At 42.1% G+C, this 115,343-nt stretch carries 109 protein-coding genes, 1 pseudogene and 1 riboswitch (2 of these 111 cut by a window edge); of the genes and pseudogenes, 20 read left to right on the top strand and 90 right to left on the bottom strand.

The genetic code is table 11. The annotated features are described in order from the left end of the window. The 6 genes from D8792_RS04365 to proB all read right to left on the bottom strand — a co-directional run. On the bottom strand, window positions 1–278 hold the 5' end (the start) of the coding sequence (locus D8792_RS04365) for an ABC transporter ATP-binding protein (protein WP_125373038.1). The gene continues 1,468 nt to the left of window position 1, outside the view; 278 of the gene's 1,746 nt are visible here — the first part of the coding sequence; it begins with the start codon at window positions 276–278; its stop codon lies beyond the left edge, outside the window. Beyond that, window positions 271–2,037, bottom strand: coding sequence for an ABC transporter ATP-binding protein (locus D8792_RS04360; protein WP_125373037.1), 1,767 nt, complete (start codon window positions 2,035–2,037; stop codon window positions 271–273). Before D8792_RS04360 ends, D8792_RS04365 begins: the two co-directional genes overlap by 8 nt. Window positions 2,038–2,055: 18 nt before the next feature. After that, entirely contained in the window at window positions 2,056–2,667 is a 612-nt protein-coding gene (locus D8792_RS04355; protein ID WP_125373036.1) for a TetR/AcrR family transcriptional regulator, read from the bottom strand. Window positions 2,668–2,993: 326 nt separating this feature from the next. Continuing rightward, window positions 2,994–3,794: a pyrroline-5-carboxylate reductase gene (proC, locus tag D8792_RS04350; RefSeq protein WP_125373035.1), complete on the bottom strand. Its 801-nt coding sequence runs from the start codon at window positions 3,792–3,794 to the stop codon at window positions 2,994–2,996. Between the two features lie 2 nt (window positions 3,795–3,796). Then, complete coding sequence (locus D8792_RS04345) at window positions 3,797–5,059, bottom strand: glutamate-5-semialdehyde dehydrogenase (RefSeq protein ID WP_125373034.1); 1,263 nt, start codon at window positions 5,057–5,059, stop codon at window positions 3,797–3,799. A gap of 96 nt (window positions 5,060–5,155) precedes the next feature. Then, on the bottom strand, window positions 5,156–6,265 hold the full coding sequence (proB, locus tag D8792_RS04340) for a glutamate 5-kinase (protein WP_125373033.1): 1,110 nt from the start codon (window positions 6,263–6,265) through the stop codon (window positions 5,156–5,158). A 136-nt stretch (window positions 6,266–6,401) separates the two neighbouring features. Between proB and D8792_RS04335 the strand changes: the two genes are divergently transcribed. Continuing rightward, the gene (locus tag D8792_RS04335) at window positions 6,402–7,217 is read left to right on the top strand and encodes a Cof-type HAD-IIB family hydrolase (protein WP_125373032.1); all 816 of its coding nucleotides are present in this window, start codon (window positions 6,402–6,404) and stop codon (window positions 7,215–7,217) included. Window positions 7,218–7,329: 112 nt separating this feature from the next. On the opposite strand, the gene D8792_RS04330 is transcribed toward D8792_RS04335, so the two are convergent. The 8 genes from D8792_RS04330 to D8792_RS04290 form a co-directional block, all read right to left on the bottom strand. After that, window positions 7,330–8,481 carry an iron-containing alcohol dehydrogenase gene (locus tag D8792_RS04330; RefSeq protein WP_125373031.1) on the bottom strand — a complete coding sequence of 384 codons (1,152 nt, stop codon included), beginning with the start codon at window positions 8,479–8,481 and terminating at the stop codon, window positions 7,330–7,332. Window positions 8,482–8,772: 291 nt separating this feature from the next. Beyond that, complete coding sequence (locus D8792_RS04320; protein ID WP_125373030.1) at window positions 8,773–9,843, bottom strand: ABC transporter substrate-binding protein; 1,071 nt, start codon at window positions 9,841–9,843, stop codon at window positions 8,773–8,775. After that, a complete protein-coding gene (locus D8792_RS04315; protein WP_125373029.1) occupies window positions 9,840–10,613 on the bottom strand; it encodes an ABC transporter permease in 774 nt (257 codons plus the stop codon). The genes D8792_RS04320 and D8792_RS04315 overlap by 4 nt, the downstream gene beginning before the upstream one ends. Beyond that, complete coding sequence (locus tag D8792_RS04310; protein ID WP_125373028.1) at window positions 10,610–11,416, bottom strand: ABC transporter permease; 807 nt, start codon at window positions 11,414–11,416, stop codon at window positions 10,610–10,612. The genes D8792_RS04315 and D8792_RS04310 overlap by 4 nt, the downstream gene beginning before the upstream one ends. Beyond that, the gene (locus tag D8792_RS04305; RefSeq protein WP_125373027.1) at window positions 11,397–12,554 is read right to left on the bottom strand and encodes an ABC transporter ATP-binding protein; all 1,158 of its coding nucleotides are present in this window, start codon (window positions 12,552–12,554) and stop codon (window positions 11,397–11,399) included. Before D8792_RS04305 ends, D8792_RS04310 begins: the two co-directional genes overlap by 20 nt. 180 nt (window positions 12,555–12,734) lie before the next feature. Continuing rightward, on the bottom strand, window positions 12,735–13,637 hold the full coding sequence (gene murB / locus D8792_RS04300; RefSeq protein ID WP_125373026.1) for a UDP-N-acetylmuramate dehydrogenase: 903 nt from the start codon (window positions 13,635–13,637) through the stop codon (window positions 12,735–12,737). A 166-nt stretch (window positions 13,638–13,803) separates the two neighbouring features. Further along, complete coding sequence (gene thrB / locus D8792_RS04295) at window positions 13,804–14,670, bottom strand: homoserine kinase (RefSeq protein WP_125373025.1); 867 nt, start codon at window positions 14,668–14,670, stop codon at window positions 13,804–13,806. Between the two features lies 1 nt (window position 14,671). Then, a complete protein-coding gene (locus tag D8792_RS04290) occupies window positions 14,672–15,958 on the bottom strand; it encodes a homoserine dehydrogenase (RefSeq protein ID WP_005590149.1) in 1,287 nt (428 codons plus the stop codon). A 132-nt stretch (window positions 15,959–16,090) separates the two neighbouring features. Between D8792_RS04290 and D8792_RS04285 the strand changes: the two genes are divergently transcribed. After that, window positions 16,091–17,023 carry a polysaccharide deacetylase family protein gene (locus tag D8792_RS04285; RefSeq protein WP_125373024.1) on the top strand — a complete coding sequence of 311 codons (933 nt, stop codon included), beginning with the start codon at window positions 16,091–16,093 and terminating at the stop codon, window positions 17,021–17,023. Window positions 17,024–17,123: 100 nt separating this feature from the next. Here the strand turns inward: D8792_RS04285 and D8792_RS04280 are convergent, their stop codons facing one another. From D8792_RS04280 to D8792_RS04245, 8 genes are all read right to left on the bottom strand, one after another. Next, the gene (locus D8792_RS04280; protein ID WP_125373023.1) at window positions 17,124–18,080 is read right to left on the bottom strand and encodes an ABC transporter permease; all 957 of its coding nucleotides are present in this window, start codon (window positions 18,078–18,080) and stop codon (window positions 17,124–17,126) included. 1 nt (window position 18,081) lies between these two features. Continuing rightward, entirely contained in the window at window positions 18,082–19,176 is a 1,095-nt protein-coding gene (locus D8792_RS04275) for an ABC transporter permease (protein WP_125373022.1), read from the bottom strand. A 13-nt stretch (window positions 19,177–19,189) separates the two neighbouring features. Further along, window positions 19,190–20,704 carry an ABC transporter ATP-binding protein gene (locus D8792_RS04270; RefSeq protein WP_125373021.1) on the bottom strand — a complete coding sequence of 505 codons (1,515 nt, stop codon included), beginning with the start codon at window positions 20,702–20,704 and terminating at the stop codon, window positions 19,190–19,192. A 136-nt stretch (window positions 20,705–20,840) separates the two neighbouring features. Further along, window positions 20,841–21,896 (bottom strand): BMP family lipoprotein, encoded by a 1,056-nt coding sequence (locus D8792_RS04265; RefSeq protein ID WP_125373020.1) that lies wholly within the window; start codon window positions 21,894–21,896, stop codon window positions 20,841–20,843. Window positions 21,897–21,967: 71 nt separating this feature from the next. Then, window positions 21,968–22,357, bottom strand: coding sequence for a cytidine deaminase (locus tag D8792_RS04260; protein ID WP_045497048.1), 390 nt, complete (start codon window positions 22,355–22,357; stop codon window positions 21,968–21,970). Beyond that, window positions 22,344–23,006 carry a deoxyribose-phosphate aldolase gene (gene deoC / locus D8792_RS04255; RefSeq protein WP_125373019.1) on the bottom strand — a complete coding sequence of 221 codons (663 nt, stop codon included), beginning with the start codon at window positions 23,004–23,006 and terminating at the stop codon, window positions 22,344–22,346. Before deoC ends, D8792_RS04260 begins: the two co-directional genes overlap by 14 nt. 17 nt (window positions 23,007–23,023) lie before the next feature. Further along, window positions 23,024–24,301, bottom strand: a complete 1,278-nt coding sequence (locus D8792_RS04250) for a pyrimidine-nucleoside phosphorylase (protein ID WP_125373018.1) — start codon at window positions 24,299–24,301, stop codon at window positions 23,024–23,026. Between the two features lie 2 nt (window positions 24,302–24,303). Next, a complete protein-coding gene (locus D8792_RS04245; protein ID WP_061911246.1) occupies window positions 24,304–24,891 on the bottom strand; it encodes a class I SAM-dependent methyltransferase in 588 nt (195 codons plus the stop codon). A gap of 93 nt (window positions 24,892–24,984) precedes the next feature. Here D8792_RS04245 and coaA point away from each other — a divergent pair, with 93 nt between their 5' ends. From coaA to D8792_RS04225, 4 genes are all read left to right on the top strand, one after another. After that, the gene (coaA, locus tag D8792_RS04240) at window positions 24,985–25,905 is read left to right on the top strand and encodes a type I pantothenate kinase (protein ID WP_125373017.1); all 921 of its coding nucleotides are present in this window, start codon (window positions 24,985–24,987) and stop codon (window positions 25,903–25,905) included. 70 nt (window positions 25,906–25,975) lie between these two features. Then, on the top strand, window positions 25,976–26,212 hold the full coding sequence (gene rpsT / locus D8792_RS04235; RefSeq protein ID WP_001274000.1) for a 30S ribosomal protein S20: 237 nt from the start codon (window positions 25,976–25,978) through the stop codon (window positions 26,210–26,212). A gap of 66 nt (window positions 26,213–26,278) precedes the next feature. Beyond that, window positions 26,279–26,797 (top strand): DNA topology modulation protein, encoded by a 519-nt coding sequence (locus D8792_RS04230; RefSeq protein WP_125373016.1) that lies wholly within the window; start codon window positions 26,279–26,281, stop codon window positions 26,795–26,797. A 303-nt stretch (window positions 26,798–27,100) separates the two neighbouring features. Continuing rightward, the gene (locus D8792_RS04225) at window positions 27,101–27,829 is read left to right on the top strand and encodes a TraX family protein (protein WP_002900153.1); all 729 of its coding nucleotides are present in this window, start codon (window positions 27,101–27,103) and stop codon (window positions 27,827–27,829) included. 280 nt (window positions 27,830–28,109) lie between these two features. On the opposite strand, the gene yaaA is transcribed toward D8792_RS04225, so the two are convergent. After that, complete coding sequence (gene yaaA, locus D8792_RS04220) at window positions 28,110–28,838, bottom strand: peroxide stress protein YaaA (RefSeq protein ID WP_125373015.1); 729 nt, start codon at window positions 28,836–28,838, stop codon at window positions 28,110–28,112. Between the two features lie 155 nt (window positions 28,839–28,993). Here yaaA and D8792_RS04215 point away from each other — a divergent pair, with 155 nt between their 5' ends. The 3 genes from D8792_RS04215 (at window position 28,994) to D8792_RS04200 (ending at window position 31,189) form a co-directional block, all read left to right on the top strand. Then, the gene (locus D8792_RS04215) at window positions 28,994–29,455 is read left to right on the top strand and encodes a DUF1836 domain-containing protein (protein WP_185758395.1); all 462 of its coding nucleotides are present in this window, start codon (window positions 28,994–28,996) and stop codon (window positions 29,453–29,455) included. After that, window positions 29,439–30,086: a PAQR family membrane homeostasis protein TrhA gene (gene trhA / locus D8792_RS04210; protein WP_125373014.1), complete on the top strand. Its 648-nt coding sequence runs from the start codon at window positions 29,439–29,441 to the stop codon at window positions 30,084–30,086. The genes D8792_RS04215 and trhA overlap by 17 nt, the downstream gene beginning before the upstream one ends. 344 nt (window positions 30,087–30,430) lie before the next feature. Then, window positions 30,431–31,189, top strand: a complete 759-nt coding sequence (locus D8792_RS04200; RefSeq protein WP_221763069.1) for a CPBP family intramembrane glutamic endopeptidase — start codon at window positions 30,431–30,433, stop codon at window positions 31,187–31,189. A gap of 106 nt (window positions 31,190–31,295) precedes the next feature. On the opposite strand, the gene D8792_RS04195 is transcribed toward D8792_RS04200, so the two are convergent. The 4 genes from D8792_RS04195 to D8792_RS04180 all read right to left on the bottom strand — a co-directional run bounded on the left by D8792_RS04195 (window position 31,296) and on the right by D8792_RS04180 (window position 38,562). Further along, window positions 31,296–32,936 carry a hypothetical protein gene (locus D8792_RS04195; RefSeq protein WP_125373012.1) on the bottom strand — a complete coding sequence of 547 codons (1,641 nt, stop codon included), beginning with the start codon at window positions 32,934–32,936 and terminating at the stop codon, window positions 31,296–31,298. Beyond that, window positions 32,926–33,669 carry an ABC transporter ATP-binding protein gene (locus tag D8792_RS04190; protein WP_045497015.1) on the bottom strand — a complete coding sequence of 248 codons (744 nt, stop codon included), beginning with the start codon at window positions 33,667–33,669 and terminating at the stop codon, window positions 32,926–32,928. The genes D8792_RS04195 and D8792_RS04190 overlap by 11 nt, the downstream gene beginning before the upstream one ends. 110 nt (window positions 33,670–33,779) lie before the next feature. Further along, complete coding sequence (locus D8792_RS04185) at window positions 33,780–35,393, bottom strand: M20/M25/M40 family metallo-hydrolase (RefSeq protein WP_125373011.1); 1,614 nt, start codon at window positions 35,391–35,393, stop codon at window positions 33,780–33,782. Window positions 35,394–35,517: 124 nt separating this feature from the next. Beyond that, on the bottom strand, window positions 35,518–38,562 hold the full coding sequence (locus D8792_RS04180; protein WP_125373010.1) for a CocE/NonD family hydrolase: 3,045 nt from the start codon (window positions 38,560–38,562) through the stop codon (window positions 35,518–35,520). A gap of 179 nt (window positions 38,563–38,741) precedes the next feature. On the opposite strand from D8792_RS04180, the gene D8792_RS04175 reads away from it, so the two are divergent. Further along, complete coding sequence (locus D8792_RS04175; protein WP_125373009.1) at window positions 38,742–40,190, top strand: alpha-amylase; 1,449 nt, start codon at window positions 38,742–38,744, stop codon at window positions 40,188–40,190. Between the two features lie 71 nt (window positions 40,191–40,261). Here the strand turns inward: D8792_RS04175 and D8792_RS04170 are convergent, their stop codons facing one another. From D8792_RS04170 to D8792_RS11655, 17 genes are all read right to left on the bottom strand, one after another. Next, a complete protein-coding gene (locus tag D8792_RS04170) occupies window positions 40,262–41,101 on the bottom strand; it encodes an alpha/beta fold hydrolase (RefSeq protein WP_260470216.1) in 840 nt (279 codons plus the stop codon). A gap of 230 nt (window positions 41,102–41,331) precedes the next feature. Continuing rightward, on the bottom strand, window positions 41,332–42,369 hold the full coding sequence (locus D8792_RS04165) for a M42 family metallopeptidase (RefSeq protein ID WP_125373007.1): 1,038 nt from the start codon (window positions 42,367–42,369) through the stop codon (window positions 41,332–41,334). 191 nt (window positions 42,370–42,560) lie between these two features. After that, the gene (locus D8792_RS04160) at window positions 42,561–43,265 is read right to left on the bottom strand and encodes an MIP/aquaporin family protein (protein WP_125373006.1); all 705 of its coding nucleotides are present in this window, start codon (window positions 43,263–43,265) and stop codon (window positions 42,561–42,563) included. 70 nt (window positions 43,266–43,335) lie between these two features. Next, on the bottom strand, window positions 43,336–45,162 hold the full coding sequence (glpO, locus tag D8792_RS04155) for a type 1 glycerol-3-phosphate oxidase (protein WP_125373005.1): 1,827 nt from the start codon (window positions 45,160–45,162) through the stop codon (window positions 43,336–43,338). A 68-nt stretch (window positions 45,163–45,230) separates the two neighbouring features. Beyond that, window positions 45,231–46,739: a glycerol kinase GlpK gene (gene glpK, locus D8792_RS04150; RefSeq protein ID WP_125373004.1), complete on the bottom strand. Its 1,509-nt coding sequence runs from the start codon at window positions 46,737–46,739 to the stop codon at window positions 45,231–45,233. A gap of 159 nt (window positions 46,740–46,898) precedes the next feature. Then, a complete protein-coding gene (locus tag D8792_RS04145; protein ID WP_125373003.1) occupies window positions 46,899–48,326 on the bottom strand; it encodes an AcpB/EbpR/MafR family transcriptional regulator in 1,428 nt (475 codons plus the stop codon). Between the two features lie 188 nt (window positions 48,327–48,514). Further along, complete coding sequence (locus tag D8792_RS04140; protein ID WP_125373002.1) at window positions 48,515–49,027, bottom strand: DUF6630 family protein; 513 nt, start codon at window positions 49,025–49,027, stop codon at window positions 48,515–48,517. Between the two features lie 135 nt (window positions 49,028–49,162). Beyond that, the gene (locus D8792_RS04135; RefSeq protein ID WP_125373001.1) at window positions 49,163–49,618 is read right to left on the bottom strand and encodes a hypothetical protein; all 456 of its coding nucleotides are present in this window, start codon (window positions 49,616–49,618) and stop codon (window positions 49,163–49,165) included. Then, a complete protein-coding gene (locus D8792_RS04130; protein WP_125373000.1) occupies window positions 49,611–49,802 on the bottom strand; it encodes a hypothetical protein in 192 nt (63 codons plus the stop codon). Before D8792_RS04130 ends, D8792_RS04135 begins: the two co-directional genes overlap by 8 nt. Window positions 49,803–49,856: 54 nt before the next feature. After that, window positions 49,857–50,744, bottom strand: coding sequence for a DUF4300 family protein (locus D8792_RS04125; protein WP_125372999.1), 888 nt, complete (start codon window positions 50,742–50,744; stop codon window positions 49,857–49,859). A 228-nt stretch (window positions 50,745–50,972) separates the two neighbouring features. Then, the gene (locus D8792_RS04120) at window positions 50,973–51,284 is read right to left on the bottom strand and encodes a hypothetical protein (RefSeq protein ID WP_125372998.1); all 312 of its coding nucleotides are present in this window, start codon (window positions 51,282–51,284) and stop codon (window positions 50,973–50,975) included. 112 nt (window positions 51,285–51,396) lie between these two features. Next, window positions 51,397–53,163, bottom strand: coding sequence for a glycoside hydrolase family 13 protein (locus tag D8792_RS04115; RefSeq protein WP_125372997.1), 1,767 nt, complete (start codon window positions 53,161–53,163; stop codon window positions 51,397–51,399). Between the two features lie 230 nt (window positions 53,164–53,393). Further along, a complete protein-coding gene (locus D8792_RS04110; RefSeq protein WP_125372996.1) occupies window positions 53,394–53,894 on the bottom strand; it encodes a hypothetical protein in 501 nt (166 codons plus the stop codon). Beyond that, window positions 53,887–54,945, bottom strand: a complete 1,059-nt coding sequence (locus tag D8792_RS04105; protein ID WP_125372995.1) for a hypothetical protein — start codon at window positions 54,943–54,945, stop codon at window positions 53,887–53,889. Before D8792_RS04105 ends, D8792_RS04110 begins: the two co-directional genes overlap by 8 nt. 591 nt (window positions 54,946–55,536) lie before the next feature. Then, on the bottom strand, window positions 55,537–56,832 hold the full coding sequence (locus tag D8792_RS04100) for a hypothetical protein (protein ID WP_125372994.1): 1,296 nt from the start codon (window positions 56,830–56,832) through the stop codon (window positions 55,537–55,539). Window positions 56,833–56,942: 110 nt separating this feature from the next. Continuing rightward, on the bottom strand, window positions 56,943–57,245 hold the full coding sequence (locus D8792_RS11660) for a hypothetical protein (protein ID WP_260470215.1): 303 nt from the start codon (window positions 57,243–57,245) through the stop codon (window positions 56,943–56,945). Window positions 57,246–57,393: 148 nt separating this feature from the next. Further along, window positions 57,394–57,741, bottom strand: coding sequence for a hypothetical protein (locus tag D8792_RS11655; protein ID WP_260470214.1), 348 nt, complete (start codon window positions 57,739–57,741; stop codon window positions 57,394–57,396). 605 nt (window positions 57,742–58,346) lie between these two features. Here D8792_RS11655 and D8792_RS04085 point away from each other — a divergent pair. The 4 genes from D8792_RS04085 to D8792_RS04070 all read left to right on the top strand — a co-directional run bounded on the left by D8792_RS04085 (window position 58,347) and on the right by D8792_RS04070 (window position 59,590). Then, a complete protein-coding gene (locus D8792_RS04085) occupies window positions 58,347–58,592 on the top strand; it encodes a hypothetical protein (RefSeq protein WP_001813542.1) in 246 nt (81 codons plus the stop codon). A gap of 61 nt (window positions 58,593–58,653) precedes the next feature. Continuing rightward, window positions 58,654–58,923: a DinB/UmuC family translesion DNA polymerase gene (locus D8792_RS04080; RefSeq protein ID WP_001816406.1), complete on the top strand. Its 270-nt coding sequence runs from the start codon at window positions 58,654–58,656 to the stop codon at window positions 58,921–58,923. 12 nt (window positions 58,924–58,935) lie between these two features. After that, entirely contained in the window at window positions 58,936–59,304 is a 369-nt protein-coding gene (locus tag D8792_RS04075) for a hypothetical protein (protein ID WP_000567222.1), read from the top strand. Beyond that, on the top strand, window positions 59,291–59,590 hold the full coding sequence (locus D8792_RS04070) for a DUF5960 family protein (RefSeq protein ID WP_001072467.1): 300 nt from the start codon (window positions 59,291–59,293) through the stop codon (window positions 59,588–59,590). The genes D8792_RS04075 and D8792_RS04070 overlap by 14 nt, the downstream gene beginning before the upstream one ends. A gap of 117 nt (window positions 59,591–59,707) precedes the next feature. On the opposite strand, the gene msr(D) is transcribed toward D8792_RS04070, so the two are convergent. From msr(D) to D8792_RS03975, 19 genes are all read right to left on the bottom strand, one after another. Beyond that, window positions 59,708–61,171, bottom strand: a complete 1,464-nt coding sequence (gene msr(D) / locus D8792_RS04065) for an ABC-F type ribosomal protection protein Msr(D) (protein WP_000420313.1) — start codon at window positions 61,169–61,171, stop codon at window positions 59,708–59,710. Window positions 61,172–61,290: 119 nt separating this feature from the next. After that, complete coding sequence (mef(A), locus tag D8792_RS04060) at window positions 61,291–62,508, bottom strand: macrolide efflux MFS transporter Mef(A) (RefSeq protein ID WP_000417519.1); 1,218 nt, start codon at window positions 62,506–62,508, stop codon at window positions 61,291–61,293. A gap of 385 nt (window positions 62,509–62,893) precedes the next feature. After that, window positions 62,894–63,064: a hypothetical protein gene (locus D8792_RS04055; protein WP_000873143.1), complete on the bottom strand. Its 171-nt coding sequence runs from the start codon at window positions 63,062–63,064 to the stop codon at window positions 62,894–62,896. 514 nt (window positions 63,065–63,578) lie between these two features. Next, complete coding sequence (rlmD, locus tag D8792_RS04050; protein ID WP_125372993.1) at window positions 63,579–64,934, bottom strand: 23S rRNA (uracil(1939)-C(5))-methyltransferase RlmD; 1,356 nt, start codon at window positions 64,932–64,934, stop codon at window positions 63,579–63,581. 182 nt (window positions 64,935–65,116) lie between these two features. Continuing rightward, on the bottom strand, window positions 65,117–66,454 hold the full coding sequence (locus D8792_RS04045) for an LCP family protein (protein ID WP_125372992.1): 1,338 nt from the start codon (window positions 66,452–66,454) through the stop codon (window positions 65,117–65,119). Further along, window positions 66,451–67,299 carry a prephenate dehydratase gene (pheA, locus tag D8792_RS04040; RefSeq protein WP_125372991.1) on the bottom strand — a complete coding sequence of 283 codons (849 nt, stop codon included), beginning with the start codon at window positions 67,297–67,299 and terminating at the stop codon, window positions 66,451–66,453. The genes D8792_RS04045 and pheA overlap by 4 nt, the downstream gene beginning before the upstream one ends. Then, window positions 67,296–67,772: a shikimate kinase gene (locus D8792_RS04035; protein WP_125372990.1), complete on the bottom strand. Its 477-nt coding sequence runs from the start codon at window positions 67,770–67,772 to the stop codon at window positions 67,296–67,298. Before D8792_RS04035 ends, pheA begins: the two co-directional genes overlap by 4 nt. Next, the gene (gene aroA / locus D8792_RS04030; protein ID WP_125372989.1) at window positions 67,765–69,048 is read right to left on the bottom strand and encodes a 3-phosphoshikimate 1-carboxyvinyltransferase; all 1,284 of its coding nucleotides are present in this window, start codon (window positions 69,046–69,048) and stop codon (window positions 67,765–67,767) included. Before aroA ends, D8792_RS04035 begins: the two co-directional genes overlap by 8 nt. Before the next feature lie 211 nt (window positions 69,049–69,259). Continuing rightward, window positions 69,260–69,451, bottom strand: coding sequence for a DUF3272 family protein (locus tag D8792_RS04025; protein WP_125372988.1), 192 nt, complete (start codon window positions 69,449–69,451; stop codon window positions 69,260–69,262). A 38-nt stretch (window positions 69,452–69,489) separates the two neighbouring features. Next, window positions 69,490–71,154, bottom strand: coding sequence for a DNA polymerase III subunit gamma/tau (gene dnaX / locus D8792_RS04020; protein ID WP_125372987.1), 1,665 nt, complete (start codon window positions 71,152–71,154; stop codon window positions 69,490–69,492). Continuing rightward, on the bottom strand, window positions 71,154–71,651 hold the full coding sequence (gene msrC / locus D8792_RS04015; RefSeq protein ID WP_125372986.1) for a free L-methionine (R)-S-oxide reductase MsrC: 498 nt from the start codon (window positions 71,649–71,651) through the stop codon (window positions 71,154–71,156). Before msrC ends, dnaX begins: the two co-directional genes overlap by 1 nt. A 29-nt stretch (window positions 71,652–71,680) precedes the next feature. After that, complete coding sequence (locus D8792_RS04010) at window positions 71,681–72,514, bottom strand: alpha/beta fold hydrolase (RefSeq protein ID WP_125372985.1); 834 nt, start codon at window positions 72,512–72,514, stop codon at window positions 71,681–71,683. An 86-nt stretch (window positions 72,515–72,600) separates the two neighbouring features. Next, on the bottom strand, window positions 72,601–73,203 hold the full coding sequence (locus D8792_RS04005; protein ID WP_125372984.1) for a lysozyme family protein: 603 nt from the start codon (window positions 73,201–73,203) through the stop codon (window positions 72,601–72,603). Then, the gene (locus tag D8792_RS04000; RefSeq protein WP_125372983.1) at window positions 73,203–74,177 is read right to left on the bottom strand and encodes a nucleoid-associated protein; all 975 of its coding nucleotides are present in this window, start codon (window positions 74,175–74,177) and stop codon (window positions 73,203–73,205) included. The genes D8792_RS04005 and D8792_RS04000 overlap by 1 nt, the downstream gene beginning before the upstream one ends. 1 nt (window position 74,178) lies before the next feature. Then, window positions 74,179–75,441, bottom strand: a complete 1,263-nt coding sequence (gene glyA / locus D8792_RS03995; RefSeq protein WP_125372982.1) for a serine hydroxymethyltransferase — start codon at window positions 75,439–75,441, stop codon at window positions 74,179–74,181. Between the two features lie 47 nt (window positions 75,442–75,488). Beyond that, window positions 75,489–76,079 carry an L-threonylcarbamoyladenylate synthase gene (locus D8792_RS03990; RefSeq protein WP_125372981.1) on the bottom strand — a complete coding sequence of 197 codons (591 nt, stop codon included), beginning with the start codon at window positions 76,077–76,079 and terminating at the stop codon, window positions 75,489–75,491. Next, complete coding sequence (gene prmC / locus D8792_RS03985) at window positions 76,072–76,902, bottom strand: peptide chain release factor N(5)-glutamine methyltransferase (RefSeq protein ID WP_125372980.1); 831 nt, start codon at window positions 76,900–76,902, stop codon at window positions 76,072–76,074. The genes D8792_RS03990 and prmC overlap by 8 nt, the downstream gene beginning before the upstream one ends. Next, window positions 76,902–77,981, bottom strand: a complete 1,080-nt coding sequence (gene prfA, locus D8792_RS03980) for a peptide chain release factor 1 (protein ID WP_125372979.1) — start codon at window positions 77,979–77,981, stop codon at window positions 76,902–76,904. Before prfA ends, prmC begins: the two co-directional genes overlap by 1 nt. 35 nt (window positions 77,982–78,016) lie before the next feature. Continuing rightward, window positions 78,017–78,589 (bottom strand): thymidine kinase, encoded by a 573-nt coding sequence (locus tag D8792_RS03975; RefSeq protein ID WP_125372978.1) that lies wholly within the window; start codon window positions 78,587–78,589, stop codon window positions 78,017–78,019. A gap of 161 nt (window positions 78,590–78,750) precedes the next feature. Here D8792_RS03975 and D8792_RS03970 point away from each other — a divergent pair. Then, window positions 78,751–78,939 (top strand): annotated as a pseudogene (locus D8792_RS03970) (4-oxalocrotonate tautomerase); the annotation flags it as partial. A 53-nt stretch (window positions 78,940–78,992) separates the two neighbouring features. Here D8792_RS03970 and D8792_RS03965 read toward each other — a convergent pair. The 12 genes from D8792_RS03965 to nox form a co-directional block, all read right to left on the bottom strand. Continuing rightward, window positions 78,993–80,333 (bottom strand): MATE family efflux transporter, encoded by a 1,341-nt coding sequence (locus tag D8792_RS03965; protein WP_125372977.1) that lies wholly within the window; start codon window positions 80,331–80,333, stop codon window positions 78,993–78,995. A 238-nt stretch (window positions 80,334–80,571) separates the two neighbouring features. Then, entirely contained in the window at window positions 80,572–81,837 is a 1,266-nt protein-coding gene (locus D8792_RS03955; RefSeq protein ID WP_125372976.1) for a nucleobase:cation symporter-2 family protein, read from the bottom strand. A gap of 1 nt (window position 81,838) precedes the next feature. Further along, window positions 81,839–82,420: a xanthine phosphoribosyltransferase gene (locus tag D8792_RS03950; protein ID WP_125372975.1), complete on the bottom strand. Its 582-nt coding sequence runs from the start codon at window positions 82,418–82,420 to the stop codon at window positions 81,839–81,841. A 101-nt stretch (window positions 82,421–82,521) separates the two neighbouring features. Next, window positions 82,522–82,619: riboswitch (purine riboswitch) on the bottom strand. Continuing rightward, window positions 82,614–83,597, bottom strand: a complete 984-nt coding sequence (gene guaC, locus D8792_RS03945; RefSeq protein WP_125372974.1) for a GMP reductase — start codon at window positions 83,595–83,597, stop codon at window positions 82,614–82,616. Its footprint overlaps the riboswitch before it by 6 nt. A gap of 170 nt (window positions 83,598–83,767) precedes the next feature. After that, window positions 83,768–83,953, bottom strand: a complete 186-nt coding sequence (locus D8792_RS03940; RefSeq protein WP_061423004.1) for a twin-arginine translocase TatA/TatE family subunit — start codon at window positions 83,951–83,953, stop codon at window positions 83,768–83,770. Then, window positions 83,953–84,660: a twin-arginine translocase subunit TatC gene (gene tatC / locus D8792_RS03935; protein ID WP_125372973.1), complete on the bottom strand. Its 708-nt coding sequence runs from the start codon at window positions 84,658–84,660 to the stop codon at window positions 83,953–83,955. Before tatC ends, D8792_RS03940 begins: the two co-directional genes overlap by 1 nt. Continuing rightward, on the bottom strand, window positions 84,653–86,350 hold the full coding sequence (locus D8792_RS03930) for an FTR1 family iron permease (RefSeq protein WP_125372972.1): 1,698 nt from the start codon (window positions 86,348–86,350) through the stop codon (window positions 84,653–84,655). Before D8792_RS03930 ends, tatC begins: the two co-directional genes overlap by 8 nt. Next, window positions 86,328–87,536: an iron uptake transporter deferrochelatase/peroxidase subunit gene (efeB, locus tag D8792_RS03925; protein WP_125372971.1), complete on the bottom strand. Its 1,209-nt coding sequence runs from the start codon at window positions 87,534–87,536 to the stop codon at window positions 86,328–86,330. The genes D8792_RS03930 and efeB overlap by 23 nt, the downstream gene beginning before the upstream one ends. 4 nt (window positions 87,537–87,540) lie before the next feature. Continuing rightward, window positions 87,541–88,413 carry an iron uptake system protein EfeO gene (efeO, locus tag D8792_RS03920; RefSeq protein WP_125372970.1) on the bottom strand — a complete coding sequence of 291 codons (873 nt, stop codon included), beginning with the start codon at window positions 88,411–88,413 and terminating at the stop codon, window positions 87,541–87,543. 126 nt (window positions 88,414–88,539) lie between these two features. Continuing rightward, entirely contained in the window at window positions 88,540–90,093 is a 1,554-nt protein-coding gene (locus D8792_RS03915) for a H(+)/Cl(-) exchange transporter ClcA (protein WP_125372969.1), read from the bottom strand. Between the two features lie 182 nt (window positions 90,094–90,275). After that, window positions 90,276–91,094: a PrsW family intramembrane metalloprotease gene (locus D8792_RS03910; RefSeq protein ID WP_125372968.1), complete on the bottom strand. Its 819-nt coding sequence runs from the start codon at window positions 91,092–91,094 to the stop codon at window positions 90,276–90,278. A gap of 203 nt (window positions 91,095–91,297) precedes the next feature. Then, window positions 91,298–92,677, bottom strand: coding sequence for a H2O-forming NADH oxidase (gene nox / locus D8792_RS03905; RefSeq protein ID WP_125372967.1), 1,380 nt, complete (start codon window positions 92,675–92,677; stop codon window positions 91,298–91,300). A gap of 229 nt (window positions 92,678–92,906) precedes the next feature. Between nox and D8792_RS03900 the strand changes: the two genes are divergently transcribed. The 3 genes from D8792_RS03900 to D8792_RS03890 are packed head-to-tail and all read left to right on the top strand — an operon-like array spanning window position 92,907 to window position 95,719. After that, window positions 92,907–93,836, top strand: a complete 930-nt coding sequence (locus D8792_RS03900) for an FAD:protein FMN transferase (RefSeq protein ID WP_185758396.1) — start codon at window positions 92,907–92,909, stop codon at window positions 93,834–93,836. 19 nt (window positions 93,837–93,855) lie between these two features. After that, entirely contained in the window at window positions 93,856–94,464 is a 609-nt protein-coding gene (locus tag D8792_RS03895; protein ID WP_125372965.1) for an NADPH-dependent FMN reductase, read from the top strand. Between the two features lie 22 nt (window positions 94,465–94,486). Further along, complete coding sequence (locus tag D8792_RS03890) at window positions 94,487–95,719, top strand: NAD(P)H-dependent oxidoreductase (protein ID WP_125372964.1); 1,233 nt, start codon at window positions 94,487–94,489, stop codon at window positions 95,717–95,719. Window positions 95,720–95,923: 204 nt separating this feature from the next. Here the strand turns inward: D8792_RS03890 and sdbB are convergent, their stop codons facing one another. The 12 genes from sdbB to brnQ all read right to left on the bottom strand — a co-directional run bounded on the left by sdbB (window position 95,924) and on the right by brnQ (window position 108,372). Next, window positions 95,924–96,475 (bottom strand): thiol-disulfide oxidoreductase-associated lipoprotein SdbB, encoded by a 552-nt coding sequence (gene sdbB / locus D8792_RS03885; RefSeq protein ID WP_125372963.1) that lies wholly within the window; start codon window positions 96,473–96,475, stop codon window positions 95,924–95,926. Window positions 96,476–96,487: 12 nt separating this feature from the next. Continuing rightward, window positions 96,488–97,195, bottom strand: a complete 708-nt coding sequence (ccdA2, locus tag D8792_RS03880; RefSeq protein ID WP_125372962.1) for a thiol-disulfide oxidoreductase-associated membrane protein CcdA2 — start codon at window positions 97,193–97,195, stop codon at window positions 96,488–96,490. Window positions 97,196–97,380: 185 nt separating this feature from the next. Further along, a complete protein-coding gene (locus tag D8792_RS03875; protein ID WP_125372961.1) occupies window positions 97,381–99,084 on the bottom strand; it encodes a cache domain-containing sensor histidine kinase in 1,704 nt (567 codons plus the stop codon). Then, window positions 99,081–99,815, bottom strand: coding sequence for a response regulator transcription factor (locus D8792_RS03870; RefSeq protein WP_125372960.1), 735 nt, complete (start codon window positions 99,813–99,815; stop codon window positions 99,081–99,083). Before D8792_RS03870 ends, D8792_RS03875 begins: the two co-directional genes overlap by 4 nt. 59 nt (window positions 99,816–99,874) lie before the next feature. Beyond that, on the bottom strand, window positions 99,875–100,993 hold the full coding sequence (msrB, locus tag D8792_RS03865; RefSeq protein WP_125372959.1) for a peptide-methionine (R)-S-oxide reductase MsrB: 1,119 nt from the start codon (window positions 100,991–100,993) through the stop codon (window positions 99,875–99,877). A 15-nt stretch (window positions 100,994–101,008) separates the two neighbouring features. Further along, window positions 101,009–101,572 carry a redoxin family protein gene (locus D8792_RS03860; RefSeq protein WP_125372958.1) on the bottom strand — a complete coding sequence of 188 codons (564 nt, stop codon included), beginning with the start codon at window positions 101,570–101,572 and terminating at the stop codon, window positions 101,009–101,011. Between the two features lie 68 nt (window positions 101,573–101,640). Then, window positions 101,641–101,961, bottom strand: a complete 321-nt coding sequence (locus D8792_RS03855; protein ID WP_125372957.1) for a hypothetical protein — start codon at window positions 101,959–101,961, stop codon at window positions 101,641–101,643. Window positions 101,962–101,988: 27 nt separating this feature from the next. Beyond that, complete coding sequence (ccdA2, locus tag D8792_RS03850) at window positions 101,989–102,699, bottom strand: thiol-disulfide oxidoreductase-associated membrane protein CcdA2 (protein WP_125372956.1); 711 nt, start codon at window positions 102,697–102,699, stop codon at window positions 101,989–101,991. A gap of 143 nt (window positions 102,700–102,842) precedes the next feature. Next, window positions 102,843–103,877, bottom strand: coding sequence for a HAMP domain-containing sensor histidine kinase (locus D8792_RS03845; protein WP_125372955.1), 1,035 nt, complete (start codon window positions 103,875–103,877; stop codon window positions 102,843–102,845). Further along, window positions 103,874–104,572 carry a response regulator transcription factor gene (locus D8792_RS03840; protein WP_125372954.1) on the bottom strand — a complete coding sequence of 233 codons (699 nt, stop codon included), beginning with the start codon at window positions 104,570–104,572 and terminating at the stop codon, window positions 103,874–103,876. Before D8792_RS03840 ends, D8792_RS03845 begins: the two co-directional genes overlap by 4 nt. A gap of 80 nt (window positions 104,573–104,652) precedes the next feature. After that, window positions 104,653–106,818, bottom strand: coding sequence for an SSURE domain-containing protein (locus D8792_RS03835; protein ID WP_125372953.1), 2,166 nt, complete (start codon window positions 106,816–106,818; stop codon window positions 104,653–104,655). A gap of 222 nt (window positions 106,819–107,040) precedes the next feature. Continuing rightward, window positions 107,041–108,372 (bottom strand): branched-chain amino acid transport system II carrier protein, encoded by a 1,332-nt coding sequence (brnQ, locus tag D8792_RS03830; protein ID WP_125372952.1) that lies wholly within the window; start codon window positions 108,370–108,372, stop codon window positions 107,041–107,043. Window positions 108,373–108,602: 230 nt separating this feature from the next. Between brnQ and D8792_RS03825 the strand changes: the two genes are divergently transcribed. Beyond that, the gene (locus D8792_RS03825; RefSeq protein ID WP_125372951.1) at window positions 108,603–109,616 is read left to right on the top strand and encodes a YdcF family protein; all 1,014 of its coding nucleotides are present in this window, start codon (window positions 108,603–108,605) and stop codon (window positions 109,614–109,616) included. A 55-nt stretch (window positions 109,617–109,671) separates the two neighbouring features. Continuing rightward, on the top strand, window positions 109,672–110,355 hold the full coding sequence (locus D8792_RS03820) for a B3/B4 domain-containing protein (RefSeq protein WP_125372950.1): 684 nt from the start codon (window positions 109,672–109,674) through the stop codon (window positions 110,353–110,355). 91 nt (window positions 110,356–110,446) lie between these two features. On the opposite strand, the gene D8792_RS03815 is transcribed toward D8792_RS03820, so the two are convergent. From D8792_RS03815 to D8792_RS03805, 3 genes are all read right to left on the bottom strand, one after another. Beyond that, window positions 110,447–112,219 carry an ABC transporter ATP-binding protein gene (locus tag D8792_RS03815; protein ID WP_125372949.1) on the bottom strand — a complete coding sequence of 591 codons (1,773 nt, stop codon included), beginning with the start codon at window positions 112,217–112,219 and terminating at the stop codon, window positions 110,447–110,449. Window positions 112,220–112,228: 9 nt separating this feature from the next. Next, the gene (locus tag D8792_RS03810) at window positions 112,229–113,965 is read right to left on the bottom strand and encodes an ABC transporter ATP-binding protein (RefSeq protein ID WP_125372948.1); all 1,737 of its coding nucleotides are present in this window, start codon (window positions 113,963–113,965) and stop codon (window positions 112,229–112,231) included. A 314-nt stretch (window positions 113,966–114,279) separates the two neighbouring features. Next, a protein-coding gene (locus D8792_RS03805; protein WP_125372947.1) for a tyrosine-type recombinase/integrase crosses the window boundary here: on the bottom strand, window positions 114,280–115,343 show its 3' portion. 115 nt of this gene lie beyond the right edge of the window; 1,064 of the gene's 1,179 nt are visible here — the last part of the coding sequence; the start codon falls outside the window, past its right edge; its stop codon occupies window positions 114,280–114,282.

Below are 115,343 nucleotides of genomic sequence, written 5' to 3'. Positions count from 1 at the left end.
TGAGCACAGGTATGATAGCCCGCTTCCGTCTGCAGCATGGTGATTTTCAGGGTAATCCAGACATTTAGCACAGTGGATAACAACATGATACCCAGAGCTAGCCAGAAAGTCTGCATAGAGAGATTCTTCTCAATCAGCCCCATAACAACTAGGCCGATCGCTGGGATACGCAGAGCGATGATAAAGGACTTGATGATGCCCAAATAGATGGATTGATAAAATTTCCTACGGTCCTCTGCCGTACAGAAATCAAAGAATTTCTTCAGTATATTAAGTATGAGTCAGCCCTCCTTCCATCTCACCACTATCCCTGGTAGCAATATGAGCCTGCCACATAGAACCATAAAGCGGACTAGCTGCTAGCAACTCTTCATGCCTGCCTCTAGCTTCAATCCGACCATCATTGACCAGAACTATCTGGTCTGCACTCATAATCGTAGACAGCCTGTGGGCAATGACAATCAAGGTCCGTCCCTCAATCAGCCGAGCTAGACTGGACTGGATCCGTGCTTCGTTTTCCGGATCTGTATAAGCAGTCGCTTCATCCAAGATAAGAATCGGCGCATCCTTAAGCATGGCACGGGCGATGGCAATCCGCTGACGCTCCCCGCCAGATAGATGACCGCCGCCAGAGCCTACTTGAGTCTCAAAGCCGTTTTCTAAGTTCATGATAAAATCATAACAGCCGCAGCGACGGGCAATTTCGATGACCTCTTCGTCAGATGCTGCTGGATTTCCCATCCGGATATTTTCCACAATAGTCTCGTCAAAGAGATAGTTGTCCTGGGTCACGTAAGCAATCTGCCGACTGTAATAGTCTAGCGGAAGCTGGCGAATGTCCAAGCCACCATAGGTAATCTGACCAGAACTGACATCCCAGAAAGAAGCTAGAAGCTTGGCAATTGTAGACTTCCCTGAGCCTGATGGGCCGACTAAAGCATTGATGCTGCCAGCCTGAATATCTAGCGAAATTCCATGTAGCACCTCCTCTTCATCTGTATAGCCAAAGCTGACATCCGTCATGACTAGATTCCTTCCTTTTGGAAGTTCTCTCAGCTCCTGAGGCCTTTTCAAATCCGGCTTTTCCAAAATATCAATCACTTGGCCAAAAATAGTCCCGATTTTCCGTAAATCGTCCATGTAACTAGCCACTAAAATCAGAGGAGTCAGAAGACTAAGCGACAGAATAATCATCAGAATGAAATTACCGGCAGTCAAGCTACCTTGCAGATAAAAATAACAGCCAGCCGGCAGCAGAAAAAGCAAGCCTGATGGCAGAAAAGCAGTCACAATGCCCATCTCTAGATTGAACTTGCGCATCCACTCAATAAAGCAGTCTGCTCCTTCTCTAGCAGCCGTCACAAACTTATCGTAAGAGAACTTTTCCTTGCCAAAAACCTTGATAACCTCAATCCCATTGATGTATTCCACCGCTGTATCATTTAGCTTTTTGGTCTTGACCAGAGTATTTTGATAGTCCGCTTCGCTATTGACAGCCATCCGCATATAGGCCAGCGCCACGATGGGAATAGTCAGGAGAGACAGCAAGGTCAGCCGCCAATCGATGACTAGCATGGCAATGAGAACAATAATCGGACCAAAAATCCCAGCGGTAAACTCTGGAATCAGGTGGGCCAAGGTCGTTTCGGTCGCATCCACCCGCTCAACGATAATGTTTTTATAGCTGCCTGATGACTGACTAAGCACTGTACCTAGAGGCAGTCTAGCCAACTTGTCTGTCAGGCGGTGCCGCATTTCCGCTAGAATCTTAAAAGTAGCCGTATGCGACAGCATGGTGGAAATACCATGGAATCCCCAGTAACCAATCCAGGCCAGACCTGCCCAAGCTGACTGCTGCAAGTAGAAATTCCAGTTTTTATTGACATCCAAGAGCTGATTAATCATTCCACCAATAAAGAAGTAAGGCAGAAATCCTGAAAGCACAGAGACAAAAGCAAAGACCAGACTGAGCACAAAATACATCTTATGAAGGGAAACAAAGTCCCAGATCCAAGCAAGAACAGATTTTTTCTTCATAGAATGTCCTTCTTTCTATCAAAAACCGAGCAAACCTCCCCAGTCAAACAAGTCCATGATGGAATGGCAAAATTCCAGCGCCTGCTCTTGGGGCCAGTCTTGAGCCAAGGGCTCAAATACAGCTGTGTAATAAGCTGTCATGCACGATCGCAGAAACTCGTGTTTGACCAAATGATTGATCTTACCCTCTTTGTAAGCCAACTCCAAATAGCGATAAGTCTCGTCTGCAGCCAAATGAGGCAGACGCATCCTGAAGTCCGCTTGCGAAGAACCCTGAGATTTAAAGAGCAAGAGTTGCATAATATCTTTATGCTCATAGAGAATCCGCATCAGGGACTGGAGATCCTCTAAGCGATGTGCCCACATGTCAGACAGGTGTCCCTCTTCTAGGAAAGCATAGTCACGTCGCTTCTGATCTTGTCCATACTGATCTAAGGCTGTCAGAGTAGGCTCAAGCAGGGCAGTAAAGAGACTGTCTTTACTCTCATAGCGCTTATAAAGTGCCCCAGTCGTCAAGCCAGCAGCGCGACAAATTCTCCGCAGTGAAGCATCCTGATAGCCATAAGCCAAGAACTCACTCCTCGCGCTTTCCAAGATTTTTTCATTTAACTCATCTGTTTCTTTTTTCATGATTTAAATTCGATAACACCGTTATCGCCTTTCTTCTTTTATTATAAATTCTGACAATTTAACTGTCAAGGAAAAACAAAAGAAAAATGAACTGATCTGCTGATTTTAAAGTCCACTTCTTCTTAGAGCAAAGTCTCCATCTATGTCATCCACAGGTTTACTTTCACTTGACTTAGTAAGGATAAGTTTTTTGAAAAATAAAAAGACACTCGTACTGGCTTTAAATAAGCCATCTACGAGTGTCTCTCTGCACTACTTAAATGATGATGTATCATATCAATTGACGATTCTATTTTTTCTTCAAAAGAATCAAAATGACAATTACCCTACTTACCAAGTTCCTGCGTCCTCTTGTAGGCAGCTTGAACGGCGGCCATGACTGTTCCTCGAAAGGCATTTTCTTCCAAACTAGCTACCCCAGCAATGGTCGAACCAGCTGGACTGCAGACCTGATCTTTGAGCTGAGCCGGATGTTGGCCACTGACCTGACTTAGCTTGGCAGCTCCTAAAAGGGTCTGATTAGCTAGCTGCAGCGATACGTCGCGACTGAGTCCTGCTCGGACACCTGCATCCGCTAAAGCCTCTATAAAGAGATAAACGAAGGCTGGTCCACAGCCAGCAAGAGCTGTCGCCGCATCCAACTGCTTTTCCTCTAGTTTGACTAGAAGGCCAGCAGATGACAGAAGCTCACGCAACAAATCTTCGTCCGCTTGATGTGCTTGCTGGGATAAGGCATAGCTAATAACCCCCTCGCCTACGGCTACTGGTGTATTAGGCATCATCCGAATCCAACGATGGTGACTAGGTGTCAATTTTTCTAATAGCTCCAAGCTCAGACCAGCAGCCATCGAAACCAGCAGAAGAGAATCCCGTTTGTCTAGAATTTCCTGATACTCAGCCAGCAAGTCAGTAAATTGAGCAGGTTTGATGCCCAGAAAAATCACCTCTGCCTGAGCAAAAACTTCTGCATTACTGGCCGGCTGACCACCAAGTTCTGCAGCAATCTTTTCAGCCTTGTCACGACTGCGATTGGCCAGTAGCAATTCGCTTCTGTATATTTCATCTTGGGCAACTAGACGAGCGAGATTACCACCCATATTTCCCAGACCGATAAATCCAATTTTCATCTTTATTTCCTCACTTGACCCGTCCCTTGGATGACGTATTTATAGCTGGTCAACTCTTTTAGTCCCATAGGACCTCTGGCATGCAGTTTTTGAGTGGAAATCCCCATTTCGCAACCAAAGCCAAATTGACCGCCATCTGTAAAGCGGGTTGAGGCATTGACATAAACTGCTGCGCTATCCACCTGCTCTGTGAAGTAAGCCGCCGCTGCATGGTTCTCTGTCACAATGGCATCCGAGTGATGGGTGCTGTGAGCCTCAATATGTTCCACCGCTTCTTCCAGCGAGGAAACCAGCTTGACAGCTAAGACATAATCCAAAAATTCGGTATCAAAATCTTCCGATTTAGCATGTGTTCCTGAGATATACTGAGCTGCTTTCTCATCCAAACGCAATTCAACAGGGTTTTCTTGCGCAGCATCACGATCTGTTACCAGCATCTTCTGCAAACGTGGCAAAAATTCTGCTGCAACCTCTTCATGAACTAGCAGGACCTCCATGGCATTGCAGACAGAGGGGCGACTGGTCTTGGCATTCTCAATAATCGCCAAAGCCTGATCTTGGTCAGCATCCTTATCTACATAGATATGGACAATTCCGGTACCCGTCTCAATAACCGGCACAGTGGCATTCTCCACGACCGCCTGAATCAAGCCCGCGCCACCACGAGGAATGAGCAAATCCAGATAGCCATTGGCCTTCATCATAGCCTGGGCGGAAACACGGCTAGTATCAGAAACCAACTGGATACAATCTGGCGAAATCTCCGTCTGAGCCAAGCCGTTTTTCAGAGCCGTGACAATGGCTAGCGCTGTCTGATAGGCATCCTTGCCGCTTCTGAGAACGACTGCACTGCCACTCTTTAGCGCCAGAGCCGCAGCGTCTGAAGTTACATTAGGCCGGCTTTCATAGATAATTCCAATCACACCCATTGCTACTCGCTTTTTACTGATGACGAGGCCGTTCTCAAGCTCAGTCCTTTCCAAGACTTGACCGACAGGATCCTCCAAGTCAATCAACTGGCGAATGCCTTCTGCCATAGCAGCAATCCGCTCCTCATCCAGATAGAGGCGATCCAGCATGACATCTGAGATCTTACCTTTAGCCGCTGCCATATCCAGTGCATTGGCTGCTAAAATATCAGCACGAGAAAGCCAGAGCTGCTTTGCCATTTCTTCCAAAGCATGGTTTTTCTCAACAGTCGTAGCCGTGTTGATTGATTTTTTTGACTTTTTTACAATTTCAAATAATTCTTGTGTCGAGGTCATAGCGCCTCCTTTCGTAAGATACAATAATTCCTTTTTTCTATTGGCGAAGATGTTGGAGAGTTCGGGTAAAGGAAATAAGTAAGTTCCTATTTCCACTTAAAATTCAGAAAAGAGCAGTTGGAGCTCTGGAGTAATAGAAATCCAATCGTCACGATGAATGACGACTCCCTTGGGTTTGCTAGAACGCAGCATGTCCTTGAGAGCCGATTTACCAAAGCGCACGCGCCCCTTTCCTAAAATCGCACCAGTCTCTTCCTCGTACACTGTCACCGTATCTTGATAGGAAAAATGCCCCTCTAACCTGACAATTCCTGATACCAGAAGGCTTTTACCATCATAGCGGAGTGCCTGCGCCGCTCCCTGATCTACATAGATGGCGCCTTGACTCTTAGCATAAAAGGCCAGCCACTGCTTTTGCGTCTTCAATCCCTTATCCTGTGCCGAGAAAAAGCTTCCATCTCGAGTCTGGCTCGCTGCCTCCAATAAAGCATTGCTTTTAAGTGATGAGCAGATATAGACTGGTACACCAGACATGGTTGCCAAAGTCGCTGCTTTGATCTTGGTCAACATGCCACCAGTCCCATTGCTGGAGCCCGCCCCGCCTGCCATGTCAATCAAATCACTAGAGATCGCCTCAATTCTTTCAAGCCGTTGAGCAGTCGGATCTGAAGCTGGATTGGCCGTGTAAAGCCCATCAACATCTGTCAAAAGTACCAAAAGGTCCGCCTGAACCATGGCTGCCACCTGAGCACTAAGCGTGTCATTATCACCCACCTTTAGTTCCTCGATAGAAACAGTATCATTTTCATTGATAATGGGAATAGCACCGCGATTAAGGAGGACCGACAGAGCTTGGTGGGCATTTTTGTAACGACGTTTATCCGCAAAATCATCCTGCGTCAGCAAAATCTGGGCAGATACTATCTTCTTCAAGAGCAGATTAGTGGTGTACTCCTCTAGGAGAAGACCTTGACCAACAGCGGCCGAAGCCTGTTTGTCGGCTACTTTGGTTGGGCGTTTTTTAAAGCCCAGAGAAGAAAAACCAGCCGCAATAGCTCCAGACGATACCAAAATCAACTCATGTCCTGCTTCATGCAAGACCGATAATTGATGGGTAATTTCCCGCACCTTTGCCCGCGACAGACTGCCGTCAGGATTTGTCAATGAGCTCGTTCCAACTTTAAATACAATACGCTTTGCTTTCATAGATTCTCTTTTCCTTACTAGATTTTCTTATTATACCATAAGGAGAGGAAAATTTAAAAACAAGCTTTTCTCATTTCTGCTCTCCTAGCGATAGGAAATATGCTATAATATTCACGAATACTATTGGAGAAAAACTATGATTAAACTAATTGCCCTCGATATGGACGGAACCTTGCTAACTGAGGAAAAAAAGATTCCTCAAACTAATATTGATGCCATTCACCAAGCTATCCAAGCTGGAGTCAAGCTGGTCCTCTGTACAGGCAGACCGCTCGTGGGTGTCAAGCCTTACTATCAGGAATTGGGCTTGGAGAATGAAAATGAATATGTCATCGTAGACAATGGCTGCGCTATCCATCAGACTAGCGATTGGCAGGTTGTTGATTGGCAAGAATTAAAGCCCGATGATATTCGCTACCTCTACAGTTTGGCCGAGCAGAGCCAAGTACAGTTGACCTTGTTTGATGAAGAGCATTACTTCGTCGTAGGAGAAAAGGCCAGCAAAATTGTGACAGATGATGCGGCCCTCGTCTTTACGACTCCTACTGAAATCAGCCTTGAGGAAGCTTGCGGCGGCCAGCATCGAATGTTTCAAGCTATGTTTCTAGGAAATCCTGAGCAAGTAGATGATTTTGAGAACAAGTTCGCTCAAGAACTCTGCCAGCGATTCAGTGGCGTCCGTTCCCAGCCTGTCATCTACGAGGCGATGCCAAAAGGTGTTACTAAAGCCTTTGCCTTAGAGCGTCTGGCGCAAGCTCTAGAAATCAAACCCGAGGAAATCATGGCACTGGGCGATGCTAATAACGATATTGAAATGCTTCAATTTGCTGGCTTGGGTGTTGCCATGGGGAATGCTAGCCAACATGTCAAAGACTTAGCTGACTATATAACAGATAGCAATGAAGAAAATGGCGTTGCTACAGCTATTGCTAGGTTTATCTTAGGTCACTAATCCTGTAGATCATCCCATTTCCACAAATTAAAAAGACAGTTGTAGGAGAGAGCAACTGTCTTTTTTTGATATAAATCAACTAAGTTTAGAGGGAGAGCCTTTCTCCTTTGCCTTAAAACAATTCTTTGTATAAAGCGATGGTTTCTTCCAAAGTCGGCATGAAAGGATTACCAGGTGCGCAAGCATCAATCAAGGCATTCTTAGATAGGTATTCAAAGTCAAAGTCCTTTTCTTCAATACCAAGCTCCGTCAATTTCTTAGGAATACCGACCATTTCGGACAAGGTTTCGATTTCAGAAATGGCATATGCCGCACAATCTTCATCAGTCTTGCCTTCAGTATGCAAGCCCAAAGCTTTAGCTACATTTCTAAAGGCTGCTGGCACACGTTTGGCATTTTCACGCTCAACTACTGGTAGGAGCATAGCGCAGCAAACCCCGTGAGGAAGATGATAGACCGCACCAAGCTGGTGAGCCATCGAATGCACGTAGCCTAGACCTGCGTTGTTAAAGGCCATGCCACCGAGGAAAATAGCATTGACCATAGCTTCACGCGCTTCTATATCATGACCATTAGCAACTGCTCGCGGCAAAAATTCCTTAATCAACTCAATAGCACCGATAGACAGTTTCTTGGTCACGCCATAAGCACCAGGAGTTACCAAGGCCTCAACAGCATGGGTCAAAGCATCCATCCCAGTCGCTGCTGTTAAATTAGCTGGTTTTGAAACCATGAGCTCTGGGTCATTGACAGAGATGAGAGCCAGACTGTTCTTATCAACCATCACCATCTTAACCTTGCGTTCTTCGTCCGTGATGACATAGTTGATGGTAATTTCAGCAGAAGTCCCTGCCGTGGTGTTGATAGCTACAACTGGCAGTCCCTTTTCTTTAGACTTGTGGAGCCCCTCATAATCCTGAGGCTTGCCTCCATTTGTCGCCATAATAGAAATACAGCTAGCAGCATCTTGAGGAGAGCCTCCGCCGACACTGATGATAAAATCACAGCCATTTTCTTGAAGAGCAGCTAAGCCATCGTAGACATTCTTACAAGAAGGATTTGGGTCTACACCTTCAAAAACCACATATTCAATGCCTTCTGCTTCTAGCGGCTTGATGACTTTTGGTAAAATATCACTGGATGCAATGTAGTGATCTGTAACAATTAGAGCTTTCTTGAAGCCCAACTCTTTGACATGAGCACCAAATTCATTGATGACACCTTTACCAATCAAATTGACTGATGGAACGTAGAAAACTGACATAATGATTTCCTCCTTAATTGAGCACAAGGCTCTATTGCATATGTTAATATAATTTTACTACTTTCTCTACTGCATTTCAAATAATTATACAAGTCAAAATATAAAAAAGAGAGTGGAACAGAAATCGGTAATTCGTTAGAATTCGATTTCGTCGTCCCACCTCCGCACAGTTGAGTAGGGCTGTAAAAGCTGATGAAATCAGCGTAGTAGAGCCCACTCAACCCCTGCGCCTTGCTTGATAATCCAAAGACAATTGAGAGGCTAGGACTTTTGTCCCAGCCTCTTCTTTGGCTATTTGCGATACATTTTGACTTGAAGATAGAGGTCATTGTAGGTTCCGAGCCATTTTGGCCCTAATTGCTGATAGACTTCCAGATGCTTCATGGTTTCTTCGGTTGGATAGAAAGCCTCGTCTTCCTGTACTTCTTCTGGCAGCATAGCCTTAGCAGGAAGATTTGGTGTTGAGTAGCCAACATAGAGGGCGTTTTTATAAGCATTTTCTGGTCTCAGCATGAAATTAATAAACTGATAGGCAGCTTTTTTATTTTTGACCGTCTTTGGAATAACGATATTGTCAAACCAAAGGTTGCTGGCTTCTGTAGGCACGACATAGCGCAAATCTTCATTGGCCTCCAGCATTTGACGAGCTTCACCAGAGAAGGTAACGCCAATAGCCGCGTTATTCTGAATCATGTAGCCCTTCATCTCATCAGCGACGATGGCCTTGATATTGGGCGTCAGAGTATAAAGCTTATCGACAGCCTCCTGCAGCTGGTCAGCATCTTTAGAGTTAAGGCTATGACCATTCGAGTTCAGACCAATACCCATGACTTCGCGGGCTCCGTCAATCATCATGATGGAGTTTCTGTATTCTGGCTTCCAGAGATCATTCCAGTGCTCAGGCGCGTGCTCGACCATTTTAGTATTGTAAACAATGCCCAGTGTCCCCCAGAAATAAGGAATGGAATACTGATTTCCTGGATCAAATGGCTGATCCAAAAAATCTGAACCAATATTTTCCAAGCCTTTGATCTGGCTATGATCCAATTTCTCCACCAAGTTTTCCTTCATCATCTTGGCAATCATGTACTCACTTGGGATTGCGATATCGTAGGTTGTACCACCCTGCTTGATTTTCGTGTACATGGCTTCGTTGGAGTCGAAAGTATCGTACTGGACCTGAACACCTGTTTCCTTGGTAAACTCAGTCAGCAAGTCTGGATCGATGTAATCTCCCCAGTTATAGACAACCAATTTATCACTGCCCTTGCTGTTGGCTTTACTCTCAATCCGATAGCTAATTCCCCACAAGATCAGGATAATCGCAAGAACCCCTGCTAAAAACGAATAGAGTTTTTTCATGCTGCTTCCTCCTTCTCACGCGTGATAAAGTAATAGCCGATGACTAAAACGATACTAAAGAGAAAGACCAGAGCAGACAGAGCATTGATTTCCAAGGAAATTCCTTGCCGTGCGCGGGAATAGATTTCAACTGAAAGAGTCGAGAAGCCATTTCCTGTCACAAAGAAGGTCACAGCAAAGTCATCTAGGGAGTAGGTGAAAGCCATAAAGTAGCCGGCAATGATCGCTGGTGTCAGATAAGGCAGCATGATTTCCTTGAGCATCTGTACTTGACTGGCTCCCAAATCATAAGCAGCTTTAATCATGTCGTCATTCATTTCTTTCAGCCTTGGCAAAATCATTAACACAACAATGGGAATTGAAAAGGCAACGTGGCTGGCCAAAACGGACACAAAGCCAAGCTGGAATTTAGCCGTGGTAAAGAGAATCAGGAAGCTAGCCCCAATCATAACATCAGGCGCCACCATCAAAATATTATTGATGGATAAGAAAGCATCCTGATACTTCTTACGGGCTTGGTAAATATAAATAGCACCGAAAGTTCCGATAATGGTAGCAATGAGGGAAGAAAGAAAGGCTAAGAAGAANGTCTGCGCCAAAATNAAAATCAAGCGCGAATCTTCAAATAACTTTTGAAAATGAACCAGATCAAAGCCNGTNAATTTGTTCATATCATCGCCAGCATTGAANGCATAGGCAATCAAATAAAAGATCGGAAGATAAAGGATTAGAAACACAATCGCTAAATAGAGATTAGCAAATTTTTTCATCGTTCTCTCCTTTCCTTGGTTGCCCACATTGTGAAGAGCATGGCAATAATCAGAACCACTCCGATTGTTGAGCCCATTCCCCAGTTTTGCGTTGTCAAGAAATGCTGTTCAATGGCAGTTCCCAGCGTGATGACACGATTTCCACCGATCAAACGCGTCAGCATGAAGAGGCTGAGACTGGGAATGAAGACAGACTGCACGCCACTTCTCACTCCATTCATTGAAAGCGGAAAGACAACATTGCGGAAAGTCTGCCAACGATTGGCACCCAAGTCATAGCTGGCATTGATGAGGTTGGGATCCAAATCATCCAAGACATTGAAAATCGGCAGAATCATAAAGGGCAGCTCAATGTAACTGGCAACAAAAATAAAAGAAAAGTCAGTAAAAAGAATCTGCTTGGGACCGATACCGATAAAGGTCAGAAATTCATTCACCGAGCCATTTTGTCCAAAAATGCCGATAAAGGCGTAAGCTTTGAGCAAAAGATTGATCCAAGTCGGCAGGACAATCAGCATGAGCCAGAGCTGGCGATGCTTGAGCTGGGTCAAAAAATAAGCAGTCGGATAAGAAATGAGCAAGGTCACCAAGGTGATGATGCCTGCGTAAAATACCGAGTTAAAGCTCATTTTCAGATAAGTCAAATTCTGCGATGTAAAATAAATCCGATAGTTTTCCAGCGTGAACTGACCTTCGATATTAAAGAATGATTTCCAGACAATCATCATCACTGGAGCTAGAACAAAGAGTAGAATCCAAAGAAAATATGGAACCAGAAAAAGGTTAGAGGTTGTTTTCTTCATCTCTTTCCTCCTCAATGGCATTGATCAGCCCTGCTTCTTGCTCTTCGATTTCTACGTATTCTTCAATCCGAGCATCGAATTCTTCTTCGGTTTCATTGAGGCGCATGATATGGATATCCTCTGGCTCAAAGTCCAGACCGATTTCTTCTCCGACGATGGCCTTGCGAGTTGAGTGGATCATCCATTCATTGCCAAGCTCATCGTAGGCGATAATCTCATAATGAACCCCGCGGAAAAGCTGGGTATCCACTTTAACCTGCAGTTTTCCTTCTTCAGGCAGGGTAATACGCAAATCTTCTGGACGAATCACCACCTCAACAGATTCGTTTGGTCGCATTCCTCCGTCAACTGCTTCAAAGCGCTTGCCATTGAACTCGACCAAGTAGTCTTCGATCATCTTACCTGGTAGGATATTAGATTCTCCGATAAAGGTCGCAACAAAGTGGTTAATTGGCTCATCATAGATATCCACTGGCGTTCCTGACTGGACAATCTCCCCTTCATTCATGACAAAAATCCAGTCACTCATAGCTAGGGCTTCTTCCTGGTCGTGGGTGACAAAGACAAAAGTGATCCCGAGGCGCTGTTGGAGTTCACGGAGCTCATATTGCATATCCGTCCGCAGCTTCAAATCCAGCGCAGAAAGTGGCTCATCTAGTAGGACAACACGTGGCTGATTGATGATGGCACGAGCAATGGCTACCCGCTGACGTTGACCACCTGAGAGTCTCCGAATTGAACGACGCTCATATCCTTCCAGCTGAACCATTTTCAGAACTTCAGTAACCCGTTCTTCGATTTCTTTTTTGTCCACCTTCCGCAACCGCAACGGAAAGGCTACATTCTCAAAGACATTCATATGCGGGAAAAGAGCGTAGGACTGAAATACGGTGTGAACATCCCGCTTATTGGTAGGAATGTCATTGATGCGGACACCATCCAAAAAGATGTCTCCCGTAGTCGCATCCAAAAGTCCTGCAATAATATTAAGGATGGTTGACTTCCCAGAGCCAGAAGCCCCTAGAAGCGTATAAAATTTTCCTTCTTCTAATTCAAAGTTAATATCTTTGAGAACGACGGTGTTACTGTCTTCAAAAACCTTCGAAACGTTTTTGAACTCAATAATTGGTTTTTTCAATTGGCATAAATTCCTTCTTTTCCATGTATTAACAGATTTTTGGCTCTGTCAGACCAAAAAAACCTCTCGAGGGCTACTATGGCCCTGCATACTTGCGATATCGATAGGCTTTCACCCCCTTTACTAAAGACACATGGATATTGGCTATCCCAAAGACTTGGACAATTGCATATCGGACTCTTATGCTTCCCCAATAATTCGAACTTCTCTTTCCAGAGTGACACCTGAATGCTCTTTGACTGTTTTAATGACATGAGCAATCAACTTTTCATAATCGCTAGCTGTACCATGATCGACGTTAATCATGAAACCAGCATGCTTTTCTGAAACCTCTACACCACCGATTCGGTAGCCTTTTAGACCAGCCTCACTGATGAGCTGGCCAGCAAAATGTCCCAGAGGACGCTTAAAGACAGACCCACATGATGGGTATTCCAAAGGCTGCTTGAGTTCACGCAGATAGGTCAGACGTTCCATTTCCTGATGAATGTTTTGGTGGACACCTGGTGCCAGACCAAACTTAGCTGAAATAACAATGTCACCTGTTTCTTGAATAAGTGAATGACGATAGCCAAAGCGCATATCACGCGCATCCAAGTTCTTAATTTCGCCTTCAGGTGTCAAGACCTTGCAAGAAACAAGCACATGGCCGATTTCACCGCCATAAGCGCCAGCATTCATAAAGACAGCACCGCCGACACTACCTGGGATGCCACAGGCAAATTCAAAGCCAGTCAAACTATGATGCAGGGCAATACGAGTGGTCTGAGTTAGATTTGCACCAGCTTCTGCCTCAATCGTATAGCCATCTACTGTTACATTATTTAGCTTGTCAAACATGATGACAAAGCCTCGAATACCGCCATCTCGAACAATAATGTTACTTGAATTCCCAAGCACCAACCAAGGAATATTTTCACGATTGGCTAACTTGACAATCCGAGCCAATTCATAACGGTTGCGTGGAAAAACTAAGAAATCGGCAGCTCCGCCCACCTTTGTGTAAGTGTATTGACTCAAAGGTTCATTGAAACGGATGTCGATTCCTTCTAATTCCACAGAATATTTTTCTAGGTTTTGCATGACTTACTCTCTTTTTTACAAATTACACTCTATTATATCAAAATTATACGATATTTACGATAGACTGGAGGGAAATTAAGCTTCTTTTTCAAAGCAAAAAGAAAGAGGAGAACGAAGATTGTAGACCAACATTGCGTCCACAAGTTCGTCATCCTCAAACTCTCTTCTATTTTTCTACACGTACACCCTGAGTATCGACTTGCAACTGGAAAACTTCCCCATCAAAGTCTTGTTCCTTGATTTGCTGATAAATCTGCTCAGCCTTGTCTTTCGGAGATAAAACCATAACAGTCGGACCAGCTCCAGAGATATAAGTCGCAAAAGCGCCCTGTTTTCTGGCTAAGAATTTAATATCAGAAAATTCTTTGATAAGCGGTTGGCGATATCTCTCATGGAAACGATCAGATTCGATGGCACGACCAGCTGTTTTCATATCGCCCTTTAAGAGCGCTGCAACAGCGACATTGGCTACAGAGCTTGCCGCAACAGCTTCCTTATAAGAAAGGCGATTAGGCAAGACACGGCGGCTTTCAACTGTTCTCAACTCATAATCGGGAATAAAAGCGATAAAGCTGACCTCTGGGAAATCTGACACGACAGCCGAAACTTGATTTTGGAAGGAGCTTGCAATCACTAGATTTCCATAAATTGCTGGGGCCACGTTGTCAGGATGGCCTTCGATTTTTGTCGCAATTTTCAACTTTTCATGATCCGATAAGTTCAGATTTGCCAACTGATTAGCCAGTTCAATCCCAGCAACAATAACGGAGCTAGAAGAGCCAAGACCGCGAGCCAAAGGAACATCGCTAGTCATTTTTAAGCGATGAGGCTGAAGGTCTGGGGCCAATTGCATGGCAATTTTGATTAGTAAATTACGTTTATCAGTTGGAATTCGAGGATTGAGATCATGCTCAATGACCCACTCCTGACTTTCTTCCAAGACTTCGATTTCTAAATATTTGGAGACTGCGACACCAACTGAGTCAAAACCAGGTCCGATATTGGCACTGGTTGCTGGTACAATAATTTTCATCTTATTCTCCTAATACTTTAAAGGTATTGAGCAATTCAAACTCTGGTACCTCACGGAGCTTGGCCACGACATTTTCTAGCTGAGTCTTGCTGACAGCATGTGTGATGATGACTACACGAGCTGTTTCACCATCCGTACCTTCTTGCAGAATTTGCTTGAAGGAAACTTCTTCAGCATTGAAGATTTCAGCCAAATGCAATACTTGACCCTTGGCATCTGGAGCCAAGATAGAGAAATAATAGTTGCTCTTAACATCCTCAGGTTTAGCCAAGACAAGCTCGCGACTAAATTCATTGAAGGCTTTGCCAATCGTGCCTTCATTTAGGCGACGGACGATACGGACGATATCTGCAACGACACTGGTCGCAGTTGGTTTTTGGCCTGCACCTGGACCATAGTACATGGATTCTCCAATACCAATTGACTCGACAAAGACCGCATTCATTACGCCGTTTACACTAGCTAGTGGATGCGCTTTTGGCAAGAAAGTCGGTGTCACTTCCGCAGCGATTCCTGATGGCGTTTCCTCAATTGAGCCGACCAATTTCACCACATAGCCTAAGTCCTGAGCAACTGCGACATCTTCTGGAGTGATGTTGCGAATACCTTGGTGGCTGACATCTTCAAACTTAATGTTCATACCGAAAGCAAATTGGCTGAGAATGACCATTTTATAGGCTGCGTCAATTCCATCAACGTCGTTAGTCGGATCGCTTTCAGCAAATCCTAAACGTTGCGCTTCCGCAAGAGCATCCTCGTAAGACCAACCTTCTTCTACCATCTTGGTCATCATGAAGTTAGATGTTCCATTGACCACACCCAAAACGCGAGTAATCTTGTCAGATGCCAATGAATTAACCAAGGTGCGCAAAATTGGGATACCGCCGGCAACAGCAGCTTCATAATAAAGGGCAACGCCATTTTTCTGAGCAATGTCTAACAATTCAGAGCCATGAACTGCCAGCAAATCTTTGTTAGCAGTTACCACATGCTTACCTGCTTCAAGTGCTCGTGTGATAAAGGTTTTAGCTGGTTCAATCCGTCCCATCAGCTCCACTACGATCGCAATTTCGCCGTCATTTAAGATTTCATCCACATTGGTTACAAAGTTATAATCATTTCCAGCTGCCAATAGACGTTCTTTTTCAGCATCATCCTTGACCAAGACTTTAGCAACTTCAATCTCAGAATGAGCAGCCTGAACAATCTTTTCTCCATTTTCTTTCAACAAGAAAGGAACACCACTAGCAACTGTTCCAAAACCAAGTAAAGCAATTTTAATAGACATGAGGAACTCCTTGAATATTTCTTATATAAAAAACATTATAACAAAAATATATAGAAATGCCTACAAATCTATTTGTATATTTGTTATAATGTAAGTAAAAATTTTAAACTCATGAGATTAGAAGGAGATACCATGACCGATAAACACATTGGAAGACGCATGCAAAGACATAAAGCTAAGAAAAAGGCATTCCTTTTTTCTATTATCAATCTTTTCTTGCTCCTTGCCCTAATCGTAGGCGGAATTTATCTTTGGAAGACTCAGTTCTCTCCTAGCAAACAATCCTCTGCAGGCAACCAAACTGTGCAATCCACCTCCAAGCCAGACTCTACCTCAACAAATGAAGAAGCTTCAAAAATAAAGTGGGTAAAACAGGACGAACCTGTTAAGATTCCAATTTTAATGTACCATGCGATCCATGTAATGGATCCCTCTGAGGCAGCCAATGCTGGTTTGATTGTAGATCCAACTACTTTTGAAAGCCATTTGCAGGCTCTGAAAGAAGCTGGTTACTATACATTAACCCCAGATGAAGCTTACAAAGCTTTGACAGAGAATGTCCTACCTGAAAATAAAAAAGTAGTCTGGCTGACCTTTGATGATAGTTTGAAAGACTTTTATACCAATGCCTTCCCGCTACTTCAAAAGTACCAGATGAAGGCAACCAACAATGTCATTACTGGATTTGTCCAAGCTGGCCGTGAAGATATGCTGACGCTGGATGAGATCAAAGAAATGAAGGAAAAGGGTATGTCCTTTGAAGACCATACCGTCAACCACCCTGATCTATCAACTGCTACTGCTGATCAACAAACCCTTGAACTACGTGATTCTAAAGCCTTTTTAGACGACAATCTCTCACAAACAACCACGACTGTTGCTTATCCATCAGGCCGCTATAGTGATGCGACCTTGCAGATTGCTGAAAGTCTGGGCTATAAGATGGGATTGACGACCAATAACGGTTTAGCTTCTCTATCCAACGGTTTACTCTCACTCAATCGTGTTCGAGTGAACCCAACTACTACTGCAGAAGATTTATTAAACGAAATCGCTACAAATTAATCTTAGAAAGCTTGCTTCAGATAAAGCAGGCTTTTTCTATTTCCGATAGCAACTTTTTCCAATCACAAAAAAACCAGTTCCAAAGAACTGGTGTAAAAAATTATTTAGACTTGATATAGTTGATACCGTCTGCTTTCGGAGCAACAGCTTTACCAAAGAAGGCTGCAAGAACCACAATCGTCAAGACATATGGCGCAATCTGTAGATAAACCGTTGGCACTTTTGAAAGAAGAGGCAACTGGTTTCCGATAACGGCCAAACTTTGAGAAGCTCCAAAGAAGAGACTTGCCAACATAGCACCGATAGGGCTCCATTTACCAAAGATCATAGCTGCCAGGGCGATAAAGCCTGGACCTATGATAGTTGTCACAGCAAAGTTAACGGAGATTGACTGAGCATAGATAGCTCCACCAATACCACCAAGCAGACCAGAAATCATAACACCACAATAGCGCATGAGATAAACATTGATTCCTAGTGTATCTGCTGCCTGCGGATGTTCTCCAACTGAGCGAAGACGCAATCCAAATTTTGTCTTAAACATGATAAACCAAGCAAGGAAAGAGAAGGCGATGGCCAAATATCCCATCAGACTTGTATGTTTGAAGAATATATCTCCTATGACCGGAATATCAGACAAAATAGGAAAATTAAATTTACCAAATGAACGCTGAATATTGTCTGTTTGCCCCTTGTTGTAGATAGCTTTAACAAGGAAGACTGCCAAGGCTGGTGCTAATAAGTTTAGAACCGTACCACTAACAACGTGGTCCGCACGGAAGTTAATGGTTGCTACAGCATGGATAAGTGAGAAGAGCACTCCGACTAAACCAGCAGCAATCAAAGAAAGCCACGGAGTCAAGTTGCCAAAACTACTTTCGAAAGTCAGGTTAAAGAGAACGCCTGTAAATGCTCCCATTACCATGATCCCTTCCAAACCAACATTGACGACTCCGGCATGCTCCGAATAAGCTCCACCGATACTTGTAAAAATCAGGGGAGCCGCATAAATCAGCATAGATGATACTAATAAACCTAATATCGTTACAATACTCATCCTAGTTTCCCCCTCTCACTTTACCAGCTTCTTGCTTACGGTTTTTAAATAATTCAAAAACTGTCTTACCAGTCAGACGCTCAATCAAGTAATGGGCGCTAACAAAGAAGATAATCGAAGCTGTCACAATATTGACCAATTCTGTCGGAATCTGAGCCACGTTCATACCTGGCGCACCAACACTTAAAACTGCAAAGAGGAAGGCCGCAAAAAGGATACCAACTGGGGAGTTTGCTGCTAAAAGACTAACTGCCATACCATTGAAACCAACGCTCAATGAACTGCCTTGTACAAAGACGTTCTGATAAGTACCTAGTCCTTCTACTACTCCTCCAAGTCCTGCAAGGGCTCCAGAAATAATCATAGACAAAATAATGGTCCGTTTAGAAGACATCCCTGCATACTCAGATGCATTTGGGTTAAGACCTACAGCACGGATTTCAAAGCCAAGCGTTGTTTTCTTCAGCATATACCAGATCAGCACAACTGCAATCAAAGCAAAGAAAATACCAATATTCATACGAGAGTTAGCTGTCAAACTTCTCAGCCATTCTGTTTGATAAATAGCATTGGCTCCAACACGCTTACTAGAGTCAACACTCTGCATCACAGATTTTGGAAAGCTGCGGATAAAGGCATTTCCAACGAAGAGGACGATATAGTTCATCATGATCGTAACGATGACTTCACTCGTTCCTAAATAGGCACGCAGAACTCCTGGAATAGCACCAATAATCCCACCAGCTACTGCAGCAATGACTACGGTTGCTAACAACATCAGAGGGCGAGGTAGGTCAGGGAAGGAAAGGGCAAACCAACCAGCCAGAATCNAACCAGCCAAGGCCTGACCTGGAAGTCCGACATTGAAAAATCCAGCCCGACTAGCAACGGCAAAACCCAGACCAATGAGAACTAGAGGTCCCATCGCCCGAGAAATTTCACCCAAACTTCTCAAAGAACCGAATGCTGTTTTAAAGAGGGATTCATATCCCCAGATGGCATCATAGCCAAAGATAGCCATGACAATCGCTCCCAATAAAATCCCCAAAAGAACTGAGATTAAGGGAACTGCAATCTGCTGTGTTTTCTTAGACATTTGAATCTCCCTTCTAAATCTTACCACCAGCCATGAGAATACCAAGTTCTTGCTTATTGGTTTTCTCTGGAGTCACGATTCCTTGAATCTTGCCATCATGGATAACGGCGATTCTGTCAGAAAGATTGAGTATTTCATCTAGCTCAAAGCTGACAACAAGTACTGCCTTACCTTGTGTACGCTCCTCAATCAAGCGTTTATGGATATATTCAATCGCTCCAACATCAAGACCGCGGGTTGGCTGACTGACAATCAACAAATCTGGATCACGATCCACTTCCCGAGCAATGATAGCCTTCTGCTGATTTCCTCCTGAGAGGGCTGAAGCAGGTACATACTCGCTAGCTGCCCGCACGTCAAACTCTTTCATCAGGTTGCACGCGTAAGAGTAAATATTATTGTAATTCAAGATGCCGTTTTTGCTAAGTGGTTCCTTGTAGTAAGTTTGCAAAGCAATATTTTCAGAAATGGACATCTGCAGCACCAAACCATCGCGATGGCGGTCTTCAGGGACGTGGCTGACCTTCATCTCTGTAATCTGACGTGGTTTCTTACCAATCACGGACTGGTTCTTGATCAAAATTTCACCCGAACTTACTTTTCTAAGTCCTGTGATAGCTTGAATCAACTCAGTCTGACCATTTCCATCANTTCCTGCNATCCCAACGATTTCACCAGCACGAACATCCAGTGAAAGTCCTTTAACAGCTGGAACGCCGCGATTCTCTTCAACGACAAGATTCTTGATGGAAAGAACCGTCTCTTGCGGATTAGAAGGTTTCTTCTCAGTCTTGAAGGAAACGGCGCGTCCTACCATCATTTCTGCCAAGTCTTGGTTGGTTGCACCAGCAATTTCAACAGTTTCGATCGATTTTCCTCGACGAATAACGGTCACTCGGTCAGAAACTGCACGAATTTCATCCAACTTATGGGTAATAAGAATGATAGACTTACCTTCCTTGACTAAGTTTTTCATGATTTTCATCAATTCATCAATCTCAGATGGTGTCAAAACAGCTGTTGGTTCGTCAAAGATGAGGATATCTGCACCACGGTAAAGGGTCTTCAAAATTTCAACACGTTGTTGGGCTCCAACAGAAATATCCTCAATCTTGGCAGATGGATCGACCGACAAACCATATTTCTTAGACAAACGCTTAATTTCTTGCGTAGCGCGTTTCAAGTCTAAGATACCATTTTTTGTAATCTCACTTCCAAGAATAATATTTTCAGCAACAGTGAAGGCTTCCACAAGCATAAAGTGCTGATGCACCATCCCGATACCAAGTGAGGCCGCCTTTGATGGAGAGTCCAGCTTAACTGGCTTTCCGTTTACTACAATCTCACCACTAGTCGGCTCAAGTAGGCCGGCCAACATATTCATCAAGGTTGACTTCCCGGCACCATTTTCTCCTAAAAGAGCGTGAATTTCACCTTTTCGGAGTTCCAAATTGATTTTATCATTGGCTACAAATTCACCAAAAACCTTGGTAATTTCTCGCATTTCAATGACATTTTCATGTGTCATGGCTCTTTCCTTTCCAGAATTTCATTTTATGTCGATATAACCTCCTCGGACTCCTATCCTAGTAGGCTTAATCGATGCAAAGGCGTCAGAATTTAAAAATGAGCGACCCTAGTAGGTCGGATCGCTCAACATTCAATTATTTATCAGGAACTGTGAGGCTGCCGTCAAGGATTTTTGCTTTCGCTTCTTCAACAGCTTTTTTAGCATCTTCAGAAAGGTTGGTTGTTGTCAAATCAACACCACCGTCTTTCAAACCAAAGGTTGTAGTTTTACCACCTGGGAATTTACCTTTAGCAGTTTGATTAGCGATGTCTTGGACAGTCTTACCAACTTGTTTCAAGCTTGATGCCAAGACAAAGTTAGATTNTTTACCATCTTTGGATTTGTATTTACCTTCTTCAGTTTGGTCACGGTCAACACCAAGTACCCAAACTTTTTCATTTTCATTTCTTGTTTCGTTGATTGACTTAGCTTCGTTAAATACTCCAGCACCAGTACCACCAGCTACTTGGTAAACAACATCCGCACCACCAGCATAGTGAGCAGCAGCAATTGTTTTACCTTTAGCTGCATCGCCGAATGAGCCAGCATAGTCCACTTTAATCTTGATAGATGGATCAACTGATTTCACACCAGCTTCGAAACCTTTTTCAAAACGTGTGATAACTGCACCTTCTATACCACCTATGAAACCAACTTGTTTTGTCTTAGTAGTTTTTGCAGCTGCAACACCAGCAAGGTAAGCTGCTTCATTATCTGCAAAGACTGCTGAAGCAACATTCTTTTGACCTTCAATCACATCGTCAATAATAACGTAGTTAATACTTGAATTATCTTTTGCAGCAGATTCAACGGCATCACGAAGGGCAAAACCGATACCAAATACTAGGTTGTAACCATCCGTAGCAGCTTGGTTTAGGTTGTTCGCGTATTGTGACTCGTCTGTTGATTGGAAGTAAGTATAGCCGTTATCTTTTGAAAGGCCATTTTCTTTCCCCCAAGCTTGCAAACCTTCCCATGCAGATTGGTTAAATGATTTATCATCAACACCACCTGTATCGGTTACGATAGCAGCTTTTAAATCAGTTTTAGCGTTAGAGCTATCTGATTTAGACGCACGATTCCCACATGCAGCAAGTCCGATTGCTGCGACAGACACTAGACCAAGACCTAGCCATTGTTTCTTGTTCATTTCTGAACCTCCTATATAAGATGTGCAACTTAGTTGCAAGTTTAATTTTGGTCAGTTGACCAGCAACAGACTCAAGTTAAGTCTGTAAAAGAGTATGGAAGTAACTCCTTGACCGTCATCACGACCGTCGATTTATCTTTAGCGACCAAAGTCACTGGTAAATCCTGATTAAAAAACTCTGCCATTACTTGGCGGCAGGCACCACACGGGGAGATCGGTTTTTCCGTTTCTCCGTAAACAATTAATTCCTCAAAGTCTAAAAAGCCTTCAGAAACAGCTTTAAAAATGGCTGTTCGCTCTGCACAATTGGTCAAGCCGAAACTAGCATTTTCGATATTGACACCTGTGAAAACTTGTCCATTTTTAGCTACTAAAACAGCTCCGACAGGGAAATGAGAGTATGGAACATAGGCATTCTTCGTGGTTTCTACAACTAAATCAATCAAATCAGTAGTCGCCATTAGCCACGTCTCCCTCTATAATCGCTACACCAGAGGATGCTCCAATGCGAGTCGCACCAGCTTTGATAAAGGCAAGTGCATCTTCGTAAGAACGGGCACCGCCAGAAGCCTTGACTCCCATATCTGGCCCAACTGTCTTACGCATCAAAGCTACATCTGCAACGGTTGCACCACCAGTTGAGAAACCAGTGGATGTCTTGACAAAATCCGCCCCAGCTTTCTGAGCAATCTGACAAGCTTTCACTTTCTCATCATCTGTCAAGAGGCAGGTCTCAATAATGACCTTGACCAAGGTTCCTTTGGCAGCCTCCACAACAGCTCGAATGTCTCTTTCAACTAAGTCAAAGTTTCGAGACTTTAAAGCACCGATATTGATGACCATGTCGACTTCATTTGCTCCGTTTTGGATTGCATCACTCGTTTCAAAAGCCTTGAGCTCCGGAGTATTCGCTCCCAGAGGAAAACCAATGACCGTACAGACTTTTACATCCGTAGCTTTTAGTGCTTGCGCAGCAAAATTCACCCAAGTCGGATTGACACAGACGCTCGCAAAGTCGTATTTCTTCGCTTCCTCAATTAAGGTTTCAATCTGCTCCTGACTTGCATCAGGTTTCAAAAGCGTATGGTCAATGTATTTGTTTAGTTTCATGTTGGATTCTCCTAGAATTAAGCGATCACTTCGACAATCTCGCTTACTGCAACGCTTTCACTACCTATTCTAACATTTTTTTGGAATTCTGTAACTAGTTCTTGAGAAATTTTTTCATTTGCGTAAATTTTTGCGACAATTTCCCCAATTTCGACTGTTTCGCCAATCTTCTTTTTGAATACAATTCCAGTTTCATAATCTAGTTTATCAGATTTGACGGCTCGACCTGCTCCTAATCTCATCGCAAACAAGCCAAATTCCATAGCTGGAAGCTCTGTGATATAACCAGATCGCTCTGCTTTCACTTCAGCCACATAAGCCGCCTGGGATGGTCGATACAAGTCCTCTAGATCACCACCTTGAGCCGCAATCATCTCTTCAAATTTTTTCAAAGCTGATCCATTTGTCAAATGTTCTCTAATTTCAGAAACTGATTTCTCAACATTAGCTAAACCAAGCATAATCCGAGCGAGCTCACAGATAAACTCCGTAATATCTTCGCGTCCTTGTCCTTGAAGGATTTCCAGTGCTTCCAAGATTTCCAAACGATTGCCAATGCTGGTGCCCAAAGGCTGACTCATGTCCGTAATAACTGCAACCGTCCTGCGTCCGACTGCCTTGCCCAAGTCTACCATGGTACGGGCTAGGACACGGGCATCCTCTAGATTTTTCATAAAGGCACCTTCACCGACGGTTACATCCAGCAAAATGCTGTCAGCACCAGCGGCGATTTTCTTGCTCATAACTGAACTGGAAATCAAAGGAATCGTATCAACTGTAGCGGTCACATCACGTAGAGCATAGAGAAGCTTGTCTGCCTTGACCAGCTGGTCTGACTGACCGATGACGGATACACCGATATCCTGAACCTGCTTGATGAAATCTTCCTGGCTGCGCTCTACTTGGTAGCCCTTGACAGACTCGAGCTTGTCTATGGTACCACCCGTATGCCCCAAGCCTCGACCGCTCATCTTGGCAACAGGCACGCCAAAGCTAGCTACTAGAGGAGCCAAGATTAAGGTAACCTTATCTCCCACTCCACCAGTAGAATGCTTGTCGACCTTAATCCCTGAAATAGCTGACAGGTCAAACTGCTGGCCTGTCCCCACCATGGCCATGGTCAAATCAGAAATTTCCCTAGTAGTCATTCCCTTAAAGTAAACAGCCATAGCAAAGGCTGACATCTGGTAATCTGGCACTGTTCCAGCCACATACCCCTCAATCAGCCATTCAATCTCTTGACTGGACAACTCTAGTCCATCTCGTTTCTTTTGAATAATATCAACTGCCCGCATCTTTATTTCACACTCCTTAGGATATAATAGCCTTTGTCCTTCTTGAGAGTCTCACAGTTGCCAAATACTTCTTCCATCTTAGCTTTAGCACTAGGAGCTCCTTGTTTCTTTTGGATAACAATCGTCAAATCCCCATCCGCTAACAAGTGATCATAGCTACCTGAAATAACTTCATGCACCACCTGCTTACCAGCTCGAATCGGCGGGTTGCTAATAATATGATGAAATTGTCCGGTCACCTGTTCGTAAACATTGGACTGGAAAATATCTGCAGATACTTGATTCGCATCCGCATTTTTTCTAGCCAAGTCTAGTGCTCGCTGATTGATATCCACGAGAGTGACTTCTAGCTCTTGCGCTTTAGCCAGAGTCAAGCCCAGCGTTCCATAACCGCAGCCGACATCCAGCAGTGTTTCTTTTTTGTTAAATTCCAAGGCAGACAACAAAACTCGACTGCCATAGTCGATCATTTTTTTACTAAAGACACCAGCATCCGTTAAAAAGGTCATCTGTTGTCCTAATAGTTCCACTTTCAATTCATGAATGTCATGTTTGGCATCCGGATTTTCTGCAAAATACATTTTAGTCATAAAACCATTTTATCATAAATTTTCTAGATTTGTAAATCGTTTTCATTTCTCCAAAAGTATGTTATACTAGAATCCATCATATAGGAGTATATTATGACCAACGAATTTCTTCATTTTGAAAAAATCAGCCGCCAAACTTGGCAGAATCTGCATCGAAAGAAAAATCCACCGCTCACTGAGTCCGAACTCAATTCTATCAAGAGTTTCAATGACAAAATCAGTCTACAGGATGTAACAGATGTTTATCTTCCTCTGACAAATCTCATTCAGATTTATAAACGTTCCAAAGAGGATCTCGCCTTTTCAAAAGGTATTTTTCTACAAAAGGAGAGTAAAAGGCAGCCCTTTATTATCGGAGTATCTGGCAGTGTTGCCGTTGGAAAATCAACGATTAGCCGCCTATTGCAAATCCTCCTATCACGGACTTTTACCAATGCAACCGTTGAATTGGTGACGACCGATGGTTTCCTCTATCCCAATCAAACCTTGATTGAATCAGGCATTTTAAATCGCAAGGGCTTCCCTGAAAGCTATAATATGGAACTCTTACTTGACTTTTTAGACCGCATCAAAAATGGTCAAAACTATGAAATTCCCGTCTACTCGCATGAAATTTATGATATTGTCCCAAATGAAAAGCAGGAAATTAGGGCAGCTGACTTTGTCATCGTAGAAGGCATCAACGTCTTCCAAAATCCGCAAAATGAACGCCTTTATATGACTGACTTCTTCGACTTCTCTATCTACGTAGATGCCGAAGTCGAAAATATCGAGTCTTGGTATCTAGATCGTTTTAAAAAATTATTGGCACTAGCCAAGCATGACACGGACAACTACTACCATCGCTTTACGACCCAGCCCGAAGAAGAAGTCATGGCACTTGCCCATAATATCTGGGAAACAATCAATCTGGTGAACCTGATAGATTATATCGAGCCAACTCGCAACAGGGTCGAAGTGATTTTGCATAAGGCTAAAAATCATGAAATTGATGAAATCTATCTAAAAAAATAATTTAGGCTTGTCAAATCACAACTTTTCATATATAATTAGATAGTTAGTATTTTCAATGGAGGTGAATAACTTGGCAAACATTAAGTCAGCTATCAAACGCGCTGAATTGAACGTTAAACAAAACGAAAAAAACTCAGCTCAAAAATCAGCTATGCGTACTGCAATCAAAGCATTTGAAGCAAACCCGTCTGAAGAACTTTTCCGTGCTGCTAGCTCAGCTATCGATAAAGCAGAAACAAAAGGTTTGATCCACAAAAACAAAGCAAGCCGCGATAAAGCACGTCTTTCAGCTAAACTTGCTAAATAATGCATCGCGCATACAAAGGAGCTCCACGGAGCTTTTTTTGTTGCTCATTATAAAAGGAGAAATTATATGAAGATTGCTATCATCGGCTACTCTGGCTCTGGAAAATCAACCTTGGCCCAGCAGTTAGGCCACTTCCACCATATTCCCGTCCTTCATCTGGACACGATTCGGTTTGAAGAAAACTGGCAGACTCGTAGTCAAGACCAAGTCAAGGATGATTTAGCGGATTACCTCAAGCGAGAACAATCTTGGGTCATCGATGGCAACTACTCTTTTGCCTACTTTGAGGAAAGAATGGCTCAGGCTGATCAGATTATCTTTATGAACTTTTCTCGCTGGAACTGCCTCTATCGCGCCTTCAAACGCTATCTAAAATATCGCAATCAAGTACGAGAGAGTATGGCATCTGGCTGTACCGAAAGACTGGATTGGGAATTTATCCGCTGGATCCTTTGGGATGGTCGGACAAGAGAGACTAAGAGTCGCTATGAAAAAGTTCGCCAAACCTATCCTGAGAAATTCATCGAATTGCAGAATCAAAAGAAATTATCAGACTATGTAAAAGAATCTGGGACAAAAGTCTAACCTTAAATATAAAAAGCGAACAAAACGGAGTTATCTGACACTCAGAAGTCTGTCTTGTTCACTTTTTTTGTCTAATCTATCGATTTTAAAAATTTATAATAAAGAATTCCTAAAATCAAAATATTTTTGTCCCAGCCTCGTTCAGTCTTATTTGTCAAGAAAAAATCAGAAGTATTCATCGATGAGGTAAAAAGGTGAAATTCCAACTTACAAAATTGTAAGAAAAATGAGAGAAATGTAAGCTAAAGAAATGGAAAAAAGAACCTCTTTCTTGTATCCTAGGAAAGGAAAAAGGAGGATCCTATGAAAAAAATAATTGACAATAGCAGTTTGAAACTGCTTGCTATGCTTGCCATGCTGATTGACCATATCGCCTGGGTATCTTTTCCACTGGCTACCAATATGAATATTCTCTCTCCTAACTGGCCGGCCAATAGTATGCACATAATAGGCCGCCTGGCTTTTCCAGTCTTTGCCTTTTGTATCGCGGAAGGATATCGGCACAGTCATGATGTGCGCAAGTATATGAGACGATTGGGGCTGCTGGCTCTTATCAGTATCATCCCTTTCTCTCTGATGGGCTGGGTTACTGGTCTTGGCTTTATCATGCAAAATACGGTTGTTACTCTCTTTTTGGGGCTCTGTGCTCTTTATTACAGTGATCAGCAAACAGCAACCTGGAGAAAAGTTCTAATTATTCTACTCTGTTTTACTCTGTCCATTATCGCTGACGGCGGACTGACGGGAGGAGTTTTTGGTATCTATGCCTTTGCAAAGATTAAAGACCCAATCTTCCGAAAAATTGGCGGTGTCTTGGTACTGAACAGTGTGCAAATCCTAATTTTGGCCTTCAATTTCTCCTATGATGGTCTGGCTGATCTGGCTGCCACCTGTCTTCTGTTTCTCCTCGTGACCTCTTTCTACAACGGTCAAAAAGGGGCCAATATTGGAAAAGTATTTTACTGGTTTTACCCCCTTCATTTGCTCGCCCTGTCTCTGTTTCGAATTGCCTTTCTCTTATTTCTAATGTAGTTAATGAATGTGTTAAAAGTTGCAGTAGAAATACCTGTTAAGTTAATTTTTCTTTTGATAAGTCTCAATAATAGAGTAAAAGAGTCTGAGACAATAGTCTCTTTGCTACAAAAAAGAGTTTGGGACAAAAATATTTCAATTTTTAAAAATCTTAATTATTAAGCCCTTCAAATCTATAATTAAATGCGAAAAGCGAACAAAGCAGAATTCTGATTACCAGAAAACTAGTTTTGTTCGCTTTCTATATTTGAGGTCGGATTTTTGTCCCAGCCTCCTTTTCTTATTCTTCTTTTACAAAAACTAATTCTTTAGCATCTGAAAGATCTGCTCGATAAGCAAAACCTGCAAAAGAGAGCTGTTTGATTTGCTCAAGTTTATCGACCTGCGCTTCCATCAAAGCAGTCAAAAACTGCCCACGCGCTTTTTTAGAAATAGTAGAATGACTTTTGAATTTGCCAGCCTTTTCTTCTAAAAATTTGAAGCGAAGCATCTTCTCTCTGACTGATTTTTCAAAAACTTCCTCAAATTCACTAGACAAGAGCGAAAGTAGCATATCTTCATCCGCTACTGCTTTTGTATAATCGTCCCGCCAAAATTTTTTCAGCGTTTGACCATTGGGCTTCAGCCCCACCAAAAAGTCCAGCCGATGAGGGGCAATCGGACTAAGGGCAGGAATGACCCCATATAGACTAGAAGTTAAAAGCAAATGCTCTTGAATGTAGGATTTCTCCCCTTGTGTCCAATCTTTTCGCTTGATATTGCGATACATGAGCCCGTCAAATAAGAGCAAGGCTGGATAAGTCTCCGCTTCATTTTTGCTCAGATTTTGAATCCGCTGGTATTCTATTTCAGCCATTTGCGGACTGATTTTGTATAATTTTTCCAGCTCTTTGGCTGAGAATTGCAACAACTCTTCTATGATGATTTTGTTTTTAGACGTCAACTGGGAGCGCCCCAGCGAGCTCTGTTCCTCATTCATTTCTTTGGCAGTCGGAATTAAAATTTTCATGTTTTCCCTTTCTCATATTGGATTCAGAGTCTATTTTCCTGTTTTCCTCACTCATGATTATAGCAAATTTTGGACTAATTGGATTTATTCTTGACTTAAATTTTCAAAAATGATAATATCTAGTTATCAAAACTAGATATTAGAAAGTTTAAGATTTGGAAACGAAAAATCTGTTCCCGAGATGGGATGAATTACCTGTTCTTGACCTGTATCTGGATCAGGTCCTGCTCTACGTCAACAAGGTCTGTAAGCCGACTTTTACCGCATCTGACAAAGGATTGACCGCATCCATGATCAATAATTATGTCAAGCATGGCTACCTTGAAAAACCTCTAAAGAAAAAATACAATCGCCAGCAAGTTGCCCGTTTGATTGCCATTACAAGCTTGAAAACTGTTTTTTCTATTCAAGATATTGCTGCGACTTTGGATATGCTCAACGCCCAGACCCAGTCTGAAAAGCTCTACAATGACTTTGTGGATTATATGAACGGACGGAAACTTGAAGTGACTCCCATTATTGCCAGTGCCTGTCAGACCTTAAAACTCTACCAGCAAACCCTTGCTTTTATCCAAGTACCCGAAAAGGAGGCCGATAACGATGAACTACGCGCTTAAACTCAGTAAACAACTCTCTTTTGGAGAGGAAATTGCCAATGCTGTCACTCATGCCGTCGGAGCTGTTTTGATGCTGATTCTTCTCCCCATCTCTGCTATTTACAGTTATGAAGAGCATGGCCTCGTTTCTGCTGTTGGCACTTCTATCTTTGTCATAAGCCTTTTCCTCATGTTTCTTTCTTCTACCATTTACCACTCCATGTCCTATGGCTCTGCCCACAAATATATCCTGCGGATTATTGACCACTCCATGATCTATATCGCTATCGCGGGCAGCTATACGCCTGTCGTCCTTTCACTCATGAATGACTGGCGCGGCTATCTGATTATCGCGATTCAGTGGGGCACGACCATCTTTGGCATTCTCTACAAAATCTTTGCCAAGAAGGTCAATGAGAAATTTAGCCTGGCTCTCTATCTAATTATGGGCTGGCTGGTGATCTTTATCATCCCGCAAATTATCGGACAAACTGGACCAGTGTTTTGGGGACTCATGCTAGCAGGCGGTCTTTGCTACACAGTCGGCGCTGGTTTTTATGCCAAAAAGAAGCCCTACTTCCACATGATTTGGCACCTCTTCATCCTAGCCGCTTCTGCTCTCCAATACCTAGCAATTGTCTATTTCATGTGAGAGTGGGACAGAAATCGGTAATTCATTAGAATTCGATTTCGTCGTCCCACCTCCACACAGTTGAGTAGGGCTGTAAAAGCTGATGAAATCAGCCTAGTAGAGCCCACTCAACCACTGCGTCTTGCTCGACAATCCAAAGACAATTGAGAGGCTAGGACTTTTGTCCCAGCCTCTTCTCTATGATATAATGCAGCTCTTCAACTAAGCTTACAACTGGTCTGCAAAAAGCTCCTCTCAAAAGCAGGAGCTTTGAAAATAATAAAAATTTAAGCTTATTTTGCTAAGATAAGGATAGAAAAGATGATCTCTGGCAAATGAATCTGCCAGTTATGGAAGGAAAACGAATGACTATTTTATCAAAAATCCGCCCATCGCAGCCTCTGAAAGAGCTGAAATGGTTCGATATTCTTGTGATTACTCTGCTCATGTTTGGTCAGTTCATCTACCGATCAACCGAGCTTTACCTAGCTAGTTTTTCAACAACAGCGACGACGGCAGCAACTGAAACGGTCAGCAATACAGCTAGCGAAGGCGCAGCATTCTCAAGCAATTTCAATCTTCAGCTCCTGATGCTGGTCTTGACCATTCTCTATCTTCTGCTGAGGCGCTTTGATTTTAAGCAGCTTCCCATCCGCCTGACTTGGTCGGTTCTGCTCTGGACACCTCTGATCTTCATAGTGGTGGGATTCTTTGGCGACATCGTGATGACACTGAGCAGCGAGTATAATTACTTTGATCCAACCCTCTGGGCTTATATAGATTTACTGGAAATCTTCCGAAAATTTGCTGAGCTGACACCAATGACCATCCTCTATGGACTACTCAATGGCTTCTATGAAGAATTCTTCTTTCTTGGCCTCATGACCTCAGTCAAGGATAAGTATAAGTGGTGGGCACTGGCCTACTCTACCATCATTCGGATTTCTTTCCATACTTATCAAGGAATGCTCTGGGCCTTGGTTATCGGAGTGGTCTATGGTCTCTTTTACTATTTCCTTTACAAGTACAAGGTCAAGAATCTCCTGCCTTTCTTCCTCATGCACGCCTTGGCGGATATGTTTGGCTCCAGCTTGATGTATGTACTGATTAATTGGCGTTCCTAAAAGGAAACATATCAGCTAACAAAAAATGGTAGAATAAATCGCAACTAAAAAGCTTAGAAGTAGGTAATCAAATCACCCTGCTGCTAAGCTTTTTTATTATTGTTATTTAGGAATTGAAACTTGCAATTTCGCTATCAAGTTTTTTCATATAATAGCGATAGATCAGATAAGAAACAAGTCCAGAAATAAAAATCAGCATAACTGAAAGGAGATAAAGTAACGTGATAGGCAGGGAGTATGAAATCACATAGAGAAGACCAATCACGATAATCACTCCAATAGTAAAGGCTAGTCCTAATAAGGTCTTACCCATACTATTATCTCGAGTCATCAGCTCGTTGACATTGGACCAGTTGGTCACCAAATGCTTATAATCCCGATGATAACCCCAAGCGCTCCAAGCTAGACTAGCCATAAACCAAACCAGCAGCATAACCAGAAACGTCACCAAATGAACATGAAAGATAAGACTGGTCACTAAAAGAAGAATCACTGGTAAAATGGACTGAATGGCAAAGAGATACCAAAATTTGAGACGAACATATTTTCTGAGCTCAAAAGGTAAGACCTTCAGATAATCAAAATTTTCCCGCTCCAAGGATAAACCAATAGAGGTCAGATTACTCCCACCCGAATTGAGGGTGGCGATAAACATAGATAGGAAGCTAAGCGGAAGTAAAAATCGCGGAATCAAGAACGGGCTAACATCTAGATCTGCTTTGACTGCCCCCATGGCCATACTAAAAATGATGATGTAAGGAATCAGTGCTGACATGAAGAGAGCCTGCAAGATAACCGAACCTTCACTCAGCAGCCGAATGTGATAGCGCCAGACGAACTTTTTGAAATTCTTGGCCTCGTCCATATTGATATCGTGCACTCGCTCACGTTTGCCACTTGCTGCACCTGTCATCAAGGCTGCTTCATAAAATTCTGGTATGACCTTGAACTTAACCACCAAGAAGAGCAGCCCCCCCACGGCAAGCCAAGCTAGAATCCCTAAAATTGCAGACAAGCTAAGAGGATTGATGATAAAGTCGTAAAAGGCTACAACTGGCGGGAAATAAGGTGTGGCTATTGTATTGCTGGCGATACTACGACTGTTCATTTGATTGATAAAGATATAGAGTCCTACCGAACCAAGGGAAACCAGCCCCAGAATCACATTGGATAGAATAGTCTTATACTTTCTAAAGAAAGCTGTCTTGGTGATAAAATGCACCAAAATCAAAATGATAAAGGTTATAACAGAGCTTAAAATGACAATCGAAATCAAGGCCATAGGCAAGCCGACTAAGGGATTTCCGCCTTGAAGAGCTAGCACGATGAAATAGCTATACATGGGCAGAATCGCAATCAAGAGAGTCAGGACAACAGAGATGCTCTTTCCGACAATGATTTCTGATTCACTAAAGGCATAGGGCCGATAGGACTGCAAATCCTTGCTTTCATAAAAGACATTATAGAAAACCAGAAAGCCCTGCGACATGGAAAATACTGCAAATACGGAGACCATATTGGCAAAGAGGCCCGGATTTCCTACCATGTGATTGAAGGCACTCATGATACCAAAGAAGAACAGGTAGACCAAGCCCAAAATCAAGTACATTCGAATAGCCTGCAGGGAGACATTGACTTTGACCTCTGGATTTTTTTCCTGCTTCTTGCGGTATTGCTGCAACTGCGATGCTTGAATCGCATAAAGAATATTGATATCAACTAATTTTTTAATCGCTTTAAGGCGCATCTGAACTCACCTCTTCTCTGCGGCCAGCCAGACCTAGATAGATGGTTTCGAGGGACTGGTCTGGATGCTGGGCTTTTAGGTCCTCAACCGTTCCGTAGAATATCAACTCTCCTTTTTTGAGAATGGCAATCTTATCACATAGCTGCTCAGCCACTTCTAATACGTGGGTTGAAAACAGAACTGTATTTCCCTTGTTAGCATGCTCACGCATCATCTGCTTAAGATCAAAAGCTGCCTGAGGATCCAATCCCGTCAAGGGCTCATCCAAAACCCAGATATCTGGATCGGACAAAAGGGCACCAATGACAAAGACCTTCTGCCGCATACCGTGTGAAAACGACTCAATCACTTCATAACGATGGCTAGCAAAGTCAAAGATAGCCAGCAACTCGCCCAAACGAGCTTCTACTTCTGCCGTGGTCATATCGTAGGAAGTCGCCACTAGCTCCCAAAATTCATTGGCTGTCAGGCGCAAGAAAAGATCAGGAGAATCAGCTACATAGCCGATTTTTTTCTTGATTTCTAGACGATTACTGGATAGCTCCTTGCCGTCCACAAAAATTTGTCCTTGTGTCGGATTAATGACGCTGACCAAGGATTTAATGGTCGTTGACTTACCCGCTCCATTGTGACCAATCAGACCGACAATCTCACCGCTTTCCAAGGTCAGATTCAAATGGTTAAGCGCCAGCTTGCCATCATAGTCTTTTGTAACATCTCTAAATTCAATCATGAGAATCTCCTTTGCTATGTTTTGAGGTTATTATACTATCTTAAAACTTATTTGTCTTAAAATGAGCGAAAAAGTTCGGATTTTGCTTTGAAATAATCTATAGCCATCTTTTAAACCTTGAAAGTTTGAGCATTTTCCAACAGATAGAGCAAGAAATTGGGAATGGTTTCCAGCATGTCCTGCTCATAAACACGCTCAGTCAGCTGATGCAAATCTTTCCCCCATGGGCCTAGATTGATGCCGGGGATATGATTGGCCGCAATTTCTGGGAAATCCAGATGATAGAGATTCTCAGGAACAGGCATACTGGCAATCAGGTCCTGGTATTCAGCGGCAGGCTTCTCCAAGGCACAGTAGCTAAGGTCACATATTCCCATAAAAAATTCGTCCACTTGGAGCTGACAACCAGCTTCCTTGTCCAGATAATCTCGATAGAGTTGAATGACCTTGTCAATCCTAATCGGACTGTCTGACAAGCGGCGACAATTCATGGATGGATAGTAAGGCGGCGCGATCGCTAAGACAACCAAAGCTTCCTTACGGTCGTAGAAATCTAAAACTTTCTGGATATTTTGAATGCTGATTTCCTGATAGGATGCGCCCTCTTGCAAGGCTTGCTGGGCTTCTTCATAAATTTTCTCCAAAGTGCCTTCAAAACCGATTTTTTCTTGGCATTCTTGCAGTAATTCCTGATAGGTCAGCACGCGCGGTTTCGGTACAATCTTGCTTTCTTCATAAACTTTCTGAAGCTGACAGTAGTTTTGATAAAAGTCCTCCACTGCTTCCTGACTGAGATTCTTTATGGTCGTTAGCAATTCACTTGGACTCTTTTCTAGATAAAGGACGCTGAAATAGCCAGCAGCACGCAGCACTGTTGATACATCGTAATTTTCCTTCAAATCGCGCAGATAAGACCAAGATGGCAGGGGCGAGCGTTCTCCGTAGGCCATGTCGGATAGAGCTGGATTAAGGTCAATTTTTTCACCAACCTTGGCCAGCAAGGACAGGGCATTGATCCCCTTGAGTGGCTCTTTCATGTGCGAAAGGATACCCTGAGTCACGACAACTGGCATCAACTTACCGACCGTTCCTATATGAAGCACCTTTTCCTCCGCTGACTGACTCTCAAAAGGCTCAGAATCCACAGCCAGAAGGTAATGAAGCTGGAAGCGCTCCTTCAATTCAGCAAGCAAGGCTGTTGCTGCCCGCATGCCTTGAGAATAGGACTCCTCATCTCCGACCGACAGATAGAGCAAATTGACCAGACCAGACTGTATCTGACTGTATCTTTCCACCACTCCTAGCTGCAAGGCCAGAGCCGCCTTCATGTCGCAAGAGCCCCGACCGAACTGCCATTTGTCCGACGCAATATCCGTTAAAAGATCTGAATCTGAAGAAATGGAGGGTAATTTTTCTTTGAGGGACTGATTATCAAAAGCCCAGTCTTTGAGACTCCCAAAGTCCTCAATGTCCACTGTATCATGATGATGAAAAATAATCACGGTGTCAGCCGTATCTCGCTTGACCAGAGCCCAGTTGACACTGCGGTTATAAAAATCATTCGGAATCTGATAGCAGCCAATCTGTTCTGGATGTTCCTGAAAATAAGGAATCTCTCCTATCCGCTCCTGAAGAAAGGCTTCAATCTTCCGCTCAGAACTAGTATGGGTAAAACTTTCAATCGCCATGCTTTGGTTAAAAATATCTTGAATATACTGTTTCATTCTTTCTACCTCTATATTTCTGGCACTTCTGACTTGCAGGCCATGGCCAGCTGAAAGACGATAAGGCAAAAGCAGCCAATCTTTACCTAGTCAGGAATGTTTGGCTGCTTTTATCTTGTAATGACTAACGATGAGAATATTTCTTAACGAGGCCAGACATGCCCAATGTGCTGACAAGAAGCACCAAGCCTAGATAGAACATTCCCATTTCTGATTTACTACCAGTTTTTGGCAAGGAGGATGCGGCTTGTTGAGCTTGTTGAACAGCTGCCTGCTCCACTTGAGACACTTCTGGTCGACTAGCTAATTGCTGCACCTGAGGCACCACTTTCTGACTGCTTAATTGCTGCACATGGTCAGTCACGCCTTTCTTACCTTCTTCACGTCCAACCCTCGAATCGACTGACGGAGCTTCTTGTTGTGGCTCCTGTCTATCAAAGATATATTCTGGAACTTCTCTGATTTCTGGTGCAACTAGCTTTTCACCAAGAATTTCAGGTAAGTTAGCATATTCCGTATCAAGGGCACTTGCTACATAATCAGCTTTTTGTGACCGACTAGCTTCCACGGTCGGTACTAGCGCACTAATAGAATCCGTCTTGAAAGTCACCGCATACTGACGCTTAATCGTCAAGTCGCTAGGATCATAAGTATTGAAGACCAGAGCCAGCTTGTGGCCTTTTTTCACCGTGTAAAGATTCGGCTGCAAATACATGGTATAATCATGGAATTGGCCGACTTTTGGCTTAGTGCTCTTTTCTGAGCTAGACGGTGTATAGCCTGATTCTGGATTGGCTAAGTTTAGCCAGCCCTTAGCAATGACCTTGTATCTTGTTTTGGTTGTCGCAAAGTTTTTAACATCCAGATTGCTGAGATTGCTACCCATCCAGAAGTCACCGGCCTTGCTGTCATCACTAGCAGCACCATTTCCAACAACATCAAACTCTTTGTCTGATACATCTACCAAGAGTGCATTGACCTGCAAGTTTTTGCCACTTCCCTTGGCTAAAGCGGCCTTGAAGTGAACTGGAATATGGCCTTTGATAGTCGTATCTTCTTTGACTTCTGTCATAAAGGTCATGTTAGCCTTAGAAGAAGCTTGACTGACTGACTCATCTCGCTTGCTAGTGTCAATCCCAGCAGCCGCATAGTCACTGGAAATGGTTTCTTCTAGACGTTTGGACTTAGCTGTCAAAATCAAACGATTATTACTTTTCCAATTGTCATAGCTCGTCCATTTATTTGGATCGTAGTTATTTTGTGCCAAAACAGCAGGAAGCTTGCTAACATCGTTCTTGACATCGTAAAGATAATGAGAGAACCAAGTATTGAGCAAGTCGTAGAAATCTTGATTGTTGGCCTTGATACCATACCCTCGAGAGATAGCTGCTGGATGGACATGGTCTCCTTGGTGGAGGTAGAGTTTTACGTTTTGTCCCGCTTTTTTCAAGACATCATACATGAGCTCAAATTGTTTGGTTTTGACATTGTCATCATTTAAGCCATGTACCAGCAGGGCGCTAGTCTTTATCTTTCCTGAATTTAGGGTATAATCGCGTTCCCGCCAAACTTGGCTATAATTGCGACCGTGAGCTTTTTGGTCCTTGTTTAGCTGATTGATGTAGTCAGCATACTTGTTCCAGATTGAAGCCCAATCGTCTTGATCAAGCATCCGAGTAGAAACGTAGAGTGACAGCCAAGACAGATCACTGTATGGCGGATTGCTGTAGGCTGTTCCTTGACTATTAAAATAATCATACCAGCTAGCAATTCCTGCGGCTGGAACGATGGTTCTCAGGCCTTCTACACCTGTTGTTGCCACACCGAAAGTTGTCGTACCGGCCCAAGATAGGCCAGTCATACCGACTTTGCCATTGGCCCAGTCAGCCTTGATTTCAATATTGCTAGTTCTGTCTGTGTAGGCCGTCCGTTTACCATTGACCCATTCGACAATATTTTTAAAGGCTTCTACTTCCAAATTAGATCCAGTTGTATTGAAGCCTTCTGAACCCTTAGTACCCAGACCAGCACTGGAAACAAAGGCATAGCCGCGCACTAGGAAGTAATCATACCAGTTCAAATTCTCGTAATCATAAATCCCTTCATAAGGGCTATAATAGTACCAATCTGACGCTTTGGCCTTCTTCGCCGCATCAATACTGCTCATGCTGGAAACCGGTTGGCGCTTAGCAGGCTTATTGTGCAAACTCTTCATATCATAAGAACCGTTTGTCGGCAGATTGAGACTTTCCAAGGTCACATAGTTTTCATCCAAAGTCCCTGCGACATAAGGACGGGCTTCTAAAATTGTAGAAGCCTTAAAATCACCTTGGGCTACTGCTTTAGGAAGTTGTACGATAGCCTTGACGAGGTCACGCTTTCCGTCTCCATCCGTATCATGATCCGTCTCAACATAGACAGGAAAACGGACGATATTGCTTTTCTCATACGAATAGTCTTTATCTTCCTTAGCTCCACTGCTGTATGGGAAAATTGGCTGCGCCCGACCATTCAAAAAGAGCGGTGCTTTCTTTTCGGCACGATAGGCATCATGCAGGCGCTTGGCAACAGCATACATAGTCTGCAGATTGCTTCCCTGTACACGGGCTGTCAAATCAGCCTCTTTGTCAATCATTCCCATGCTCTTGGCTAGATTCACCCTATCTTGGGCACTGGTACCTAGCTGAGATTCATTGACAGCTGCCCATTTCAGTAGCTCATCGACTGCTTCCTGCAGGGTCAGTTCCTTATCAGCTAAAGCTAGATTTGAAAGACTTCCCGTATAAGCAGACAGGTCTTGTCCTTTGGCACTAGCAGGCACAACAGAAGGCACTAAGCTAGCATCTTGAGCCCAAGCTAAAGGTGGAGACTCCAGTGACGAAGCAGGTATTTCATGGATCGCGTCTGGTTTTTCAGCAGTGACCGATTCCTCTTCTTGCTTTTCTGGTCTTGCAGTAGCCGACGATTCCTTGCTTTCAACCTCTAAAACTGCTGGCTGCTGGACTAAAGATATAGGCTCAGATGGCTTTGCGACAGCTTCTGTATGAAGAATCTCCTTGCTTTCGACATTCGCCTGACTCGCCTCATCGGCTTGAACAACCCAGCCTAGGGCCAAAGGTACAAATAGCGAGACTGATAAGAGTAACCTCACTAGTCCTCTCTTTTTCATAAAGAACCCCTTTCTTTTTATAAAGTTTATTACTTGTCCATTATACTATGTAAACGTTTTAAATTCAATGCTAGTTTTAGCTCATCATCAAAAAATATAAAATTAACTTGTATAAACGTTTGTATCATCATTCTTCTTTTGGTAAAATAGACCCATCCCAAGAATGTGAGGTATCTCGTATGGAAAATCAAACATTAATGCAATATTTTGAATGGTACTTACCAAATGATGGACAACATTGGAATCGCTTGGCGGAGGATGCTCCTCATCTAGCATCAAAAGGCATCCGCAAGATTTGGATGCCACCAGCTTTCAAAGCAACAGGCTCAAATGATGTCGGCTATGGAGTTTATGATCTCTTCGACCTAGGCGAGTTTGACCAAAAAGGAACTGTCCGCACCAAATATGGTTTTAAGGAAGACTACCTAAATGCTATCCAAACTCTCAAAGCCAATGGCATTGAACCCATGGCTGATGTAGTTCTTAATCACAAGGCAGCTGCAGACTACAAGGAGCGTTTTACTGTCGTCGAAGTAGACCCCAACGACCGAACAAGGGTTTTGTCAGAACCTTTCGAAATCAAAGGCTGGACTAAATTTGTCTTCCCAGGCCGCAATAAAACCTACAATGACTTTGAATGGCATTGGTACCACTTTACCGGTACGGACTATGATGCCAAAAACAACAAGTCAGGTATTTTCCTTATCCAAGGAGACAATAAAGGCTGGGCAGATGATGAGCTTGTGGATAATGAAAACGGCAACTATGACTATCTCATGTATGCTGATATTGACTTCAAGCATCCAGAGGTCATTCAAAACCTCTACGACTGGGTTTACTGGTTTATCGAAACAACAGGCGTTCAAGGATTTCGTTTAGATGCTGTCAAGCANATTGACTCCTTCTTTATGAGAAATTTTATCCGCGATATAACTGAAAAATACGGTGAAGATTTCTATGTCTTTGGGGAATTTTGGAATAGCGATGAGACGGCTAATAACGACTATCTAAAAAATATTGAATACCGTTTTGATCTTGTTGACGTCAAGCTCCACCATAATTTCTTTGACGCTAGCATAGCTGGGGCAGACTTTGACCTACGGACGATTTTTGATCAGACGCTTGCCAAGAATCATCCTGAATCAGCCGTGACCTTCGTGGACAATCACGACACTCAGCGAGGTCAAGCTCTGGAGTCCACCGTCGAAGAATGGTTCAAGCCAGCAGCCTATGCTCTCATCCTGCTACGAGAAGAAGGGCTGCCTTGCGTCTTTTATGGCGACTACTATGGTATTAGTGGAGAATTTGCCCAGGACAGCTTCCAAGACGTACTGGACAAGCTTTTGGATATTCGCCTCAACCTAGCTTACGGTGAGCAGACTGACTACTTTGACGATGCCAACTGTATCGGCTGGACTCGTCAAGGCAAGGACGGTGGGCAGCCAATCGCTGTCCTTGTCAGCAATGACCAAGCCAGCAGCAAACGTATGCTGGTCGGTTCAGAATGGGCAGGTAGAGAATTCAGCGATTATCTGGGCAATAGTTCTCAAATCGTGACCATTGACGAAGAAGGCTGGGGAGAATTTCCAGTGGAGGAGAAGTCAGTCAGTGTCTGGTCTGTCAAATAATCTGTATATTCAAAAACGAGAGGGAATCTTTCCTTCTCGTTTTTCTAGTATTCAAGCTCATATAAAACTTGCTATTTTAAAAATTGCTTTATTTTTTCTGCCAACTCATCACTGGCGTAATCATGCACATAGTGAGGGCAGTCCAATAGAATCAGCTCTGTCTGTGGATGCTGCGCTGCAAAATCCTTCTGGAAACCCTGCCACTCTTCCTGACTGTAGCCAGTCCCTTGGCCATTTGAAGAAAAGAGCAAGATCGGTAGTTCAGGAAGCTTTTCTCTAGAAACTGCCTCAGCATTTTGCTTGACCTGAGTGACCTCTTCATATACAGCATTTGCCAATGGACGACGATAGAATAGAGCCTTGTATACTTGCTTTTCTTCTGCTGTCAAATCCCCCACCGCAAGAGCGGAAACTTGCTTGTCAACATCATAAAATACCCGACTTAAGCCTAAATTAGCAGCCATTTGTAAACCTTTATAAGCCCCTGGATAGAGGTTCAAATCGTTGTAAGAACTTGGCAAGGCCATATCCAGTCCGATAATGCCTTGGACTTCTTCTGGATATTTTGCAACCCAATGAAGCGCTTCTAGCCCAGCCATAGAGTGTGCTACCAAAGTATATGGACCTGTGATTTCAGCCTTTTTCAAAGCCTGCCTCGTCTGGGCAAGTACCGTGTCAATATCTCTGCTATCCCCTTGGCTGTCATCACTGAAGCCATAGCCTAAGCGTTCAACAATAACAACCCGATAGTCTTTTTCCAATTTAGAATAGAGGGTCTTAAAGTCAAGAATAGGCGACGTTGTGCCACCACCCGCCAAAAAGACCAGCGTCGACTCTCCCTGACCAGTTACATAGACATTCATATTCTTGCCGTCTACTTGAACCAGGCGACCTATCGGTTTATCAAGCAATTTCTGCTCTTTAGTCAGGCAGATTCGATGATAAGTAAAGATTAAGACCAGAGCACTTATGATTGTAAAAAGCAAACATAGAAAGAATTTTTTCAAATACCTGAACATCATAACTTTCCAAATATTTTTAAGCATCTACGAAAATTTAATCAATTAAACAAGAACAGCCATTCTGCTTCCCACAGGATACACAGATTTCTGCCTTTTATTCAAAGCTAAATGTCCTACTCTTACTCCACCAAGGCACTTCTCAGATAAGCATCCACCATACGCTCTGTCGCGACAACTGAATCGATATGCGTGCGCTCATAAGAGTGGCTGGATTCGATGCCAGCGCCTAGCAGGGCATGCTTGACTTCTGCTCCTGCGCTCATGGCTGCAGAGGCGTCTGATCCGTAAAATGGATAAATGTCCAGTTTATAAGGAATATCCTGCTCCTTAGCCAAATTTACCAAATGCTGGCGGAAAGCATAGTGATAAGGTCCTGAAGCATCCTTGACACAAATGGAAACCGTGTACTCATCTGTCTGCTGGTCGTCACCCATCGCCCCCATATCAACCGCCAAATACTCTACTGCTTGCTCAGGCAGGCTAGAATTAGCTCCATGACCAACCTCTTCAAAGACGCTAAAAGCAAAATGAGTCGTCACTGGCAGCTGAATATTTTCCTCTTTATAGATGCGCAAGAGATTGAGCAAAATAGCTGCGCTGACCTTATCGTCGAGAAAGCGGGACTTGATGAAGCCTGTCTCGGTAACTGTGGTTCGCGGATCGAAAGAAATAAAATCCCCAACTTCAATTCCTAAATCTCGCGTTTCTTTCTCACTCGTCACCTTTTCATCCAAACGCACTTCCATATTGTCCTGAGTACGTTCAACCGTCCCAGCATCCTTATAGACATGGCAGGAAGTCTGGTGAATTAGGATAGTACCGCTGATAGTCTTGCCACTGCTGGCCACATGGACTAGACAGTTTTCTCCTTCAATCATGTTCCAAGGGAAACCGCCAATCCGATCCAGCTTGAGACGACCGTCTGGCTTGACCGCACGCACAATAGCCCCCAGTGTATCCACATGGGCCGTCACTACCCGATGCTGGGCATCATTTGCTCCCTTAACCACAACATGGATGCCGCCTTTATTGGTCCGGACAGGCTCATAGCCCAATCCTTCTAGTGTCTTCGCCAGATAGTCCGCCACCTCAGCCGTAAATCCTGTTGGAGAAGGGATAGCCGTTAATTCTTGTAAATATTGAACAGTTTGATTCATCATAACTCCTTTAAACCATTTATACTGTCAATTATAGCATAAATCCGCTGTCAAATATCGTCCTGACTAGCTCTTTTCTCCTGATTTTAGATTGATTTAGCAAGGTCTTCGATGAAATTAAAAAATCTATACAAAAATACTCTTCTCCAAGCATGTATCAATCTCAGAGAAGAGTATTGCTTTATTTTAGTCTAAAATAGGGAGAAGACTGCTACTGCAAGGACAGCACCAATGATTGGACCGACAACTGGAATCCAAGCATAAGCCCAATCACCATTTCCTTTTTTGGGAATCGGAAGGAGGCTATGCATGATGCGAGGCCCTAAGTCACGAGCAGGATTGAGGGCATAACCAGTCGTTCCACCAAGTGAGAGACCAATCCCGACAATCAGGGTTCCAACTGCAAATGTGCCAAGGCCTGCTTGCAACTCATAAAGTCCTAGAGCGAAGATAGTCAGTACAAGGACAAAAGTTCCAAGGATTTCGCTAATCAGATTTGAGAAGGTATCTTTGATAGCTGGGCCAGTGCTGAATGTGCCAAGGATGTTAGCTGGATTTTCTTCAGCCAGATAGTGAGGCTTGAACTGTAGGAAGACGAGGAACTGTCCGACCATAGCACCTGCAAACTGAGCAAGGATATACGGAAAAACAGATGCCCAAGGTAAATCACCTTTGAGAGCTACTCCGATGGTTAGGGCTGGGTTCAGATGGGCTGGGCCAAGGTTGCCAGATACAAAAGCAGCGATGGCAACGGCAATCCCCCATCCCATGGTAATCACAATCCAGCCAGAATTGTAGCTCTTAGTTTTGGGAAGAACCACGCCTGCAACGACGCCATTCCCCAAAAGGAGCAAGAGCAGGGTTCCTAAAAATTCACCAAATATTTCTTTCATCATCTATATTACTCCATTCAAAAGAAGGGGAGGCTAGACAGGAGAACTGGTCCGCCACCTCTTCTTCTATTTTCTATTTTTTCAATTCTGCTAAATCATTATTTGCAAGGGCAGCTTCTAGGTCATTTCGATAAGCTACTTTTTCTTCTTCTGTCCAATCGTAGAATCGACCCATTTCATCCAGAACGGGCTCTACAATCGCATCTAAACTATCCCGCATAAAGAGCATGTGATTAGTCCGGCGAAGGAGGAAGTCTACAGGGCTGAGTGCCAATTCATTGCGCATCGCATAGTGGAGTGACAAGGTATCCGCCAGGCTGAGACCTGGTGCTTGTTCGATGCTGTGTGCGAGGGCAAAGACTTTAGGAGCATTTGAACCGTAAAGATTTGCAAGATAGAAGGCTTCTTTGCTGTCTAAGCCACGTGAGACACCAAGTTGAGCAAAGGCTTCGATTTCGGAATCCACATTAGCTGGATTCAATTCTCCACCTGAAACAGGGTAAGTCTTAGAGTTGATGAGTTTGAATCTGCGATCAAATTCTGCTTTGAGGATGTCAACCACGCGCTCCATAGCACCTTCTGCCATCTTACGGTAGTCTGTAATCTTACCGCCAGCAAGAGTCAAGAGGCCATTGTTATCACGGTCCAAGCTCGAACCACGAGATACGGCAGATGGGTCCAAATGTTTCTCAGATGTGCTGCTTTCGAGTTGCGTAACAGCCGCTTCAACATCCTCACGGGATTTTTCTTTAGCCAGATAGCTCTCAACAGTTGCAATCAGGGCATTGAAGCTTTCGTCACTAATGGTTCCGTTGTTTCCGCCATTGTAGTCAGAAGCGCTGTTTCCTGCAATCAGTGGACGAAGACCAGCCCAGCTGCTTTCGATGTCGTCAATCGTGATGTTGGCTTCTGGGAAGCGATTATTGACAATACCCAAGAGGTAATCCACATCTTCTTGTGTTACTTTTGGATGCTCAAGGTCGCCAGTGTAGTCAGTATCTGTCGTACCAAAGTAGGTCTTGTTTTCACGTGGAAGGACAAAGACCATCCGGCCGTCTCCCAAGCCTGTATCAAAGTAGACTGGCTGCGAAACCTTGATCTTGCTAGAGTCAACTACCAAGTGAACACCTTTAGTTGGACGCATTTGAGAGTATTGCTCCCCGTCATTTGACAGATTGCGTACCTTGTCGCTCCAAGGTCCAGTTGTATTGATAACTAGGCGAGCCTTGATTTCAAAGACTTCATCTGTCAAGAGGTCACGCGCAACAACACCTGTAATCTTTCCAGATTCATCAAAGAGGAAGCCTTCTGCCTTGACATAGTTGGCAATCAGGGCACCGTCTTGGTTGGCCCGTTTGATATTTTCAATCACGAGACGCGCGTCGTTGTTGCGGAAGTCAAGATAGACACCGCCGCCGACCAGGCCTTCCTTCTTAAGTTCAGGTTCCCGTTCTAGGACTTCTTCCTTGCTGAGGACTTTATTGGCAGCAGGAGTGTTGTTAACACCAGCCAAGAGGTCGTAGAGGTCCATAGCTACTTTGAGACGGAAGAGGCTAAAGGTCGCTCCATCCTCATCGTAAACTGGCAAGAGCATTGGATCTGGTTTTGGAATGTGAGGAGCAATTTGCTGTACCACAGCACGCTCAGAAACTGTATCTGACACCACTTCTACGTCGAATTGTTTGAGGTAACGAAGGCCACCATGGACCAGTTTCGTAGAACGGCTAGAAGTTCCTTCTGCGAAGTCCTGCATTTCAATCAATCCAGTGTCAAGACCACTAGCTGCTGCCTGCAAGGCTACACCAGCTCCTGTAATCCCTCCACCGATAATCAAAAGGTCCAAGGTGCGTTCCTGCATTTTTTTAATCGATAATTCACGTGTTTTCTTTGAAAATTCCATAATTATACACTTTCTAACTTAGTCGTTTCATTTTTCTACTGACTTGATTATCAAAATATGAATCAGTATCAGTCGTCGATTTCTGCAAAGACTTGAGTTGCCTTAACGGCTTTTTTCCATCCTTTGTAGAGTTGTTCCTTGCGGGATTCATTCATAGACGGTTCAAAGAGTTCTCCAGTTTCATTGAGAGTACGGAGTTCGTCTAAGTCTTTCCAATAGCCTACTGACAGTCCTGCCAAGAAGGCTGCACCGAGAGCCGTTGTTTCTAAGTTCTTGGCACGGGCAATGTCAATTCCCAAGATGTCAGCCTGAAACTGCATGAGGAAGTTGTTCATAGCAGCACCGCCGTCAACTTTAAGCACTTGAATGGCAGTATTAGCATCCACCTGCATAGTATCGATGATGTCACGTACTTGGTAAGCGATAGATTGCAGAGTAGCCTTGATGAAGTCTTCCTTGCTGGTTCCGCGGGTCAAGCCAAAGACAGATCCACGTGCATTTTGATCCCAGTACGGAGCGCCCAGACCTGTAAAGGCAGGTACGACATAGACTTCGTCATTGTTGTGAGAATTGAGAGCATATTTTTCAGATTCTGGTGAATTTTCAACCATGCGAAGACCGTCGCGCAGCCATTGAATGGCACTTCCAGCAATAAAGATAGAACCTTCTAAGGCATAATAAACCTTGCCATTAATTCCGTAGCCAATGGTTGTCAAGAGGTTGTTTTCAGACAGCTGCATCTCTTCACCAGTATTCATGATGATGAAAGAACCAGTTCCATAAGTATTCTTGACCATGCCAGGCTCAAAAGCTAACTGTCCAAAGAGAGCTGCCTGCTGGTCACCAGCCATGCCAGAGATTGGAACTTCTCCACCGTAGAAATGGAATGGAGCAGTCTTGCCATAGATTTCTGAGTTAGAACGAACTTCTGGAAGCATAGCCTTTGGAATATTGAGGATTTCCAAAATCTCGTCGTCCCATTTGAGTTCTTTAATATTATAGAGCATGGTACGGGCTGCATTTGAATAATCAGTCACGTGAGAAGCCCCGTCAGTCAATTTCCAAACCAGCCAGGTATCAATAGTACCAAAGAGCAATTCGCCCTTTTCAGCTCTTTCTTGCGCTTCCTCTACATGGTCCAAAATCCAGCGAACCTTGGTAGCAGAGAAGTAAGCGTCAATAATCAAACCAGTCTTTTCATGGAATTTTTCCACATAGCCTTGGCTTTTTAGTTGCTCAGCCAAAGGTGCTGTCTGGCGTGATTGCCAAACGATAGCATTGTAGATAGGAAGTCCTGTATTCTTATCCCAGACGACAGTTGTTTCACGTTGGTTGGTAATCCCGATGGCTTCGATTTGATTAGGTTTGACTCCACTTTCGATGAAGGCACCTGCGATAACGGACTGAACAGAGTTCCAAATTTCATTAGCATTGTGCTCAACCCATCCAGCTTGAGGGAAAATCTGAGTAAATTCTTTTTGACTGGAGCTAACTTTTTCTCCTTTTTTGTTAAAGATGATGGCGCGGGAACTAGTTGTTCCTTGGTCGATGGCCATGATGTATTTTTCTTGTGACATGTACTGTCCTCCTGGTAAAAATCTTGAGGAGATTTCCTCTTTACAGTAACTAGTATACAAAATAAAGCGCTTTCTTGTTCATCAATTTTTTTAAAATTTTTAAAAAAATTGATGAGATTGTGTGAAAATCACAAAGAAACCTAGATTTCTCTAGGTTTCTTAATGAAATATCATGTGACGGATTTGAGCCAAATCTTCCAAATCCAAGTCATTTTTTAAATAATAAACGGGAATCTGCTGGGTCTGATGAATAGGATTATTGGTGATGATGAGGTCATAGTTTTTGGCTGGGTCGTAGGCTTCAATGCTAATAAAACTATTGTACTCTAAATAGCGTCTTAAAATGGCTGTCATCCTAGAAACAACGATAAAGCTATCCGTCAAGTCCATGCCTATCTTGATGACTTGGCCGTCATTTTCAGCAATGTACTCCATCAGCTGGAGCCATTCCCACAAAACTTTTTTATCCAGAGATGTTCCCTGCTGAAAAATAGGCAGTTTGCTAAAAATAGTGTCTGCCACTTGTCGATAATCGTCTTCGCTCCATAAGTAAGGATGGCGCAATTCCAGATCATACTTGTATTTGTCTTGCAAGAGATAGCCTCGGAAAAGAAAGACGCTGGCACAGAGCTGACTGAGTTCGTAGGTCACCTGGTCTTCAATATAGTCACCTAGCAAGTCCTGAGCTTTCATCTCTTGAATGAGTTGCGTAATCAGACTGGCTATTTCACCGCCAAAGCCTAGTATATACTCCATGGTGTGCAGGGGTAAAATCCGATGGGAAAGCAGAAATGAAAAGAAAATCATCATTTCCCCATCTTCTTGGCTCAGGGTGATATGCTGACCGGCAAAGAAATCATTTGTTCGCCGATGCAAGCGCTGGTAGAAGATGTTTTCAAAATAGCCCCGCATCTTCTGCTCAATGTTTTGGAATTGACAGGCATTGACTCGTAGGCGCTGTTGGGTGATATGTGCCCAAAGGGACAAGTCCAATCGCTGACCTTGAGAGAGTTGGGCTCCGCAGAGTTCTTCTAAGACGGCAACTTCCTGCCTTCTCTCTGATTTTTGAAGTTCTTTTTCCCAATCTTGGCTGGACCAGACCTTGCGAAGGAGGCAAAAATAAAAATAGCGGATCTGGTGCTCAGGACCTTTCAAGCGACCATTTTGGATAGATAGCTCAAACTCTGATAAAATCTGATTTATAGCAGCTATATGGCGGCCGAGTGTTGCTTCACTGATCATCAGCTCTTGAGCCAACTGATGGGCTAAAAACTGCTGATGGTAGAGCAGGTAGTCTAAAATCTGGTATTTGACTGCATTGTCCAAAAAAAGTCTGCGAATGTCCCGTCCCTTGGTATCAGATCCGATAGACAGGCTGAGCGTTTCGTCCTGAAGCTGGATGGATAAGGCTGTCTGATGTTCCATAGCCTTGTCGTTAATCAGGCTAATGTACTTGGTCAAAGTTGCTTTCGAGAAGCCTGTTTCTGACATGACGGCCTTCAAACTGGATGTAGAATGCTGCTGTAAATAAGATAGGACAATAAACTGCCCCGCTTCACTCTTTTCCATTAAGTCTGCTAAATACATTCGAAAACCCTTTCAGTTTGCTAATCTTAGCTTAACACAAAAAGAAAAAAAGACGAAGCAATCTGCTTCATCTGCTGCATCCATCTATGACTAAACAAAAAGGAAACCCGACCAGCGGGATGATTTCCCCAGCCGTCTCAGGCTTCCTTTATATCATCAGGCTTGGTTCACCCTTTTAAGCATGATATTTACATATTCTTTGCAAAATCAAAACGGAACCCAACCTTTTGACCTAATTGAGTCAGTTCAGTCAAAGTCTCTCTGCGGCAGACAAAGATGACATAGCTGTCGCTATCAATGTCCATTGCTCCGACGCAGTAGCCTGCTTCCTCCCATTTTTCATCCAAAACCTTGCACCATGATGGAATGTCTCTATCTTCATCTAGCCAGTCATCTTTCAGTGGGAGATTCTTTTGATCTGCCAATTCTTTCATGAAATAGGTGAAGTCTTCTAATATTGAATTCCAATCCAGTTCAATGGCGTCACCACTCTCAATTAACTCATCCACAATTCCTAGCCAAACAATGGTATCTTCCGCTTCGTCATCTTCTATCCCACGATCGTCATACCTTTCAAGATTTTCATCAAAGTAGTCCCACAGTGAGGTAAGACAAGCTTCTATAGCAGAACGGACAGAGCTATCCTCTGTAAGCAGTTCAACCATGCTCATAAAAATTTCTTTGTTCAGTTCATTTGTCATAACTGACTCCTTTCTTGTCCATAAGGACATATTTTTAACGTTATTGAAAAGAATTTTATCTATAATCCCGACTAATCCTTAGTCACGGGACTGATCATTTATGCAATTATCGCTTATTGGTTTAAGAATGTTTCATCATCCATAGTGTTCAGAACCTTCAATATCTTGGTATTGGAGTTCTAAATCCGAAATCAATTTTTCGCCATATTCCAATAATTGAGCTTTAGTGAGAGCATTTACATTCTTGTCAGAAAAAACAAGCTTTGCCTTCAAGTCAACTTGATAAGTTCCAACAAGAGTAGCTTGGATATAGGCTGCATAGTCATTGCTAGCAGATGCCCAGCCCATTAGTTGAAAGTCCATTTCAAAGCGAATAAACAATTCCCTATCATTCTGCTGCAAGTCCAAGATAGTAAGACCGTCGCTATCATGAATTTCGGATGAATCAACCATATCTAGCTTTTCTCTATTAAGATAATCCAAATTCTCAAATAGTGCTTTGAAGACGGACAATTCCTCTAATTGATGACCAATAAATTCCCATAAAATAATGTCTAAATCTTTTATTCGTAAGTACTGCTCTTTAATCATTATGCCTCTTAGTCTTTGCTAATAAGATGATGACACCTAGTAAAATAAGAATTCCAATTACAAAAACAGCTATTTCTAATTCTTTTAATCCTTCAATATAGGGTATGATGTAGATACTTGATTCCACAAGTAGAAAACCGATAAGAACAAGGGTAATCGAAAAAAAGGTCTGTTTTTTATCCATTTTTATGTCCTTCCCTTAACTAGTATTTACATAAAACTTAACTAGCTCGAAATTCTATTTCCCCTCTACCCACTTATCATTGTCCATGATAAAGGGCTTGGCCAATCCTTCTCCTGTGTAGTCTTTATATTTTGTCTGCAAGTATTTGTAGACATCTTCTTTGGTCGCAAACTTGATGGCCTGGTATGGCTCTTCAAAGGTCAGCTTCTCGACAAACAGATAGCCATCTTTATCTGGAACCAAGACGCCGACATGCCCCACAAAGAGAGAGTCACCATCAAGATTGTCGTGGACGATAACAGAAAGCATCCGCGCCTTTTCGTTAAACTTGAACTGTTTGAAGTATTCCTCCATCTTCTTAGCATGTACCTTGACATCTTGAGTCGCTTCAGTCTTGACTCTTGAAAATAGGATATTAAATTCTTCCTTATCTTTGGCATCAAAGAGCTTGCCCTTGTCAATCGAATCATTATCTATGAACAAGAGTTCATCATCTTTTTCAATTTGAGGAATTTCGATGCTATTTTTCAACAAAGTGTAAGTATTAATCCGACAATTTGTCCCGATAAAATCGCCCTTCTTGGCCTGCCATAGAGGATTGATTTTTTCTACGTCATATTCGGTTTTGGTAAACTTAGTGAAATCGCCCCTTAATCCAGTCGAGCCGACAAGACCATTGTAGTCATTGACTAGATTGACAAAGCTATCGACACTGTCTTTATCCAAGTCGGCAGCCAACAGACTCTTCACTTCTTCGACACTTTTTTTACTGTTTAGATTTGAATAAGTCGCCTTCCATGGGTATTTTTCTGAGCTAGTCTGACCAACTGTTAGATTCTCTTGACTGCCGTTTGATTGCTTTTGTGCCTTCCCACATGCAGCTAAGCCAAGAATTGCCAAAGTGCAGGCACTCATCAAGATAATCTTTTTTACTTTCTTCATTCTTTCGTCCTTTTTACATCTTTCCTATATTCATCTTCAAATAATTCCTCTTGTTATTATATCAAGAAATACTGAAAAACAGAAAGGAAAAATATATCTTGGATAGAAACTTCCTTAAGCCATAATAAATGACTGCAGTTGATAAAAGTGCAGTCACTTTGATTTATGAATAGATGAATAATCTAGAGTAGCCAACTTAAAGAAAGGAATCGCTATGCACTGGTAAGTCTACTTAATCTTGTGCTTGTTCATCTTTTCTTCAAAAATAGCTGTCATGATGGCGCGCAATTCCTCACGCTCCTTTTCAGGAAGGTCTCCTGCTTGCTTGGCCACAGCGTAAAGTTCTGGGTATTGCTTGGCAACTCGCTCAACCGTCTTGGTCGTTGCATGCCCTCTCACAAGGAAGGGAATTCGCTTAAGCCATTCTTGTGGCACAAGGGCCAAAATCTTTTTTGCCGCTTCCTTATCGCTAATGACGGCTGTACTAAGCCCTTCTTTAATTTGCTCTTGCTCTTTTTGGGTAAAATCATCTAATTCCATACTGAACTCCTCTTTTCTACTAAGTTACTTGCTCTTCTTAAATAGGCTGCTCTTAGATTGGGTTTTTGAAATTTGAGTAACCCTGACAAATCTTTAAGTCAAATTCCAAAAATTAATTTGCAGCAGTTTCCAAATCTTCCGCAAAGATTACAAAGCCTTTTGGTAAGATAAGAAGTTGCCTGTCCGATACTTGGCAATGACTTGTTAAAGTTGCAGAATCACTCTCTAACATGTAATTCTCCTTGGATTGGTTAAAAATTGCTCGAACCTTTTGACCATCATAATCCCATTCTAAGAACACCACATCCGACTTGATTTCTTCTAGACTATATTTCCCATGCTGGATAATGTCTGAGACACTCTTGCGAAGCTGAATCAATTTCTTCATAAAATCGAGCATATCATTGCTATCGGAAACACGTTCCCAAGGCATCACACGACGACAATCTGGATCTGGCCCTCCGTCTAATTCTAACTCGGTTCCATAATAGAAACACGGTGTTCCTTTTTGTAAAAACAGACAGGCAAGGGCAGACTTGACCAATTGAACGTTTCCTTTTGCTGTTGTCAAAATGCGCTCCGTATCATGCGAATCAAGAAGATTGAACATCACTTCCGAAATCTGCTGTCTATAGTACATAGACTGGCTATTGATCTCATCGATAAATTGATGGGACTTCTTAACCCCACGCAAGAAATAATCCTTGATACTGTCAGAGAGGGGATAGTTCATGACTGAGTGAAATTCATCGCCATTTAACCAAGGCTGAGACGTGTGCCAGACTTCTCCAAGAATATAAAGGTCCGGCTTTTTAGCCAAGACAGCCTTACGGAAATCTCTCCAAAATTGGTGGTCGACTTCATTGGCCACATCCAGCCGCCAAGCATCGATATCAAACTCTTCAATCCAATAAGTCGCAACGCTCAACAAATAGTCCCTCACTTGAGGATTGGCCGTATTGAGCTTTGGCATATAGCTCTCAAAGGCAAAGGTATGGTAAGGGAGCTTTCTTGGATTTGCAAGCTTATCCTTTGTCACTGGGAACTCTTGAACATGAAACCAGTCTTTATAAATGGAATCTTGACCATGTTTAAGGACATCCTGCCACTGTGGAGATTGGTCTCCAATATGGTTAAAAACAGCGTCCAGCATCACCTTCATGCCACGTTGATGGGCTTGCTCCACCAGTTGACGGAAGGTTTCCTTGTCTCCAAAATGACGGTCAATTTTGAAATAATCCGTCGTATTATACTTGTGATTGCTCGGAGACTCAAAGATTGGACAGAGATAAAGGCCTGTAATACCCAAGTCCTGCAAGTAATCTAGATGGTCAATAATTCCCTGTAAATCTCCACCAAAGAAATCCTCACTTTTAGGCATGATAGACGAATCCCAAGCTAGCGCTCCTTCTGGTGAAATCTCAGGATTTCCATTTGCAAAGCGTTCTGGAAAAATCTGGTACCATACCGTCTCTGCTACCCAGTCAGGAACATGGCAAGCATCAATTTCATGAATATAAGGAAGCTTAAAGCCATTCCCCTCGTAATGAAGATTTTCTAGCGTGTTTTCAACACAACCCTTATCACCAAACAAGATACTCTGCCCTCGCTTATCCTTGAGTTCAAAGAGATACTGGAGTCGCGCATAGCCAACTGTAACCTCCACTTGCCAATAATCAAACAAAACATCGGAGGTGACTTTGACCATTTCCTTGCTGTACTCATAATGATCCTCCATAAAGATAAAAGGATCTCCATAGTGCAAAGCGATTGTTTCAATTTCACCCTTTTTCGTCCGAATGCGAATATGCATTGTCTTATCTTTATAAAGATAAGCATACTCCGACTCTGGCCTGTGGTAAATAGCTGACAATTCCATATTTTCTCTCCTAGATTTCTCTTTATAAACTCATCGCAACCCTATGCAAACGATTTCAAAACATAGCCCTAGTATATCACTTTAAAAAAACGAATGCAAGGTGTTGTTTGGGTTAAGTAATAAAATAGATTTGCTATTCTCGACCAGGAGTTTGCCTATTATAAACTATTTACTAAATTCAAAATATGATCCCTAAAAATTCTCTTCCTCTATATCATAATCAAGTCAAATCAATAATGACCTTTTTTGGCAAAATAGAAAAAGTAACGTTCATCAGGTGTTAATTTTTTTTCATTAAGAAGTTCTTTAAATTTTTCATTTGTAAACAACATGCAAGCATATCTATCCTCATCAAGTTTTACAGCAAAAAGAAAATAAGCTTTATCAGAGTTGGCTTTCTTTTTAGTTAAAACATTCCAAGAATGCCATTCCCACTCTTTCAGTTGATCGGGCATAGTTGGTACATAATTTTTACTACGACTTATCTCAGTATTTTCGAGTGTTAATTTTTTATCTGTTCCATCAGAAATGTCATCGTTTAATATTTTAGATATCCCCTCTACCAATCTTTGATTGATGCTTCTTTTCTCTTGATCATTAAGATCAATTACAACCTCATAGGGATTTTGATTTACTAAATATTCGTTTATAATCTTCCCTTTCAGATCTCTATTTTCAAAAATTTTAACATTAGTCTTAGGAATATTTATATTCTTCAGAAATTTAAACATTATCTCTTCTCCTTATAATTATATCTAGCATTTTTAAACAAGCATTCTTTTTATCGCCTGCACTTCTTAAATCTACAAAATTATACGAAATACCATCTTTTAAATAGTATAATTTAGGCTGTAAATGTAAATTTTTAATTTTTTCATCTGGTTCTTTATCGAATAAACAGTAATAAAAATACAAATCAGCATTACCTTCAGAACAGTCGAATTCAGTGTCTGGAAACTTTGAGTAAGCAAAACGCTTAATCTTCTTTACTCCAACAGGGGATGGATCGATCTGCATATCTTCTGAAGAATTTAAGTCCGAAAAATCAATAAAATAAATATTGGGGAAATCAGAACTGTTGATTATCTCCCAAAAATCATCTTTATTTATTTTCAAACTAGTAAAAAACTCTTGCCACTTCACAGCTTCCTTCAAAGTAAGTACATTTTCCCGTTCAAAGTCACTAAATTTTCTTTGAAAAATAGTAAAGATTTCAATACGCTCTATTAAATTGAATGAATCTTGTTTTAATAGTAATTCGATCGCAAGTTTATCTGTGATTTTAGGAAAATCTTTAATCAATAAAAAATCTTTTACCCAAGATTGATAATCGGAAAGAAGTTTCTCTTTTTCTTTCTCCTCTCCCTCCCTAATCCATATATAAATAGTAGGAATAGCTACACCAATTCCAGCAAGTAACTCTGGAGAGGATATAATTTTTGCAAATAATTGGATCTTTCCAACTCCTATTTCTGAGCTCGGTCCATAACTCGCTCCAAAAACGATTAACGCTATATCCAAAAATACTGCTAGTAAAACATACCTATATAATAAACCGCTTGTTTTTTTATTTTGATCAGAATTGGTATTAAAATAAATATTCAAACAAATAATAATTGATGGTAGTAGCAGAAATAATAATGAGAAAGGTGCCCATAATTTCCTGTTTGAGAAATTTACAAAATAAACAGGTACACAATATGAACACAATATCATTACAACTAATAAAATAAACTCTATATATTTATTAGTCACAATTCTTTTAATAAAAATTTTTAACATTTTGAGTTTCACTCCAAAAGCTCATTAACAAGATTAATCTTCATTGTAAACTACTGTATTTCTTATCTATAGTATATCATTTAAAGTTAAATTTAGTAACAACTTATTTCATGATACTTTTACTCCACATTTTAATAGAAGGTTTTGGTGACATTCCAGATAAAAAGAAAGTGAGATGAGGCTACTCTGTTCCAACAAATATCTTGTCTAAAGGAATTATTTTCTACCCTATGAGACTATGTAAATAAATTGATACAACTTTTTCTATTCTTCATATAAACTCGAACATTGAATTGTTTTTATACTAAATTAACAATTGCCCTAAAAGTCTTGATCACAATACTTTCTATAATTGCTAATTATTAAAATTTTCTCCTTTTCCTATCCAATCCAAACACTCAGCAGTTCTCTGTTAGCGTATCGTCTCGTCGTACACTACCACTATCGCACGGGCGTAACATCTGCTTCTACTTCGCTTATGAATCTGCTCGTACAAGCAGTGACACTGCCTCCACATGTGCTGATAGCGCTTACCTATACTATCAAACGAAATGTGATTGGTTAATTTTAGAATAATACTATGGAATGAAATTATTTATCTTTATTTAGTGCTTTTAGAATCAATCGCTCTGTCCTTGAAGAATAAAGATATTTTTTTAACGAATCGCTCACTCTCTTAAACCTGTATAGCAACTTCAAGTCGTCATAAATAGACCAAGATAAAAGAAAATGTTCCTCTTTCCTCCTCTTCTCAATTTGGTCTTGAGTAAAGTCATACGGAAAGGTATGACGATTATCCAACTTATAACTTATCCCTTTTTTAGTATAAAAACATCTTTCGAGTCTCTCTTCTTCATTCAATAAAGGAAAATCAAAAAAATAAAGATACCAGACATCAAATCGTTTAACTGAGAATATTCGTGTATATTTCTTTAATCTATCACTAGATAATTTACTCATAATTTCTCGAAACTCAGTCAAATCAGTTATCTCAACAAATCTAAATGTCTCAATCTCTCTGGGTATATTATACTGCTTCCCTGCTAATGATATATAGTTAGGAACCTCCTTTTTTAAAAATATCTCAACAATTGAATCTTGACATTTAATTACATAATTAAAATTCTCAGATAATTCATAAATATGATTATCAATCCAAATTAATAATTTTTCGTACAATAAGACAACTTCTTCAAAATATTGACTATTTTCCTTATCAATTATTTTTCGAACATCACGTTTTTGACTGTAGAAATAGAAGAAAAAGACGATTGGTAATATCGTCATCAAAGCTACAAGGGCTGGTAATCTTGAAAAGATATCACCAATATTTACTTTTATTTGTAAAATACCTCTTAGAAATTCTTGAAGTTTATGCAAATAATAGGCAACATCTCCTTTCAATATTTTCAAAGAGAAACAAGCAAACAAAAATGCCAAGAACATAGGTGTGCTTATTATAAGTCTAAATATATTAAGTGACAGCTGAGTCAAGGAGAGTTTAGATAACCCTATCCAGACTGAACTTTTTTCACCACCACCATAAGTTACCCAACCTACACGTAATAATCGACTTAGTCTTAACAAATAATAATTTAATCTAATTGTGTAAAGCGCAATACTCACCTTTTTCGTTCTTACTGCCCATTGCCCTAGTTTACTCAAATAATAGCTTACTCCACTATATAACTCAATAATTACTAAATCATATATCACTAACAATGAGAGTATTTCTAACCAAAATATAATAGTTAATACATATAGATTCCGTTGAGAAACTTCCAAATTAGTAGAAACAACTGAATTCACTATAACTTGCCTAAAAAATAGTACTAGTACTAGCGCTATAAGCGACAAGATAATATTAAATACTTTACTAAACTTCATACCTTAAACTCTCTCATAAATTTATTTTAATCTGTCAGTCTCTAGAGTCTCTATAATTTCTTCCCAATAATCATACTCATCACAAATGTACAACAGTGTATTAAATGGCTTCAAAAAATCTGTTTCGTCGATTTCTTTTTCCCAACACCGTGTCCCACCATGTGTCTATTGGGTTCATCTAGCGTAAACCTTTTTGTATCTTCGAAAAAATTAAATAACAAATGCATTAGCCCTATATCGCTAAATGACTTATCGATAAATATACTATCAATTTCTTCAACAGCTTTATACCCAACTAGTATTGTCTTCCTTGAAGAAATCATTTTTGAAATTCTATTTAATGCACCATCAATTGCCAAACTACCCAGAGTGTATGCTGCATAGTAGTTTTGATTAAAGTAGCAATCAACCATTGATTTTACTAGAGGACCCAAGAAACACGGCGAATTTTGTAAGGCAATAATAAAATCCTCATTGTTTAGTTTATCCCTAAGCAACTCGATCCATTCGTCCTCCAAGGCATTCCATTCCTCAGTAAGTACACGCTGATAAACATTTCTATCACGAAAATAAATAATCCATCCATTTATTGTATGAAGCAATCACTTCTGACATGGCATTGATAGCACTTTTGTCCACTTGAATTGATGAAGTCAGACTTGCTAAAGGAGTTGTCAAATTAGCAATATTCACTAATTTAGATGCACTTAATGCATTTGAAGCCACAATGATTCCTGAAATATTAGAAGTATTTACTGCTGCTTGAAAGTTACTAAAGGTATTAGCCAAAACAGAAATAGCTCCAGTATTTTGTCCCAATTTTATCTTCTCAGAGAGGTTTGTTGCGTTGTCTAAGGCAATTTTTATAGAGTCTATTTCAACTTTCTTCACTTTTTTACTATCAGTCATTTCGTCCTCACAAAACAGCTTATTCATATTGTTTATTATATCACTAAAACCACAAAATGACCTTAACCATTCGGTCACAGTCGCTGACAACTCTACCTCAGTCCATCTAAAACTTGAAGGCAATTTTCCCCTTCTTATGTGCTCGTTATTCTGTCCAATAACAAGCACATAATTAAACCATTTTATTTTCTAAACTTAGAATTTTAATCGTTAACTGAGATAATATTCTAAAAGGTTATTGACTCCTGTCAGATCGTAATGCTTGCTATAAAATTGCTAGATTTTCTGTAAGAATATAAACCACTGTTCTACTTCTACTTCGCTGATGCCTCAGCTCGTACAAGCAGTGATACCGCCTCAACATGTGCTGAGAGCTTTCTTCTATACTAATAGACGAAAGGGTGTGAAAATGATTTTTAAATGATACTGTGGAACGGAACAGTAGCCCTAGTATTGACTACTGTCGTTTCTATTCATATTGGCTATTCTAGGACTGAGATGAAAAAATCTATAAATGCTCAGAATAAAATTGAACCCGCAAATCTCCCCAAAACAATGGTGAGTCATGTACTTGTATTATTCCGAAAAAATACACCTCTGGTGCAGTGAGACAAATTGGTGTATCTTATAGTGGCTTCGTAGATGAAAGCTATACTCTACTATCACTCTTTGATGATGTAGAACAAATTGAAAAAGATAATAGACTTCAGACAGCTATTGATGTTGTCAGAGAACAGTTTGGTTTTTTAGCCATACAAAAAGGAACCGTCCTAACTGAAGGTTCCAGAAATATTGAACGCAGTAAACTTATCGGTGGTCATTCCGCGGGTGGATTGGAGGGATTAAAATGAAACAAGAAAAAATACAGTACAATTTTCAGAAATCCGTAGCAAAGGATGTAATGATATTGAAATGCTTGAAAGATTTTTACATGGAATCGTTGAAACAGCAACTTCAAAACTTCGTCAGAGAAAACTCAAAACAACTGAAATATCGATACGACTAGTACATGCTAAATCTGAAAACCGATTACCATTGGAATTTACATTTAGCATTAAGCCAACAAGCTCATCTGTGATAATCTATACTGAGGTAATCAATCGCTTTAAAGAATGTTACACAGGTGGGGGAATTCAAGGTTTTACGATTCAATTTGATAAAAATACCCTTGCCTCTGCATAGAAAGGATTTGATATGATTGACCGTTCATATTTACCATTTCAATCAGCAAGAGAGTACCAGGATACAAAGATGCAAAAATGGATGGGCTTTTTCCTATCTGAACATGCATCAGCACTCTCTGATGATACAAACAAAGTAACGTACATGTCTGACTTATCACTAGAGAAGAAATTATTACTCCTCAGTCAAGTATACGCCGGGCAGCTACGCACACGCATTCAAGTGATTGAAAAAAACAAGCGTGTTTCCTACACTGGAACAATACCAAGTCTGACCAAAGATTTCATTTTGATAAAAACTACAACAGGTCACATCAATTTGAAATTAAAAGACATTATTAGTATTGAACTTGTCGAGGAGGTGCTCTATGAATCAGCTTGAGTTTCAGCGTAATCACCTACAAATGGACTATTATAGCGAGAGCTACCAAGATTTTGAACGTGACTTCTACCGCTACTCTAACATGAATATTCCATTGACCTTCCTAACTGATGATATCCTAAAAACAATGGCGACTTCACGTAAGAATTACTTTGTCCTCAATAAGGAAAAGTCCAGAGATAACCGCGATCACTTCTTCATATTTGAAGTAAGTACCGTAGATGAGAATCCGCTAATCTATCATTATACATATAAGAAAACTACAATATATTTAGCAGAAAAATAGGAGCAGTTCAATTGACTGTTCCTATTTTTAATATTCATAAAATCTAAAGTCTTTATACTCTTTAACAATGGAGTCGCCAACCAGAACAGACTATACTGACCAGCGACTACCTTAAATTTAATGTTTCAGATTTATTTTCTTATCTCTAATTTCATAAACTACATCTGCTACATTTTCGAGTAATCGTTTATCGTGGGTGATAAACACGATAGTTCCGGTGTACTCCTTCATTAGTATTTCCAAAGCCTCTAAACTTGGTATGTCAAGGAAGTTACTGGGTTCATCCATTATTAGGATGTTATATCTACCCATGAGCATTTTAGCAAGCAACAATTTTATAATTTCTCCACCGCTTAAAACAGATAAACTTTTTCCAATATCGTTCTGTTTGAACCCCATAGATGCTAGCACTGAACGAATTTCTGATATATTGTAGTCACAATCCTTCTGCATAAACTCCATAACATTCTGATTACTGTTGTACTTGTAACCATTCTGTGCAAAGTAACCTATTTTTGCCTTAGGCGAAATAGAAATTCCTTCTTCATGGTTTAAGATCATTTGGATTAAAGTTGTTTTTCCGATTCCATTACCACCAGTTAACGCCACTTTTGCTCCTAACGGAATTTGAAAAGATGCATTTTCAAACAGAGCCTTATCCCCAAATACTTTATTAATTTCTGCACCGACTATAGGGTATGGATTATGGAGCTCCAATGCTTTACTTTGCCTGAAACGAATTCTGCGAATGCCTTCCGGAGCTTCTACTTTTCCTAAGGCCGCAATCCTGTGCTCTAGGGTTTTAGCAGCATTATACATCTTTTTTTCCTTACTTCCTATTGATTTTTGATGAGCTAAACGCCCTCCGTCTTCAGTACTTTTTTTCTTTGAAGAACCTTTTGCCTTCTGTTCTATTTTACGAGCCTGTTTTCGCTTTTCCTCCGCAGCCCTTTCCAATCGGGCACGTTCCGCAATAAATTGTTCGTATTCTGCAGCTTGGCTCTTACGTTCTTCCTCTTTCTGACGAAGATAATCAGAATAGTTTCCCCAATACTCAGTGATTTTGCCATCTTTCAGTTCCCATATTTTATCTACTATTTCATCAAGAAAATAGCGGTCATGGCTAATAACTAACAGTGCACCTGTAAAATATTTTAGCTGTCCTATTAGAAAATCAATTCCTTCACGGTCTAAATGGCTCGTAGGTTCATCCGCTAAAATACCATGAACCTGTGCCGATAAGGCCTGTGCTATTTTAAGCCTTGTTTCTTCACCACCGCTCATAGTCTGTATATTTAATTGCTCAACACCTAGCTTGCCTACAAGTGCAAAATCTTTTTCCTCCTGCAGAGTTACTTCGTCCAACTGGGGAATATAGGCAAGTTCACCCAGACGATTCATTTTACATCCTGGGGGAGTTAATTCTCCTAAAAGTACCCTGAGTAAAGTGCTTTTTCCAGCACCATTTGCTCCTACTAAACCAATACGGTCATAATCATATACTTCTAATTCATTTATATCTAAAACATCGCGTCCTTTGAATTCCACACGAATGTCTTTTGCTTTTAATATTAATTCCATAACATTTCCTCCTGTCTATAATCGCATGCTTTCATTTGCTTGTATGCAGGGAAAACCCTGCGATTTTAGCAGGAAGAGTTACATGAAAATAAGATACATAAATATTCCTCCAATATTGTTTATTTTAAATCTAATTTTCTAACCTCAGTTATCATTTGGCAAACTATAGCAATGCCAATAATTAAAATACCTGATAGTAAAAACCAATGATTTACACCGATTTTATCAGCAAAGAATCCAGAAAGAATTAACCCAATTGGCATAGCAAGTGACATGATACTTCCGATCAAAGAAAATACACGTCCTAAATATTCAGGCTTAATTTTCTCCTGAAAAAGAGCTGTTTGCACACCGCTATAAAATGGCACCGAAAGCCCCATTATTGCACAGCAAACTACGAATATTACAAATCCATTTGGAGGAAGTATTCCCGAAACGGCTAAACTGGTCCCCATTATAAAAAATGAACTTGTTATTAGTAATACATGCTTTTCGAAGCCCCCTAATCTTCCTAATAATAAGCCTCCTGCTAGCATCCCAAATGCAAAGGAAATTTCCGTAATAGAAATATGCACAGGCGTTCCATTAAAGTGTTCCATGCTTATTAAAGGAAATAGTGCATTGATTGGCATATAAACAAAAGTATATAGTGTTCCTAAGAGTAATAAGGCAAACAATCCTTTGTTTTGTCTCAGAACCACAACTCCTTCTTTCATCTCCCTTATGAAATTTGGTTCTAAACTTTGCACTTGATTACCCAGCTTAGGTATACGTACAATTGCTACCGTAATAGATGCAATCACAGCACCCAATACGTCGATGGCAATAATAGCATTTAAATCCCAAACGGAGTATAAGAGTGCTGCAACTGCCGGACTAACAATATAGCTTATAGACTGCAAAGACTGACTATAGCCTGCGCATTTCGTTAGCTGTTCTTCTGGTACTAAAAGTGGTGTAACCGCATTGAGTGCTGGGGTATGAAAAGCTGTTCCAATGCTACGGATAAACAATACTATCATAATCATCCAGACAGGTAGCTCCATACAGAATGCAACAATAGCAAGCACTGCACCAGCTGCTGCGATAATTAAATCGGCACCAATCATTATCTTCTTCCTATCATGACGATCCACTAGCACACCAATGGCAGGTCCCAAAATCGCATAGGGTAAAAAACCTACTAATGAAGCCATAGACAAGACCATCGCAGATCCTGTTTTTTCTGTAAGGTAAAAAATAATCGCCATTTGCAGGATGGCACTAGTGATTAATGATACTGCTTGCCCTGCCCATATTGCATAAAATTTTCGTTTCCAATTGTTGTATTTTTCCATTTATATTATCTCCTGCATATTATTTTGCTTGAATTTCTATTTTGAATAGCATTCTAGGCAATAAAAAATGCAGGCCAAACCCCACAATGTGGCTTTTGGTCTGCATACATACAATTTGGAAACATTCATATTAAAGACATAGTTAAATAAAGGTATAGTTAAATAACCAATATCCTCACCGTAACTAATGAATGCTCAATATCGTATAAATAAGCACAACAAAAAAGCCTATCATCGGGTATAGATTCTGCTTTTTTTATTGCCAGCTTATCTTAAACGCATTGAGGCTGTCATAGTTTCGGTTCCTCCTACATCTTTGTTTATATCAATTTATAGTATAACACAACAAGATGATATGTTCAATATAAAAGTTATGGAATGAGACTCATACTTCCAATTCGATGCCAGATTTAAAGGATATGACGAAGTTTTCTTCATAGACTGTAACGCTCTGGATTATCTTCCTTAGTAGCAAGCGATTAGCTTTCACAAAATCTTCTGTTTGTAGTTTTAAAAATTCATCAGGATTTTCTAACTCAACCTCAAAATATTTCATTTTACATTCCCTCATTTCATTTATTGATAAATTGAGTTTGCAAAAAAGAGTGGACAATTTTTGTCTACTCTTAACCTTTAAAATAGTTTTTTTTAATCGATTTGAAGTTGCCTAAATTATTACTTATTCGGTAAAATGAAGTATTGCTTTCAACAGATTTCCTTCAACTACACTTCACTTGATTCAAACAAGGTGGGTACATTTCTATTCCCACAAACTCCTTGTCAATGGAAACAAACACGTACCCACAGGGTAAATGGAAATAGAAACTGATAATTTCTAGCTATCACTTCTACTCATTCCAAAAATTTTCTCACTCTGATACTTACCCACCATAAAGCAAAAAGCCTTGCAATCAAGGCTTTCATTATCCCTTTCGTTCAAAGGTTTCTAAGCTTTTACGAGCAGAGCGACACACTCAGCGGTTCGCTATCTCCGTTCTGTCTGCGTGCTAGCACTTGTCAATCACGGACAGCTATCGCATGGGCGGAAGTAAATGCTAATCTTCGTCGTTTTACTCCTTGACTAGCAAACTTACCGCCTCAACATGATGCGTCTGCGGAAATAAATCAACTGGCTGGACTTTCTTCAGTTCGTAGCCCAGTTCTTGATAGAGTTTGATATCACGCGCCATGGTGGCAGGATTGCAGGAGATATAGACAATCCGCTGGGGCTCCATGCTGACACTGGAAGTGATAAAGCTTTCTGTCAGGCCCTTGCGCGGCGGATCGACTAGGATGACATCCGCCTTGATTCCCTGATCCAGCCAAGTTTGGATGGCTTTTTCTGCAGGGGCGCAAACATAGCTGGCATTGGTGATGCCGTTGAGTTCTGCGTTTCGCTGACTATTTTCCACGGCCTCAGGAATGACCTCGACTCCATAGACCTGCTGGACTCGGTCAGCCAGCGACAGACCAATGGTACCAATGCCCGAGTAGGCATCCAGCACAATATCTTCTTTTTTAAAATCAGCAAAGTCAAAGGCCGTCTGATACAGCTTCTCTGCCATCTCAGTATTGACTTGGTAAAAGGCTGGCGCAGCAATCTGGAACTGCTTGCCCAGCATGCTGTCAATGATAAAGTCTTGGCCGTAGAGTGTCCGAAACTCCCGACCGAAAATGGCATTGCCTAGCTGGTCATTGATATTTTGCATAATAGATTTGATAGCTGGGAAAGCTTCTGTCAAACGCTCAATTAGCTGCTCCACTCGGAAAATCTTAGACCGACTGGTCACCAAAATCACCATGATTTCACCAGAATAATGGCCACGGCGGACAACCAGATTACGGATCAGACCAGTACCTTCCTTCTCATCGTAAGGCTTAAGGTCGAAGCGACGCAGCAAGTCGCGTACAAAAACGATGACCTGGTCGATAACTGGATCCTGAATATAAAAGTCCTCAATCGGTAGGAGGTCATGGGAATTTTTCCGGAAAAAGCCAGTTTCCAGCTGTCCATTGACACGGCGAACTGGCACCTGAGCCTTATTGCGGTAGGCCAGCGGCTGATCCATGCCCAGTGTTTCCATCACTTCTACGTCCGAAATGCCAGCTATTTTATAAAGGCAGTCCTGCACTTGCTTGCCTTTAAAAGCTAACTGGGCTGGGTAGGCTAAGTGCCCTAAATCAGCAATTCCAGTCCGCAGATAGGCCAAATCGACATGCTCATTGCGCTGGTTAGACTTCTTCACAAATTCCTCAACTCGGCCGAAGCCGATTTTTTTATTGACCTTGAGGACACGCATGCGAATCACTTCACTCGGCAGGGCATTTTCAATGAAAAAGACGCGGCCGTCTACCTTAGCCACACCCGCTCCCTCATGACTCAGATCTACAATTTCTACTTCAATAATATCGTTCTTTTCTAACATTTCTTTACTTTCTAATCAATCCTGCGCTCAACTGCAATGATACTAAAGCAGGGAATCACAGGGTTTTCTACTGTTTATTTCTTTCTTCCTGCTTGAATGGATGTTCACATTTCTGCTCTGCTATTTTCCAAAAAGAAAGGGAAGAGACAAAATCTGCCACTTCCCATTATATCATAAGAGCCCTATCTTAAGCCCATTTGTTTCAATCTTTCTTTATAGGCTTCAAAATCAATCAAGAGTCCTTGTCCACCATACATATCATAGGTATCCGTCCAGTCGCCTAGTTCTGGTACAGTGAGGCGCTCTATCCCATTGCGTGAATCGAGCACCAAGGATAAGCCTTGTGACCAAATAAAACTCTGCGGTACATTGGTCGAGGTCAAGGCAAAAACTTTTCCTAATGCTTCAGATCCTGTAAAAAGCTTGGTAGGGTCTTTTATCTGCTGCATGATAGCAGTCAAGACTTCTTGCTGGCGGCGTGTACGTCCAAAGTCACCCTCATCGTCCTTACGGAAACGGGCATAGTTTAAGAGCGTTCGCCCATCCATGTGCTGACGACCAACCTTGATGGTTTGAGTAGGAACCACTCCATCCTTCATGTTCAAATCATCTGGAACTTCCACTTCTGTGACTTTTTCCCCATCAATGGTCGAAAATTTAGCATCCATAAATACACCATTTGGAAAGAGGGTGTCAATTGCAGTCGCAAAGGTGTTAAAATCCACTAGAGCATAGTATTTAATGTCAATATCGAAGTTATCCTTCAAAGCTTGACGAACTGCCTCAGCTCCACGATGATTATCTTGTTCACCAAAAGTATAGGCGGAGTTCAATTTTTGATCATAATAATCATCATCCGTCGGCTCCGTGTAGGAATTGCTGACGCCGTCAATATGAATCAAGGTATCACGCATAAAGCTAACCAACTTCATTTTATGGTCTTTATTGCCAACGTTCAAGACCATAATTGAATCGGTCCGAGTCTCCGTTGAATTTTCTCCAATTCGGCCATCCGTCCCTAAAACAAGAATATTGATCCCATCTCGAGCATCATGGCCATCAAAGTACTCAACATCAGCTGCTTTAAGATTTCCTGGTCTCGCTGTATTTAAGCCTTTAAAAAACATAAAGAGCATGCCAGAAACAACCAAAAGCACAAAAATCAGGAGCCACATCAGCACGCGCTTCGGACGAATTTTTTTGTAGGTTCTCGGAGTTTTCTGAGTTGATTTTTTCGTTTCTTGCTTTAAAGAATTGCGGGAATTCTTTTGGCTTCTGCTAAGAGAGCCTTTACCCGGGTATTTGGGTAACAAACCGGATGAGTCCGTCTTCGAATTCTCTGGAGAAGCCTGCACGGTCTGCTTGGTAGACGGCTTTTGCGCAACATCTGACCGTCCTTTCGACTTTTGGCGGAGGTAATTATACTCCTCTTTTTCATGTTCGTTAAGATAGTAATAGTTTGTATGGAGATAATCCAGCCTTAACTGCTCGTGTCGACTCAGATTTTCTGTTTCTCTCATCTCTGCTCCAATCTATAATCCTGAATCAGAAAAACGGGATAACTGCCTAGAATTTTAAAGGTGATACCAAGTGTAGCAAGCTCTTGGTAAGCGAAATCCACTAATTCTTTCCGTTCATTATCAATATCAATAATAAAGAAATATTCCCCTAGGGCTGTTTTAAGAGGGCGACTTTCAATCTTTGTCAGGTCAATACCACGCCAAGCAAAGGTTGATAAGGCCTTATACAAAGCACCGGGCAGATTATCCGGTAAAGTCAAAGCCAAACTCTGTTTTTCCTCTTGCTTTACAAGCCTAAGAGTGGGAGTGGTCTGTCCTAAAATCCAGAAACGAGTGAAATTTTCCTCCATTTCCTGAATATCTTGGGCCACCACTTGCAAACCATACTCGACTGCCGCAGTCCGCGGTGCAATAGCCGCAAAAGGTTGGTCAGGATGCTCTGCTACAAAGCGAGCCGCATAGGCTGTACTAGCTGTAATTTCAAGCGCTGCTTCTGGATAATGCTGGCGAATATAGCCTTTTCCCTGAGCAAGCGCCTGAGGATGAGAAAAGACTTTTTCAATGGGCTTATCTAAGCTAGTTGCCAATAACTGCTGCTTAATGGGCTGAACAATCTCTGCCACTGCTTGAATCTCAGCTTGATGGAAAAGATAATCCAAGGTCTCATGGACACTTCCTTCAATCGAATTTTCCACGGGAACGACTGAATAATCCACCTCTTTCCCCTCATAAGCCTTCATCACTTCTGTGATGTTTGGGTAGGGCACCAAGTCTGCTTGGGGAAAGGCTTCTTGGGCAACATGATGGGAAAAGGAGCCCTTGGGTCCTAAAAATGCTACTCTCATTGAATTTCCTCAATAATTTCTTGTGGCGTTTTTCCTACCACGTCAATTGTTTGTGTCGCGACCGCCTCATAGAGAGCCTGCCTTTGTTCAAAAATCTCCTGCAAATCTGCCTTGCTCTTGGTCAGATACAAGGGGCGCTGATTTTCCTGATCTTGCTCAATCCGACGAAAGAGGGTCTCAAAGTCAGCTTTCAGATAAATATTTTGGGGATTTTGGGCTAATAAATCACGATTTTCTGCACTCAAGACGACACCGCCTCCTGTAGAAAGGACGACATCCTGCTGGATACACTCAGCCAAGACTTCGGCTTCAATCTTTCGAAAGGCTGGCTCACCATATTGAGCAAAATACTCTTGGATGGACATGCCGATCTTTTGGACAATCAGCTCGTCCATATCCATAAAATCTGCTGACAAGGCTCTCGCAATCGTTGATTTTCCCGCTCCCATGAAGCCAAGTAAAATCTTAGCCATTCACCAAGCCCTCCAAATCTGAGAAGAAGCTTGGATAGCTGGTATTGATAGCCTCTGCACGCTCTAGCTCTACCTCTCCATCTGAAACTAATAGAGCCGCAATCGCTGCCATCATTCCAATACGATGGTCACCGAATGTATTGATGGTTGCACCATGAAGAGGCGTTTTCCCAGCAATAATCATGCCATCTGCTGTGGGAGTAATGGTTGCTCCCATGCTATTTAAAGCATCTGCGACAACCTGAATCCGATCGGTTTCTTTGACTTTTAACTCCTCGGCATCTCGGATCACCGTTCTGCCCTCGGCTTGGGTGGCTAAAAGGGCAATTATCGGAAGCTCGTCTATCAAGCGCGGAATAATTTCTCCGCCAATCTCCGTTCCTTTCAGCTCAGAAGTCTCAACGGTAATCGTGGCGGATTTGGCTACCTCATCTATATTAGAAAGGGTCATCTTACCGCCCATTGCCTTGATAACATCAAGAATCCCCGTCCGAGTTTCATTGATTCCAACATTTTCAAGAACGATTTTGGAATGGGGCAGAATCAAGCCTGCAACCAGCCAGAAGGCTGCACTGGAAATATCGCCAGGCACTCTCACTTCTTGCCCTGTAAAGATCTGACCACCCTGAACACGGATTTCCTTGCCCTTGACCTCAATTTGACCACCAAATTGGACAATCATATCCTCTGTATGGTTACGGGTAATTTCCTTTTCAATAATGACTGACTCGCCTTGAGCCTGTAAAGCCGCAAAAATCAAGGCTGATTTGACTTGAGCGGAAGCCACTGGCAGCTGGTAATGGATAGGCTTTAAATCTTTTCGGCCATGAATGTGTAGTGGCGGTAAATCTCGTTTTGTCTGACCCCAAATATCCACACCCATTTGACTAAGAGGCAGGGTTACCCGATCCATCGGACGCTTGGACAAACTATCATCCCCAAACATCTCTGCTGCAAAATCCTGACCTGCCAAGACACCTGAGATCAAGCGGATGGAGGTTCCTGAATTGCCCATGTCTAATTTATTATCCGGCGCCTTGAGACCATCAAACCCAACACCGTGGATCTTGACAGTCTTCCCATCATCCTCTATCTTGACGCCTAAATCGCGAAAGACCTGCATCGTAGAAAGGACATCCTCACCTCTCAAAATATCGTGAACCACTGTAAGGCCCTTGGCCAAGCTCCCGAACATAATCGAACGATGACTNATCGATTTATCGCCTGGCACACGGATACGACCATTCAAACCTTTTGCCTTTGTTCTTAACTTCATAGATGCCCCTTTCAATTTGCTACTAACTTCTATTTTATCATAAAAATAACAATTTTCTAATAAATTCTTGTATTCATTCCGACTTCTTCCTTCTTTCTACTTTTATACATCATAAAAGAGGCTGCGACAATCGTCTCTCAGCCTCCCTTTATTCCTTATCAAAACCACAAGAGTGCTAGATTCTTGCTCTAGTCATTCTCTGATTTAGCCATTATTTGTGTCTTAAATGCTTATCAATCTCATCCATAATCCGCCCCATCATATAGCTAATCTGCAGATTGCGACCAATCAAGATAGCCCAGAAAATAGCCATCAGATAGTTCTCAGACATGATTGCTTCATTAAAAAAATATGTTTCTAGGGCTGTAAAAGCCGCCATTACTATAAATTGTCGTCTATTCATTCTTCCATTATAGCATGAAAAATCATAAAAATCTAAATTCAATCATCTTGAACAGTGATTTTTTCCGCTAGAAAGTCAAAGCCTTCTGGTATCAATCTTTCTTCCTGCTTTTCAGCTACTTCTGCTTTATTGCTACGACTTCTAGCTGAAAATTCTGCTCGAATTTGAGTCCAATCCTCTAGTGAAATAGCCAGAATATCTGGTGAAAAGCCAGCAGCATTGCTGAGCAGATTCCCAAACATGGTATTGAGATTTTCTCTTTTCATGGTTTGCTCAGCGTTGAAATGAGACTCAAAGGCCAAAATAGCATGATTTTCATTGGCCGCAACTGGCTGCGAACCAATGAGCAGAGCTTTGTCCGCGCCCGCCAGACTCTCGATGATTTCACCCCAAGCATTTTGCAGCTTCGTCAAATTGCTGCGAGCCAAGTCAGGATTTTCCACCGCTTCTTCCAAGATAGCATTGACCTTATTGCGGTCTACTCGATAGGTCTTAGCCTTCTGAGGTCGTGCCTCTGATTTCTTAGCTACTGGAGCTGGCTGACTGCCGACATTGGCTAATCGTTGCTTGAGCTCTTGGATCTCCTGCTTGAGATTAGACAGTTCCTCTGCCAAGTTGTCAGGAATCTGATCTAAGCTGGCTTTTTCCTCTGCCAGCCGAATGGTCATCATTTCTGTATAAATCTTAGGCTGCAGGCTATTCTTGATGTCTGCTAAACTCTTGGTCGCCATCTCAATCATGGCAAAGAGAGTCTCCTGCGGTGTCTTGAGATTTTCCAGAAAGAGCTCGCTGGCATGATGATTTGCTCCGCCAGTTTTGACAATAATCAGATCACGCAGATATTGCAGGAGGTCCGTCACAAAACGGGCCATGTTTTTGCCGCTGTCAAAAATCAGATTGAGATTATCCAAGGCTGCTACTGCATCATGAGCAATCAAGGCTGCTACATAGGCATCCAAGGCTCCTAAGCTGATAGAGCCAGTGATTTCTTCAGCAATGTCAGTGGTCAAACGATTTTCCTGAGTTAAGCTAAGAGCCTGATCGAGGATAGACAAGGCGTCCCGCATACCGCCCTCAGCTCGACGGGCAATAATCTGCACACCTTCTTGCTCAAAGTCAATGCCTTCCTGCTCCAAAATCCACTCGATATGACCAATAATGTCCTGCGTCTTGATAGACTTAAACTCAAAACGCTGGACGCGTGAAAGAATGGTCGCTGGAATCTTATGCAACTCTGTCGTCGCTAGGATAAATACCACATTTTCCGTTGGCTCTTCCAAGGTCTTAAGTAAGGCGTTAAAAGCTCCAGTCGAGAGCATGTGCACCTCGTCAATGATATAGACCTTGTGCTTGGCGAGGCTAGGTGCATAGGTAGACTTGTCCCGAATATCACGAATCTCATCTACTCCATTGTTAGAAGCTGCGTCGATTTCGATGACGTCTTCAAGGCTCCCCTCAGTGATAGCCTGACAGATATAGCAGTTATTGCAGGGTTCGCCGTCCTTTTGATTCGGACAGTTCATAGCCTTGGCAAAAATCTTGGCAACACTGGTCTTCCCTGTTCCACGTGGGCCAGAAAAGAGATAGGCATGGCTGATTTTCCCTTGCTCCACAGCCTGGCGCAGAGTAGTGGCTACTACCTGCTGCCCCACCAGTTGACCAAAGGTCTGACTGCGGTATTTCCGATATAAAGCTTGATACATTAGGCTTTTTCTCCAAACATTTCAAAATTCCACGTCGTTTTTTCAAGCAAAATCTGGACAAATTTTTCTAGATATTCCTGATCTAGCTTATCATAGTCACCCGTCAAGGCTGAGTCCAAATCCAACACTCCAAGAAGGCGACCATCTTTTACCATAGGCACCACAATCTCGCTCTTAGCTCGGCTATCACAGGAGATATAGTTGGCATGCTGGCTCACATCATCTACGATAATCGTCTGCTCTTTCTCAGCTGACTCCCCACAGACACCCTTGCCTAGCGTAATATGGACACAGGAAACACCTCCCTGAAAAGGCCCCAGAATCAGCTCACTCCCATCAAAAATATAGAAACCAGTAAAAACCGAATTAGGCAGGGCTTGATTGAGCAAGGCGCTAGCATTGGAAAGATTGGCCAAAGCGTTGGTCTCGCCATCCAGCAAAGCTTCCAGCTGAGCCAGCAACAGTTGATAATTTGAAATTTTTTCTTTTGTGTTCATAGAGTCTATTATATCAAAAAGCCGGTCTTTCAACCAAGCTTTTCTTTAATTTTGTTATCCAAAAATTCATCAATCAGTCTATTTACAATATCGGGTTGGTCGGTATTTGAATTATGTCCCGCCTTATCAATCCATTGAACAGACTTCTCAGTATTTTTTTCATAGGTTTTCAAATATCGTATACAAGACCCTGCACGATCTTCTTTTCCACATATAACCAATTGTGGACATTTTACTTCATAAGAAAGCTTCTTCTCTACTGCTTCTGAAAACATCTTATATCCGTATCCCGCAAGACGAGCATACCTTTTTTGATCGCCATAATAAACCATCATCATATCATACATCAGTTTTCTTCCATAGTCTGTTGTTGATACGCTTTTAGGACCAGATTTCAAAAGAGATTTCCATGGATAGATTCTATAAATTGCCTCCATATTTTTTAAGAGCCACAACTCCATAGCTGTATAATAGTTCCTTTGCAGGGAAGGTGAATCAATCGTAACAAGACCTTTTAATTTCTCAGGAAAAAGTTGAGCATAAACCTGTCCTACATATCCTCCCATTGACTGACCAATTATGATTGGCTTTTCAATTCCCTCTTTGACAAATATTCCATCTAACCATTTTGCCATATCAAACAAGCTAAAATCGAGGTTAAAAGGATAAGATGACGCGTGGCCTGGAGCATCCCACACTAGGACTCTATATTTGTCTTTAAAGTACTCTATTTGTTTGTCAAATAATCTATGGTCAGCTGTAAGTCCAGGCAAAAAGATAAGAGCGCTTTGGGATGATTCATCACCATCATTTGTCCAATAATGAATTATTCCACTTTGTGTTTCATGTGTCTTTTCAATCAAAGTTCAACACTCACATTCTAATTGGTTTAGTATAGTTTATCTCAATTTATTCCTATAGAAAGGCAAGCTATACTCAAATCATCTGTTTACAGCCAACCCATAAAGCGGATAAGGTACATATTTAGTCGCACCTGACGCGAATAGTAGTAATTTCCACCATTGATATAAAGCTTGGGCCCGTAAAAAATAGAAAGTACATTATAGTATGAATAGGTTTTTCCAGTCACATTGCCAAGACTCGGTGCAACTACTTCTTTTGAGTATTTTTTCGCTAGCTCGAGCGTATTCTCACCGCCATTTTGTGCCACATAGTCGATATAGGCCAGACCGAAATTATAGGCCTGAACCGCTGTCCAAACATCTACCTTTTTCTCGCTGGCCAGCTCTAGATTGTCCGATAGAGTCTGAATACCTTGGCGGACACTTTCTTTATTGTCTGTAATCGAATTGATTTCGCCTGTTGCACTCTCACTAGACTGCATGAGGTCGTTATTTCTTCCCTTGGTTTCCGTGTAGATCATAGCTAGGACTAGCTCTTCATTGGCCGCCGTATCCTGCTCGTCCAGTACTTCTCTAACCAAGTTTTGATAGGTCATAACCTGCTTAACATCACGATGGACTTGATAGCCTTTTATCGCAATGGCAGCCAGAATGATGACCAAAATCAATCTTCTGATAAATTTAAACATTATTTACTTTGTATATCCTCGATATTTTTGATGAGAATAGAATAGGTCCCGTTGTCGTTCTGGATAAATTCCACGGATTCAGCATCCTGATAAACATTATTGGGAACGATTAGCTCTATTCCATTAGAGAGGGATAATTTTTGATTTTCGAACTTCTTTTTCTGGCGACTGCTGTCAATCTCATCAAACTTGATTGGCTCTGGCACAGTTTCCTTAACTTGGTCAATAAAGGTAAGTCGGGCTGTCAGATTGCTGTCAAACAGCTCGCCTGCCAACTTTTCAGGAGACAATTCGTCATTTTCTTCCAGATTTTTGAAAATGCTGGATTTGACCTTAGACTGGAACTGAAAGTCGTCTGTGTTAAAGCTTTCAGCAATCTTTTGAGCCGTTTTTTCCAGAGTTTTGATAGATTTTTTTGGTGAAATCTTGGGACTGACCTGCAAGATATTGTCAGAAAAATAGTTGAGGAAGGCACCATTGTACTTGATACGCTTTTCAATCAGATGGTACTTGCGAGACTGGAGATTGATGACCAAAGCCTCGTCCGCCCCCGTACCAAAGCCAGGCAGATTGTTCTGCGTCAGCTTGATAGGATTGTCTACCTCGCCACCCAAGTGGGTTAGGGTTTCCCGCAGCGCAATCCGCAGAAAAGCAAAATGCTCCACGCCTTCCTTGTCAAACTGAACGAAAATCAGATCGTTGGTTTTCTGGTTTTCACTGACCGAAAACTCTTCCTGCCAAAGTTTGGCCACCGTCACGGATGTTTCCAATAAGTCGTCCGAAAGCTGAGCCAAAAAGACATTATCAGGTTCGAAAATGCCTGTTTTAGCCTCGTCTGAATAGACACGCTCGATTTTCTTACGCAAGTATTCCTCAATCTTGGGAGTAATGTTGAGAAACTTATCCGCCAGCAGCAAGTCCGTATCAGCTGGACTGAATTGATGAATGATGGCCTTTTTTACGTAAATGTCCATCTTAGTTCAAACCTTCATAGAGCGGAAAAGCGTCCGTCAATTCACGAACTTCCGCCCGAACTTGATTGAGCACCGCTTCGTTTTCAGCGTTTTCCAGAGCCTTGATAATGAGCTCAGCTACCTTGATACTTTCTGTGACACCAAAGCCTCGAGCTGCGATAGCTGCTGTACCAATACGAATGCCGCTAGTCTTAAATGGTGACAAAGTTTCGTAAGGAATGGAGTTTTTATTAAGCGTGATATTGACCTCATCTAAGAGATTTTGCGCCACTTTCCCATTTTCTACAACCTTAGTGACATCAACCAAGAAAAGATGATTTTCAGTACCGTCAGAAATTACACGGAACTTGTCATGCTGACGGAAGACTTGGGCCATAGCTTGGGCATTGTCCAAAATCTGCTGAGCATAAACCTTGAAAGCTGGATCCAGCACTTCTTTAAAGGCCACTGCTTTGGCTGCAATTACATGCTCCAGTGGTCCGCCTTGAATGCCCGGGAAGATAGCTGAGTTAATTTTCTTAGCTAGGTCTTCATCATTCGTCAAAATCAAGCCACCGCGAGGTCCACGCAAGGTTTTATGAGTTGTTGTTGTTGTGATGTCCGCATAAGGCACAGGGCTCGGATGGAGACCAGCAGCGACTAATCCAGCAATGTGAGCCATATCGACCATCAGTTTGGCACCGACTGCATCAGCAATTTCACGGAATTTTGAAAAGTCGATGATGTGAGAATAGGCTGAAGCACCTGCCACAATCAACTTAGGCTGTACTTCCTTAGCTTGCTTGAGGATGGCATCAAAGTCCAGCAACTCTGTTTCTGGATCAACGCTATAAGATACAAAATGGTAGGTTTGGCCAGAGAAGCTGACTGGAGCACCATGGGTCAAGTGACCACCAGCAGACAAATCCATGCCCATCACTGTGTCGCCTGGCTCAATCAAAGCCATATAAGCTGCACAATTGGCCTGACTGCCTGAGTGAGGTTGCACATTGGCGAATTTGGCACCAAAGATTTCCTTAGCGCGCTCAATGGCCAAGCTCTCCACAACATCCACTACGTCTGTTCCACCATAATAACGGCGACCTGGGTAGCCTTCAGCATATTTATTGGTCAAAATAGAACCTTGAGCGGCCATAACAGCTTTAGAAACGACGTTTTCTGAAGCGATCAGCTCGATATTATGTTGCTGACGCTCTTCCTCATTGGCAATGGCATCCCAGAGTTCTTTGTCAAATGCTTTATAGTCTTCTTGGTCAAAAATCATAAGGTATCTCCTTCTTTTGAGAAAATAGGGCGCTAGGCTCCTAATAGTTAAAATGTTATATCACTTACTTGGGCGAGAATGTCCTCGCGGGTAATGGCTCCTTGGCGCAAAATACGTGCCTTTTCTCCAGACAAGTCCAGAATGGTTGAATCCTGACCTGTCAAAGCAGCATCATCTTCTACTCCCGAGACTTGCTCTTGAAAATCCATCATAATCTGCTGGAAATCAGTTCCACTGGCTTTTCCAGAAAGATTGGCGGATGGACCAATCAAGGGTCCGTACTTGCGAATCAAGTCCAGCGTAACTGGATGCTTAGGAATCCGAAAGCCCACAGTTTCCATACCAGAGCTAATCCAAGCAGGCACTCGGTCATTGGCTTGGAGGATAATAGTCAGTGGCCCAGGTAGAAAGGCTTGATAGAGTTTTTCTAGATAGCTGGGCTGGTTCTTAGAGAAACGGTAAACTTCTTCCAAGCTAGCCACATTGAGATTGAGAGCTTTGTCACGAGGTCTTCTTTTTAATTCATAGACTCGCTCAACCGCCTCTTCGTTCAAGGCTTGGGCAAAGAGGCCATAAACAGTTTCCGTAGGCAGGACGACCGCTCCACCTGCTGCTAGAGTCTTTTCTATCTTATCCATTGTCCACTGCCACCATTCTATCTTTACCAAATTGATCCTGCAAGACTCGAATTCGTTTTTGCGGGAAGGATTTTTTGAATAACTCCCTGACGCCGACTCCTTGCTTGTAACCAATTTCCAGATAGATTTTTCCTTTTTCTGTGAGATGCTCCCCTGCCTGCTCTGCTATTTTCTGATAGACGGCATAACCATCCTCCTCTGCGAAGAGGGCCATATGAGGCTCTGAGGTCAAAACATTAAGTCCAACTTCATCCTTATCCGCTTCTGAAATATAGGGCGGGTTGGAGACAATAATGTCAAATTTGCCACTGATTGTTTCAAAACAATCGGATTGGACAAAAGCAAGATTGAGGCCACAGGACTGAGCGTTTTCTGCTGCCAAGGCAAGAGCATCTTTCGAGAGATCAGAAGCAGTAATCTGCCAGTCTGGACGGCTATTTGCTAGTGCCAGTGCGATGGCCCCGCTGCCCGTGCCGATATCCAAGACAGATAGGGAGCTTTCAGGATTTTCTGACAAAATCAGCTCTACCAGCTCCTCCGTCTCAGGCCTTGGAATCAGAACTCGCTCGTCCACTTTGAGAGTCAAGCCGTGAAAGTCACTGCTCCCAATGATATACTGGGCCGGCTTATGAGCAAGCAGTTGCTCTTGAATTGCTTTTAGCTGGTCACGGTCTTCCTGGCTGACTGCTGTCTGAAGCTTGAGAACAAAATCGGTAAAGGAGAGCTCATTAAGAGCCCGATAAACAAAAGACAGGCTTTCTGCTTCTTCTCCCGTTGCTACTAGCTCCTGCTCTAGCTCCGCCAAATATTGAGCTAATGTCATTATTTATTCAGCTCTTCTAGTTTTTGCGTTTGGTCATAGAGAACCAAGGCGTCGACGACTTCATCCAGTTTGCCAGCTAAAATCGTATCAAGCTTTTGCAAAGTCAAACCAATACGGTGGTCTGTGACACGGTTTTGCGGGAAGTTATAGGTACGGATACGCTCTGAACGGTCACCTGTACCAATCGTTGACTTACGCTCAGCATCTTGTTCATCCTGAGCAATCTGCGCAAAGTGGTCAGCAACACGCGCACGGATGATCTTCATGGCCTTCTCACGGTTTTTCTGCTGGGTCCGTTCTTCCTGCATTTCAACCTTGATATTGGTTGGCAAGTGAACGATACGAACGGCAGTCGCAACCTTGTTGACGTTCTGTCCACCAGCACCAGATGCGTGGTAGATGTCAACACGAAGGTCTTTTGGATCGATATCGTATTCAACTTCTTCCACTTCTGGCATGACGAGAACTGTCGCTGTCGATGTATGAACACGGCCTTGACTTTCTGTCACAGGAACTCGTTGTACACGGTGGGCACCTGATTCATACTTGAGTTTAGAGTAAACGGATTGCCCAGAAACCATAGCCACTACTTCTTTGAAACCACCGACGCCATTCATAGAAGCTTCCATGACTTCAAAGCGCCAGCCTTGGGCTTCCGCATACTTCTGATACATCGTCAGCAAATCTCCAGCAAAAAGCGCCGCTTCATCTCCACCAGCTGCTCCACGGATTTCAAGGATGATGTTCTTGTCGTCGTTTGGATCTTTTGGAAGGAGCAAAATTTTCAGTTTTTCTTCGTATTCTTCTTTTTCAGCCTTGGCATCTTTGAGTTCTTGCTTGGCCATTTCTTCCAAGTCAACATCTCCGCCAGACTCTTTAATCATCTCCTCAGCATCAACGATGTTTTGAAGGACTTGCTTGTATTCGCGGTAGGCTGTTACCGTATCACGAGTAGAAGCCTCTTCTTTTGAAAGCTCCATGAAACGCTTGGTATCTGAGACCACATCTGGGTCACTGAGCAATTCTCCGAGCTCTTCATAGCGGTCTTCCACTGCCTGTAACTGGTCATAAATATTCATCTTTGTAATCTATCTCCTTGATTTTCTAATTCATTCTACTTAATGGGTGGATTGAAATAATGCTTGCGGCAAACAGAAATATAGGTCTCATGGCCACCGATTTTGATCTGTTCGCCATCATAGACGGGTTTCCCATTATCCGTCCGCAAAACCATGGTTGCCTTTTTAGAGCAATATTGGCAAATGGTCTTGATTTCGTCAATCTTATCAGCCAAGAGCAAAAGATGCTTGGAACCTTCAAAGAGTTCATTGCGAAAATCATTTTTCAGACCAAAAGCCATGACTGGAACATCCAGCTCATCCACCACTCTAGCCAAATCATAGACATGATGGCGTTTCAGAAACTGAGCCTCATCAATCAAAACGCAGTAAGTCTTTTCAGGCAGACTTTGAATATAGCCAAAAATATCTGTCTGGTCCTCGATTGCCATCGCAGATCGCTTCATGCCGATGCGGCTGGAAACAACGCCAAAGCCATCACGTGTATCGACAGCTGAGGTCATGATGACTACGCTTTTGCCCTGCTCTTCGTAGTTGTGGGCCACTTTCAAAATTTCAATCGTCTTGCCCGAATTCATTGTGCCATATTTATAATATAACTGAGCCATTTTATTCTTACATTCTCTCTAAGTATTGTCTTTCTAGGACTTTCAGCACTGTCCATAAACTCTGCTTGAAAGACCGACCGTACTTCCTATTATTTTACCACAATTCACTATTCTTTAAAACCTAATTTGTGATAAAATAAGATTAGCAAAAGAAAAGGAGAAATCATATGCCATTTGTCAGAATTGATTTATTTGAAGGACGCAGCTTGGAACAAAAGAAAGCTTTGGCTAAGGAAGTCACCGAAGCCGTTGTCAGAAATACTGGCGCACCTCAGTCTGCTGTACATGTCATCATCAACGACATGCCAGAAGGCACTTACTTCCCTCAAGGTGAAATGCGAACAAAATAAAATCAAAAAGGCTGAGATAATAACTCAGCCTTTTAATTTTATGATGAAAATGCTCAGCGTCGCTTCTTTTGGATATAATTCAATCGCAGTTGGTAAAGGGTGGCACTCACGACCAAACTTGCAATCAGTCCAATCCAATAACCATAAGGTCCCAAGCCCGTAGCATAATCTAAAAACAAGCCCAGAGGCAAGGAAACGCCCCAGTAAGCTAGTAAGCCCAAGTAAAATGGAGCTTGAGTATCCTTGTAGCCTCGTAAAATTCCCTGTAAAGGAGCGGCAATCGTATCAGCCAATTGGAAAAAGAGGCTAAAAGTCAGAAAGATTGAGGTCAGACGAATAAACTCTGGATCAGAGCCATAGAGACTGGCAACCTTATCTCGAAAAATGTAGAGAAAAATCAAGGTAAAGACCGCAAAAATGGATGCCACAATTCTACCCAAAGTGCAGTATTTCTTCACATCGTCAAGTCTCTCAGCCCCCAGCTCATAAGAGATAATAATGGCCATAGCTGTAGAGATACTCATAGGGAAAGCATACATAAGAGTAGAAAAGTTCATGGCAGCCTGATGGCTAGCAATAATCAAAGAAGAAAATTTTGACATCACTAGTCCGACGATTGAAAAGATGACAACTTCCGCAAAAACTGTGCCTCCTATTGGCAAACCTAAGCGAAAACCTTCAGCCAAACCAGCTTTGTTCAAGGGACGAATTTTCCAGAGTTGGTATTGGCGGACTTTAGGATGTTTGATGGCCAGTAATAGTGATATGACTAATAAAACCCAATAAGCCAAAGAAGTGCCTAGTCCCGCACTAGCTCCACCCATTTCTGGAAAGCCAAAAGCTCCATAAATCAAAACATAATTAAAGCTGGCATTCAAAGGTAGGAGCAAGAGCATCAAATACATAGAAAGCCGAGTCAGCCCTAGAGCATCTAAGAGAGAGCGAATGACGCTAAAGAGCAAGAAGGGAATGATACCGATGGACAAGTACCAAAGATAATGCTGGGCCACATCTTTTACCAAAGGGTCTAAGCCTAGACGTTGCAAAACCAAAGGGGCACCCACAAATACCAGCGCAAATAACATCAACGACAGAGCCAAAGAAAGATAGATAAACTGATAAAAATCTGATGCAATTTTTTCATCTTTCCCCTGTCCCAAATGATGACCGATGATCGGTACCAAAGCAGACACAATCCCCGTTAGAAAGGAGAAAAATGAACCCCACAGACTGGTCGCCATAGACACGCCTGCCAGATGCAAGGTATCGTATTGGCCCGTCATGGTCGTGTCAACAAAGGAAGCCGAGAAATTTGCCAGCTGGTAAATCAAGATGGGAAGAAAAATTGAGACAAACAAGCTTAGGCGTTGTTTCAAATGATAAGTCTGATACATGTTGAAGTCCTTTTTTTAATCTTCTTTTACTATACTACAAGCCAGCTCAATAGTCAAAAGAGGCTGGGACAAAAGTCCTAGCCTCTCAATTGTCTTTGGATTGTTGAGCAAGACGCAGTGGTTGAGTGGGCTCTACTACGCTGATTTCATCAGCTTTTACAGCCCTACTCAACTGTGCGGAGGTGGGACGACGAAATCGAATTCTAACGAATTACCGATTTCTGTCCCACTCTCTTTCTTATTTATTTTTGCGATTTAAGATAGCATTTAGGACAATGGCAATCAGACTGGCCATGACAATTCCGTTTGAGAAGAACATCTGAAGGCTGGTCGGTAGGCTGTTGAAAAGACTGCTACCATTGAGTCCGACACCTGCTGAGATAGAAATCGCTGCAATGAGGAAATTATGCTCACTGTGCTCAAAGTCAACACGCGCTAAGATTTGCATCCCCTGAACGGACACAAAACCAAACATGACCAGCATAGCACCGCCAAGAACTGGACTTGGGATAATCTGAGCCAAGGCTCCGAATTTTGGCAGAAGACCGAGAAGAATCAAGAAACCAGCCGCATAGTAAATCGGCAACCGCGTCTTGATACCAGATAATTTGACCAAGCCCACATTCTGAGAAAATCCTGTGTAAGGGAAAGTATTGAAGATACCACCCAGCAAGACAGCAAGTCCTTCTGCTCGATAGCCATTTCGCAAGCGGGTGCTATCAATCTCATCTTTGGTAATGTCAGAAAGTGCTAAGTATACACCCGTTGACTCCACTAGAGAAACCGTTGCGATGATACACATCATCACGATAGAAGAAAATTCAAACTTCGGTGTTCCGAAATAGAAAGGGGTTGGCACATGGACCAGCGGAGCCTGTGCGACCGGCGTTAAATCTACCAAGCCCATGGCTCCAGCAATGCCCGTTCCGACAATCAAACCAATCAAAATAGAGATGGATTTGATAAAACCTTTGGTAAAAATGTTAATCAAAAGAATTATCAATACCGTCACAGCTGCTAGAATCAGACTTTGGGCGGTAGGCTTATCTACATTATTTCCCATATTGCCAATGGCCACTGGAATCAAGGTCAACCCAATGGTCGTAATGACCGAACCAGTAACAACTGAAGGAAATAGATTAGCGATTTTTGAGAAAATCCCAGCGATCAGAACAACATAAATCCCTGATGCAATCAAGGCACCAAACATAGCGCCACTACCATGGCTCTGCCCAATGATAATCAGAGGAGCAACGGATTGAAAGGCCACGCCCAGCACGACTGGCAGACCGATACCAAAATATTTATTTAACTGGAGTTGCAAGAGAGTGGCAACACCACACATAAAAATATCAGTAGAAATCAGATAAGTCAACTGCTCAGCCGAATATCCCAAAGCCCCAGCAATCATAATTGGAACCAGAATGGATCCGGAATACATAGCCAACAAATGCTGCAAACCTAAAATGGCTGCCTGTGAATGTTTTTCTTCATTATAATTCATCTTATAGATCTGCCTCTCTAAATACAACTTTTCCATTTTCAAATCTGTCAATTCGAGCCAAAGAAAGAACTGTTTGTCCTTGAGCCTCTAGCAAGCTTCGACCATCTTGGAAGGATTTCTCAATCACAATTCCAACGGCTGCCACCTCAGCGCCTGCTTCTTCAATGATTTTAATCAAGCCCTTGGCTGCCTGACCATTTGCCAAAAAATCATCAACGACCAGGACCTTGTCACTTGACTCCAAAAACTTGCCAGCGATGGAGACAGTCGAAGTGACCTGCTTGGTAAAGGAATATACTTCCGCCGTTAAAATCCCTTCAGTCATAGTGATGTTCTTAGACTTTTTAGCAAAAATCATTGGAACACCCAAAGCTTCTGCCGTGTAGACAGCCGGTACAATCCCTGAAGCCTCAATCGTCACAACTTTTGTAATGCCTGCATTCCTGAAATGCTCAGCAAATACTTGCCCGATTTCTTTCATAAGCGAAAAATCGACCTGATGAGTCAGGAAAGAGTCAACTTTGAGAATATTTTCTCCTAAAACGTTGCCATCCCTCAAAATTCTTTCTTCTAATGTTTTCATGTATCTCCTCTTAACATATCTTGGTTCAATGATTAAAGGACCTACCACGATAAGCAAGTCCTTTCTTTTAATGACAAATAGCCTGATACTAAAAGTATCAGAAAGTCATTAGGCTCACTTATTGTTAGATGTTTGGCATCTTGTAGAGACCTTGCCCCAATCATTAGCAAGATAAATAAGTTATTCTATTTCATTAATGAGCATCGCCATTCCAGATGGAGTTTTTGACGATGACATAGTCCACGCGAGTTAGGCTATGCAAATCACGCCCCCCCGCATAGGAAATCGAGCTCTGCAAATCCTGCTCCATTTCAGTTAATGTATCTTGCAAGTGTCCCTTAGCCGGCAGCAAAATCTTCTTGCCTTCGACATTTTTATAAGCACCTTTTTGATACTCGGATGCAGAACCATAGTATTCTTTAAACTTATCACCATCTACCTCGATGGTTTCACCTGGGCTTTCAATGTGGCCAGCAAAGAGCGAACCAATCATGACCATGCTAGCTCCGAAGCGGATCGATTTGGCAATATCACCATGCGTCCGAATCCCTCCGTCCGCAATAATAGGCTTGCGGGCAACCTTTGAACACCAACGAAGTGCAGACAACTGCCATCCGCCCGTACCAAATCCAGTCTTGACTTTGGTTATGCAAACTTTTCCTGGTCCAATACCAACTTTGGTTGCATCTGCGCCAGCATTTTCCAGCTCCCGTACGGCTTCTGGAGTTCCAACATTGCCCGCAATGACAAATGTCTCGGGCAATTCTTTCTTGATGTGCTGGATCATTTGAATTACACTGTCTGAGTGCCCGTGTGCAATATCAATGGTAATGTATTCAGGTGCATCATCTTTAAGGCTACTAACGAAGTCATACTCATAGTCTTTCACACCGACGGAGATCGATGCAATCAGGCCTTGCTCATGCATTCGTTTGACGAATGGTTTGCGACCTTCCTCATCGAAACGGTGCATAATGTAAAAATAGCCTCCTCGAGCAAGCTCTTCAGCGACAGATTCGTCAATAATCGTCTGCATATTAGACGGTACGACCGGCATCCGAAACCTATGTTTACCTAATTTCACACTGGTATCAGCCTCTGAACGACTTTTCACAATACATTTCGCTGGAATTAGTTGAATATCTTCATAGTCAAAAACCTGAAAATCATTGAGCATAGAAAACTCCTTATCAATACTAAAAAATGACCTACCTATGCTCTTCAGCATCACTACATCTATCCAGACGTTTCCAAAGAAAGTATATCACAAGGTACAGGTTTTGTAAAATATTTCAAATATATTATTGATAATGTTCGGAAATTAATAAAAACACGGTCGCCCGTGTTTTATTCTTTCTTATCTTTTTCTGAGTTGGAGTCTTCTGCTCCTCCGTCAACTGCCTTTTTAAACTCTGAAAACATTTTTCCAATCGACTGCCCTAGCTCTGGCAGACGTTTTGGTCCAAAAATCAGTAAGGCACCTAGGACGATAACGATAAGCCCTGGTAGCCCGATATCTTTTAAAATTCCCATTACGATGTTCTCCTTTTCTCAATCATTTTACTCAATAGGATACTAACTTCATACAGCAAGATCAGTGGCACTGTCATTGACAAGTCACTGATGAAATCAGCCGGCGTCAAGATTACTGCTAATACTAATAAAACGAAATAAGCATAGCGTCTATATTTTATCAAAAATTGCGGTTTGAGCAAACCGATTGATGTCAGAAAGGCCACAATGACAGGCAATTCAAACAAGCAAGCAATCGGAATGGTCGTGTGAAACAGAAAGGACAGGTAGTTCTGCGCTGTCATCTGGACGGCAAATAAACCATCTCCTAAAGAGAGCAAAACTTGCAAAATAGCAGGGCTGACGAAGTAAAAACCAAAGGCCAAGCCCAAGACAAAGCTGAAAAATGTAGCTGGTATGTAAGCAAAAATCGCCTTTGCTTCACTATTTCTAAGAGCAGGGCGGATAAATTCCCAAATCTGATAGACCATAAAAGGGAGCGTCAGTGAGAAAGCCACAAGACTAGCCAGGCTAATATAAATCCAAAGTATGTCGTCTGGTCCCAATACAATCAGCTTCTGCTCAAAAGAAGCAGTCAGCCATTTGTAAATATCCGCTGCAAAAAGCAGACTGACCAGAAAAATCAAACCAAACCAGATTAAAACAGCTATAAAACGCCATCTAAATTCCGTCAAGTGTTCAATAACGGTCTGTTCCTTACTAGGCATCTGCTCTCTCCCTTTGCCGATTTCTAAAGGTCACATAGAGGACAACGACCAGAAAGATGGCTTGACTTAGAAGCACTTCAAGGCTCGGATAAATTCCCAGCCAATCAATGGTTGGAAGATGAGAAATCAAGTGACTAGGGAAAATAGCTGTTAATTGCAAGGCATGAATGCTGACACCCAGCATTTTAAAGGCCAGCGCATAGATCAGCCAAGTCAGACCAAAGAAAATCCGATGAGGCCGAATGAAACTGCTAGCCTTGGTCATTAGAATTGCGAGCAAAACTAAAACCAAAATAGCAAATCCCAGTCCCAAAAAGAAGTCTAGAGTAGTAATTCGTGGTAAAATTCCCGCATAGAACAAGATGGTCTCCGCCCCCTCACGGAAAACAGCGAGAAAGCTCAGGGCAAACATGGAAATAAAACTACCACTGGCTGTCACTGCCTGCATCTGACTTTCCATGAAGTCATTCCATTTCTTGACAGAGGACTTGCTGTGGAGCCAAATGCCGACCAAAATCATCATGACAACCGCAAAAATCCCCACTGCTCCCTCAATAATTTCACGATTGGAGCCAGAGGCAACGGCTGGAAAAAGAGTCTGTAGCAAAATGGCAATGGCCGCACTGGCTAGTACGCCCAAGCCAGCACCAGTATAGACCCATTTGAGACCTTTTTTCATCTTGGACGTCTTGAGCGTCGTGACAAGTGCCATCACAATCAAGAGAGCCTCAACGCCCTCACGCAACAAAATCAGCATGGCATCAAAGAAAGTATAAGACCCGCTGGTGTCAATCTGTTCTAGCTCACTGATTAAGGACGCGAGCTGGTCTTGATACTCCTTATCCTTGCCCTTCACCATGATGACAGGTGATTGGCTCTCTACTTTGGTATAGAGGGAAGGATTTTTCGTGCCGACATCTCCTTCAACACTTGGCCAAATCGTGATAAATTTCTTCATCGCAGCCTTGCCCTGCTTTTCGTCCCCTTTTTGGAAAGCAAGCAGAGCCTTTTTCAGCAGACTAATACCATCTGCCAGCGTAAGATTTTCACTGCTAGCTGTCGCTTCTTCTCCCTTGACAAAGCTGTCAATCGCTGCCGTCAGGTCATCATAAGAAGTTTGAATAGCTTCAAAATCCGTCGGTTCCGTCTCGATAGCACTTCGTAAAAATGAAATGGCCGTTTCCACCTTACCATAATGAGCCGTACTATGATCCCGCACCACTCCTTCATTGGCAGTCCAAGTTGAATTCATTTTTTTATAGGCTTCACGAATCTTTTCAAGATCCTTGCTCTCAATCGCTGCCTGAAGAGCTTGAAACTTTGATTCTAGTTTATTGACCAGCTTGGTTTTTTCCGCCTCAAGATCAACAGGATTCTGCTCCTTTTCAAAAGCTAAAAGGGCGGCTGAGACCTTGGTCAGCTTATCCTCTGTCACATCGCCCGAGATAGTCAAGGCCTTGCTGACTTCTTTCCCTGCAGCTGAGTCATGGTTGCTTAAAGCCGCAAATTCAGTCTGGATTTCTTCCAGCAACTCTTTGGCACTGGCTTGGTCGCCTTTTTGAACGGCTGTGCTGGCATCCGTAATCTTGATAAAGAGACTGCTATAAGAATCCTCAGCCGATACAGGCTGAGCTAGGAGTACGAGCGCCAAAAATAAAAACAAGATCTTATTCAAATAATTTCTGACCAAGATATTCTCCTTCTTTGACACCGCCGAAGCAAGCAAACAAGCCACTGCCCACATGGGTGATATATTCATTCATCTTATCCTGTGCTCCAAGATTTGTCTGGACTTTGATAAAACTGTCGGGATCCTTTTGGAAAGAGATAAAAAGGAGACCTGTATCAAATTGACCCGTTGTTTCATCAATCCCATCCGAATAAGAATAGGAACGACGATAGAGAGGCTTGTCGACCTCTTTGGCCAGCCGCACATGTGCATCAACTGGAAGCAAGTCCAAGTCTACCTCGTCAAATTCATTCTTCTTGCCAAAGGGCGCTCCGCTCTCCTTATAACGACCAAAGGTATTTTCTTGCTCTTGCAAATTGGTCCGATCCCAAGTCTCAAGAAACATCTGAATCCGACGGACAGCCATGTAGGAGCCACCCTTCATCCAGTCCTTGCTATCACACCAAACCACCTTGTCAAAATCTTTCTCCTTGGTGACATTGGCCGTGCCGTCTTTAAAACCAAATAGATTGCGGGGAGTAGACATACGATCGCCTATAGCAGCAAAACCAGCCTGACTCCATTTCATGGTGACAGTATTTCGCGCTTTACGAACCAGATTGCGAACGGCATGAAAAGCCACCTGCTCATCATCCGCACAAGCTTGAATGACAATATCCCCACCAGTATATTTCTCTTTTAGTTGTTCCTTGGGGAAAGGAGGCAAGTCGCGAAATTCCTTAGGCTTTTTCTCCTCCAAGCCCATTTTTTTCAGGAAAGAGGCGGAGATGCCAAAGGTCAAGGTCAGTCGATAAGGGTTGAGCCCGACTGTTTCGCCAGTATCCGTAGGTGGCAAGAGGGCATTAGAGCCATCTTTTTTGACTAGCTCCCCATTGACCAACTTTTTACTGTAAGCGGTCCAGTCCTTGAACATCTGGATAATGGTCTCTTTATCCGTCGTATGCAAGTCCAGAATGACAAAATAGATATTCTTTTGCATGGCTGTTGTAATGCCAGCTTGGTGCTCACCGTAAAAACTGATTTCTTCATCGCCGTCAGCCAATTTTTTGTCTTCCTTCGCTTGATTAGCGAAAAAAGCAGATGCACTGGAGACACCAAGTGCTAAACCTGCGCCTCCAATCCCTGCTTTTTTAAGAAATTCCCGACGATCCATTTTTTTATTAAACCATTTTTCGTCCTTGGTCATCTTCTTACTTCCCATCTAGGATGATACCCATTTGAGAGAGAGGCTCGCCCAGTTTTGTGACAGCTTCTCCTAGCTCTTTGGTATCTTCCTTGCTCAATTCGGTATAAAGTTTATAATTCTTAGAATCAGTCATGTGCTTGTCTAGCAAACTATTAACATTCTTGAACTCAGTTTCTATACTTTTTACCAGTTTTTCATCTTTCTTCTCGATCAAAGGTTTAAAGAGTTCGAAAATCTTTTCTGCCCCTTGAATATTGGCACGGAAATCATACAAATCCGTATGTGAAAAGATTTCTTCTTCACCAGTAATCTTGCTGGTCGCCACTTCGTTAAGGAGGTCAACTGCACCAGTCAGCATGATGTCTGGCGTAACCTCGACAGTCGCGATTTTAGCCTTTAATTCTTTGATGTCATTGACCAACTGGTCTGCATATTTCTCTGTACCAGTCGTTGTATTATTTTCCCACAGAATTTTTTCAATCCGGTGGAAGCCTGACCAACCTTCTTCGGTCTTGTTTTCATCCACATAGTCAGCTAAGCGGAAGTCAATTTTCACATCAGACTCTCCGAAGCTTTCGGCAATCGGCTCTGAACGCTCGTAGCTCATGCGAATTAGCGGATACATTTTCTTGGCTTCATCAAGCTTTCCTTCTTTGAGCGTATCTCTGAATTTCTCCGTATCCGTCAATAATTGATCAATTTCTTTCTGTACAAAGGCTTTATACTCTGCTGTTGCCTTATCCAAAGCTTTCTGGTCAGAGGCCGATAGACTTGTTTTAGCTTCCGAACTGCTGGCACTTGTATTCGATTTTTGATTAGCAGCACAGCCAGTCAGTAAAATAGCTGTTGACAATAAGACAATTCCAAGTTTTTTCATCTTGACTCCTTTATTTTCCCTAAAAGGGGCGAATTCATATAAATTATAACAATTTATTTCTCATATTTCAATAAATTGTCAGATAATTATAATGAAACTTTCCTTTCTGAGTAAAAAATGAGCATTTCAAAGCAAGATATCCTTAATTTTGCCAATTTCTGACTTCTTAAGGACTACATAAATCGTATCTCCTAGGTAGAGACGACTAGCTCCGTTGACCGTCTGGGTCTTGCCCTTATGGATATTCATCGTGATTAAAACTCCATGCGGTAGCTCCAATTCATGCACCTGCCGACCCGCTACCTTTTCTGAAACAGGAATTTCAATCAAGGTTGTCTCTCCGTCATCTTCAATCCGATCTGGCAGCATTTTTTCAAGCATGGCTTCATAGACAGGCGCTCCCTTCAGCAGATCCATAGCAATATAGGCCATCAGAGTGACCAAACCCAGTGGCATGAGGTTTCGAATATCTCCCACCATCTCCGTCACGAGAATCATAGCTGTTAGCGGAGCTTTGGAAATGGCGCCAAAATACCCACTCATTCCCAAGATGATAAAGATTGGAAATTGTTCCTGCGTGATGAACCCAGCTTCTACACAAAGGGCTCCAATTGCTGCACCTAGCAAAGAACCCAAAGCCAGAATGGGCAGAAAAATGCCACCAGGAAGGCCGCTGCCATAACTAACCATGCTCCATACAAAACGGAGTAAGAAAAAGAGAATCAAGGTTCCAACTGTGTAATGAGCACTCGTCAGAGACAGAATCAACTGGTTCCCACCGCCCAGCAAATGAGGCAGAAAATAGCCAATCGGAATGATTAAAACAAAGGCAAAAATCGGATAATAATTTTTCGGTAGCCTAAAAATTTTTCCCAGAGCTTCATAAACCAGATGAATATTGAGGACCGCTTTTTCATAGAGAAAACCAGCCAAGCCTAAAAACAGGCCCATCAAGATATAAATCCAGTACTGATTCAGCCCCATGAAAGGAATATTATCTGGCATATCCAGAACGGGGGTCAGGCCAAATATAGACAGCGAAATAAAATTCGCCACCAAACTTGCCGCCAAGGTTGAAACCCAAAAGAAGCGGGAAAAATGATGGTACACTTCCTCAACGACAAAGAGCAAACCTGCAATTGGCGCATTAAAAGCCGCAGCCAAGCCCGCAGCTGCACCACTGGCAATCAAGGTTCGCTCCTCTACCGGACTCAAATTTAGCCATTTAGATATGCCTTTTCCACTCATCGCTCCTAGCTGAATACTCGGTCCCTCACGTCCCAGCATCAAGCCACTGGAAATTGCTAAAATACCAACTAAGAATTTTTTCCAGAGAATGCTCCACCAAGAAAGTGACATCAAGCCTTTCAACTCAGCTTCAACCTGTGGAATCCCTGAACCCTTTATATCCTTTTCTGTAGCTACCAATCTAGCATTGATAAAGACAATGAAAGCATAGAAGAAAAGCAAGGCTACTAGCCAAAACCACTCACTTCTACCCCTCACATAAGCCGCCTGAACCAAGTGAAAACTTTTTTCAATCAAAAAACGAAATGCTCCCACTACTACTCCAGCAAAAATGCCCACCAGAATCCCCCTGAACACTTGGGAAATAATAGAGCTGGATATAAAATTAAATTCTTTTTTCGTATCAGAAATTTGTTCTTTTTGTTTGATCATACTCTCTCTCCAAAAGATCTTATAGCAACATTTTAGCACAAAATATGGGCCAGAAACAAGGCGATAGCCATGAACATTTTACCTTTGAATGTAAAACTTTTAAAATCAACTCTCTCAGAGTTAAAAAATGCCAAAAATGCAGTTTAAACATCAAAAAAACGACCTTCAAGGTCGTTTTGCGCTTAGATTGACAAGTCTTCCTGATCAATCTTTTGAGCTGTGCGGTAAGCTTGGTAGAAAATGAAAACAGCCACAGCAGTCATGATGGGAACGATAACTGGGATATCCGTTTCAATAGAAGTCAATGGAGAGTTCCAGAAGAAGTGGAGAACAAAAGCTGACAAGAAATAAAATAGTCCAGCTTTAAAATAGGTTTTTTGAGTCTTAGCAAATTGGAACATCAGGGCTAAGCCGATAGTGGTCAAAGCAGTATAGAGCCAGTGAGAAGCTACCCCACCAGTGATACGGCCTAAAATACCAGAGATAGTGAAGGAAAATCCTTCAGGTAGGTCGGAAAGGATATAAGAAAAGTCCTCACTAATCTGAAAACCTATGCCAGCTGTAATTCCCAACAGTAAAAAGCCTTTAAGTTTTTTGACTGGCACTAGATAGACAGCGAAAGCAACTGCCAAAAGCTTAAGCGGTTCTTCAACTAGCGGAGCTGCGAGGGCATTCTCTAGATAACTAATCACTGTATTTGGAAAGCTCGTACTAACCCACTCGTGGATATAAGTATTGGCTAATCCAGACGTCCATCCAGAAATGAATAGCCCACCTAGCAGAGCAATCCCAAGGCTAAATGCAGGCGTTTGCCATTTTTTACCCAAGCAGCGAATCAAAAGTAGAGCTGGGATGATATAGAGCAGGGCCAAAAGGGCTGAAAGTCCGACAATTCCATAACCAGTACCTGACATACTACCAGTAGTATAAGCTTGCGTCTCGTATTCCAAGCCAATCGCGCTCAGAAGGAGAAAAATGAAAAGAACAATATTTTTCTTCATATAACAACTTTCTAAAATTTTATTTTCATCTTAGTATAACAAAAAAATCTAAAATAGAACTAATTTTAAGACTCATTAGAATGATTATTAATTATTGTACTAGTTGATAAACTCATAATATATATGCCTCATTCTGTATTGTATTGACAATTCAACTTGATAAAACAAGCGACAAAAAAGTCCCTTATCGGGACTTTCATTGATTATTTTTCAGCTGTAAGTGCAGCCATTGTGATGTAGTTGTAAGGTTTGTTAAAGTGTGGCAAGAAGAAGAGATCTGTCAAGGCCAACTTGTCAATTGTTACATGCTCTTGGATAGCAAGTGAGAACATGTGGATTCCCATGCTGATTGCAGAATCACGAGACACCATTTGTGCACCAAGGATTTCACGGCTGTCTTTATCAAAGACAATCTTGATGGCAACTTCGTGGTTGTCATGTTTGATAAATTCAGGTTTTTGAAGGTCGTTAAAGCCAGTTTCAGTTGCGTTGTAGCCAGCCGCTTTTGCTTTTTCAAGTGTCAAACCAGTTGAAACCATGTGAAGACCGTAGATAGAGATACCGTTTGATCCTTGCACACCGATTCCTTCTAGTTCATGTCCACAAGCGTTGTAAGCACCCACGATACCCGTACGTACAGCGTTAGATGCAAGGGCAATGTAGCTTGTGTCTTTACGTGCATTGTCATAAACAGTCGCACAGTCACCAACAGCGTAGACACCTGGGATAGATGTTTCTTGTTTCTTGTCTACTAGGAAGGCACCGTTGCGGAAGAGTTCAATCTTACCGTCAGCAAGAGCTGTGTTAGGACGGAAACCAACTGCAAGAACAACCATGTCCACATCAAATGTTTCTTTGTCTGTTACCAAGCGTTCAACTTTACCATCACCTTGGATGGCTTTAACTGTTTGACCAAGAGCCAAGCGGATGTTGTGATCTTCCAAGTTCTTTGCCATCATTTGAGTGAAGTCTTTGTCATAGTAGCCGTTCAAGACAGTNTCTACGATNTCNACAAGNACCACTTCTTTTCCAAGACGCTCGAAGGCTTCGGCAAGTTCTACACCGATGTAACCACCACCNACAACNGCNATNCGNTCAAGGTNTTTGCTCTTGTCNNCAAGTTTTTCAATAACTTCTTCAGCATTTTGGTACAATTTAACGAATTGGACGTTTTCAAGAGTCGCTTTAAATTCGCGGTTCCCCTTAACGATTTCAACGCCTTCAATTGGAGGCAAGATTGGAGTTGAACCAGTTGCAAAGATCAATTTATCATAAGACTCTTTGTGTTCTTTTCCTTCCACTTCTGCGGTCACAACTTTATTATCATAGTCAATTGAAAGCACTGGTGAGTTCATGTAAACTTTAGCGCCTTTAGCTTCCAATTTTTCTTTATCAGAATAGAAGAGTCCTTCTGGACCATCGATTTGTTCCCCGATCCAAAGTGCCATTCCACAACCAAGGAATGAAATATTTGAGTTTTGGTCAAATACCACAATTTCATTTTCATGACCAAAGTTGTCCAACATTGTATTAATACAAGCTGTACCAGCGTGGTTAGCACCAACTACAACGATTTTACTCATAGAATAATCCACCTTTAAATTTAATTTACCAAACTAGTATACCATGTATCTGTTAGCGTTTACAAGATATATGCTCAGAATTATTTAAAATTTGGCAAATAACTTTGATTTTAGACAAAAAATTTCAATTTTTCTGAAAATATTATATATTTACAATTGTGAAAACGGTATCTTTCTGTTATACTAATAGAGAAGATTAAGAAATTTAATAGGGAAGGTTGTGATAAAAGTGGATCTTAAGTCTAGATCCATCCATTTAATGGGATCGACTATCACTATTTCGATTCTCCATGAAAATGCCGACAGTCTTTTAGACCAGGTATTTTCTCTCCTAAGATTGTATGAAAAGCGCTTTAGTGCAAATGATGACAGCTCTGAGCTCATGCAAATCAATCACGCTGCCGGTAAACATCCCGTTTGTGTCCATCCTGATTTGTTTGAGTTGATTGAGTTGGGAAAAAAGCATAGTCTCGCTCCAGACAGTCATCTCAATATTACCTTGGGTCCCTTGGTCCAAACTTGGCGGATAGGCTTTGCGGATGCGAAAGTTCCCAGTCCCAAGGAAATCAAGCAAGCGCTGGCACTCACTGACCCTGAGTGTATCGAGTTAGATGCAGCTGCCTCCAGTGTTTTTCTGACAATGGAAGGCATGAAAATCGACTTAGGCGCCCTTGCCAAAGGCTATATCGCAGATAAAATCGCTACTTTTCTAAGAGGACAAGGTGTCACCTCTGCCCTCATCAATCTTGGTGGAAATATCTTAACCATTGGTCTAAATGAAAAAAATAATCGTTGCTGGCGCATTGGAATTCAAAATCCAAGTCTGCCACGGGGAAACAACCTGGCTCTTCTGTCCGTTCAGGATCAGTCTGTCGTGACTTCAGGGATATATGAAAGAAAACTGCAGGTAGATGGCAGGGTTTATCATCATATTTTTGACCGTACCACAGGCTACCCAATTGACAATCAACTAGCTAGTCTCACGATTGTTTCATCAAAATCAGTCGATGGTGAAATATGGACAACCCGTTTATTTGGGGAAACTCCTACTTCCATCTTAGAGAAAGTCGAGCAAGAAAATGGAATCGAAGCCTTCGTTATTACAGAAAATCATCAAATTTTTTATTCATCTGGTCTCAGCCCAGAAATCTTATCCTAAATCCAGAAAGGAACCTACTATGTTAAAATTTATCGGTCTAGTTGGTACAAACTCAAAAAAATCAACCAACCGCCAACTCCTTCAGTACATGCAAAAGCATTTCGCTGATAAAGCAGAAATCGAGTTGATTGAAATCAAAGAAATTCCTATTTTCAACAAACCATCTGATATGCAAGTTCCAGAGATCGTTAAAGAAATCGCTGCGAAAATCGAAGCTGCTGATGGTGTTATCATCGGAACGCCTGAATATGATCACTCTATTCCTGCTGTTCTTATGAGTGCCTTGGCTTGGTTGTCTTACGGTATCTATCCATTACTTGGTAAACCAGTGATGATTACAGGAGCCTCTTATGGAACTCTGGGTTCATCTCGCGCCCAACTACAACTCCGTCAAATTTTGGATTCACCAGAACTCAAGGCTTCTGTTATGCCAGGTTCTGAATTCCTACTTTCTCACTCACTTCAAGCCTTTGATAAAAATGGAGACTTGATTGACCTCGAAACCATTCAAAAATTAGACGCTCTTTTTGATGACTTCCGTTTATTTGTTAAAATTACAGAAAAGTTATCAAGTGCCCAAGCACTTCTTCATCAAGAAGCTGAAAACTTTGACTGGGAAAAATTGTAAGAACTAGAAGGGAAAGAATCACATGAAATTTGTTGGACTTGTCGGCTCAAATGCAGACCAATCATACAACCGTAAATTACTAGAATTTATCAGAAAACAATTTAAACTGAAATTTGAATTAGAAGTTTTGGAAATTGATGAAGTTCCACTCTTTAATCAAGATGAAAAATGGGACAAATCCTTCCAGTTGCGCCTTTTGTACAACCGCATCACGCGCGCTGACGGTGTTATCATTGCCACTCCTGAGCACAACCACACCATTACAGCAGCTCTCAAAAGTGTCCTTGAATGGCTCTCTTATGAGGTTCACCCATTTGAAAGCAAGCCTGTCATGATTGTGGGAGCTTCCTACTACGACCAAGGAACGTCTCGTGCCCAAGTACATTTGCGTAAGATCTTAGATGCTCCAGGTGTCAATGCTTATACTTTACCAGGAAATGAATTCCTTCTTGGTAAAGCGAAAGAAGCTTTTGATAATGAAGGCAATATCACAAACGAAGGCACTGTTAAATTCCTTGAATCTTGCTTAGATAACTTTGTTAAATATGTTGAGGTAGTCTCAAAATTGAAAAAACCTAAACCAATTGCTCCTGAAGACTTAGATGTCACGAACCCAATCGCAACAACCATCACAGAAGTTGACCCTGACGATCCAGAATGGGTAGAAAAAGCTGCAAAAGCTGTTGGTGCTGTTTCTGGCGATACCTATGTCAAGCTTGACCATGGTATCCTGACTGTTAACCAAATCGACATGTTCTTAAAGGCTATGCCGTTTGAGTTGACTTATGCTGATGATAACAACCAGTTCCTTTACTATAACAACGCTCATCAAGATCCAGACACTATGTTTGCCAAGCGTGTACCATCCCAATCAGGTGGCCGTCTCTCAACTCTACACAACTCTCTTCCTGCTGCCCGCATGAAGAACGTAGAATGGGTAGTTGGTGTTCTCCGTAACGGTGATCAAGAGTATGTTCGTACAATCGTACCTGGTTCACCAGCAGGTGTTATCAATACCCATAACTACCAAGCAATGTATTATCCTGACGGTTCTTACGCTGGTATCAACGAAATCGTCTTCAACTTCCAGCCTTGGCTAGATTGGTATCTAAAAACAACTGGTCAACGCTTGGTTGGAGGAAGCGGCCCATTTGCTCCCGCAGCTGCAACAGCCGATGCTACTTCTGGTGCTTCAGATACTGGCGGTGGTCACGGTGGTGGAGATGCCGATACCACTTCTGGCGCTAGTGCTTAATCGAAACAAAATGAAATAAAAGAGGCTGGGACAAAAGTCCCAGCCTCTCAATTGTCTTTGGAGTGTCGAGCAAGACGCAGTGGTTGAGTGGGCTCTACTCGGCTGATTTCATCAGCTTTTACAGCCCTACTCAACTGTGCGGAGGTGGGACGACGAAATCGAATTCTAACGAATTACCGATTTCTGTCCCACTCTCTTTTTACTTTATTTCATTTCCTTGAAGGCCTTTTCTGCTTCTTCGTTGCTGATTGCTCCAAATTGAATCTTCCCAATTTTTCCTTGGCTATCAATGAGGATTTCTGTTGGAATACTGCGAACCTGATAGGCTTGGAAGATTGCACCAGACGTGTCAAATAGAACGGGCACATCCTTATATCCTTGTTCTTGATACCATTTTGGGAAGTCCTCAACAGACTTCTCTCCTTGGAGACCTGGTGCTACAATAGACAATATTTCAAAATCACGGTCTTTTTTACCAGCTAATTCGACCAATTCTGGCATGCTTCGCTTACAAGGTCCGCACCAAGAAGCCCAGAACTTCAGATAGATTTTTTTTCCACGGTAATCAGAAAGCTTGACAGTTTTTCCATCCATCGACTGGAGAGTGAAGTCCGGTGCCTCCTGGCCAACTGCAACCTGCGATTGGACACTTGTATTGGACTGGCTTTGACTATCCATCCCCTTTTCATCAGATGAACAAGCTGATAGTGTCAGAAAAGCTATCGAAGCAACAACGAGCGAAAGAATTTTTTTCATCTTTTTCTCCTTTTATCCAAAAATTCCTGATAAAGCATTTAACTGCCCGAGCATGAGAAGGATTCCCATAAAAATAATTAAGGCTCCTCCAATTTTTTTCATTAGCCCCATATAGGGTTTGATTTTTGAAAAATAGCGCATAACGAAGCTAGAAGCTAAAGCTAAGATGAGAAATGGCAAGGCCATTCCAAAAGTATAAACCAGTGTTAAGAGCGCTCCCTGGATAGCTCCATTTCCTCCAGAGGCAGCTAGAGCCAGAACCGAACTAAGGACAGGGCCAATACAAGGCGTCCAACCAAAACTGAAACTAATACCAAGCAAAAAGGCTGAAAGAAAATCATTCCGACGACTGTTTTTCTTAAATTCCACATTTTTCTGGAATTGTAACTGCCTGATATTAATCAGCTCCATCTGGTGAATTCCGAGCAAAATGATGATAATCCCCATCAGATAACGGAATTTCTCATCGTAAATCACTCTGCCTAAGAATCCTGCACCAAAGCCTAGTAAAAAGAAAACTAAAGAAATTCCAGCAATGAAACACAAGGTCTTGATCAGACCAGTCCAAGCAATCTTTCTGCCTAAAAACTTGACTTCTCTAGGATCTTCTTCATCCAGCAATATCCCTATATAGACTGGTAACAAGGGAAAGATACAGGGTGAGAAAAACGAGAGAATTCCAGCCAAAAAGACCGAAACAAAAAATAAACCAGACTCCATCCCAACCTCCTTTAAGATGTGTTTTCAATATTATTATAACAAACGATTCAAATTTTTCCACATTTTGCTACACTATCCTCATTTTTGTATCATTATCGGAGAAGCCATCTGTCAAAACACTATTTTGCTCCTAAACAGTAAAAAAGCCGGAAATTTTCCGGCTTGAGTACTGAAGGATAGCGAACTTAATCATCTGAATCTAGCGGCAAATAAAGACAAATCTGGGTGAATTTATCTGGTTCGGACTGGATTTCCATATGGTAGTCGTCTCCGAACTGCAACCTCAAGCGTTGATCGACATTTTTCAGACCGACACCACCTAAGCGGAGGAGAGTCTGGTCCTCTGAATTTTGGAGATCAAAGCCGCGGCCGTTATCATAGATAGACAGTATCAGCTGCCCCTCTTCTGCTGCCGCAGTCACCCGAATCATGCCCTGTCGGTCAATTTCTTTGATGCCATGGTAGATGGCATTTTCAACCAAAGGCTGAAGTACCAGCTTGGGCAGTTTATAATCAGCTATAGATTCATCCTCTTCAATCTCATATTGGAGCTTGTCACCATAGCGCTGCTTCTGGATAAAAAGATACTGACGAACGTGGTCAATCTCATCTTTCAGAGCAATCTGTTCGTGTCCTTGATTGAGCGCCAAGCGGAAATACTGAGCGAGTGACTTTGTTACCTCAACAACACGCTTGCTGTCATTAAACTCAGCCATCCAGACAATCGTATCCAAGGTATTATAAAGGAAATGGGGATTAATTTGAGCTGAGAGAGCTCGGAGCTCATAGCGGCGGACATTTTGTTCTTCTGTCTTGACAGCTTCCATTAGTCGTTCGATTTGATCCAGCATTTTATTGAACTGCTGAGCCAAGTCAACCAACTCTGGAGACCCCTTTGCTTCCGCCCGAAGGTTTGAGTCGCCCGAGCCGATCTTCAGAATGACTGCCTGCAGATTCTGCAGAGGCTTAATCCACAAACGCAGGACAAACCAAATACCAGTCAAGCACAGCAGGAGTGCTAAAAGGCCCATTCCCACAAAAGAATAAAGCATTTGTGACTGAAGCATCTGTAATTGCTCCAATGAAGCGACACCAATTAGAGTCCAGTCGCTGTCCGCAATATCAATCTGGTAGACAAAAGCCTGTTTCTGGTCTGCGTAACCGTCCTTGACCGAGATATAGGGCTGCATCGCTTTCATTTCCTGACTGGATGAATAAACACTTTTCTTGGGATGATAGACAAATTCATGCTGGCTATTGACAATAAAACTAAAACCTTTCTTCCCTAGCTGAAGCTGATCCAGATAGGCTTTAAGACTATTGTAGCCGATATCCAGACGCAGAACACCGAGATTCTGCCCTGCTTCATCCACCACTTCCTGAGTGACAGAAACAACCCACTTCTCCTTTTCAGATGACAGAGACTCTTTGCGAGCAGGAGTCAAGACAGGCATGGCTCTAGTATGGACAGCTTCCTGATACCATTTTTCATTCATCATATCAGAGGAAGTCTGCATACTGATTTGAGAATCTGTCGAGACCACGCGCCCGTCTTTGGTAACCAATACTGCCGACACCAAATCCGGATCTGTCTCAATGATGGTTTTCATCAAAGACTGAACTGACGTTTCGCTGCTTTCTTGATTCTGAGCAAACTTCCGAATCGTTTCTTCCTTGCTCAGTGTGGAGGTGGTTTGTTTTAATTTCTGCAAATAGGAAGCAATGAACTGCCCGCTTTGCTCCATACTATTACGCGTCGTCCGCTCTGTCAGCTGTCGAATTGTCCCCGAGCTAGTCTGATAGTAAAGACTCCCAACAAATCCCAAGAGTAAAAGAACCAGTAGAAAAATATAGACAATCAACTGGATAAGAAGCGGATAGCGTTTCATTTCTCCTCTCCTTTTTTAAACTGCCGTGGTGTCAGCCCAACCACCTGCTTGAAGCGCTGAGAAAAATAGTTCATATCTTCAAAACCAACCTGCTCTGCTATTTCATAAATCTTCAAATCTGTAGTCAGGAGTAAGAGTTTTGCTTTTTTCATCCGCTCTTGAATCAGATAATCCTGAAAGGGCAAGCCTAATTCTTTTTTGATAAGAACACTTAGGTAGGACGGACTAAACCCTAATTGGAAAGCCAAACTTTTCAGACTTAATTCTGAATCTGCTAGACGCGCGTGAATAGCCTCTTCCAACTCAGAGCGCTGCCCCTGATCGACCAAGTTTTGAATCTGGGCCTTTTTACGCTCCTTATCAAGCTTAGTCTGCAGCTTGGCCAACATCTCCTCAACATCATCCTTGGAAAAAGGCTTTAGCAGATAGTCATCTGCACCTAGCTTAATGGCCGACCGAGCATAGTCAAAGTCATCATATCCCGTCAGAAAAACGATATGGCACTTAGGAGCCTGGTCTCTAACTAGCTTGGCCAGTTCGAGACCGTTCATCTGTGGCATATTGATATCGGTTAGCAGGATGTCAGCAGGATTTTCCTGAAATTTCTGCCAAGCTTCTCTTCCATTTTCAGCCTGAGCAATAACTTGCATACCAAACTGTTCATAGTCTACCAAGGACGCAATCCCCTGTCTTACCAGATACTCATCCTCTACAATCATAATTGAATACACAAGATTCAACTCCTTATTTATACTGGATTTATTATAGCAAATTTTCAATCAAAATGCTCTTAAACATAATCCAAAAGATAACCGTAGCCCTTCTCTTCCATCTCAGCTTTTGGAATGAACTTAATTGACAGACTATTGATGCAATAGCGCAAGCCGCCCTTGTCCTTAGGGCCGTCAGTGAAAACATGGCCCAGATGCGAATTTCCAACTCGGCTACGAACTTCTGTCCGTGTCATATTGAAACTCTTGTCTTCTTTGTAAGTCGCAACATCTGGACTGATAGGACGTGTGAAACTCGGCCAACCACAGCCTGAGTCAAACTTATCCTTTGATGAAAAGAGAGGCTCGCCTGTCACCACATCCACGTAGATACCAGCGTCGAACTTATCCCAATAGCGGTTAGAAAAGGCCCGTTCCGTATCATTCTTTTGTGTGACTGCGTATTCTTCTGGCGAGAGCTTAGCCTTAATCTCTTCGTCGCTAGGCTTAGGATAGCGATTAGCTTCGATTACAGGGTAAGCAGCTTGATTAACATCGATATGGCAATATCCATTAGGATTCTTTTTTAGGTAATCCTGATGATAATCTTCTGCCTTGATAAAGTTTTTCAGAGCTTCTTTTTCGACAGCCAAAGGCTTATCATATTTCTTAGCAACCTCATCAAAGACCTGATTTATAGTCTCAAGATCAGCTTCGTCCTTATAATAGACGCCTGTCCGATACTGGGTACCCTGATCATTTCCCTGCTTATTTTTAGAAGTTGGATCAATGATGCGGAAATAGTGAAGTAAGATTTCTTTGAGAGATATTTTTTTAACATTATAAGTAATTTTTACAGTCTCAGCATGACCAGTTTGGGAGACCAATTCATATTTGGTCGTGTCTCCTTTACCATTTGCATAGCCAGACTCAGCATCAATGACACCCGGTACTCTAGAGAAATACTCTTCTACTCCCCAGAAACAGCCGCCAGCCAGATAAATCTCCCGCTTATCTTCTTCCTTGACGTCCTCTTGCTTTTGTTTAGTCACTTCTGTCTGGCTCATAGAGGCTTTCTTGATTTGCTCGATATTGTCCTGAGATGAGCTAATAGACACGGAACCCTTGATTAGGAAAAATAGACCAAAACAGACAAGCAAGCCGACCAAAACCAGAAAAATCTTCCATTTGCCTTCCATGCTCATTACTCCTTTCTACTTGATTTCCTTTAGTGTTTTCTCAATATCTTCCTTACTCATGTAGCCCACATGAGTTTTAGCAAGTGAGCCATCACTATTGATAAAGAGAGCAGATGGGTAGGATCGAATACCGTATTCTTTCAGTAATTCTCCCTTAGTATCCATAAGAACTGGCATGTTCTTGTAATCCAAAGACTTGTACCATTCCTTGAAATCATCAGCAGACTTTTCTCCGTTAAAAGTCGGAGACACTACCGACAGGACAACATAATCTTTTCCTGATTGCTCCTTAGCCAAATCATTGGTATCTCCAAGTGTGGATAGACAGATAGAGCACCAAGAAGCCCAAAACTTTAGATAGACTTTCTTGCCTTTGAAATCAGATAACTTGTAAGTCTTTCCGTCCACACCTTGCAGACTAAAATCCTTGGCCATCTTTGTAGCTTGATTAGAATTTGCCTTACTAATCATGGAACTTTTATCATTTTTAGAACCTTCCGAATTCATTTGCTGATTTGAGCAAGCTCCCAATAAGCCGACACAAAGCAGACTGGCAGTCAAAATCGATAGTTTCTTCATTGTTTTCTTTCCTTTCAAAATAAGGAGAAAGCCGACAAAACTGACGACTCCCACCCTTATTGATAATTTTATTTATCAGATGACATCTCTGATGAATCTTTCATGTCATCCTTCATGCTTGAATCGCTTGATTTCATATCATCTTTCATATCAGACTTATTGTCGGACATCATAGAAGAATCCTTCATATCATCCTTTTTCATTTTATCATCAGACATGCTAGAGTCTTTCATATTCTCCTTCTTCATGTCGTCTTTTTTCATATCATCTTTCTTCGTCATGCTGCTGTCGTCCATCTTTTTCATGTCTGAATTTGACTTTTGACTGGAGCAAGCAGCCAAGGCAAAGATACTAAGAGTAGCCATTGTAAGGGTAGCGATTTTTTTCATGATATTTCTCCTTTAATTATATAATATTTATCCAAATAGGGATGCTAAAGCGTTTAGATTTCCTAGCATTAGCAAAATTCCCATGAGAATGATGAGTGCACCGCCGATTTTCTTAAGCGTTCCCATATAAGGTTTGAGTTTCGCAAAGCGCTGTAATACCCAGCCGGAAGCCAAAGCCATGGCTAGAAAAGGAAGGGCTAAGCCAAGTGTATAAACCAACATAAGCAAGCCTCCCTGAAGAGCGCCGTTGCCTCCAGAAGCTGCAATTGCTAAAACAGAGCTCAGAACAGGTCCCACACAAGGCGTCCAACCAAAACTAAAGGTGATGCCTAAGAGAAAAGCGTTAAGAAAATCACTTCTTTTACTATTCTTTTTAAGTTGGATGCTCTTTTGCTTTTGCAGTTGCTGGATATTAATGATTCCCATCTGGTGGATTCCCAGTAGAATGACAATCCCGCCCAGAATATAGCGAAACCAAGGGGCATAGAGGACTTGCCCTAGAGCGCCAGCTCCATAGCCCAAAACCAAAAATACAGTAGATAAGCCAGCTATAAAGCAGAGCGTCTTAGCTAGACCATACCAAGAAATGTCTTTTCCCATAAACCGAACCGTTTTCGGCTGATCCGAATCCAGCAGAATTCCTACATAGACTGGCATGAGCGGTAAGATACAAGGGGAGAAAAAGGAAAGAATCCCTGCTAGAAAAACAGAAATAAAGAACAAAAAACTTGTTGCCATTTCAAAAACCTCTCTATCAATTTTCTGACTCTAGTATAAAATAAAAATCCCCCTAAAAATAGGGAGATCGATTTGAAAAAACTTGAATTTGATTTTATCTTTGCTAAATCAAGAATTGAAAACGTTTACCAATTGCTGTAGATTTATGTTAAGTTGAGAGTAAATGTAAAAGTGCTTCCTAGGCCACACTGACTTTCAACCGTTATTTCTCCACCCAGCTGATGAGCCAATTCACGCGCAATAGCAAGACCCAGACCATGCCCGCCTGTCTTCATATTACGAGATGTTTCCACACGGTAAAGGCGTTTGAAAATCTTATCCAAATCCTCAGGAGCAATACCTTGTCCTTCATCTTTCACACTTATTGTCAAGATTTGCTCAGTTAATTGGGCCACGACCTCAATTTTAGTTCCAGGGTCTGAATACTTAAAGGCATTATTTAGCAAGTTGACCAAGATACGGGAAAGTTTATCGTAATGGCTCTTAATTTTCGCTGACTCAGGAGACACTTGAATGTAGATGTCTCGCTCCTCCTGCTCAATCAATAGTTGAAATTCACTCATGACCTCAATCAATAGCTGGTCTAGAAAGACTATTTCAGCTTCTCCATCTGATTCTATTCGAGGCTGGGCATTAAGAGTCAAAACATCCAACTCTTCCACCAGTTTATTCAAACGCTCTGTCTGACGGCTAATCGTGGTCAAGTAATGAATCTGCTCCTCTTCTTCGATCACTCCATCTAAAATCCCCTCCACAGTCGCCTGAATAGAGGTAATGGGAGTTTTAATATCGTGAGAAAGCTGGGCAATCATCATTCTTTTTTCTCGTTCACTTTCATCAAGCGATTCAAACGTTTCTTGCAAATTATGCGACATATCGTTAAAAGCCTGACCCAACTCTTGAAATTCGATAGGGCCCTTGTCCTCAATCTCTGTACTAAAATCCTTGTCAGCAATATTCTGAGCCTGTTTTTTAAGATGCCGAAGGGAAGAAAATACTGGCGATAAAAGAAAGAGACTGACTGCCGCTCCTATTAAACTAGCAATCAAGGTCATTCCAACTAGGAAATAAATCTCGCTTTTTACAATCAACATTCGCTGGACTGCCCAGAAAACTAGTAAAATCGTTAGTAGGCTAGAAATCAGATACCCCACCAGAATGTAACTTTTTAATTTCATTTTATACCTCGTGCTCCTTCCATTTTATACCCCAGACCCCAGACAGTTTTGATGGCAGGAGTGTCTGAACTGGCATACTTGGTCAATTCCTGTCTCAGAGCATGGATATGAACATTAAGGGTATTGGTATCATCTACGAAGTCTTCCTGCCACACCTTCTCGTAAAGCTCCGTCTTTGAAAAAACTCTCTCAGGATTACTAGCTAAAATCCAGAGCAGTTCAAAAGATTTCACTGTTAATTCCAAAAAATGCTCCCCGATGCGAGCCTCATGAACCGCATGATTCATCACCAAATCACCGAGCTCAATTTGTTCGATCTCGCCTCCACGATGCAGTCGGCGCAAAATATTATTGACTCTTAGCACCAGCTCACGCGGACTAAAAGGTTTAGCTATAAAATCATCTGCTCCTAAGCTCAAACCGTAAATTTTGTCTTGATCACTAGTCTTAGCCGTTGTAAAAAGAAAAGGCTGATCAGGTGCTATATACTGAACCTCACTGATAAAGTCATAACCGTCCATATTCGGCATCATGATGTCCGTTATGATCAGGTCAACAGATTTCTTTCTGAAAAGATCTAACCCCTCCACGCCATCTCGAGCCACTAAAACATGGTAGCCATCCTGCACAAGATAGCGCTTTTGAATATCAAGAATATCCATCTCATCATCAACGAGTAAAATTGTCTTTCCCATTTGCCAATCTCCTGATAAAAACAGTGTTATACTGGCTTTAGTATAACACTATTTTTAGTAATTTTTAAATGATTTGAACCTTAATCTTTTTGTTTTTCTTTCAAACCTAGAAGGCTAAGAATTCCTGCCAAAGCTAGTCCTAAGAAACCAATGGTAGCTGTAGCTGTTTGAGCTTCACCAGTTTTTGGTAACGTAGACTTATCATTTTTTTTCATCGTATCTGCCATCGGCTTAGAAGTTGGATATTCATTCTTCACATCCGACACACGATGATCCACTTCTTTCGTACCCTTAGCTATACTCATAGAATCTGTTACAGAAGGCTTCTTATTCATCTGCTCTTCTTGAGATGGTGTTGTAGAAGGTTTCATATTCATTTGACCTTCTTGAGATGGTGTTGTAGCCATTTCTTTTCCACGAAGCTGAATCGTTACTTGACGAGTCGCGATAAGATTTGTCAAATCTGGCTTGCCGTCTTTGGCGCCATAGACCTTGACAGTAGCTTGGTAACTGCGAGTGCCGTTAGCACGAAGTTGGTCAAGAAGGGCTTGTCCATCTTTACCTGTCGTGTTGCCATTCAAATCCACTTCGTAGAAGTATTGACCTTTGGCCAAGCCTTCAAGTGGCAAGAGAGCTGGATTGTTAGCTGTCCCATTATCGGACCAAGGTGCCTTATCAGAAGATTTGAGCAAGAGACGCGTCAGCATACCGTCGCCACCGAAAGCTTCATACGGAATGACTTGGTTGACACCAGCCAAGAATGGACCGGGAACATTCGCTTTTTCTAAGTAGCTAGCTGGGACGTCAATATGGTCTTTGATATTTTTAGTGACTGAGTCTTTGACTGCTTCTTTTGAAACAAGGCCGTTCAAGTTAACAGTTACATTTTTTGTCGCTACGAGATTGGTCAAATCTGCTTTTCCATCTTTAGCACCATAGACTTTTACAATCGCTTGGTAAGCATTTGTTCCATTAGTGCGAAGTTGGTCGAGAAGGGCTTGTCCGTCTTTACCTGTAGTATTGCCATTCAAATCCACTTCGTAGAAGTATTGACCTTTCGCTAAGCCTTCAAGTGGCAAGAGTGCTGGATTGTTCGCTGTTCCATTATCTGACCAAGGTGCCTTGTCAGAAGATTTGAGCAAGAGGCGAGTCAACATACCATCTCCACCGAAAGCTTCATACGGGATGACTTGGTTGACACCCGCCAAGAATGGACCGGGAACGTTCGCTTTTTCTAAATAGCTGGCTGGGACATCAATATGGTCTTTGATATTTTTAGTGACTGAGTCTTTGACTGCTTCTTTTGAAATAAGGCCGTTCAAGTTAACAGTTACATTTTTTGTAGCTACGAGATTGGTCAAATCTGCTTTTCCATCTTTAGCACCATAGACTTTAACAGTCGCTTGGTAAGCATATGTTCCATTAGCGCGAAGTTGGTCGAGAAGGGCTTGCCCGTCTTTACCTGTAGTATTGCCGTTCAAATCCACTTCGTAGAAGTATTGACCTTTCGCTAAGCCTTCAAGTGGCAAGAGAGCTGGATTTTTAGCTGAACCATTATCTGACCAAGGTGCCTTATCAGAAGATTTGAGCAAGAGACGCGTCAACATGCCATCTCCACCGAAAGCTTCATACGGAATAACTTGATTAACACCAGCCAAGAATGGACCGGGAACGTTCGCTTTTTCTAAATAGCTGGCTGGAACGTCTACTGAGTCCTTAGTATTTTCTTCAACTCCTTTTTTAACTTCATCTGGAGTCGTTACTGATTGAGAAATAGCCGCTTCACGAGCTTGGTTTGAAACTACATCAGGAGTTGCTACTGGCTTAGCTTCTTCTTCTTTTGGTTTGTTAACTTCCGACATAACCTTTTCTTCTTTTGGTTCGTTAACTTCCGACATAGCCTCTTCTTCTTTTGGTTTTGCAACTTCTTCCTTAGGAGCTAGGCTAGACTTGTCTGTAGAATTAGTCTCATCGACCACTTCCTTTGGAGTTGGAGTCGCCTGATTTGCAGGAAGCGCTAAATCTACAGCTTCTTTCAGAACTGTCTCTGGCAACTCATTCTTTTCTACTGATGATGAATCTGTTTGAAGAACTTCAGTCGGAGTCGTAGTGAGAACATCTGCATGTACGGTATTTGGTTGACCAACTAGCAAAAAGAAACCACTGGCAACAACAACGGAAGCCACACCCACGCTTAAACGACGAATTGACCAGCGGGTATATTTTTGATTTGAATTGAATTTCATAAGATTCTCCTTTAGGTTTGTTTTTTTGATGACTTTAGTATAATCTCCTAAGATTAAAAATGGTTAAGAAAAAGTTAAAATTTTTCTTAAATCTATCTTATAAAAGGATTATATTGTCATATTGCTCATAAAAAAATAGCTTGAATTCCTTCGCCATAAATTCCCTACTATAATTGACAATGAGTCAAAAAAAAATCCACCACACTGTGGTGAATTTTCTTCTTATGCTTCAAATTCAAATGCTTCAGTTTCTTGCTTGTTTGGCAAAAGGAGCGAGAGCAAAATTCCAACTAGAGCCGGCAGCAACCAAGGTAGAGAAGCTTGAGCAAATGGTAGAGCATTAACCAGATTGAGAATGGCAGTTAGCTTGAATTGTCGTCCCAAAATGCTAGCAAAAGCAATCAGGGTCACCACTGCGATGGTCAACTGCATCCCTGGTTTAGAAAGTGGTAAAAAGCGATTGACCATGACAATCATCACAATCGTAATGGTAATCGGATAAAGAATTTCCAGAACTGGAACTGAATACTGAATAATAGCATTCAAACCAAGATTTGCAATAGCGAAACCAACTAGCGTAAAAATGGTCGCATAAACCTTATAAGATACTTTCGAGAAGGTATTGTGGAAAAATTCGCCAGTTGAGACGATAAGTCCTGCTGTAGTTGTAAAACAGGTCACTGTTACCATAATCGCTAGGAAAATTTGAGCCATCGGCCCAAAGATAGCCTGAGTTGCAGAAGACAAAACAGAGGCCCCTACGTTTGCACCTTTTGGCAAATTCGCTAGATCAAGTGGGAAGTGATTTCCAAGGAAGGCCAAACCGATATAAAGAACGCTAAAGCCCAGCGCCACAAGGATACCCACGATCCAAATAGTAGAAATATATTCTTTTTTATTCTTGAAACCGAGTTGGTTGAGTGTCGTCACAGCAACCACACTAAAGGCAACTGAAGCCAAAGCATCTAGAGTATTGTAGCCTTGAAGAAAGCCTGCCCCGAAAGCTGAAGCAGCATATCCCCCTGTTGCTCCTTGAGGGGCAGTGGAACCATATTTGGCAGCGCCTAATACAACTAAAACTACAATCAAGAGGGCAAAAATTGGTGTTAGATAACGGCCGATACTATCAAGGATTTTTGAGGGATTGAGGGCAATCAGATAGGCCAAAGCAAAATAGACCAGCGTGAAGCCAAGAAGCCAAATAGTATGAGAACCAGCAGGCAACATGGGCTCAATTCCGACAGAAAAGGCAGTGGTCGCCGTCCGAGGAATGGCAAAGAAGGGACCAATTGAAAGATAGAGGGCTACCAAGTAAGCAACCGCAAACCAAGGGGCAATCTTTTTCGAAATTTCATCAATATAACCCTTGGGATTCAAAGTACCTATAATTAAAGTTAAAATAGCAATACCGACACCTGATAGGACAAAGCCTCCAATAGCTGGCCAAAAATTTTGACCAGATTCCAAGCCCAACTGAGGTGGGAAAATCAGGTTACCGGCTCCGAAAAACATTCCAAATAAAAGCAAACCGGTCAAGGATCCTTTTTTTATCATCGTCATCTCCAGTCTTTTTAAGATTTTTCCATTATACCGATAAACACCACTCATTGCAAGAATTTTGAAATAAAAATTGCCTTTTCGCAACCCTAAGAAATTCACGAAACACAATACGATTTATTGCGAATTGCTTTTATTTAATTTCGATCTATATCATATTAGTGATTTCTTTTTTATTAGATGGACTTATGCTATACTGGTTATAAGTTCATTTGCGAGGTTTTATTATGGTACTTCATCTAGTCTGGCTCATTCCTGCTGCTATCTTTACTATTTTAGTCTATCGGGAACCTAGAAGTTTATTCAATGCTTATCTCCTGACCTTCACTCTTATGATGATGGGAATCGTTTTAGCTGGGCTTACGATTGTTAGCCTTGAGCGATTTATTGGTTATAAACCAGCTATTATTAGCTTTTATATCCTGCTTTTAGCAGTCCCTTTTAGTATTTTTGCTTCTACTGCTTATTTGATTTTTAATGGTCGCCAAATGCTACAGCTAGAGGGGCTCAGACTAGCCAATCTACTATCGCTTCTCTACGGTATAGCAATCATAGGGCTTAGTTTACTGCATTTTCTCGCTCCACGGTCATTTCTTGCAATTTTGATTTCCCTCGCTGATTTGCTGCTCTTTTACGGTACCTTTCTCTATCTTTCCTATATCATCTACGCATTCTTTTTAAATCTCTTTCCAGTTAAGAAAGAGCCTCAGACGATCATTATCCTCGGTGCAGGATTGTTTGGAAACAAGGTGCCTCCCCTGCTGGCTCAACGCTTGGATAAAGGCCTAGCAATCTATGAGAAGTTTAATCATAGGCCTATCATCATTGTCTCTGGCGGTCAGGGAGACGACGAGTTGATTTCCGAAGCAGAGGCCATGGCAAGATATTTGATAGATAAAGGAGTCCCAGCTGACAGTATTCTCCTTGAAAATAAATCTCGCACGACCTTTGAAAATCTCACATTCAGTAAGCAGCTCATGCACGCACAAGGACTGGAACAAGATCGGGTTGTCCTTGTCACAAATTCTTTCCACGCGCTACGTGCTGGCATCTATATGAAACAAGTTGGTCTCAAAGGCCGCAGTATTGGTTCTCGCACGGCCTTCTATTTTCTTCCTTCTGCATGGATCCGAGAAACCGCTGGCTTAATCCGTATCTACTGGAAATGGCATGCGTTTATCATCGGAATTCTACTGCTTCCCTTCCTTTTCTCCTTATTTCACACATATTTTTCATTGTAAAAAGCCCTAGAAAAAGGTATAATGAAGGTAAGAAAAAAATGGAGGTCCGTCTAAGATGAAATTTACCATTGATAAAAGTTTAGCAGAACTGGGCATTAGGAGTGTGGTCCTTGCTATTGCTAGAAACGTTGATCCTCAAGCACCTTTATCAGAGGCTTTTCTCCAAAAACAGAAGGAAGCAGAGAACTGGGCTTTGAATTGCAATCTAGCGGAAATCACTGACCATCCGACTATCCAAGGCTACTGTNATTTCCTGCAGAAAGTTGGGCGCAGTGTTAAAAAGAACCCGCCCACAGTACCAGCTNTGATCCGCAATATCCAACACCGCGGCTCCATTCCAAGGATCAACAGCATCATTGATATTTATAACGTGGAATCCTTGCATTCTCTTCTAGCTATTGGTGGGCATGAACTTGATAAAATCGGTGATGAGATTGAGTTTACTGTCAGTCAGAAGGACGATATTTTCCTCCCTATCTTATCCAAGGAAAAGCATGTAGCTCCGACTGACTATGTCTATCGAGATGAAAAAGGCATCCTTGCTTGGCTTGATGTCCGTGACAGCGACCTTTATAAATTTAATGATAGCACCAAAAATGCCATTTTCATTATCCAAGGGAATACCCATACGTCTGTCCAAATGCGGCTAGAAGCCCTTGAACGCATTCACCAAGATTTGGCGGCAGCCATGCCAAATCTCGAATTTGAAACCCATGTCATTCAAGTAGAAGATCTTTAAGCAACTTTTCACCCGACAAGCTTTTGGTTTAAAACTACATCAAAATGATTATTCAAAAAGGAAACTCAAGCGAGTTTCCTTTTTTGTATGTCTATGCTTCTTTCTTATCTGAAAATTGGCTCATATACAAGTCATGATAGAATCCCTTGTCGGCAAGCAGCGACTCGTGATTGCCTTGCTCAATGATTTGTCCATCCTTGAGCACCAAAATCTTGTCTGCTTCTTGGATAGTGGACAAGCGGTGAGCAATGACAAAGCTCGTCCGCCCCTGCATAAGAGTTTTCATGGCCTTCTGAATCAACAGCTCCAAACGAGTGTCAACTGAGGAAGTCGCCTCATCCAAAATCAGAATCTTAGGATCGGCCAAGAGCGCCCGTGCGATCGTTAGGAGTTGCTTTTGCCCCAGCGAAATATTGCTAGACTCCTGATTCATTTCCATATTGTAGCCACCCGGCAAGGTACGGATAAAGTGGTCCACGTTGGCTGCTTTGGCCGCTTCTATAATCTCCTCATCAGTAGCATCAAGGTTACCAAAGCGAAGATTTTCCTTGATAGTCCCCTCATAAAGCCAAGCGTCCTGCAAGACCATACCAAATTGCTTACGATAGTCTTGACGGGATAGCTGACGAATATCGTGGCCGTCCACGCTGATAGAGCCCTTGGTCACATCGTAGAAACGCATGAGAAGGTTGATCAGGGTCGTCTTACCAGCTCCAGTCGGCCCGACAATAGCCACCATTTCACCCGGCTGGACTTCCAGATTAAAATTGCGAATCAGCGGCTTGTCTGCTACATATTGGAAGTCTACATCTTTGAAGCTGACTTGACCAGTCAAGTCCTTGTCTAGCTGGACGGTATTATCCATGACTTCATCTGGCTCATCCAAAATCTGGAAAATCCGATCCAGCGAAGACTTGGCACTTTGGAGCTGACCAGCCAGCTGGGTAAGGTTTTGGATGGGTTGATTGACCTGCCAGACGTACTGGACAAAGGCCTGCATATTCCCGATGGTCAGCTGACCAGCAATAACCTGTAAACCGCCTACTAGAGCGACGATGAGATAAGTCAAATCAGAAATCGCATTAAGAACGGGCATCATAAGCCCTGAGATAAAGCTGGCTTTAAATCCGACTTCCTGCAAATTTTGAGTAATAGCTCGAAAATCCTCAGCCGAAGTCTCTTCCCGACCATAAAGCTTGAGAACATTGAAACCTGACAGATTTTCCTGGACGAAGCCATTCATAGCACCCAAAACATCCGCCTGCTGCTTAAAGTAAGGCTGGGATTTTTTGAGGATAAATCTCGCTCCCAAATAGGTCAGAGGAATGCTTACGATAACGATCAAGGCCAGCTGGATATTCAGATAAAGAACCATCCCGATGACTAAAATCAGGGTCATGACGGCATTGACCACTTGCAAAAAGCTTTGTTGGAGAGCATTTGAGACGGTCTCCACATCGCTGGTAAAGCGTCCAATCAAATCACCGAACTGGTGCTTGTCAAAGTAAGAGACAGGAATTTGATTGATCTTATGACTGAGCTCATTGCGCATGTCGCAGACAGTACTCTGCACAGCATTGGTCATGAAATAGTTAGAAAAGTAAGAACCAATCTCATAAAAGAGGGCGCGAATGAAGTAGAGCAGCATGATCCAAGCCACATAGCTGCTATTGATGGCTGCACCGGGTACTCCCTTGGCCATATCCAGTAAATTTTGCGTCAGCTCAGTGATGGCAAGCCCTAGGACAAAAGGCTCTAGGACACTCATGACCACGCTGACAATCTTGAGGAAGACTGCAAGAAGCACGGCTGCTTTATAGACTTTTAGATAGCCCCATAAGCGGACAAAACTATTTTCTTTCATCTCTTCCTCCTATTCTTCTGTTAATGATTGGCTATTGAGCTGGGAATTAGCAATTTCACGATAGATGGCATTCGTTTCCATCAATTCCTCATGCCGGCCTCGACCCACGATCTCACCCTTGTCTAAGACAATGATTTGATCCGCATCCATAATAGTTCCGACACGCTGAGCCACAATGAGAACCGTTGCATCCTGCGTCACTTCCTTGAGTCGGCGGCGCAAAGTCGCATCCGTCTTGTAGTCCAGAGCCGAGAAGGAGTCATCAAAGATATAAATGTCTGGTTCCTTAACAACCGCACGCGCAATGGACAGACGCTGCTTTTGACCACCAGATAAATTGCTGCCGCCTTCAGCCAAATGCGTCTCGTAGCGTTCTTCTCTGCTTTCGATAAAGTCGCGAGCCTGAGCCACATCCGCTGCTTGATTGAGCTCCTCAGAGCTAGCATCTTCCTTACCATAGCGGATATTTTCAGCGATCGTCCCAGTAAATAGCAGAGCTTTCTGCGGAATAAAGCCAATCTTCTGACGGAGGGCCTTGAGATTATAAGCGCGGACATCCACACCATCCACCAAAATCTTGCCTAAGGTCACATCATAGAAACGAGGAATCAGCTGAACCAAAGAAGACTTACCAGAACCTGTTGAACCGATAAAGGCGATCGTTTCCCCCGGCTTGGCCTTGAAAGAAATATTATGCAGCACAGGATTTTCTGTCTCACCTGGATAGGCAAAGGTTACATTGTCAAATTCCAAATAGCCATGAGTCGCAGTTTCCGTGATCCCATTCTCATTTGGATCGATGGAAATCGGCATATCCATGACTTCCTTCAGCCGCTCGCTTGAGACCGCTGTCCGTGGATACATAGTAAAGAGACTGGACAAGAGAAGGAAAGATAGAAGGGCATGGAAACTGTACTCGATAAAGGCGACCAAATCCCCGATTTTCAACTCGCCGCTGCCTAGTGGTTTCAGGGCAAACCAGACAATGGCCACAATCATGGCAATGATAATCTGCACAAAGAGAGGTTCCGTCAAACCTGTCAACTTAAAGAGACGGTTGGAATTCTCCGCATAGATTTCATTTTCATTAGCGAAGCGCTCTTCCTGAAATTCCTCACGGGCAAAGGCTCGAATGACCCGCAGACCAGTCAGATTTTCCCGAGCATACTGGTTGATCTTGTCCAGCGTCTTCTGCTGCTTTTCAGACAGGGGACGCGTCTTGACCGCCACATACCAGACTACGATTGCCAAAAAAGGCACTGAAATCGCTACAATCCAAGCCATGGACGGACTAGTCAGGAAAATCATGAGGATGGACGACAGCATCATGATAGGCGTGATAGCTCCCATCTTGAGCGTTTGCTCAGCAAACTGCATGAGGACAAAGGCATCACTGGTAATCCGTGTCACCAGCGAAGAAACACCAATCTGCTCGTACTCATGATGGGAATACTCCTGCAGCTTGTCATAGAGATCATTCCGCATATCTCGCACCATACTGGTCGTTAATTTTCCAGCGGCGTAGGAAAGGACAATCCGCCCCAAAATCCCAAGGATAATAACCAGCAGCATGATAAAGCCCCAGAAATACAGGCGTTCCTGATCGCCCTGGTTAATCCCTTCGTCAATCATGCGCGCCAAAACCGTTGGCAGCCCTAGATTGACCACTACAAAAAAGATGGCCGAAACAAAATCCAGCACCAACCACTTGGGGTAGCGTTTCAAATAAGACCAAATGTAAAGCATAATCCCTCCAATTTCTATAATAATAAAAAAGCACTGAAGAGTACTTTTAGACAGAAAAGAGCGCGCAAATGCACGCTTTATTAGAATATTATAGCAGAAATATGAAAAAGCGTAAAGAGTTACCAGCATATCTTTTCTTTCGAGTTTGTACTATATTTTAAGAATACGTTATTTAATACAAATTGTTACAAATTGAATAATTACAAAAAAACCAAGTCGAAAGACTTGGTTTTTTAAATTGAATACCTTATTATTTAAGAGTAATTTGAGCGTGATACTCAAAAGACTAAGTGTAAAGCTTATTTTTTATTACTTTATTTTTGTAGGGGTGTATATGGGGGTGTCGCTCCAACTCCTTCCTGTTTAAGAAGTTGAGTTATTTCATTTCCTAGAGTTGCATTGTTTGCATTATAGTAATGACTATAGGTGTTTAATGTTGTAGCTTTATCAATTCTTCCAGAACGCTGAGATACTTCTAAAACATCCTTTTTCAGAACATTAATCATAAATGAATCGTGTGAATGACGCAATCCCTTGCCAGTTATTTCTGGAACTCCAGCCAACTTTGCATGACGCTTCAACATTCTTGTCAAAGTACTTTTTATCATTGGTTCACCAAACTTAGATAGAATATAATCCTGATTAGAATTAGAAATCTGAATTGAGCGCCAACGTTCAAGTACTTTTATTGTTTCATCATCTAAGTCTATATATCTTATACCTGCTTCGGTTTTTGTCTGCTCTTTACGTTTATAGACTCCACCCTTTAAAGCTTCTAAGGTTGAGTGAACAAAGATACGTTTATTCTCTTTATCAAAATCTGACCATAGTAATGCAAAACCTTCACTAACACGTACACCAGTCATATAGTACAACCAAGTGGTTGTAAAACGGTGAAGATCTTCATAATCAGTTAAATCAAAAGTAGAGATAACTTTCTTAAACTCTTCAAAAGTCCAGAATTTTGTATCTGGTCTTTTACCTTTTGGATTATCTAGACTTTTACAAGGGAATGTTTTGATATATTCCATTCTTTCAGCATAGCCTAAACATTGTTTAAAACGAATCCAAACACATTTTGCATAATTCGCGGAATACTTATTAATAAGTTCTAAACGAAATTTTTCACAGTCACGAGGTTTAATATCTCGTAATTTCATTTTTCCAAATCTCTCAATAAATGTTTCAAATTGAGTGATCGCAGTTCTATATGTGCTATCTTGTACCGTTTGTTTGTAGTAAGGTAAAAAAACCTCCAACATATACTGTTCAAAATTTAGATTATAATCACTATAATCAAATTTATCGTAAAATTCAACTCTTGCTCGACATAACTCATCATATGCCTCTTTTTCAGTTGAAAAAGATTTTCCCCATA

Origin of the sequence: Streptococcus cristatus, assembly GCF_003943505.1 — a bacterium.
GTDB lineage: Bacteria > Bacillota > Bacilli > Lactobacillales > Streptococcaceae > Streptococcus > Streptococcus cristatus_E.
This window is presented reverse-complemented; position numbering and strand designations above follow the sequence as displayed.

Coding starts and splice junctions, on each gene's coding strand:
- D8792_RS04135 (WP_125373001.1), bottom strand. CDS start 49,618: ATGATTAAAGAGCAGTACTTACGAATAAAAGATTTAGACATTATTTTA.
- D8792_RS04200 (WP_221763069.1), top strand. CDS start 30,431: ATGACTATTTTATCAAAAATCCGCCCATCGCAGCCTCTGAAAGAGCTG.
- D8792_RS04005 (WP_125372984.1), bottom strand. CDS start 73,203: ATGTTTAAATTTATCAGAAGATTGATTTTGGTCATCATTCTGGCTGCC.
- D8792_RS04055 (WP_000873143.1), bottom strand. CDS start 63,064: ATGAAATATTTTGAGGTTGAGTTAGAAAATCCTGATGAATTTTTAAAA.
- glpO (WP_125373005.1), bottom strand. CDS start 45,162: ATGGAATTTTCAAAGAAAACACGTGAATTATCGATTAAAAAAATGCAG.
- D8792_RS04250 (WP_125373018.1), bottom strand. CDS start 24,301: ATGCGGGCAGTTGATATTATTCAAAAGAAACGAGATGGACTAGAGTTG.
- D8792_RS04335 (WP_125373032.1), top strand. CDS start 6,402: ATGATTAAACTAATTGCCCTCGATATGGACGGAACCTTGCTAACTGAG.
- D8792_RS03860 (WP_125372958.1), bottom strand. CDS start 101,572: ATGAAGAAACTATCGATTTTGACTGCCAGTCTGCTTTGTGTCGGCTTA.
- D8792_RS03915 (WP_125372969.1), bottom strand. CDS start 90,093: ATGATCAAACAAAAAGAACAAATTTCTGATACGAAAAAAGAATTTAAT.
- glyA (WP_125372982.1), bottom strand. CDS start 75,441: ATGATTTTTGACCAAGAAGACTATAAAGCATTTGACAAAGAACTCTGG.
- D8792_RS11655 (WP_260470214.1), bottom strand. CDS start 57,741: ATGACTGATAGTAAAAAAGTGAAGAAAGTTGAAATAGACTCTATAAAA.
- D8792_RS04260 (WP_045497048.1), bottom strand. CDS start 22,357: ATGGCGACTACTGATTTGATTGATTTAGTTGTAGAAACCACGAAGAAT.
- D8792_RS11660 (WP_260470215.1), bottom strand. CDS start 57,245: ATGGTTGATTGCTACTTTAATCAAAACTACTATGCAGCATACACTCTG.
- efeB (WP_125372971.1), bottom strand. CDS start 87,536: ATGACCAAGGACGAAAAATGGTTTAATAAAAAAATGGATCGTCGGGAA.
- D8792_RS04310 (WP_125373028.1), bottom strand. CDS start 11,416: ATGAAGAAAACAACCTCTAACCTTTTTCTGGTTCCATATTTTCTTTGG.
- D8792_RS03990 (WP_125372981.1), bottom strand. CDS start 76,079: ATGGATAAGATAGAAAAGACTCTAGCAGCAGGTGGAGCGGTCGTCCTG.
- glpK (WP_125373004.1), bottom strand. CDS start 46,739: ATGTCACAAGAAAAATACATCATGGCCATCGACCAAGGAACAACTAGT.
- D8792_RS04115 (WP_125372997.1), bottom strand. CDS start 53,163: ATGGAATTGTCAGCTATTTACCACAGGCCAGAGTCGGAGTATGCTTAT.
- D8792_RS04140 (WP_125373002.1), bottom strand. CDS start 49,027: ATGACAAATGAACTGAACAAAGAAATTTTTATGAGCATGGTTGAACTG.
- D8792_RS04125 (WP_125372999.1), bottom strand. CDS start 50,744: ATGAAGAAAGTAAAAAAGATTATCTTGATGAGTGCCTGCACTTTGGCA.
- D8792_RS03825 (WP_125372951.1), top strand. CDS start 108,603: ATGGTACTTCATCTAGTCTGGCTCATTCCTGCTGCTATCTTTACTATT.
- D8792_RS04360 (WP_125373037.1), bottom strand. CDS start 2,037: ATGAAGAAAAAATCTGTTCTTGCTTGGATCTGGGACTTTGTTTCCCTT.
- efeO (WP_125372970.1), bottom strand. CDS start 88,413: ATGAAAAAACTTGGAATTGTCTTATTGTCAACAGCTATTTTACTGACT.
- D8792_RS04185 (WP_125373011.1), bottom strand. CDS start 35,393: ATGAAACAGTATATTCAAGATATTTTTAACCAAAGCATGGCGATTGAA.
- msrB (WP_125372959.1), bottom strand. CDS start 100,993: ATGGAAGGCAAATGGAAGATTTTTCTGGTTTTGGTCGGCTTGCTTGTC.
- ccdA2 (WP_125372956.1), bottom strand. CDS start 102,699: ATGGCAACAAGTTTTTTGTTCTTTATTTCTGTTTTTCTAGCAGGGATT.
- D8792_RS04230 (WP_125373016.1), top strand. CDS start 26,279: ATGAAGATTGCTATCATCGGCTACTCTGGCTCTGGAAAATCAACCTTG.
- yaaA (WP_125373015.1), bottom strand. CDS start 28,838: ATGAAAATTTTAATTCCGACTGCCAAAGAAATGAATGAGGAACAGAGC.
- ccdA2 (WP_125372962.1), bottom strand. CDS start 97,195: ATGGAGTCTGGTTTATTTTTTGTTTCGGTCTTTTTGGCTGGAATTCTC.
- D8792_RS04180 (WP_125373010.1), bottom strand. CDS start 38,562: ATGAAAAAGAGAGGACTAGTGAGGTTACTCTTATCAGTCTCGCTATTT.
- D8792_RS03845 (WP_125372955.1), bottom strand. CDS start 103,877: ATGAAATTAAAAAGTTACATTCTGGTGGGGTATCTGATTTCTAGCCTA.
- D8792_RS03895 (WP_125372965.1), top strand. CDS start 93,856: ATGTTAAAATTTATCGGTCTAGTTGGTACAAACTCAAAAAAATCAACC.
- D8792_RS04285 (WP_125373024.1), top strand. CDS start 16,091: ATGACCGATAAACACATTGGAAGACGCATGCAAAGACATAAAGCTAAG.
- murB (WP_125373026.1), bottom strand. CDS start 13,637: ATGCAAAACCTAGAAAAATATTCTGTGGAATTAGAAGGAATCGACATC.
- brnQ (WP_125372952.1), bottom strand. CDS start 108,372: ATGATAAAAAAAGGATCCTTGACCGGTTTGCTTTTATTTGGAATGTTT.
- D8792_RS03810 (WP_125372948.1), bottom strand. CDS start 113,965: ATGCTTTACATTTGGTCTTATTTGAAACGCTACCCCAAGTGGTTGGTG.
- D8792_RS04195 (WP_125373012.1), bottom strand. CDS start 32,936: ATGCGCCTTAAAGCGATTAAAAAATTAGTTGATATCAATATTCTTTAT.
- guaC (WP_125372974.1), bottom strand. CDS start 83,597: ATGCTCAATGATTTTCAGGTTTTTGACTATGAAGATATTCAACTAATT.
- D8792_RS04345 (WP_125373034.1), bottom strand. CDS start 5,059: ATGACCTCGACACAAGAATTATTTGAAATTGTAAAAAAGTCAAAAAAA.
- D8792_RS04035 (WP_125372990.1), bottom strand. CDS start 67,772: ATGGCTAAGATTTTACTTGGCTTCATGGGAGCGGGAAAATCAACGATT.
- D8792_RS03910 (WP_125372968.1), bottom strand. CDS start 91,094: ATGAAGAAAAATATTGTTCTTTTCATTTTTCTCCTTCTGAGCGCGATT.
- proB (WP_125373033.1), bottom strand. CDS start 6,265: ATGAAAGCAAAGCGTATTGTATTTAAAGTTGGAACGAGCTCATTGACA.
- D8792_RS04045 (WP_125372992.1), bottom strand. CDS start 66,454: ATGAGAGAAACAGAAAATCTGAGTCGACACGAGCAGTTAAGGCTGGAT.
- D8792_RS03890 (WP_125372964.1), top strand. CDS start 94,487: ATGAAATTTGTTGGACTTGTCGGCTCAAATGCAGACCAATCATACAAC.
- D8792_RS04025 (WP_125372988.1), bottom strand. CDS start 69,451: ATGAATAGACGACAATTTATAGTAATGGCGGCTTTTACAGCCCTAGAA.
- deoC (WP_125373019.1), bottom strand. CDS start 23,006: ATGAAACTAAACAAATACATTGACCATACGCTTTTGAAACCTGATGCA.
- D8792_RS04225 (WP_002900153.1), top strand. CDS start 27,101: ATGAAAAAAATAATTGACAATAGCAGTTTGAAACTGCTTGCTATGCTT.
- D8792_RS03975 (WP_125372978.1), bottom strand. CDS start 78,589: ATGGCTCAGTTATATTATAAATATGGCACAATGAATTCGGGCAAGACG.
- proC (WP_125373035.1), bottom strand. CDS start 3,794: ATGAAAATTGGATTTATCGGTCTGGGAAATATGGGTGGTAATCTCGCT.
- D8792_RS03855 (WP_125372957.1), bottom strand. CDS start 101,961: ATGAAAAAAATCGCTACCCTTACAATGGCTACTCTTAGTATCTTTGCC.
- D8792_RS03815 (WP_125372949.1), bottom strand. CDS start 112,219: ATGAAAGAAAATAGTTTTGTCCGCTTATGGGGCTATCTAAAAGTCTAT.
- trhA (WP_125373014.1), top strand. CDS start 29,439: ATGAACTACGCGCTTAAACTCAGTAAACAACTCTCTTTTGGAGAGGAA.
- D8792_RS04160 (WP_125373006.1), bottom strand. CDS start 43,265: ATGATGAAAGAAATATTTGGTGAATTTTTAGGAACCCTGCTCTTGCTC.
- coaA (WP_125373017.1), top strand. CDS start 24,985: ATGACCAACGAATTTCTTCATTTTGAAAAAATCAGCCGCCAAACTTGG.
- dnaX (WP_125372987.1), bottom strand. CDS start 71,154: ATGTATCAAGCTTTATATCGGAAATACCGCAGTCAGACCTTTGGTCAA.
- D8792_RS03965 (WP_125372977.1), bottom strand. CDS start 80,333: ATGTATCAGACTTATCATTTGAAACAACGCCTAAGCTTGTTTGTCTCA.
- D8792_RS03875 (WP_125372961.1), bottom strand. CDS start 99,084: ATGAAACGCTATCCGCTTCTTATCCAGTTGATTGTCTATATTTTTCTA.
- D8792_RS03835 (WP_125372953.1), bottom strand. CDS start 106,818: ATGAAATTCAATTCAAATCAAAAATATACCCGCTGGTCAATTCGTCGT.
- D8792_RS04000 (WP_125372983.1), bottom strand. CDS start 74,177: ATGGACATTTACGTAAAAAAGGCCATCATTCATCAATTCAGTCCAGCT.
- D8792_RS03955 (WP_125372976.1), bottom strand. CDS start 81,837: ATGAATTATAATGAAGAAAAACATTCACAGGCAGCCATTTTAGGTTTG.
- D8792_RS04070 (WP_001072467.1), top strand. CDS start 59,291: ATGAATCAGCTTGAGTTTCAGCGTAATCACCTACAAATGGACTATTAT.
- D8792_RS04320 (WP_125373030.1), bottom strand. CDS start 9,843: ATGAAAAAACTCTATTCGTTTTTAGCAGGGGTTCTTGCGATTATCCTG.
- D8792_RS04105 (WP_125372995.1), bottom strand. CDS start 54,945: ATGTTAAAAATTTTTATTAAAAGAATTGTGACTAATAAATATATAGAG.
- tatC (WP_125372973.1), bottom strand. CDS start 84,660: ATGCCTAGTAAGGAACAGACCGTTATTGAACACTTGACGGAATTTAGA.
- D8792_RS04355 (WP_125373036.1), bottom strand. CDS start 2,667: ATGAAAAAAGAAACAGATGAGTTAAATGAAAAAATCTTGGAAAGCGCG.
- D8792_RS04330 (WP_125373031.1), bottom strand. CDS start 8,481: ATGTCAGTTTTCTACGTTCCATCAGTCAATTTGATTGGTAAAGGTGTC.
- D8792_RS04290 (WP_005590149.1), bottom strand. CDS start 15,958: ATGTCTATTAAAATTGCTTTACTTGGTTTTGGAACAGTTGCTAGTGGT.
- D8792_RS04280 (WP_125373023.1), bottom strand. CDS start 18,080: ATGAGTATTGTAACGATATTAGGTTTATTAGTATCATCTATGCTGATT.
- D8792_RS04145 (WP_125373003.1), bottom strand. CDS start 48,326: ATGTATTTAGCAGACTTAATGGAAAAGAGTGAAGCGGGGCAGTTTATT.
- D8792_RS03840 (WP_125372954.1), bottom strand. CDS start 104,572: ATGGGAAAGACAATTTTACTCGTTGATGATGAGATGGATATTCTTGAT.
- prmC (WP_125372980.1), bottom strand. CDS start 76,902: ATGACATTAGCTCAATATTTGGCGGAGCTAGAGCAGGAGCTAGTAGCA.
- D8792_RS04075 (WP_000567222.1), top strand. CDS start 58,936: ATGATTGACCGTTCATATTTACCATTTCAATCAGCAAGAGAGTACCAG.
- D8792_RS04120 (WP_125372998.1), bottom strand. CDS start 51,284: ATGGAATTAGATGATTTTACCCAAAAAGAGCAAGAGCAAATTAAAGAA.
- D8792_RS04110 (WP_125372996.1), bottom strand. CDS start 53,894: ATGTTTAAATTTCTGAAGAATATAAATATTCCTAAGACTAATGTTAAA.
- D8792_RS04245 (WP_061911246.1), bottom strand. CDS start 24,891: ATGACTAAAATGTATTTTGCAGAAAATCCGGATGCCAAACATGACATT.
- pheA (WP_125372991.1), bottom strand. CDS start 67,299: ATGAGAGTAGCATTTTTAGGACCCAAGGGCTCCTTTTCCCATCATGTT.
- D8792_RS03950 (WP_125372975.1), bottom strand. CDS start 82,420: ATGAAAACATTAGAAGAAAGAATTTTGAGGGATGGCAACGTTTTAGGA.
- prfA (WP_125372979.1), bottom strand. CDS start 77,981: ATGAATATTTATGACCAGTTACAGGCAGTGGAAGACCGCTATGAAGAG.
- rlmD (WP_125372993.1), bottom strand. CDS start 64,934: ATGTTAGAAAAGAACGATATTATTGAAGTAGAAATTGTAGATCTGAGT.
- D8792_RS04100 (WP_125372994.1), bottom strand. CDS start 56,832: ATGAAGTTTAGTAAAGTATTTAATATTATCTTGTCGCTTATAGCGCTA.
- D8792_RS04165 (WP_125373007.1), bottom strand. CDS start 42,369: ATGAATCAAACTGTTCAATATTTACAAGAATTAACGGCTATCCCTTCT.
- D8792_RS04130 (WP_125373000.1), bottom strand. CDS start 49,802: ATGGATAAAAAACAGACCTTTTTTTCGATTACCCTTGTTCTTATCGGT.
- msrC (WP_125372986.1), bottom strand. CDS start 71,651: ATGAACACAAAAGAAAAAATTTCAAATTATCAACTGTTGCTGGCTCAG.
- D8792_RS04190 (WP_045497015.1), bottom strand. CDS start 33,669: ATGATTGAATTTAGAGATGTTACAAAAGACTATGATGGCAAGCTGGCG.
- sdbB (WP_125372963.1), bottom strand. CDS start 96,475: ATGAAAAAAATTCTTTCGCTCGTTGTTGCTTCGATAGCTTTTCTGACA.
- thrB (WP_125373025.1), bottom strand. CDS start 14,670: ATGAAAATTATTGTACCAGCAACCAGTGCCAATATCGGACCTGGTTTT.
- D8792_RS03940 (WP_061423004.1), bottom strand. CDS start 83,953: ATGGGAATTTTAAAAGATATCGGGCTACCAGGGCTTATCGTTATCGTC.
- D8792_RS04080 (WP_001816406.1), top strand. CDS start 58,654: ATGCTTGAAAGATTTTTACATGGAATCGTTGAAACAGCAACTTCAAAA.